Raw genomic sequence first — 115343 nt, 5'->3', positions numbered from 1 at the left:
TGCCACTAACCCTGAAGATCCCACATGGATAGCAATTGACTGCGGCATTGTTGGCACACTAAACCGAGAAGATAAACGTTACTTAGCTGAAAACTTTGTTGCCTTTTTCAACCGAGATTATCGTAAAGTTGCCCAGTTGCATGTAGATTCTGGTTGGGTACCTGCGGGCACCAGTGTCGATGAGTTTGAATTTGCCATTCGTACCGTCTGTGAACCAATATTTAATAAACCATTAGCAGAAATTTCCTTCGGCCAAGTACTGGTCAACTTATTTAACACCGCACGCCGCTTTAATATGGAAGTGCAGCCTCAATTAGTTTTACTGCAAAAAACTTTACTCTACATCGAAGGATTAGGGCGTCAACTGTATCCACAGTTAGATTTATGGCAAACAGCAAAACCATTTCTTGAGAATTGGGTTAAAGAGCAAATGGGCGTCAAAGCCGTATTTAGCAAAATTAAAGAAAACCTGCCTTTTTGGAATGAAAAACTGCCTGAGATACCTGATTTAGTGTATGACTATTTAAAAACAGGCAAAGAAAGTCAGCAGCAACAATTACAAGTCTTAAAAGCGCTACAACAGCAACAACACGTGCAACATCAAAAAACGATTCGCACGATTTTGTTAGCCACAGCCATAATTGTTATAACCATTCTATTCACGTAAAATAGCAAATACTTTGCGACAGTTCGCTGCAATTACTTGTAATTTCTTCACAATTACTTTTTGTATAGTTAGGCCACTAACAACGGCTTAACTATTGAAAGCCAAGCTGCCTGTGTATACACTGCTTTAATTACAATAAATTAACAATAATAAGCATTATAATAACATTGTCTTCTTTACCTCCTATTGTTGCAGGGCCACTTGTTCGCCATGTTGATCACCATAACGTCACCCTATGGTGTGTGACCACTCAACCCTACCAAATTACTGTTTCACTGTTTGATCAACAGTTAACGCCATTATTTGAGCAAACCTTAACAACGGAGCAAGTGAAGGTAATCCCAGTAGGAAGAAATGCATTTATTCAATGTATTTCCATTAATGTTAAACAAGCATTACCCGATAACACACTGATTTACTACGATTTAGCCTTAAGCTATCAGCAACATCACTATCAATTAACCGAGGTGTTATCCGATCTTGTCTATTCATCCGAAAAGTTACCAAGTTTTAAAATCTCTAAAAATATAGACAATATGCTGCATGGCTCTTGTCGCAAACCGCACTTTGAAAGTGGTGATGGCTTGGTACAAATCGATCAACTACTAGCCACTGATGGTTTTAGCGCGGAGCAACGCCCATCCTTAGTGATGATGTCGGGTGATCAGGTTTACGCTGATGATGTAGCGGGACCTATGCTGGTTGCCATTCATCAAGTTATTGAACTGCTGGGGCTGCATACAGAAAACTGGCAAGGAGCTGTCGTCAATAACACTGACAGCCTGCTAGCCAGTGAATTTTGCTATTATCAACGTGACAAATTACTTCCTCGTACCAAGGCCAATAAAGCGGTGTATGAGAAACTGTTTGCCGCCAGCAAAAAACCGATTTTTACCTCAGTAAATGCTAAAAATCACTTAGTCACTTTTGCTGAAAACATTGCCATGTACCTACTTGTGTGGTCACCTGAGCTATGGCAATTTATTGATTTTACTGGCACCAATATTCCCGATGACTATCAACAACAATATCAAGATGAATTAACCATTATTAAGCAATTCGTGCAGGGGCTAACCAGCGTCAGGCGCGCATTAGCGCATATTCCCAGCTATATGATATTTGATGATCATGACATCACCGACGATTGGAATTTAACTCGCGGCTGGGAAGAAGCTGCTTATGGTCATCCATTTTCCAAGCGCATCATAGGTAACTCATTGATCAGTTATTGGTTATGCCAAGGCTGGGGTAATCAACCGAAAAAATTTGCCTCATTAATGGAGCAAAGTAATGATTGGTTTAATGAACAAGCGCTGATAGAACAAGATCAGTTAATTGAACAGTTATTAGCATGGCAAGATTGGCACTATAGCTTAGCAACAACCCCTAAATTAGTCGTACTTGATACCCGAACCCAACGATGGCGTTCAGAGAGTCGGGCATCAAAACCTTCAGGGTTGATGGATTGGGAAGCATTAACAGAAATGCAGCAGGAGTTAATCAACGAACCTCGGGTGATCTTAGTGTCTCCCGCCCCAATTTACGGGGTTAAGATGATCGAAACCATTCAAAAGATTTTTACGTTTTTTGGTCAACCTTTGATGGTAGATGCGGAAAACTGGATGGCGCATTCAGGCACAGCCAATGTCATACTCAATATTTTTCGCCATATCAAAACACCACCTGAGTTTATTATTCTCTCGGGCGATGTCCATTATTCCTTTGTTTATGATGTTACTCATCGTTTTCGTCGTAATAGTTCTAAAATAGTGCAAGTAACCTGCAGCGGGATTAAAAATGAATTTCCAGCAGGCTTGTTGCAATGGCTAGATACGCTAAATCGTTACCTTTATGCCCCGTATTCACCACTTAACTGGTTCACAAAACGACGACGGATGAAAATAATCGTGCGAAAACCTGACGCCAATAAACAAGATCAACTGTATAACGGCAGTGGCATAGGGCGCATCACCCTAACTAATGATGCAGATATAGTGAAAGCAGAACTACTCACCTGTGACAGCAAAACCATTCACTTTGATTAAAAGCATCAATTGATATAATTAATTTGCTATCGTCCCACTGCCAAGCCCTCTACACCGAAATAAAGAGTGAATGCTAATCGAAAACGATTTAGTTGTTTTTAATCATAGCTTTGTGCAATTTTCTCAATTGTAAAAGCTAAAAATTGCTACCTATATTGAAATAACTTGTAACCTATCAGGGTCATTGTATAAAAATCAACCAAGAGCGGAGGAGTTATGCTTGCTCGTTTACTTTTATGCACTAGCATCCTAGTCATTACAGCTTGTGGTGGTGGCTCATCAGGCAGTAGTAATACTAACAATAATAGCTCAACTGGTGGCAATGACTCCACTGAATGGGCTATTAATACTAACTACTTAATGGATGGTGGGCCTGGTAAGGACGGTATTCCATCACTGGACTCGCCGCAATTTACACCCGCAGAGCAGCTAAACTACATCGACAGCCAAGAACTCATTATCGGCATCAGTTATCAAGGACAAATTAAGGGCTATCCTCATAAGGTGCTAGACTGGCATGAAATCGTTAATGACAGCGTTGCAGGTAATAAGTTTGTCTTAAGCTATTGCCCTTTAACCGGTTCCGCCATGGCTTGGGCAATTGACAGTCAAACCGGTGACACCGAATTTGGCGTATCAGGTTTACTCTATAATTCTAACTTAATCTTATATGATAGAAATACTGACAGCAATTGGCCTCAAATGCTCATGACATCAGCTAACGGCAGTAAATCAGGCACTCAGGCAAATCAGTTAACTACATTTGAAACCACTTGGGAGCAATTCAAAACTATGTACCCGAATGCCCAAGTCCTAGACGAGAATCAAGGCTTTAGTCGCGATTATCAAGCTTACCCCTACGGTAGTTTTCGCACCGATAATAACTTGCTCTTTAATGTAAACAACAAAGATGACGATAGATTACACAAAAAAGAACGAGTATTAGGCATAAATGTTGGCGACGAATATATCGCCATTGTAATTGACCTATTAATGGCAGATCATGAACTTATCACGATCGAGGTGGGTGGCGAGCAGATCACTATAGCCGGCAGCGGTGATAAAAAAATGGCGGTAGCTTTTCACAATCAACTCAGCGATGGGACTATGCTGACCTTTACACCTGAGTATGGCCAATACCCAATTATTATGTCAGATCAAGAAGGAAACATGTGGGATATCAATGGTATCGCACATTCTGGCCCGAGAGAAAACAATCGATTAAATATACCGTTTAGCTACGTGGCATATTGGTATGCCTGGGCCTCTTTCTTTCCACAAACGAGTATCTATTGATCATGATGCCTATCAAAAAATTACTTATCACCAGCAGCATGGCTTGTTTTAGCACCTTCACAGGTGCTGCAACCTGTAGTTGTGCTGGCGTACCTTTATTAAATAGTATGAACGCCACAAATGTAAACGCTCAGAGTTGGCTACTATCGATTAACTACGAATACCATGAGATCAACGATTTATATTCGGGCTCGCAACAAGTTAATGATGAAACTTTCAGAGAAAGAGTGAGCAATAGCATTATTAGTCAGCTGGATTATGGCATTGACGAACATTGGTCAATCACAGGCATGATCAGTCATATAAGCCATAAAAGACAAATAGGCTCCAGTAACAACAGTAAAATACATACTTCTGGACTAGGTGATAGCTTGTTACTAATAAAATATACCCCCGTCACCATGAGCTTACTGTCTCCTTGGCAATTATCATTAGGCTTTGGCATCAAATTTCCTACCGGTGCAAATGATGTAATGCGCAATGGCTTTATCGTGTCGGAAGATATGCAACCGGGGAGTGGTGCGTACAGTTCGCTTGCTTGGTTTAGCAGCAGTTATAGATTTGATCAAGCCGGTCAATTACAAGCCTTTATATCAGCTAATTACAGTGATAACAGGGAAAATGATCGACAATATCAATTAGGCGACGAAACAAATGCCTCTGTAGGTATAAGTTATACTATGCAAGAAAACTGGGGGGCTGTTGCTCTGTTAAGATATCGCACAACTTCAGCCGATCAACGTGCCGGCAATGACATTCCCAATACTGGCGGCGAGTGGCTGGATTTCGTCCCCAGTATACAGTATCGCTTCGAAAACAATCTCGCAATAAACCTTAGTGGGCGTATTCCCGTCGACAAAAACCTCGATGGTGCCCTGCAGTTTACCACCTCTAATGCTATCACTTTAGGTATAAGCTATGTGTTTTAACTCAAACCTAATTAGATTGCTTATTATTTCCAGTCTAATGATTGGTAACATCGCCCATAGCCGAGAAAAAGCTCCAGACTTTTCACTACCTCAGCTTAACGGTAGTCAAGTCATCAAATTATCTAATTCTCTAGGTAAAGTCGTCTATCTGGATTTCTGGGCATCTTGGTGTCCCAGTTGTGTAAAAGTATTACCTATGCTCGAGCAGTGGCAAAACCAATTTCCAAAGAAATTAAAAATATTAACGATAAATGTTGATGAAAATGAACAACAGGCGGTGTCATTTCTCAAAAGACTAAATATCACGTTAGCGGTTGGATATGATCAAGATTTAACAGTTGCCAGAGCCTATCAGGCCACTGTGCTCCCTTACTCTTTTATTATCAATCACCATGGTGACATAATATATAAACACAAAGGCTTTCAGGCTGATGACGATAAGCTCTTAAAACAAAAATTAATCGAAGCTCTTAAGGCTGTTGAACGCTAATCTTTACCTCTAGTGTCAACACACTCTAGGGGCTGTGCATAAAAAAGCAGGCATCAATTAGCCTGCTTTTTCGGTTAAAATATCTTGTATCGGTTAACTTTTTTGCTGTTTGATCCAGTCTTTAGTGATCTCTTCTAACAACGCCATCGGCAACGAGCCATTTTTCAATAACTGATCATGGAACAAGCGAATATTAAATTTATCGCCTAATTCTTTTTCAGCCAGCGCTCTTAGCTGTCGAATTTTGATCTCACCAATTTTGTATGACAATGCCTGCGCAGGCCAGCTAATGTAACGATCAATTTGAGCAATCACATCCGCCATACTTAAGGCAGTGTTATCGGCTAAGTAATCAATCGCTTGCTGACGTGACCAACCTTTAGCATGCATACCCGTATCAACCACTAAACGACAAGCGCGCCATGCTTCATAAGTTAAACGGCCAAAATCACTGTAAGGGTCTTGATAAAAACCAATCTCTTTCCCTAAACGCTCTGAATAAAGGCCCCAACCTTCACCATAAGCCGCGTGGTATAAGGTTTTTCTAAATTCAGCCATATCCACTTCTTGGGCAATAGCACTTTGGAAATGATGACCTGGCTCAGCTTCATGAAAAGTTAATGCTTCTAACGTATAAAGCGGTTGGCTTTTGAGATCTTGCGTATCAATAAAGTAAGTACCTGATGTTGTGCCACTGCCATCAGAAGCGACATAATAGGCGCCGCCATTAGGTGCTGGTTTGATATCAAAGGTTTGACGCGGCAACACTGAAAACCATTTAGGTAATTGTGCCGCCATTTTACGCGTGATATAGCTAGCTTTTTCCAGCAGATCCCGTTCAGTTGTGGTATAAAATTTTTCATCGCTGCGTAAATATTCAATAAAGGATTTAAAATCACCTTTAAAACCAACTTGCTCAATAATAGTCTGCATTTCTTGGCGAATACGCTTGACTTCATCAAGCCCTAATTGATGGATCTCATCGGCACTCATGCCTGTTGTGGTATAAAATTCAATCAAATATTGATAATAATCTTTGCCGCCAGGTAATGCGCTAATACCCACTGTTTTACGGCAATTAGCCATGTATTCTTCAGTGAAAAAATCATAAAACTTCTGATACTCAGGGATCACTTTTTCTTTGATCAGTGCCGTCGCTTTTTCTGTAAAATACGCTTTATCTTGCGCAGAAAATTTGGCCGGAAAGTTGGCAATAGGACCATAAAATGCGCTTTTAGTCACATCACTAACAATATGTTTACTGATGCTCTTTTCATACCCTTTAAAACTTTCACAATAATGCACATGTCCGGCTTCAATGGCTGCGGTTAAATCGACAATGTGCTCTTGGTTATAGCGAGGAAAATCCGCCAGGCTGATCAAATATTTGTCATAATCTTGTTTTGTTAAGAATGACATATTGGCAGGTGCGCCAGCAAAATAGCTGTGAAAACCACTGTAGTAGGTTAACGGATAAAAATGATCAAGCTGTTGATAGCTTTTTGCTTCGGCTTGACGTTCATACTTAAATAAACGGTAAGTGATCTGCTCTTCATCACTCAAATCCTCTAGCTTAATGCCTTCTAAACGCTTTAATAATGAGGCATTATATTGCTCCCGACGATCACGACCACGCTGCGACATCTCAGGCAAATGTCCATTCATACGAAAAGCATCAGGGTCTTTACGAAAAAAAATCTGCTCTTTGTTTGCCGTTTGCCAATGCTCTTTGATTAATTGTTCAAATTGCTGACTGGCAGTTAATTGAAATGCACCACTAAGGCCTGCGTAAAATACGCTCAGGCTCAGGGCAATTGATTTGATCAAGCTATGTTTCATCGCAACACCTATTATTATTGTCAGAGCGTATAGTGTAATGAATCGCGGGTGAAAATGTCTAATTTTCTACGGGTAACTCAACAAGCCGATGATCCCCCTATCGCTTTATGGTATTTTAACAGCTCATTCGCAACAGTAAGATTAACATCCATGATCAAGTTATCCCGTGCTGGCTGGAACAATATCATCATCTTTGGCGTAATGGGGTTTATATTATTAATTAATGCCACCCATGAAAATGTGTTTACTGCTAATGAGCCAGATAATGCTTCGCAAGCAATATTTGGTGATAATGCGGTTATGTTAACCTTAACGATTAATCAACAAATAAAAATTGAACGCATTGGCAATACATGGCGCGCCATACCAAACCATTTGTCCGGCCAAGCATTAGCACAAATGATGCGTTCATGGCAGCAATTATCTGCCGCCGAAATCCCTGAACAAGCTCATATTGATCAACAGCTTGGTTTGACCATTACCATTGAATTAGCCGGACAGGCCCGTCCTGTGGTAATCAGTTTATTTGTCGATGATCAGCAATTATTAATATATCATCAGCAAAAATCTCAATGGTATCAATTACCTTTACCACTATATCAACAACTTATTCCTGAGCAGGTATTTTCATGAAGTTATGCGCTATTTTGTCTATGGATTGTTTGGACGACTTTGAAAGCTACGATGCACTAATTGATGCACCTATGTTAGCTTTGGGCTGGCAAACAGAAACCGTGCCTTGGCGAGCGAAAAATATTAATTGGGATCACTACCATGCCGTCATTATCCGCACGCCTTGGGATTATCAAGATGATGCTACGGCATTTTTGCAAGTACTCGAAGAAATAGAACAATCAACAGCTCATCTAGAGAACAACCTTGCAATTGTTCGCTGGAATATTGATAAAATCTACCTAAAAGACCTTGCCGATAACGGGGTAAATTTAGTGCCAACGCTCTGGCATCAACGTCTCGCTGGTCAAGCCAAATCTACCGATGATTTAATTCAATATTTCAAAAAGTTAAACTGCCAACAACTGATTTTAAAACCACGAATTAGTGCCAATGCCGATAATACCTTTTGGCTCAATCAAGCAAACGTTAGCGAAATGCTGCCAGCAATCAACCAAGCATTTGAGCAAAGGAATTTTATGATCCAGCCTTTTATGCAAAGTATTATCAACGAGGGTGAGTACTCACTGTTTTATTTTAATGGCCAGTACAGCCATGCCATTTTAAAAACCCCAAAACAAGATGATTTTCGTGTACAAGAAGAGCATGGCGGACAACTTAAAACCATCACACCAGAAGCAAAATTATTGGAGCAAGCCGATCACTGCCTGCATGCGATCAGTCAGCAACATCAAATGCCACTGTATGCTCGGGTTGATTTTGTGCGCGATAATGAACAATTTGCCTTAATGGAAGCAGAATTGATTGAGCCTTCACTGTATTTTAATATGGATGAACACTCAGCCGAACGCTTTGCCCAAGCCTTTGTTCAACGTATCCATCACCTTAGCCTGTAAAAAGCCGATATTATGCCTGAATTACCTGAAGTTGAAGTTTGCCGATTAGGGATAACACCCCATATTTTACACCAACAAGTCACTGATGTAGTGGTACGCCAAAAGCAACTTCGCTGGCCTATTCCCGATGAGGTAGCACAATTAACAGGCCAACAAGTTGAAGCAGTTGAACGGCGCTCAAAATACTTATTAATTAAGTTTGCCAGTGGCACCTTAGTGCTACATTTAGGTATGTCAGGTACAATTCGCGTGGTTGAATCAAGCGTGGCGTTAAAAAAACATGATCATTTTGATTTAGTATTTGCTCACGGAAAAACCCTCAGGCTCAATGATGCACGACGTTTTGGCGCCGTGTTATGGTTTGAACAACATATTGACGAACAAGGCATTTTAACTAAGCTTGGCCCTGAGCCATTAAGCGATGACTTTACCCACGGATATTTATTTAATAAAGCGCAAAATAGAAAAGTGCCAATCAAAACTTTTATTATGAATAATCAAGTGGTGGTCGGTGTCGGTAATATTTATGCCAATGAAGCCTTGTTTAAAGCCGCTATCTTACCGACCAGTTTAGCTGGCACTATTAGCGAATCGCGCTTTAATCGCTTAACCGATACCATTAAAGACGTGCTAGCAGCAGCGATTAAACAAGGCGGCACCACCTTAAAAGACTTTACCCAATCAGATGGTAAACCCGGCTACTTTGCACAAGAGCTAATGGTGTATGGTCGCGCTGGCTTACCCTGTGTTCAATGTCAAACACCGCTAGAAGAAGTTAGGCAAAGTAACCGCAGCTCAGTGTTTTGCCCAAGCTGCCAAACGAATTAACGGCCCTTGAATTACTCAGTCGTCTCAGCTGGCTGGATAACCGTTTGAATACCATCATATTGTGCTTTATCGAGCGGATAAATAGTTTTGATCATACATTCAATTTCAGGGGCATTAATACTAGAAATTGAATCAAAACGGGCATATAAGCTTGAACTATGGTCGCGATTAATAATGATTGATTGAGTCCAGCTGATATCTCGGCAAAATCCGCCCAGTTCAATTAAGTAACGATGTTTCGGAGAGGATGAAATAATTAAGAAGTCATCACTAATGCTTTGCCATCCATGAAAGCGAAATGAGGTAATTTTACTCACGCTAGTTAACGGGTGATTAGTAATATAATCACGTATCGCAGTATTTTTTTCTTCGGTAGTCAAACGGTTAGTCGCACAACCAAACAAAAGCGTTATGGCGATAATAATTATCATAATGTATTTCATTGCTTCCCTCTCCAATATCCATTTTCATTAATTATTGTTACTTGATCCTATTTACCATCCATTAAGCAGTGTTTTGCTCAAGCGCCGCTTTAACCACTGGATGGACGAATTGACTGACATCCCCTTGATGTAAAGCCACTTCTTTCACTAAGGTCGAAGAAATAAACGAGTTTTCTTCGGCAGGTGTCAAAAAGACACTTTCTAGTTCAGGGTATAACCGACGGTTCATATTGGCCAGTTGAAACTCGTATTCAAAATCCGATACTGCTCGCAGCCCACGAATCAACACATTCGCTTTATTCTTTTTCGCAAAATCGACTAATAAACCGCTAAACCCCACCACAGAAACATTAGATAACTCTTTGGTAACTTCTTCAATCATAGCAACACGCTGTGCTAAATCAAATCGTGGTTGTTTGCTGGGGCTGGCGGCAACACCAACAATAACATGAGTGAACAATTGACTAGCGCGTTCAATCAAATCGGTATGACCATTGGTCACAGGATCAAAAGTTCCAGGATAAATAGCTTTAACTGACATTATTTTTACTTAGTTCATCTATCAATAATCACCATTGTAATGGCGAGCTTAGTAGAAAGACAACTATGTTAGTGCCAGATACGTTAAAGTATTTACTCGAAAAAGGTTTTAATCAGGTGAATTTTGATAGTATGATAAACAAACTGTCTAATTAAGCGGAAATTAAAAAGAGCATGAAGACCCGTGATAAAATAATTCAAGCCAGTATCGAGTTATTTAATGAACAAGGTGAGCGAAACGTTACAACTAATCATATCGCTGCTCATTTAGGTATTAGCCCCGGCAATCTTTATTATCATTTTCGCAATAAAGAAGACATTATTCTCTCGATCTATGAAGAATATGCCCGTAACCTGTTATTAGAGACTTTCCCGCAGGTAAGTCCGGAATTAAAGCCGCTTGATACCATCATTCTCTACATGGATGCAGTATTTCAGGCATTAATGAAATTTCGCTTTTTCTACGCAAATTTACCGGTACTACTGGCAAAAAACCCACTACTACATGAAAAATACGTTGAAGTTCAACACACTATCTCAAAACGTTTAAGTGAAATGCTCATTTCATTGCGTGAAGCAGATATGATGACTTTTGAAGATGATGAGCTAGCCGATATCGTCAGTATTTTGCGCTTGATTAACACCTTCTGGTTAAGCTTTTATCAAACGCAAAACGAAAACACCGAAATTAACGATTCAGTATTCTTTGATGGGGTTTTGAAAATTTTAGTATTATTACGTCCTTATATCACCGAATCAGCGATGAACGATTTCTTAGAAGCGCGTAGCATGTACCAACAGCGCCATAAAAATGCGTTGAACGCCGCCTAGTTAGCTGGTTTTCGGCGTGTAATTTTCAAATACACGCCGAAAATTTCACTTATTTAACTCAAATAACCTTCCATCAATTGTTGCCAGTTATCTGCCTGCCAATAAAACTGAGCAAGTTTTTTACTTTCCTTATTAAACGAGCGTAACAGTCTATCCATGTTTTGCTGCTGCCAATGTTGTGCAGGTTTTCGTTGCTCACCTTGATCAAAATCGATTAACCAAACCTTATTGTCATTATCGATTAATATATTGTGAGCATTTAAATCATGGTGATATATTCCGTGGCGATGAAATGCTTGAATACAGCGACCTATATCTCGCCATAGCTCAGGTGATAAAGATTCAGTACTCAGCAATGCCACCAAATCTCTGGCTTGTTCAATACGCTCAGTAATAATATCCGCTTGATAACTTACCCCAGATCGCCTAACACAAAAGGCCACCGGTTTAGGGGCAGGCAAATCTAATTGACGCAATTGTGTTAATAAAGCAAATTCTCTTGCCGCACGAGTCGCATGATTACCAGTAAACAGGTAATGATCATTTACTAGTTTGCCAATTAGACCTCCGCGATAATAATGCCTTAATACCCAGTGATGTTTACCCTGTTTAATAAAGTAAGTCGTGCCTCTTCCCTGCGCCGTTCCCTCAATCGCCTGCTGAGCTTGCCAATAATCAGGTACAAACACTTGTGGGTGAAAATTTTTAAGCAATTTGCTCTCATAAACACAATATAAATTATCTTGTTGAAAAACTTTTTGCTGACAAGGTTTTACAATTGCTGAGGAGTTCAAGATAATAGCGCCTAGTTTTTAATATCATTCTTTGTCTATATTGTGGTGATTACTTGAAGTCGGGTCAATTAACTCAGCCAAATAATTTATGTATTTTACGCTTGTCAGCGATTGGTGACGTTTGTCATGCCGTGGCAATGGTGCAGCAAATCCAACGCCAATGGCCGCAGATCAAAATCACTTGGATCATTGGTAAAATTGAAGCCGCATTATTAAAGGGCTTACCAGGTGTTGAATTTATCGTATTTGATAAAAAGGCGGGCTTGAGAGGTTATCAGGATTTACGCCAGACATTAAAAGGGCGAAAATTTGATGTGTTACTGCATATGCAAGTGGCATTAAGAGCCAGCCTCGCTAGTTTATGTGTGCCAGCGAAAGTTAAAATAGGCTTTGATCATTTTCGCGCGAAAGAAGGGCAATGGCTTTTTACCAATAGAAAAGTCGCGCCTCTCAAAAGCCCTCATGTGTTAGAGGGTTTCCTTGGCTTTGCTCAAGCATTAGGTATTAAAACAGAACCGCCTACTTGGCATATGCCCATCAGTGATGAAGATGTTTTATGGGCAAGTGAAGCAGTGAATAGTCACAGGCCTATCGCCATTATTGCCCCTTCTGCCAGTAAAGCAGAACGTAATTGGCACAGTGAAGGCTACGCTAGAACAGCGGATTATTTGATTGAACTTGGCTTTGATGTCGTTATTTGTGGTGGCCCGACAACGCATGAAAAATTATTGGCAGAAGAAATCACCAGCCGCAGTCAGCATGAATTACTTAACTTAGTTGGTAAAACATCACTGAAACAATTACTGGCGATACTACAACTTGGACATCTAGTAATAGCCCCAGATACAGGTCCCGCACATATGGCAGTCACCGTTGGTACGCCGGTCATTGGCTTATATGCACATTCTAACCCTGCTCGCACAGGCCCTTATTTATATCAAAATTATGTGGTGAGCTGCTATAAAGAAGCGATCGAACAGCAACATAATGCCCCTATCGAGGAACTACCTTGGGGGATCCGCGCCAAAGGCAGCGAACTAATGCGTGCAATCACCTTTAGCCAAGTAAAAGATAAAATTAGTCTTTTACTCAAAGAGCACTACCCAGAATTAAGTTAACGACAATTATTCGCTTAATGTTATTGAAACTATTGCTTTGTGGCTAATAAAGACCTTAATGCCTGAGCTGATAATTCACTCGCCCCTTGATTAGCTTGCACTACTTGATAGGCGTGTTGACCAAGGGTTAGTCGCGCTTGGTGATCAGCTAATAAGTCATTAACTTCTAGCGTCAATTGTTCAACTACTTGAGCAAAAGAGGACCTTGATGTTGTCGATAATTGCTTGATGCCTCCCGCGCTAATTAATTGTGCCATCACTTGTTTAAAATTACTCATATCATGACCAACCACTATGGCTTTTTTAAATAACGCTGGCTCTAACGGATTATGTCCGCCGATAGTAGAGAAGCTTCCTCCCATAGCGACAATATCTGCGAGATCACACAGGGCTAATAACTCACCTAAAGTGTCAATTAACCAAATATCATGATGATTCTCAACCGTGAGTTTCTCACTACGTTTTATGGTATTAAACCCTTGTTCAACACTGTATTCATATACTTGTGTAAAACGCTCAGGGTGGCGCGGCACAAGCACTAGCAACAATGCTTCATGCTGTTGTTTAAGCGCCTTAAAACTCGATAGCACTAATTCTTCATCCCCCGGATGAGTGCTGGCAACCAACCACACCTTTCTTGTTTCAGGCACCATGTTTTTTAATGCTTGCGCTTTAGCGATGACTTCATCACTCAGTTGTATGTCATATTTCAAGTTTCCTGAGACCAGGCATCGTTCTGGTAGTGCGCCCAAGCGAAGAAAGTTTTCTCTATTGTCATCACTTTGCGTCAATATTTTATCAAAGCGTTGCAAACAAGGGGTTATCAACCAGTTAAGTTTACGATAACTTTTCATCGAATGATCAGACAAGCGGCCATTAATTAACTGCAAACCTATGTTTCTCGCCTGACATTGAGCAATTAAGTTAGGCCATAATTCAGTTTCCATTAACACTAAAGCCTTAGGCTTTAACGCGTTAAGAAATAGCCAAGTACAAGGCCAAATATCGAGTGGTAAATAACAATGTTGTACTCTATTAGCAAACAACTTATTCACTTGTGCAGAGCCCGTTGGCGTAAATGTTGTTACCGTTACAGGTAACTCAGGCTGGGTCTGCAAAATTTTTTCAATATATGCTTTTAACGCAATTACCTCACCCACGCTGGCTGCATGAATAACAATACCATTTGGCGAAAACGGCGTTTTCAACCAGCCTAAGCGTTCATTTAAACGTTGACGATACTCAGGATGATTCTTTGAACGAGCAACGAGTAGAAGCAACACTATAGGTAATAGTAATAACAACACTAAACGGTAACAAAATAAGGCGAATGTATGATGCACAGGTCTAAATTTCTTTGAGTTATCTCGCTAGTATACGACAATAGCGATTTAGACAACAATGATTAAGGCACTAGCCGAGTTACTAAGATTGCGCTAACCTAATGATGTGTGTGCTGAAATAACCTTAGGAATAACTTTGATAACTACCTTAATTTCCCCTAATAAAAAAGCCATTATCGCTAGCCTTTTGTGTGTTAGCTGCTTGTTAGCAACACCAGCTTTTTCACAACAGCTGGCAACAAAAGTTGTCGAGCCAGAGCAAAAAGTTGATGTGAACGAAGTTAAGTTTATGACCAAACAAAACTTTATGTTAGCGGGAAAATACTACGCAGGAAATGCAGCACAAGCAGGAGTGTTATTACTGCATGATTGTAGTCATGACAGTAACGCCTATAGCCAATTAGCTGAAAAACTTTCAGAACATGGCCTTCATGCATTAGCACTTGATTTACGTGGTTATGGTGATAGTGTTTCTGATGATTTTTCCCACACTAATATCAAAAAAGGCGCTAAAAATATTAGCAGCTATGAATCAGAAGTGACCCTCCTTACCTCATATTGGAAAGATGATGTCATGGCGGCATACCAATATTTACGCAAGCGAATTGATAAAATGAAAAACATTGCGGTTGTCTCTGCTGGTTGTTCAGCCGCCCAAGCAATCTATCTCGCACAAGATATTCGTATCAACAGCTTTGTTATGTTAACGCCTATACTCAATTATATGGAAAAAGAACACTTTAAAAACTTAATTGATATTCCGATCTATTTCATCGCTTCAACGCAACACACCAGTACCTTTGAAACAACGAAAGAGTTATTCGAGTGGAATGGCGATAATCATACATTAGCCAGAGCTTATAAAGGTGATCTACTCGGGCAATCACTACTCAGGTCCAAAAAGTTTCTTGCCAATGATATTGCGCTTTGGTTATCAAACACTTTACAGTAGTTTTAAAACCAAAAAACAAAAAATCGACAATGCTTAGCACTGTCGATTTTTCGTATTTGACTCAGCCGATAGGCCACATAAGTGTATTTACGCTGACTCTACAATGCGTTTCATATCTGTCATATAACCGCGTAATTCTTTGCCGATAATTTCTACGCCATGACTGCGAATAGCTTCGTTAACATCAATTAACTTAACGTTATCTACGCCGTTATCGCTTTGCGCTAAGCCTTCACCTAAATCTTCTAAACTTAGCTGGCTGACAAACTCTTCTAACATAGGTTGTGCAGCATGAGTAAACAAATAGTTACCGTATTCTGCTGTGTCTGAAATAACCACGTTCATTTCATATAACTTGTTACGGGCAATACAGTTAGCAATTAACGGCGTTTCGTGCAATGACTCATAATAAGCAGATTCTTCGATAATACCGGCAGCAACCATAGACTCAAAAGCAAGTTCAACGCCCGCTTTAACCATAGCAACAATAAAGATACCTTTATCGTAATACTCTTGTTCAGCAATGGCTTTCTCACAATCTGGTGCTAACTCAAACGATGTTTCTGCCGTTTGCGCTCGCCATTTTAGCAAATTAGCATCGTCATTTGCCCAATCTTCCATCATAGTGGCAGAAAAATGACCTTCAATAATATCGTCCATATGCTTTTCAAATAACGGACGTAAAATACCTTTTAACTGCTCAGACATATCAAACGCTTTAATTTTTGCTGGGTTTGATAAACGGTCCATCATATTAGTGATGCCACCATGTTTTAGTCCTTCAGTGACGGTTTCGATACCGTATTGTAATAATTTACGGGCATAGCCTGCATCAACACCAAGAGCTAATAATTGTTTATGACCTAAAACCGCAGCTGTTTGCAACATGCCACATAAAATGGTTTGTTCACCCATTAAGTCTGATTTCACTTCCGCAATAAATGACGATTCAAGTACGCCAGCGCGATCCCCGCCAGTTGCTGAAGCATAAGCTTTTGCAATGGCTAAACCATTACCTTGAGGATCATTTTCTGGGTGAACCGCAATTAAAGTTGGTACACCAAAACCACGTTTATATTCTTCACGTACTTCAGTACCTGGGCACTTAGGAGCCACCATCACTACAGTAATATCTGGGCGAATTTGCATGCCTTCTTCAACAATATTGAAACCATGAGAATATGATAAAGTTGCGCCTTGTTTCATTAACGGCATTACCGCATTAACCGCTGAGGTATGTTGTTTGTCTGGCGTTAAGTTAAGTACCAAATCCGCTTGTGGGATCAACTCGTCATAAGTACCCACGGTAAAACCGTGTTCAGTCGCCCACTGCCACGATTGTCTTTTCTCTTTAATGGCAGCTTCACGTAAGGCATAAGAAATGTTTAAGCCAGAGTCACGCATGTTTAAACCTTGGTTTAAACCTTGAGCACCACAGCCAACAATGACAATATTCCAGTCTTTAATAAACTCACAACCATCACTGAATTCTTCACGCTTCATAAAGCGACACTTGCCTAACTGGGCTAACTTTTCACGTAAACTTAACGTATTAAAATAATTGCTCATCTCTTTTCCTTAAATCCCCACAGTTATCATGACTGTAAGTAAATTATCTGATTGTGGTCAGCTTTTCTGACTTGCATCTATGGTAGCGCAAGTTTAACATTGCTTAAAATGATATATTTGCACCGTATCATTGCAAAATTTGCAACAACGATTAAACACAAGCGAAATCGAGATAATATTGGAACAAAAATCACTGAAAATGTTTTGCCACCTTGCGCAAACACTACATTTTGGCAAAACCGCTGAAGCTCATCATGTAAGTGCCTCGACTTTAAGTCGTGCCATTCAACGCATAGAAACAGAGCTCGGCTGTGAATTGCTATTACGTGATAATCGTTCGGTAGTGTTAACCGAAGCTGGTCAGCAGTTTTTACAGTTTGCTCAACAACAACTAGCGCAGTGGCAGTCCCTGCAATTAGCATTAAATGATCAACAAACCCAGTTACAAGGTAAGCTGCACATTTTTTGCTCGGTAACCGCTGCATATAGCCACTTACCATCGTTATTAGACAGTTTTCGCCAACAGCACCCTTTAGTTGAGATTATGCTCACCACAGGTGATGCCGCTGATGCCTTTGAACAAGTTCAGCAACAAGCGGTTGATCTTGCTATTGCGGTAAAGCCCGAAACACTGTCACGGATGTTTCATTTTCAAGCCCTTGCTCAAATTCCGTTAGCTGTCATTGCACCAACCATGGCTTGTCAGGTACAACAAGCGGTGAACCAATCGGTGATCCCTTGGGCTAATATACCGATGATCTTGCCTGAGCATGGGGTTGCCAGAAAACGCTTTGACTACTGGTATCGCCGCAAGCAACAAGGTAAACCCAATATTTACGCCACCGTTGCTGGTCATGAAGCCCTTGTCAGTATGGTAGCCTTAGGTTGTGGTGTCGGCATTGCGCCAAAAGTCGTTGTCGAAAATAGCCCCGTTAAAGACAGAGTACAGTATCTTGAAGGGGTCGGAGATATTGCACCATTTGAACTTGGTATCTGTTGTTTAAATCAAAGCCGTGAACAAAGCTTGATCCAAGCGTTTTTGCGGGCCATTTAAACTGTCACGGCATCCGTTAAGTGGCGTAATATTCGATCCATTGCGCGATAAGATAACGCTTCAATCAAATGAGCATGTAAAATATTTTGCTCACCTTCCATATCAGCAAGGGTACGCGCTATTTTAAGTATTTTGTGATGGGCTCTGGTCGACAAACCTAACTTTTCTACGGCTAACTCGAGAAACTCAGTATCATCCTTGCAGAGTTTGCAATACGTTAACAGTTCCGTACTGGTTAATTGTGCATTTGCTTTTCCTTGACGAGACAATTGCACAGCACGGCACTGTTGAACCCGCTGGCGAATCTGCTCACTGGATTCACTATCGGCTAAATGTTTACTCCACATGCCTCTTGGCAAACGAGCAACTTCAATTTGAATATCAATACGATCCAAAAAGGGCCCTGACAGTCTATTCAAATAGCGTAACACTTGTTCAGGACTACTGCGGTTATCATTATAAAAACCGGTCGGACTTGGGTTCATCGCGGCAACCAGTTGAAATTGAGCTGGATAAGTTTGTTTTTGTAATGCTCGCGATATAGTAACCTCGCCAGATTCCATGGGTTCACGCAATACATCAAGCACTTTACGTTCAAACTCAGGTAATTCATCTAAAAATAATACGCCATGATGCGCTAATGATATTTCTCCCGGCTTGGGTTGACTACCTCCTCCCACTAATGCCGCAGATGATGCGGTGTGATGAGGCGCTCGAAATGGGCGTGTTAGCCACGATTTTTGCTCAATCACCCCATGGCTGATCGACTGTAACGCGGCAACTTCCAACGCTTCTGCTTGAGTCATTTGAGGCAAAATACCAGGCAAACGACTGGCAAGCATGGTTTTTCCTGTGCCAGGAGGACCGATAAATAACAAATTATGACCACCTGAAGCCGCCAGCTCTAACGCCCTTTTTGCCAGTGGTTGACCAATCACATCATTCATGTCTTGTTGATAATCGAGTTGATATGCAGTGCTGGGCTTAGCTGCCACTAAAGGCAAGCTTTGCTGTTGCAATAAATGCCCGTAAAGTTCACTTAAATGCTTAAGCTCATATATTTTGGCATCTTTTACCCAGCTTGCCTGTTCGGCATTTTGCGCTGGAATAATTAAAGCACGCCCTGCTTTATTACAGGCTATCGCCATCGGGATTTCGCCAATCACAGGTCGTAATTCACCTGATAATGCTAGCTCTCCCGCAAATTCATATTGTGACAATCCTTGACTAACAATTTGCTCTGATGCGGCAAGAATGCCAACGGCAATCGGCAGGTCAAATCGCCCACCTTCTTTTGGTAAATCAGCCGGAGCAAGATTAATGGTGATGCGTTTAGCAGGAAATTCATAGCCGCAATTGAGAATGGCACTACGCACTCTGTCTTTTGATTCTCGTACTGATGTTTCGGGCAAACCGACGATATTAAAAGCCGGTAAACCATTAGCTAAGTGTACTTCAACACTGACAAGTGGCGCATCTAACCCTAAACGGGCACGAGAATAAACACAGGCAAGAGACATATAACATCCATTTAAAACTTAAGTCCATCATATAAAAAGCGTAGTCGTAATTACCCAGATTTGCGAGCCACGTACGGATATTTCTAAACCGCTTATAACCAAAAAAATTTCATGTAATAAAAAAACGCTAATAAAAAAGCTTGCACTGTGAATTAGAGCTATGATACTAATTTAATAAGGCTGGCAAATGCCAAAAATATTTAATAAATTTTCAAAGTAACTGAATAACTAACATGAAAAAATTTAGCGTTGTAATTATTAACATTCTCGTCGTGGTGATTATTAAATCATCGCGAGGGCGTTTGTTAAGCTAAATTTTACGAAAGAAAAACAAACAAACCCCTCGCTCCGAAAGGACCGGGGGGTTTTTCGTTTATCGGCATTAATTAACCTAAACGTAAAGGTTAGCAACACGAAAGGAGCACACTATTTAAAATTGAGCAATTTGAAATTTTGAATAGTTAATTAAAAATGACAAATGACAAGCAGCACACAGGTGGTTCATTATTATTTGATGTAATGCAGCAACATGGAGTAACCGATATTTTTGGTTACCCCGGTGGCGCCATTATGCCAATTTACGATGCATTATATGACAGTGACGTAAACCACTTTCTTTGCCGACACGAACAAGGAGCGGCATTTTCAGCCGTAGGGTATGCTAGAGCATCTGGAAAAGTTGGTGTGTGTTTGGCAACGTCTGGACCTGGCGCAACGAATTTAATCACGGGTCTTGCCGATGCCCTCGCCGATTCAATTCCTGTTGTTGCTATTACCGGTCAAGTACCTACTGTTGCTATGGGATCAGATGCTTTCCAAGAGATCGATATTTTTGGCTTATCACTTGCGTGTACCAAACATTCGTTTCAAGTAACCAATATTAATGAATTAGAAAAAGTATTGCATCAAGCATTTGCTATCGCATTAGAAGGGCGCCAGGGCCCTGTATTGGTCGACATCCCTAAAGACGTTCAACTGGCGCATGTTGAAAGTACCCACCCTAAAGTCACCCGATTGAAAAATAAAGTCAACTTGCCGCCAGCCAATGTTGGCTCTGCAATTGCTATGCTCAGCAAGGCAAAAAAACCGGTGATCTATGTTGGTGGTGGTGTTGGCATGGCGAATGCGGTCGATGAATTACGTGCCTTTATTGAAACAACCAATATGCCGAGTGTTTCGACATTAAAGGGCTTAGGTGCAATCGACCCAGATCATGAGCACTATCTCGGGATGTTAGGGATGCACGGAACTAAAGCGGCAAATTTAGCTGTTCAACAATGTGATTTATTGATTGCTGTTGGTGCTAGATTTGATGATCGCGTTACCGGAAAATTAGCAAAATTTGCCCCACATGCCAAAGTGATCCATTTTGATATCGATACCGCAGAAATAGACAAACGACGCAAAGCAGATGCTGCTATTTTAGGTGATCTAAAAGTCAATTTGCCTGCTCTGGCGATACCATTAGCCATTAAGGAATGGCAACAACATTGCCAGCAAATGAAAAACGATTTTGCATGGCGCTATGATCACCCAGGTGATGCTATTTTTGCCCCGGCGGTACTCAAAGAAATCAGTGAAAAAATGCCAAAAAATACTTGTGTCACCACCGACGTTGGCCAACATCAAATGTGGTCGGCACAGCACATGGCATTTAACGATCCAAGCAACTTTTTATCCAGTGGTGGCATGGGTACCATGGGTTTTGGCTTACCTGCAGCCATTGGCGCACAAGTGAGTCGTCCACATGATTGTATTATCGCCGTCTCTGGTGACGGTTCTTTGATGATGAATGTACAAGAGTTATCCACCATTAAACGTTTTCAACTACCCGTTAAAATTGTGCTTATTGATAATGCGAAACTGGGCATGGTACGCCAATGGCAAGATTTATTTTTTAATGGTCGCTTAAGTGAAACCGATTTATCAGACAACCCTGACTTTTTAATGTTAGCACAAGCTTTTGATATTAAAGCAAAACAAGTACATCACAAAGACCAGGTATCGGCAGCAATTGATGAGATGTTTAACCATGATGGTGCCTACTTATTACACGTAAAAATCGATGCCAAAGAGAATGTATGGCCGCTTGTCCCACCTGAAACTGCCAACGATAAAATGATGGAGAACAGCTAAGATGAATCATTACCAACTGATAATCCATGTTGACGACAAGCAAGTGGTACTTGAGCGTATTTTACAAGTGACGCGCTATCGTGGTTTTTTAATTAATGGCATCGAAGCCAAGGTCAATACCGGTACCCATATTGGCACTATCAAATTACAAATTAGTAGTGATCGTCCCATTGAACTTTTAATTGATCAAATTAATAAACTGATCGACATCAAAGATGTCTCGGTAGACAATAACGCGGTCGCGCCAACGTAGCGCAAAATAGTTATACTAATATACGACAAGCACAAATATTTAATTAACTTATTGGCGAATTTTTCGTGAGTAAGTCAAACAGAATTAGGAAGAAATAAACATGGCTAAAGTAAGTGCAGAACTCATTTGGTTTAACGGTGAACTCATGCCGTGGCAAAATGCCACAGTGCACGTAATGAGTCACGCATTACATTACGGTTCATCAGTTTTTGAAGGTATTCGTGCCTACAAAACTCACAAGGGCACCTGTATTTTTCGTTTAGAAGAACACATCAAACGCTTATTCGACTCAGCAAAAGTGTATCGCATGAATATTCCATACACTCCGGAAGAAGTGATGCAAGCATGTAAAGATGCCGTTGCAAAAAATAATTTAGATGCTGCTTATTTGCGTCCACTGGCATTTTTAGGGGATGTCGGCATGGGCTTACGTCCGCCTGCCGATGCAAAAGCAGATTTAATGATCGCGGCTTTTAGCTGGGAAGCATACTTAGGCGCGGAAGCAATTGAAAATGGTGTTGACGTGGGAGTATCAAGCTGGAATCGCTTAGCACCAAACACTATGCCAACGGCTGCAAAAGCGGGTGGTAACTACTTGTCTTCGCAATTAATTTCAATGGAAGCAAGCCGCCATGGTTACACCGAAGGTATTGCCTTAGATGTTAATAATATGGTCAGTGAAGGTGCGGGACAAAACTTGTTCTTAGTACGTAATAACGTGATCTACACTCCGTTTAGCACAGCATCAATTTTACCAGGTCTAACTCGTGATACCGTAATGCAATTAGCGAAAGAACTGGGGTATGAAGTGCGTGAAGAACCAATTTCTCGTGAATCCTTATACCTTGCTGATGAATTTTTCATGACAGGAACGGCAACAGAAGTGGTACCGGTTAAAACCGTTGATGGTATGCCTGTCGGTACAGGTTCTCGAGGCCCTGTCACCAAAGCATTGCAACAAGCGTTTTTTGGCATGTTTGATGGCAGTACAGATATTGATGATTCATGGTTAGCGCCAGTTAAATAACGTTATCTATCCATTAGGAGCCATACTTTGGCTCCTAAGTATTAATATGAAAACCGATTAGCTGAAATAGGTTTTCACATTAACACTTGAAATGCTCACATGGACACTATTATGCCTAAATTAAGATCTGCAACCTCTACTCAAGGCCGCAATATGGCGGGGGCACGTGCGTTATGGCGTGCAACCGGAATGACCGACAATGATTTTGGTAAACCAATTATTGCCGTAGTTAACTCATTTACCCAGTTTGTGCCGGGTCATGTGCACTTAAAAGATATGGGCCAGCTAGTAGCAGGTGCGATTGAAGAAGCAGGTGGTGTTGCAAAAGAATTCAATACCATTGCCGTTGATGATGGTATTGCCATGGGACATAGCGGCATGCTCTATAGCCTTCCATCGCGTGACTTAATTGCCGATTCGGTTGAATATATGGTCAATGCCCATTGCGCAGATGCCATGGTGTGTATATCAAACTGCGATAAAATCACGCCAGGAATGATGATGGCTGCCATGCGCCTGAATATTCCCGTAATTTTTGTCTCTGGCGGCCCGATGGAAGCAGGTAAAACCAAGCTCTCAGATCAAATAATCAAACTGGATTTAGTCGATGCCATGATCCAAGGCGCTGATCCAACGGTCTCAGATGAGCAAAGTGAGCAAGTGGAACGTTCAGCTTGTCCTACTTGTGGTTCATGCTCAGGTATGTTTACCGCAAATTCAATGAACTGTTTAGCCGAAGCATTAGGTTTAGCCTTGCCGGGTAACGGTTCAATGCTAGCAACTCATGCAGATCGTGAGCAGCTTTTCTTAAGAGCAGGTCGTGAAATTTTAGCCTTAACGCAGCGCTACTATCGTGATAATGACGAAAGCGCCTTACCCAGAAATATCGCTAACAAAGCGGCATTTGAAAATGCGATGTGTTTAGATATTGCCATGGGCGGGTCAACTAATACCGTGTTGCACTTATTAGCGGCGGCACAAGAAGCAGATGTTGACTTTGTTATGGAAGATATTGATCGTTTATCACGTTTAGTACCACAACTATGTAAAGTAGCACCTTCTACGCAAAAATATCATATGGAAGATGTTCACCGTGCGGGTGGTGTCGTATCTATCTTAGGCGAGCTTGCAAGAGCAAACTTACTCAATACCAAGGTTGTTAACGTGTTAGGCACCACGCTGGAAGAGTTATTACAACAATACGATATTACCTTAACCCAAGATCAGGCGGTGAAAGATTTTTATCGCGCAGGTCCTGCAGGTATTCGCACCACAAAAGCATTTAGCCAAGATTGCCGTTGGGACAGCTTAGATGACGATCGTGAAAATGGTTGTATTCGTAAACTTGAGCATGCCTACTCCAAAGAAGGCGGCTTAGCTGTTCTCTCTGGCAATATCGCCCTCGACGGTTGTATCGTAAAAACCGCCGGGGTAGCGGATGAAAACTTAACTTTTACTGGCCCTGCACATATTTTTGAAAGTCAGGATGCTGCGGTTGAAGGTATTTTAAATGGCTCAGTGGTTGCCGGTGAAGTGGTTGTGATTCGCTACGAAGGGCCCAAAGGTGGCCCAGGTATGCAAGAAATGTTATATCCAACCACCTATTTAAAATCAATGGGCTTAGGCACAAAATGTGCCTTAATCACCGACGGTCGATTCTCGGGCGGCACTTCAGGTTTATCGATTGGCCACGTATCTCCAGAAGCAGCAGGTGGTGGTGCGATAGGGTTAGTTGAGCAAGGTGATATTATTCATATCGATATTCCCAATCGCATCATTGAGTTACAAGTGTCTGCGGCTGAAATGGCGCAGCGTGAAGCTGATATGATCGCCAAAGGCAAAGACGCATGGCAACCTGTGGATCGCGTACGCCCTATCAGTTACGCACTAAAAAATTATGCCATGTTAGCCACTAGTGCAGATAAAGGGGCAGTGAGAAATAGAGCATTACTTGATGGTGATGCCAATGACTGAAGCTGAGCAACAAGCCCTACAACTTGCTCAGGCAAGTCAAAAACAAGCACTCGACTATCTTAGGCGTATTTTACTGGCACCCGTGTATGACGTGGCGGTTGAAAGTGATGTCACCTTATTAGGTAAACTATCCGCTCGCTTAGGTAATCAAATTTATTTAAAGCGTGAAGATCAACAACCAGTACACTCGTTTAAGTTACGAGGTGCTTATAACAAATTATCTAACCTCACTGAGGCACAATGTATTCATGGGGTCATTGCGGCATCGGCAGGTAATCACGCTCAAGGTTTAGCGCTTGCTGCTAATAAGCTCGGCATTAAAGCCACTATCGTGATGCCGATCACCACCCCTGAAATAAAAGTAGATAATGTCAGACGTTTTGGCGCAGAGGTACGCTTAGTAGGAAAAAGTTTCAACGAAGCACAAGCAGCTTCGCTCCAGTTTGCCCAACAAGAAAATAAAACCATTATCCCTCCTTTTGACGATGTCGATGTTATTGCTGGCCAAGGCACAGTCGCAAAAGAGTTATTACAACAACAGCCGAAAACCGATGTAGTTTTTGTCCCTGTTGGCGGTGGTGGTTTATTAGCCGGTATGGCGGTGTATTTAAAACAGTTACAACCAAACATTAAAGTCATTGGTGTGGAAGCTGAGGATTCTGCCTGCCTAAAAGCGGCAATGGCTGCAGGCCAGCCGACAGATCTTGACCAAGTAGGATTGTTTGCAGATGGCGTTGCAGTAAAACGTATTGGTCATCACACTTTTGAGTTGATCAAACAATATTGTGATGATGTCATCACAGTCAATACCGACGAGATTTGTGCCGCCATTAAAGATATTTTTGAACATACTCGTGTTATTGCTGAACCGGCGGGGGCATTATCATTAGCAGGTTTACAAAAATACTGTCAAACAAGTAAAGGGGATGAATCGTTAGTCGCAATTTTATCCGGCGCCAACATGAACTTTCACACGTTGCGCTATATTTCTGAACGATGTGAACTGGGTGAACAAAAAGAAGCGGTACTCGCAGTCACCATTCCTGAGCAAAAAGGAAGTTTCAGGAAGTTTTGCCACAGCTTACAAGGGCGAGTGATCACCGAATTTAATTATCGTCACGCGGTAAATTCCCCCAAAAGCAATGATGCTCATGTTTTTGTTGGGGTAAGAGTGACAGATTCTGAAGATAGGCAAACATTGATCCATTCATTAGAGCAACAGCATTATCAAGTAAACGATTTGACCGATAATGAACTTGCTAAGTTACATGTGCGTTATATGATCGGCGGGCAAAACCCGGCAGCAACACAAGAGCGCATCTTCCGTTTTCAATTTCCTGAATATCCCGGAGCATTAGAGAAATTTCTCGATACCTTAGGCGAACGCTGGGATATTAGCTTATTCCATTATCGCAATCACGGTGCCGCATTTGGGCAAGTATTAGCAGGTTTTGGCGTGGATAATGATGACACCATTGATTTTTTCAATCACTTAAAAGATTTAGCTTACCAATGGCAGGAAGAAACCGATAATCAAGCGTATCAAGCATTTTTAGCTTAATCGAGAAACCACTTTGCAAATTAAGTGGTTTTTTTATCTTCCAAGACATAATCATTACGTTAATTACAATACATATACAATCAGTATTTTTCCTTGATCTGCTTGATAATTAGTACGTTACCTTCTAACTTTAAATTACTAGCCTACCTAAAAAATTAAATGAAATTTATGTTGTTAAAAGTACTTCTACTCGTCTCGTCTTTAACTTCATTCAGTTGCTTCGCTAATAGCAATATGCAATTTAGTGCCTTTGGTACCCTTGCATTGACAACAACTGATTCTGATACCTATGGTTATCGTAAGGATGTTAGCTATGATAAGGGGGTTTTTTCTGGTGATCTGGATTTATTGTCACATTCGCTTATAGGTGGGCAAGTCAACGTCGGGCTCTCCAATGAATTTGATTTTGTTGGCCAAGCAGTCATAAAAGATATGGCCAAAAAATCACTTGATAACTACCTAACCATGGCTTTTTTACGCTACGCTCCAAAGCCAGAATGGGCAATTAGAGTTGGCAGAACTGCCATCGATATTTTTCTGATCACTGAATATCGCGATATTGGGATTGCCAATCCATGGGCAACAGTACCAAATGAGGTCTACAGTATCATACCGTTTCGTTTTGTTGATGGTGCAGATATCAATTATCAGCTTCGTTTAAATGAAGGTACATTAACGAGCAAAATTTTTACCGGAAAATCTGACTCTTACCTATCAACAAGTAATATCACCGAGAAAATTCAAGTAGATAATATTTTAGGGGCTTCTGTTAGTTATGATAAAAGCGATTGGATCATCCAAGCACGCTATTCCGCAGCCCAGCTTGCCAATGAAACCCAAAGCACATTAGCACTAATAGGTGCTATCAACACTGTGCCAGTTACTATCTGGCCTAATGCTTCAAGCTTTTCGCAGACTTTACGCGTATTGAATACAAACATTAAATATTTATCTTTAAGCTATCAACAATATTTTAATCGCTGGTTACTCACGACGGAATTTTCACAAGTTAAAGCCAATGACTCTCCAGTTATCCCAACCATAAACAGTGGTTATCTCGGTCTTTCCTATCAATTCGATCAATATACTATTTATGGGGTTTCAGCATTTTCACAATCAGATAATTATCAGTTTAATGAAACAAATGTCATAGAAGCAGCCATTCCTGAATTAATTAATGCTGTTGAAGGTAACATGAACTTTTATGCCACTAATCAGAACACTATTTCTTTGGGGTTACGTTGGGACATCAGTGCTAACATGGCACTGTCTTTACAGTGGAGCCATAGTAATATTAAACAACAAGGTGGCACCTTATGGATTGATAATAGTGATAATTCTCCAAAAGACCATGTTAATACTCTATTACTAAGTATGAGTTTCTCATTATGACTCGTTGTTACTATCGCTCAATCCTGCTCTGCCTTGCTTTTGCGTTATGGCAACACGCTGTTTCAGCAAAAGAAGCTATTGTTGTAGTGGTTAATAGTGCAAACCCAATTGAACAAATGACACGCTCTGAAGTCATTGATTTATTTATGGGAAAGTATGTTGCTTTTCCGGATGGTGAAAAAGCTGTCCCTGTTGATTTAGATGGCGAACAGCCTATTAAGCAACAATTTTATCATCAATTGGTAGGGCGTTCTCTGGCAAGTATAAATGCCTATTGGTCAAGACTGCGTTTTACTGGTCGAGTGAAGCCGTCAATACAAAAAAATACTGAACAACAAGTGGTGCAATACATTACTAACAATAACGATGCGATTGGTTATATCCCAATATCCAAACTAACTAAGCAATTAAAAGTGGTATATCAATTAAATGAATAAAAGTGCTCTAGTGTTTCGACTTGCGATTGTCGTTATTTTTGCAGCTTCAGCTGTTGGGTTTCTCTCAACACTGATTTTTTATCGTATCACTTACCTCAATGAGTTAGCACTTAGCAAAACTAAACTGACACAATTACACTCAACTATATCGCCTACGGCTTCGATCGCAACTTATCTTGAAGAGCAAGAGATGGTTACGGAGGTTGTCAATGGTTTACTCACTAACGATATAGTAAAAGGCGTCGACTTAGTCTCCCCTTCACTTAAGATAACATCCCCCTTATATGAGAAAACGAAAGATACCTTAGAATTTAAAATATTTTCCCCTTTTGAACCAGATCGTGTAGTTGGCACACTATCGATAACCCCTAATTTAGTTGAGATCACCAAACGGGCCAATAAAATCAGCTTTGATAATGTTTTTATTATTGGTATTCAAACGGCCATCGTCACGTTAATTATTATCATTGTTGCTTATGTGGTAGTAACTCGTCCAATTATCCAGATTGCAGATAGGTTGCACCACATCACACCAGGGACAAAAAAACGAGTAAGGATCCCTGTCAATCATAAACACAGTGAACTAGGTTCCTTAGTCGTAGATATTAACCTGTTACTCGATAAAACGGCGGAACAAATCAAGCAAGAGCGCAACTTAAGGGATGAAGTTGAACGGCTAAGTCGGCATTTTCGCACTCTATTTGAACAATCAACTTCCCCTATTATTTTAACTGAGCCTAAAGGCAATATTTTGTTATATAACGAGGCTTTCTTACATTTATTAAAAAAACTCGATATACCATTTAAAAGAAGCTATGGACCTTACCTGAGAGAGTTATTTATCGACCAAGCGCTTGTTGATGACTGTGTTGAGATGGCTTTTGCCAATGATGAAATTGCCAGCGGTGAATTTCAGCTGATCAACAACAACCAAGAGATAATTTGGGTACAATGCATCATTACAGCTTCAATTACCGATGCCTATAATGAGCATCATCAAATCACCTTACATGATATTTCCAAACGTAAACAACAATTAGAACAATTAGATAAAACAGCAAACACCGACAAATTAACGCAACTACTCAATCGTCGTGGCGGTGAACAAAAAATTAATGCATTGATCCAGTCTAAAACCCCTTTTGCCTTATTACTCTTAGATTTAAATAAATTTAAACCGATCAATGATATTCATGGTCATGAAACAGGTGATGCAATTTTAATACACGTAGCTAGCCAATTGACCAAAGGGATGCGTCGCAGAGATATCCTTTCTCGCTGGGGCGGCGATGAATTTATCATCGTGCTACCGAATATACCGGCAACTGAACTAAAAGATATCGCCGATAAAATCATCGCTCTTATCGAAGCACCATTATTTATCCCTCAGCTCGACAGCAGTTTAAGTGTCACTGCCTCTATAGGAGCCACATTATTTCCTGATGATCAAACATCGCTAAAAGCTTTGCTGGAATGTGCTGATCAAGCAATGTACTGGTCAAAAGAAAAACAACGAACCAATCCCCAAAAATGTTTCAGTCTTTATCATGATTGGCTGGCAATGCGAAGAGAACAGTCATGATAGTCAATAATCATCTTTCGTATTATGAAAACCTCTTATTGGTCAAACACATTAAACTTTCCTTGATATTAGTGTTAATTGGCCTGAGTACGATTCTTATCAGCCAAGTTCTGTTTTCTGATTTTGATGAAATAGAAATTGGTTTAATGATTTGTATAGGGTGGGTATCATTTTTATACTATTGGTCATGTATCGATACAGCAAGCATAGTCACTAATTTAATGCTCTGGAGCCTAACTATCTTAGTAAGCTATCTCGCATGGCACAACATAGGGCTCTTTGATACGGCATTAACGGCATTACCTGCAATCATACTATTAGCACTAATGCTAAACGCTCCTCTGCTTTCTCTACCCTTAATATTATTTATTATTGTCATCATTTTTTTTCTACTTTATTCACACAATAACAATTATATCACCCTAAATATAACCGAAAACCATAATTACTTTGTTCGGGCAACAGACATCACCATTATCTACTTATTCACTTCCGTTATTTTTTACCGTTATATTCAAGATATAAAACGCACAATGACCAAATTACAGAGCAATAATCACCAACTTAAACAACAGCTCAAACGTACTGAAAAACTAAATAATTATGATAGCCTGACTTTATTACCGAATGAGCGTATATGTGCCCAACACATAGTAAAACAACTTGATACATTAGCTATTGAAAATAAATTACTGGCATTTATTACACTCGATCTTCATAACTTACGCACTATTAACAATTCTTTAGGCTATGATAATGGTGATCAATTATTAATCGCATTAGCCAAACGACTCACTTCAATCATTCATGAGGACGAGTCTCTTTACCGCTTTCAAGGGGTAGAGTTTATTCTCTTGAAAGTATCGAAAAGCCACGAGCAACAACAACGCTTCATTGAACAAATAATTCAGGTACTCAACCAGCCATTTATCATTAATGATTATGAAGTTGAATTAATAGTCTCTCTTGGTGTGGCAATTGCCCCATTTGATGGTAAAGATTTAGCGAGCTTAAGGCAGAAATCGCATCTAGCGTTACAACAATCAAGTAATAAAAATACCAGCAGCTTCCAGTTTTACGATCAACAAATGAGCGCGATAGCTGAACATAAATATGCACTTATACAATCACTAAAGTCGGCTATAAGTCAAAATAAGCTAGCACTTCATTATCAAGCCAAAGTAGATTTAAGCACTCAACATATTATAGGAGCTGAAGCCTTACTTAGGTGGCACCATGACGAGCGCGGCTTTATTTCCCCTGAAGTATTTATACCGTTAGCAGAAGAGTCAGGCATCATTGTTCAAATGACCAAATGGCTAATTAATCAAGCATGCCAAGACTGCGCGCAATGGCATAACCAAGGATTACACCATTTAACGGTAGCAATTAACCTGTCACCCATTGACTTTCGCCGTGGCAACTTACCAAATATTGTAATACAGGCGCTCCAAAAGCATGGCCTTTCACCTCATTATGTCGAATTAGAAATCACGGAATCAATTATCATTGACGATATTTCACATATCCAAAACCAAATCCATCAATTACACAGTAAAGGGATCACCTTTGCGATAGACGATTTTGGTACAGGCTATTCAAACTTAGGTTACTTAAATAAATTTAACGTCGGCACGCTAAAAATAGATCGCTCATTTGTCAGCAAGATAGTCGACTCTGAGCATGATTATCATATCGTCAAAGCCATCATTAAGATGAGTCAAAGCTTAGGTATTACAAATGTAGCTGAGGGTATAGAAGATCAAAAAACAATGGAGTTACTACAAACGCAAAACTGCCAAATAGGACAAGGTTACTATTGGTCTAAACCATTACCTAACCAGGAGTTTATTTCATTTGCCTCATCTTGGAAAAGCTAACATTGTTAAGTAACGTTTAATGAGTATAAACTTTATATCTGATTTTTATCTAAAAATCATAACAAAGGATTATTAGTGATGGACTAATAACCCTGTAGCCTTGATTACTTCATCAAGATTTCTCTCATACGATACTGACCAGTAAGTGTTCTGACCTCAGGATATTTAGCTGATACCTTTTGAGAATTTTTCTTGTTATCTTCACCCCATTTTTTCATAAAGGCTTCATAACGTTTTTTATTCGGCTCTAAATCGGCTGCATTAGCAAATTTCACTAAAAGGATCATATTAAAGTCGCCACTTTGTGGTAAATCACTACCGTAAATGCCCCAATCTTTAATATACCCTAACTGTTTTTGTAATTTTACCGCTTTGATCCAAGTTTGACTTAACCCTGCAAGATAAACATCTTCCATATTGGGATCTATTTTGACTGTGGTTAGCATGATAATTTCATTACTTAAATCATAATCTTGATAAACTTCTAACCGATCTTTACCTACCGCTGAAAAACAAAGTAAAAAACTTAATGCTACTGATATTGCACGTTTCATATGCTTGCTCCTGTGGATTTATATTATCCCTATACCACGCTTTTTCAGCACTAGAGGCCCCAAGTATAGGACAAATATCCAAGAACACAGCAAAGTAAATACAAATAATTCGATTTTACACTTTCACCTTTAATGAAAGAATAATTTTGCAGTTAAATATCAACCAGTAAAACTATGTTAATTTAGCTTCAAGTTCAGCAATTTTTGCTTCTAATTGCTCGATTTTCTCCCGCGTTTTCAACAAGACTTGCGTTTGTACATCAAACTCTTCACGAGAAACCACATCTAGTTGTGATAATTTACGTTGCAATACCGTTTTGGTTTTATCTTCGAAATCTGTGGCTAAATTTTTTAAACTTGGCGGTATCGACTCGGTCACTTGCTTAGCGATATCTTCAATTTTTTTCGCGTTGATCATATGTTTTACTCATTAATCGATGAATCCTGACATTGTAATGCATTAAATTATTTTGCCAAAGGATAAAACAAGGTAAAATCACCGCCCTCGTCAACCAAGTATTACAATGGCATGAAACTTAACCCCGGACAAAATGAAGCAGTAAAATATGTGAGCGGACCTTGCTTAGTGTTAGCAGGCGCAGGCAGCGGTAAAACAGGGGTTATCTGTCAGAAAATTGCCTACTTAATCCAAAAATGTGAATACAAAGCACGCAATATTGCTGCGGTTACCTTTACCAATAAAGCGGCGCGAGAAATGAAAGAGCGAGTCAGTAACATGCTTGGTCGCGATGTAACCCGCGGTTTAACGGTTTCTACCTTTCATTCGTTAGGCTTAGATATAGTACGCCGTGAAATTAAAACCCTAGGCTATAAGCCAGGGTTTACTCTGTTTGACGATCAAGACACCTTAGCATTATTGAAAGAATTAACCGCCGATGAACTCGATGGTGATAAAGACTTACTCAGCAAATTACAAAACATGATTTCTAATTGGAAGAATGATTTAATGTTGCCCGATGCGGCAATAAAATCTTCGCCCGATGCAGATTCCGCAATGTATGCTGAATTTTACCAGCGCTATCAACATCATATGAAGGCATACAATGCGCTTGATTTTGACGATCTTATCTTAATTCCCACCTTGCTATTAAAGAATTATGCGGAAGTCAGAGAACGCTGGCGCAATAAAATTCGCTATATGCTCGTAGATGAATATCAAGATACCAATACCAGCCAATATGAGTTAGTTAAATTGATCACCGGTGAGCGTGGACGCTTAACTGTTGTTGGCGACGACGACCAATCCATCTATTCATGGCGTGGCGCTAAACCACAAAACTTAGTATTACTTGGACAAGATTTTCCGTCATTAAAACTGATCAAACTTGAACAAAACTACCGCTCGAGTGGCCGGATATTAAAGTGCGCCAATATTTTGATCGCTAACAATCCGCATGTATACGATAAAGCCTTGTTTAGTGAGCTCGATTACGGTGTGGAATTACGCGTTGTACAAGCAAAAAATGAGGAGCATGAAGTCGAAAAAGTGGTTGGTGAGTTAATTGGCCATCGCTTCTTAAATCGAAGTCACTATAAGGATTACGCCATTTTATACCGCGGTAATCACCAATCGCGCTTGTTGGAAAAAGCGTTAATGACAAACCGCATTCCCTACAAAATTAGCGGTGGCACTTCATTCTTTTCTCGTGCTGAAATCAAAGATGTCATGGCTTATTTAAGGGTATTAGTTAATCCTGACGATGATAATGCCTTTTTACGTATCGTCAATGTTCCCCGCCGAGAACTCGGCCCGGTGACGCTCGAAAAGCTCGGCACTTATGCCAATATGCGACAAATAAGCATGTTTGCTGCCAGCTTTGAATTAGGCTTAGAACAACACCTTACCGGCAAAGGGCTTGCCAAAATGCAGGCATTTACTCGTTGGTTGGTTGAAACAGCTGACAATGCTGAACGTGGCGACACCGCTGCGGTATTGCGTTCAATGATCCGTGAAATCAATTATGAAGATTGGCTTTATGATACTTCACCTAGTGCAAAAGCCGCCGAAATGCGCATGAAAAATATCACTGAGCTCTTTAGTTGGGTCACCCAGATGCTTGAAGGCACGGATGATGAAGAACCAATGACCTTAGCACAAATCGTTACTCGTTTAACGTTACGCGACATGATGGAACGTAATGAAGAAGAGGAGTTTGCCGATCAAGTGCAATTGATGACGCTACACGCCTCTAAAGGGCTGGAATTTCCCTACGTCTTTCTGATTGGTATGGAAGAGGGCTTACTGCCACATCAAACCAGTATTGATGAAGATAATGTAGAAGAAGAGCGCCGCCTTGCTTACGTTGGCGTGACCCGTGCTCAGCGGGAGTTAATCTTTACCTATGCTAGAGAACGCCGTCAATATGGTGAAGTAGCCCGTACAGAGGTGAGTCGTTTTCTCTATGAGTTACCGCAAGATGATTTAAACTGGGAAATTACACAAACCAAGAAAAGTCAGGAGCATAAACAAGCTTCAGCACGCAAAGGTGTTGAAAACTTGCGTGATATATTGAACAAGAAAAAGTAACCTATGAGCAGGTGATAGCAACTCACTATCAACTAAGAATTTTGCAGTAAAAAGCACTACTGCCTAATTTTAGCATCTGAATAAATCAAGATGTTTTATCAGCTTTTGGCAAGATATCACTTTCAAACTCGACTAACATTGCTTCAACCAGTGAAATAAAGCCCTTGAGGTTATTGGCAGACCAGGCTCGCTTTATTTCCCCTTGTTGCCTATTTATGTAGGTAGTCAGCTGGTTGTAATGGCCTTTATCAAAGTTTTCACAACACTTTTGGGTAATTTTATGTAATTGCCCTTTACCCCGAATACTTTCCCTAAAAATTAATGAATAGTTATTAAGCAAGGGTTGTAACAGCTGAAGATGTTTCTCATCTTTGGCAAGTGATTTAATTTTTTTATAGCGGCTTTGAGCAAATTCTTCATGTTTTTTTGCCATCATGGCAAACGCATCAGTTAAGTGTTTACTTTCTTTTTTCGCCTCAGCCGCCTCTTTCTTCACTATCATCAGCTGACGATATAAACTCTCAGCACGGAAATAAAAATAAATGCTGACAGCAACAAAAATTCCGATAACAACAACACTAAATATCATATAAATAGGCCTACGTTTTATAACCGCTATATTCAGCTCTCGTTGATTCACTCAATCGAGAAAGGAAAAAATAAGGATCAATGTCTTGTACATTAGGAGATTGACAATCGTAACTAACTTTCAATGAAAACTCACCTAAATTAGCAAAAAACTGTACTTTTAAAGCTTGAGTTAGTTGTTCAAATGTTGCTTTAAGCTTTTCAGGAGATTGATAAGGGGCAAGAAATAAATATTCCCCCTGATTTATTAAGCCAACTTGGTCAAACTCCCCTTTATGTTCATTGATCAGTGTGGCAATTGTTCGATTAACCTCATCAATCACTTTGTTATTAAATTGAAAGGTTAATTCTTGCCAATTATCAATTGAAAAGTAGCCCACCGACAACTGATATTCGAATTTTCTCGCCATCTTAAAATAATGCTGATAAAAACTTTTTGTTTGCGTTGGGGTGGCAAGAATATCGGTAGGTTTTTCAATTTCATCATATTGCTGGTTCAAACGCACGGCTCTTAGCTTCAGCGCTAGAATGACTAATGAAGACAGTACTAATATTAACGCAATCACTAAATTCAAAATCAAATTACTTTGTTGGTTATACTTCTCTTGAAATTGATTTTTTAACTCAGCTTCTGCTGCCAACCTTAATGCAAGCTCACTATTTTTCTGGTTAGCTAGTTGGTTCACATCACCATCATCATTACTATGCTGATGAGGATGGTTATACTTCTGGAACATAGTTATGTACTGTGCCTGTGCAGCAAAAGCGGCCTGATAGTCGCCTTGCTGCTGATACATACTCGCTAACATTTGATAAAAAACAATTTGTTCTTCGGTGAGTTCTGTGTGTTTTACCACCTCAGCAGCCTGTTGAATATATTGCAAGCTTTCGCTTTGTTTAGCAATCAGCTGCGTCACCTTGGCTAGATTAATTAAAGTGGTTAAATATGGCTGCGATAAATTTTGACCTTGAAATAATTGCTTAGCCGCTAATAAGTCATCAAGAGCCTGTTGATATTTCCGTTGTTTGATGAGTACCTGAGCTAAACCTAATTTAGCATACGCCACCCTTATTGGAGCCTGCTTTTGTTTCGCAAAGCGTTTAGCTGCATCAAATGCATAAAAAGCATCATCAAGTTGTCCTAGTTTCAAATAACAGCGTGCGATATCATAAAAAGTAAGATCGATATTGTTGTTCTTTTTTAAATCAAATCTTATTTTTTTGACTTTATTAAAAAGCTGCAACGCCGTTTGGTATGCACCGGAATAGTAATGGGCATTAGCGATCACTGTCAGTAAATTGATATGGTCATTGAACTCTTGATATTCATCTAATAACTGTTGAATCTGTTGCAGATCCACCCATGCCAATTGATGCTCAGCAATAACGGCATTGGCCATCGCCCGATAACCCATGGCTGTGATTAATAAAATAGGCTCATCAATTTGCTCTGCTAATTTCACCGCTCTATCTGCCATGCGTTTCGTTTGCTGGTACTTCCCTTTAAAATACTTGCCCTTGGCGATTTTAAGCAGCAGTGATAATTTCAACGACTTATCCAGATTAAATAGCTCTTCACCGTCAAGAGCAAACTGCAGTGCCTTGTCTAAATCACCCTTATTAGCTGCACTATCAGATAACAAACTAAACATTTTCGCTAAAGTATTGTTACTGACTAACTGACGGTTTTTAATAATAACCCGTGATAAATCAACAATGACTGAGCTTGATAATGATTCAGGATCAACTAGAAATAATCGCTCTATTTGAGCAATACTAAGAGCAAGCGACTTATCCGGTTGCTCTTGCGCAGTAGCCAACCCACTAAAACACAGCAAAAATAAGCCATAGCACCCGATTAATAAACATCTCATAAGATAAAGATTTCTTTTATAGTCAATAGATTATTACTTTTTCTACGTACAAATCCGATATTTATTTATGTTAAAGGTTTACAAGCCATGTGCATAGCATATAATGCCACTTGAGCTACTAAAGCTCGATAAGGGCAAATCTAGTGAAAGCTAGAGACGCAAAGTCACCGGTCTAAGGGGAAACCTAAGATAGCGGAACTACCGAATTTAGATATAGTGGGGGCTTGTCTATTTTAAGCAGTCGCTAACTTATTTCTCCTCGTGCTTTGCGTGCCTCCCTTGTCCCTTTATTATCGATGTTGTTCAATATAACGATTGATCACTTGTTCCAACATAGATAATGGCATCGAGCCATTTTTCAAAATTTCATCATGAAACGATCGTAAATCAAACTTTGCACCTAACGCTTGCTCAGCCTGCTTTCTCAACCGCTTGATCGTTAATTCACCCAGCTTATAAGACAAAGCTTGTCCTGGCCAAGAAATATAACGATCGATCTCAGTTTTTACATTATGTAAAGACAATGCGGTATTGTCAGCTAAATATGCCATGGCACGTTCACGGCTCCACCCTTTACTGTGCATGCCTGTATCAACCACTAATCGGCAAGCTCGCCACATTTCATAAGTAAGTCGGCCAAAATCACTGTATGGGTCTTGGTAAAAGTCCGCTTCGATTCCTAAATATTCAGCGTACAAGCCCCAGCCTTCGCCAAATGCTGAAATATAGGTATTATTGCGAAATGCTGGTACATTTTGCATTTCACGTGCTAATGAACCTTGCAAATGATGACCCGGCACAGCTTCATGTAAAGTTAACGCCTCCAAAACGTATAGAGGGCGTCGATCAAGACGATAAGTATTAACCCAATAATAACCAGGTTGATCATCATTTGAAGGGCCAGCATATCGACCTGTGGTATATTTAGGCGCAATATTAGCAGGAACAGGCGCTACACCATAAGGTGTTCTCGGTAAGGTTTTAAACAAGCTAGGCAATTTAGCATCCATTTTTTTAGCGATAAATGATGCTTCTTTTAACAATTGCTCAGGTGTCTTTGCGTAAAATTGACTGTCCGTACGCAGAAACTCAACAAAGTCGGTAAAATCTCCTTGAAAGCCAACTTGCTCGATAATACTTTCCATTTCCGCTCGAATTCTACTGACTTCATCGATACCAATTTGGTGAATTTCATCTGCAGACAGTGCTAAGGTTGTATAATGGGCAACGCGGTTTTGATAATAAGCCTGGCCATTTGGCAATGAAGCCGCAGCAATAGTATTACGGGCATTGGGTTGATAGCGCTCTACCATAAATTGATAATATTGCTGGTAACTTGGCAATACATAATCATTGATGGCTTGAATAGCTTTTGCCTGAAGCTGCGTTTTTATCTCAGCAGGAATATGGCTAGGCATGTTATTGAAAGGCTGGTAATACACGCTTTGTCTGACATCCTCTTTAACAAATGCCTGTATTGATTGTTCAAAACCTTGCAATACCACGGCAGGTTGTGTTCTACCTGAGGCGATGCCTTTTTCCATCCATGCCATTTGTTGGGCAAAATAACGTGGTAAATGCGATAGCCGCACTAAATAGTCTTGATAATTTTGCACACTAGTAAAGGGTAAATTTTTAATCCCCCAGCTAATACCAACATGAAAGCCAGACTCTGCCGTTAACGGCATATAATGTTCTTTATTAAGATAACTATCGAGTTGATTCTTCAGTTTATAATGCAGTACCGAATAATTAATTTGTTCACTTTGCACCAATTTACTTTGATCAATTTGATTGAGTTCATCGAATATTTTGCTTGTTGCTTGAAAATTATTTGCTAAGGTTTCGGCTGATAAATCGGGGAGTAAGCGATGGTTTTCAACATTTTTACTGTTATGAAAGGGGCTTGAGCCTTGATAAAACTGCTGATAGCGTTCTATCACCTGATGTAGCTTTTGTTTTTCGGTTAATACTTTTTTATCAGGCAATTGGCTACAGGCCATCAGTAGCATTGATAAAATTACCAGCAGAGTTTTCATAAATCATCTATCTCTTATATCAGTATGCGCCTACTGTAGCAAAAACGCTGATTAAGAATAAGCCAAATACCGTCATTTTGCGGTGAACATTCAAGTATTTACTACGAATTTCTCTGTTTATTTACAAAATATTAATATTATTTCCACATTTCCCCTAGCACTTTGTCTTAAATTGCTAGAGAATAGAATGTATAAAATAATGAAATATCGCGCTAATAGAGGTTTGGAAGTAGTGAAGTATCATGATTCCATTGAACAAGCAGATAAAAATCTTGCGCTTGCCATCAAGCAATTGCAACTTTGGCACCTCCCCGCTTCCCCGATCAATTATGCTGTTAGTTACGAATACGTAAATGGCAAAAATTCTGCGCTAAACGCCCAAATCAAACAGCATTTTGCACTGGGTCGAAAGTTAGACAATTATTTTATTGAAGAGCTTTATCAACTGCATATTTTAGGGCAAGGCAATTTTCGCGATGACATCATCACCGATATTGATGACTTGATTGAAGATGTACAAAAAAATAATACGACATCGGTAAATTTAACCCATCATCTGATCAAGAAAATTGACCATAATATTATTAACTTAAAATCAAGAAATAGCCAAAAAATAGCTTCTGCGATTAACCAGATAGAAAAAGCGTCAAAAGCCTTTAAACAAAAACAACAACAATTGTCACAACAGCTGAAACTCTCTCAGCAACAGTCTCAAAGTTTAAAAAACGAATTAGAAGAAGTTAAAAAAGAAATCTATCTTGATCCATTAACTGGCTTGTATAACCGTAAGGCGCTTAATAAACACCTAGAAACATGGAGTGTTGAAAATCCAGATAAACAAGTAGCTGCCATTGTGGTCAATATCGATCAGCTCCAACAAGTTCAAGATAAATTTGGTGCCTTGATCAGTGACGTATTGCTAGCCAAGGTTGCTGGTAAAGTAAAAAGCTATGTTGGTGACAGTGGGCTACCGATTCGAGCCGGTCATGATGAGTTTTTAATTTTATTACCAGATTTAGAGCGCTCTGCTGCTGGTGAAATTGCAGAAAAAATAAGACAAGGGGTTGAAAAACTGCGTTTTGTTAGCAGTAAATCAGGCATGAGATTACCGCAAATGACAATCTCTTTAGGCATCAATGATTTTCGACTCAGCCAGAATGTGCAAACCATTGTCAATTATACCCGTTCATTAGTGACTGATTTGCAACGTCACGGCAATAATAGTCTGACTATTGCCAGCTAGCAATGTGCGACTAACTCAATCAGTTGCTCTAACGTCTGTTCTGAAAATACTTGAATCTTATGTGTCGTCAGTAATGCCGCTGTGATCCCTTGCCCCGCAATTTTTCTACTGCTAAAGCTACCATCATAGATAGTTTGACTGCCGCAAGACGGGCTAGACTCTTTCAATAAAGCAAATTTAATATCATGCTGCTGACATAATGCTAATGCGTGACGAGCACCACGCTCAAAGGCATCAGTAACATCGTGTCCCTGCTTAGTATAAACCCTTTGATCATTTTGATTGCGCTCAGCTGGCAAGCGAGGAATGGCTAAGCCACCACACACTTCCGGACAAACACTGATCAGCCTTCCTTGCTGTTGCCAGTGAAGTAATTGTGGATGCTCAATGAGTTGATGACCACCGTCATATCGCACTTTTTGCCCTAAAAAGCAGGCGCTTATTAAAATTTTTTCCATTTATTTACCTAACAGATGTTGATAAAGCAAGGCTAATTTCATTTTAGCGCCATCATCTTCAGCGTCTAACCAAATGGCTTCGCTATAACATTCAAAATGCAAACAAAAATGACTATGTTGCCACAATAGTCTAACAACTACGCGATCAGCACCTTCAATTTGTTCTAACAGTTGAATGTCTCGATACTGGGTTAATATTTGTGCGATTAAATCAGGAATATCTTCTTGCGACCAAGGAAGATCACACGTTAAGATGATATTTGAATCATTTAACTCGCTGCATTTTATCATAAAATTACTGGTCATTTGATCTAAACCTAAGAAATAAGGATCATCGATACATAATACTAAAAAAGCAGCGACAGCTGAGATCTTTTTACCTATAATCAGCCAAGGCGTGAAATTTTAATCAATCATATTAAGAGAGAGAAAGTTATGAAAAAACTTACTTTAGCTGTTGCAGCTACAGTGATGATGGCATCTCCAGTATTTGCCGGTGATATTGCAGCTGGTAAAGCCAAATCAGGTACATGTGCAGCATGTCATGGTGCAGCTGGTATTTCAGCGGTACCAATGTACCCTAATTTAGCAGGACAAAAAGAAGTGTATTTAGCCAAACAGCTAAAAGACTTTAAATCAGGTAAACGTAAAGACCCAGTAATGGGCGCAATGGCAATGCCATTATCTGACGAAGACATTGCTAACTTAGCTGCATATTTTGCTAGCTTAAAGTAAACAACTTTCTTTATCTAAAAAGCGCTCAATTGAGCGCTTTTTTTATTAGCTGTTCATTTTGCTGTTACTGATAGTTTTTAATCAAAGATAAAAACGCGCTGCCATAACGCTGCAATTTTGTTTCGCCAATGCCACTAATATTCAACATTTCTCTATTGGTTACTGGTTTAAATCTGGCAAGTTCAGATAAGGTAGCATCATTAAAAACGATATACGGAGGGATATCTTCTGCATCCGCCAATTCTTTACGTAACTGGCGTAACTGACTAAATAACTGACGATCATAAACGGCTTTTTGTTTATCTTGTCGCCAATAACTGGCTTTTTGTAATCGTGGCGTGGCCAACAATAAGGGGACATCGCCGGTTAAAATACTACGAGCAGCCTGCGTTAAGATAAGCGCAGAATGATTGGCAATATCTTGCTGTAAATAACCTAAATGTATTAACTGGCGAATAATCGCATGCCAATATCCTGGAGTTTTGTCTTGCCCTATGCCAAAGGTTGATACTTTATCATGTTGTTGACTAATCACTTTATCATTAGTCACCCCACGAAGCACATCAATTACATGCTGACTATCACCTTGTTGGTTAATACGATAGACGCATGACAACACTTTTTGCGCTACTTCTAAGCCATTAAAAGTACTAGGAGGATCTAAACAAATATCACAGTTACCGCAGCCTTGCTCGGTATATTCTGCAAAATAATTAAGTACTAAGCGCCGGCGGCAAGTTTGCGCTTCAACAAAACCAGTGATCGCTTGAAAACGTTGCAATTCCACATGTCGTCGTTGTTCATGCTCTCCCGATTCAATACGTTGTGCGATGCGCTTAACGTCTTTCTCATCATAAAGAAACAATGCTTCTGCTGGTAAGCCATCTCGTCCTGCACGACCAATTTCTTGATAATAGGCTTCTAATGTTCTGGGAGGTTCAAAATGAATGACATAACGCACATTCGATTTATTAATACCTAAACCAAATGCCACCGTAGCGATGACTACCTGAATATTATCTTTCGCGAAGCCTTCTTGTACTATATGACGAATTTCTTGCTCCATGCCAGCATGATAAGCCGCGCAATTAATCCCCGACTGCGCTAACGACTTGGCCAACTTATCTACCTGCCACCGACTACTGCAATAAACAATGCCGCATTCCTGTCGACGTTTTTTAATATAACTAATGATCTGCTGGGTTCCCTGATATTTATCCGCCAGGGTTAAACGAATATTAGCCCGATCAAAACTGTCTAAATGAATATAAGGGTCCTCTAAACGCAGTTGCATCAAGATATCTTTACGCGTGGTAACATCGGCGGTCGCGGTGAGCGCCATCACAGGTACATGAGGAAATTGCTGTTTAATCATATGTAAACGCGTATAGGCAGGGCGAAAGTCATGCCCCCATTGAGAGATACAATGTGCTTCGTCAATCGCAAACAACTTTATCGGTAAATCAGCCAACCCTTGCACAAAATAATGGTTATTTAACCGTTCAGGGGCTAAATAAAGCAAAGTAATCTCACCTTGTGAAAGCTGAATAAAAATTTGGTTAGTCTGTTCTTGAGTCAAGCTGGCATTAATATAAGCTGCTTTAATTCCCTGCCTTTTCAAGCCATCAACTTGATCTTTCATCAGAGCAATCAAAGGAGAAATCACGATAGTAAGACCATTAAGCATGGTCGCTGGTAATTGATAACACAGCGATTTACCACCACCTGTTGGCATCAATACTAGGCTATCTCGCCCTGATAAAACCTGCTCTATAATTGTTTGTTGACCAGAGCGAAACGTACTAAAACCAAAATAGTGTTTTAGGTTATCAAATAGGCTTTCAGTAGTCGTAAGTGGGGTTGCGAGGTTCAAAAATAATCGAAATTCTTTTTAGAGATGTTCCGCTATTTTACCTGATAACGAAGAGAATAAGAAAAATTTCTTTTTATTTTTGACGGTGATATTCTAATCAACAGAACTCATCAGACCACAAAAATTATGAATCAAGCATTAATATTTACGCAAATTGCCCAATTCTGGACCAATGATATGCCTTTTAATCAATTACTTGGTTTCGAAATAAAACACTTTGATGTTGAGCGCTCGGAGATCCGCTTTCCTTGGAATGACAAATTAATTGGCAACCCTATGCAAAAAATTCTCCATGGTGGTGTTACCGCTTCGGTATTAGATTTAGCAGGCGGTGTGGTTGCAGCAGCCAATATTATTAACCAACTTGATGACTTGTCGCAGGAAAATATTCAACAGAGTTTAAAAAAATTAGGCACTATTGACTTACGGACCGACTTTCTTCGCCCAGGCAGAGGTGAAGAATTTATCGCAACAGCACACATTATTCGCAGCGGTAACAAAGTTGCGGTAGCCCGTATGGAGCTACATAATGAAAAAAACGATCATATCGCCTTTGGTACTGGCACTTATATGGTCGGATAAACACACTAACAGTGCCAATTAGTTTACATTCGGCTAAAAGCAACTAAACGTTAACAGCTATGCCCTAGTATCCAGCATGATATAATGTCATTTTACAATTGATACCGTTTTGTCATGCCTCAATCAACTAACAATGAGACCCGTTCGGGAGTGATCAGTGCTATTGCTGCCTATTTTATGTGGGGCTTAGCACCTATTTACTTTAAATTATTGCTGGCCGTCAGTCCCGATGAAATCATGATTCATCGCGTTATTTGGTCATCATTGCTCTTGTTAATGATTGTCATAATGAGCCGAAAATGGCTGGCATTTATCACTATCATTAAGCAACCAAAGATACTGGCAAAATTAATGGTAACCGCTTCATTTCTCGGGGTTAATTGGTTCATCTTTATCTGGGCAGTGAATAATGATCACTTACTAGATGCCAGCCTAGGATATTTTATCAATCCACTGTTTAGTGTCGCATTAGGTGTGGTGTTTCTTGGCGAACGGCTTAGAAAATGGCAATTACTAGCAGTGATCCTTGCCATTACTGGCGTATTAATCCAATTAGTCTCTTTTGGTTCGCTACCCATCGTCTCTTTAGCATTAGCGGGCACTTTCGGCATTTATGGCTTACTACGAAAAAAACTTCACATAGATTCATTCATTGGTTTATTAATTGAATCATTACTTATGCTACCTATTGCTATTGCTTACTGGTTATTCTTTGTTTCCAGCGACACCAGTAATATGCTAACAAACCCACTCTCATTAAATATGACCTTATTTTTTGCGGGTGTAGTCACTACTGCACCGTTACTGTGTTTTACCGCAGCAGCAAAACGCTTAACGTTATCAACCGTCGGCTTTTTTCAATATATTGGTCCAAGTATTATGTTTGTTTTAGCTACTTATCATTATCAAGAACCATTAGTAATGGCTAAGTTATTTACCTTTGTTTTTATTTGGTTGGCACTAATAATCTACAGTGCAGACTCCTACCGTGCCCATAGACAAAAACGCTTATCATTGAAAGCTGGTTCTGTGGTTTAATTTAAAGTTAAGACCTGCGGAATAGTGATATTAAAGTGCGCGCCTTGTTGTGGTGCGCTCGTGACTTTAATATCACCATGTAGTTTTTGTTGCACTATGTTATAGACAATATTCATCCCTAAACCTGTACCACCACTATTTCGTTTAGTGGTGTAAAATGGCTCAAATATATTTTGTAACACCTCAGCGGTCATGCCATTACCATCATCCTTATACTCAATCGTAATGTCATTGAAATTCTGTTCGATATCAATCGAAATATTGCCGTCATCTCGGTTCTCAAATCCATGCTTAAGTGAATTTGTGACTAAGTTAGTGATCACTTGGGCAATTGCTCCAGGAATCGTTTTTGCCATGATATCTGTACCCCCAAGATAAATATAATTGACCCGATGACGCTTTAACTCTGCCGACAAAGTTTGCATAATTTCATTAATATATTCAGTAAGATCAACTTCTCTGATCTCCCCAACAACCTGATCAGCAGCCACTTGTTTAAAGTTGTTTAATAGCTCAATAACCCGGTTTAATGACGACATACTTAAAGAAGAGGCTTGTTCGATATCATCAAAATAACGTGTGACTTCAGATTTTTTTAGCGTGCCACGTGTAAAACTGTCCTTAACTCTTAAGGTACTTTCATGTGCTGAACTAGAAGACGTAATAGCAATGCCTAAAGGAGTATTAATTTCGTGCGCAACGCCAGCGGTTAATTTACCTAGAGAAGCAAGTTTTTCTGATTGAATTAATTGATCTTGCATCTCTTTTAAATTAGTTAATGTTTGACTTAATTGTTTCGTGGTTTTTTGATTCTTCATAAAGAGCCATACCACTAGAGTACTGACAATCAGCGCGATGATAATTAATACCGCCATGACAATTAAATAAAGTTTTTGCTGCTCTATACGCGCTTTGCGCTCTGCAAGCTCTTCATTTTTTTGATTCAGTTGTACCCCTTGTGAATCTATTTGTGATTGCTGCTGGGCTAAAATACTGCGATTTTTTTCAATACGCTTAGCCATTGTTTGGTTTTCTTGCTCTTTTTGATCCGCCAGCTGTTGACGTTGCTCCAAATCCCTCTGAATAGCGGCTAACTTATCCCCTAAGGAGATTAATTGCTGTTCTTTGGAATCAATTGCTTCTTGCTGCAGCTCAATATTACTTTTTAAAGCCATTAACTGGGCTTGATGATCTTCATTTAACGCTTGGCGCTGAATAAGTTCTTTATTTAACTTTCTCAAGCGTTCACTGCTTGCCGCTAATTGTTCATTTTGCTCGGCTAATGTTTTTTGCAGCTCTGTCTCTCGTTGCCGCATCTCTTGCATGGCAACTTCTGTCTCACGGTATAATTCAGCAACATCAATTTCTGTACCGCCTAGAAATAATATCTCTGACGACATCGTTAATTGTTCAAAAACAATATTCGATTTATTGATCTCAAAATCAATACCGGCTGTTTTAGGATTAAAAAGCAAATTGATCATAATGTTGCGCTTATCAACACTATTATCAGTCACGAGTAGAGTCGCCGTTTTACGCAGTTCTGATGCAATCAATGAAATATCGATTTCAGGCGTAATGGCAACAAACACCATATCAGCTTGTTTTGCATCCTCTAGCTGATCGACTAATTGCACATTGATCGACTTACCCTTAACAATGCGGTTATTTAATCCAAGATAAAAAGACTGGAAAATACGCTCATCTTTGTAAACCGCTAATTGATAACTTTTTTTTGCCTGTTCATTAGGCCATGATATATGTTTGAAGAAATTAAAAAGGTAGGCTGTTTTGATTTGCTCACTCGACAACTCTTGAGCTAAGGCCACATTAGCTACAATCCCTAGTGAAAGAGTGAGTATGTAGAAAAAATATCTTATCTTTTTCAATCGCATCAACAGAATGTTACCCCTGACAGTGACCTTGAATGAGTTAGCTATTTTTGTTTAGCAAAGTACAAATGAAATATTGATTGATAATCAAAAATTTATCAACTAATTCATTTTCATAACGCTTTTAAATTAGCATAGGCAACGACCAACCATTTACTGCCTACTTCGGCAAAATTTACCTGAATACGACTTTGTGCACCATTTCCTTCATAATTAAGTACCACACCTTCGCCAAATTTTTGATGATGAACATTTTGTCCCAATTTAAAGCCGGAATCTTCAAAGGTTTCTAAACTAATGGTATTGGAAAATCGCCCCGTTGACGCCGGACGAGCCACTTGATTTTGCATGCGTACTTCATCAACACATTCCGCTGGCAGCTCTTTTAAAAACCGACTTGGGCTATGATACTTTTCTTGGCCATATAAGCGACGACTTTCGGCATGGCATAAATAGAGCTTTTCCATCGCACGAGTCATACCAACATAACACAAGCGACGCTCTTCTTCTAAACGACCAATTTCTTCCACCGATTGTTGTGACGGAAACATTCCTTCTTCTAAGCCAGCAATGAACACGAGCTTAAATTCAAGACCTTTCGCTGAGTGCATGGTCATTAATTGTACCGCAGGTTCATATTCATCCGCTTGCGATTCGCCCGACTCTAATGCTGCATGGGTTAAAAACGAGGTTAATTGGCTTTGTTCATGCTCTAATTCCGGATCCATTTCAAACGTTTGACAAGCAGTAACCAGCTCATTAAGGTTTTCAATGCGCGCTTCTGCACGCTCACCTTTTTCTGCTTGGTACATAGCTTTTAAGCCACTGTGTTGAATAACAAAGTTTGCTTGTTGATCCAGATCTAAATGGCTAGATTCATCTTCTAATTGATCAATTAAATCAACAAACTGTTTGATCACTTTTGCACTTCGCCCTTTTAACTCTTGCTGATCTAGCATGGTTTGACATGCTTGCCATAGTGTCACTTCCATACTGCGAGCCGCATCACGGACTAATGACAAAGTGGTGTTACCTATCCCTCGTGTTGGGGTATTGATAACACGTTCAAATGCCGCATCATCATCACGATTATTGAGTAGTCTTAAATACGCTAATGCATCTTTAATTTCTTGGCGTTCAAAAAAGCGTAACCCGCCGTAGATACGATAAGGTAAGTTAGCCTGCAATAATGCTTCTTCTAGCAGGCGCGATTGGGCATTACTCCGATATAAAATAGCCACGTCATCTAATGAATCTTCACTGGATACGAGATCACGTTTTTGCCACTCAGTAATACGACCAGCAATAAAACGCGCTTCATCAATTTCATTAAACGCAGTGTATACAGAGATTTTCTCCCCTGCATCATCTTGCGTCCACAAGTCTTTACCTAAGCGATTATTGTTATTGGCGATCAACTTATTTGCTGCATTGAGAATATTGGCGGTCGAGCGGTAATTCTGTTCTAGCCGTATCGTTTGCGCACCGGTAAAGTCTTTGAGAAATCGCTGAATATTCTCTATTTTTGCACCACGCCAACCATAAATTGATTGATCATCATCACCAACAATCATCACCTTACCTTGCTCACGCCCTAACATAGTGAGCCAGGCATACTGAATAGCATTGGTGTCTTGAAATTCGTCCACTAATACATGAGCAAAACGCTGCTGATAATGCGCTAATAATATCGGATGATTAAGCCACAGCTCATGCGCTCTGAGTAGTAATTCAGCAAAATCAACTAAGCCGGCACGATCACAGGCATCCTGATATGCTTGATACACTTTAACAAATGTTTCTTCAATCGGATCATAGTTCGTTTCAATATGTTGAGGACGTAAACCCTCATCTTTTTTACCATTGATGTACCATTGCATTTGCTTCGCTGGCCAACGCTTCTCATCTAAATTCATGGCGCGGATCACCCGTTTAACTAAACGTAACTGATCATCTGAATCTAGTACCTGAAAAGCTTGCGGTAAATTAGCTTCTTGAAAGTGCATCCGTAATAGTCGATGGGCCAAACCATGGAATGTTCCAATCCACATACCATGCACATTTCCACCAACTGCATGTTCTACCCGCGCACGCATTTCTGCAGCGGCTTTATTAGTAAAGGTGACCGCTAAAATACTATGAGGTGACACTTGCTCCACTTTCATCAGCCAAGCAATACGCTGCACTAACACCCGAGTTTTACCACTGCCTGCGCCTGCTAATACCAACATATTTTGTAAAGGGGCAGCAACTACATCACGCTGTTTATCATTTAAAGAATCAAGCAGTTCAGAAACATCCATAGTGGTAAAACTCAAAGAAAACGAAAAAGTAATTATATCAAGCGTTGTAATTCAGTTACATCGCTTAATGCTAAGCTAGGTAAGATACGTAGCGGCTTGCCGACATCATAAGTTGACACCCATGCGGTTTGACAACCATATCGTATCGCGCCAATGACATCATTCGCTCCACAATCTCCCACGTGGAGTAATTGCTGAGGCAGTAAACTAAATTGCTGGCAGGCACGTTCAAACATATCAGGATCAGGTTTTTGTTTTAAACCATTTCCAGCATGATAAATTGCACTAAAATAGTGGCGAATACCAATTGACTCCGTATCAACGTTACCATTACTAATAGCGATGATAGGCCACTTTTCACTCAGCTGTTTTAGTAGGTGATGCACCGCTTGTGGCACGCAAAAATCACTACGTTGTTCAACAAAATACGCAAGTGCTTGCTCTGCCATAACATCGGCTGTCGCGGTTGCATAACCTAATGCTTGTAATCCGAGTGAATAACTACGAAAGCGTAATGCTCCAACGTCATGTTTGAGCTGTGGTGATTGCATGAGCGCTTGTTGACGATATTGAAACCAAAAGCGGTAGTCATACTCAAGCTCGCCCTTGGGTAACCGCTCAGTAAAATAGGCGATCATTTTAGCATCAGTTGCCATCATCACTGGATAGTTATGATATAAGGTATCATCCAAATCAAAACTGATCGCTGAAAATGGCGTTAATCGGCGATAAAATTGCATCGGTGCTATCGGTTAAGCATTATCTAACAAGTGACGATGTAAGAGCTTAGCCAGCAATTTTTTAAACTGAGCTAACAAAAGAGTATCCATTCGTGGATCAAAGTGTTCTGCATCTTGGCTACTAATCGCCAAAAAGCCGATTAATTGTTCGTCGTGTTCTAATTTAATCAGTACCACCGAACCTTGCAGCTCACTTGTAAATATCAACTCTTGCTCGCTTTGCTGAATACGACCAAAGTAATATTCATCTTTGTTAAGCCGATTTTGCAAAATACCGCGACAATCTTGTAAGCACAAGCACTCATGAGTGAACTGCGTTGGCTCAGCCAACCATAGTTTTAGATCGGATAGTGACAGCAACTCAGTGGTCGCTTGATATAAGCAATCAAGCAACTCTTTGGCAGTTTGACAATCAAGCAAACGCAAATACAAATCACTGTATAAGCCAAATAATTGCTCATTTTGATTGGCAATCCCCATCAGCTGGGTGATCTCTTCTTCGAGTGTCCGTATTTTTTCGCGCAACTGCAATTGTTGGCGTTCCACTAAAGAAACTGTGCCCCGTTGCTTATCATTAATACGCAGGTTAGCCACTAATTCAGGGTGACGATTAAAAAACTCAGGATTATCTTGTAAAAAACTCACGATAATATCGTCAGTTAAGCTAATTTCTTCTCGTTGCATCAGTTGTTCTTGGGTTAAATTATTTTCATTGTTCATATATGTAATTGTCCATCAAAGACATGCACGGCAGGTCCAGTCATCTTCACAGGGCTACCGGGTCCCTTCCAAAATATTTTCAACTTACCACCTGGTAATTGAACAGTGACTTGCTTCGCCAGTTTTTTTTGCATCTGGCCGATAACTACCGCAGCACATGCACCACTACCACAAGCTAAAGTCTCAGCAGCACCACGTTCATAAACGCGTAACTTAATAAAATCAGGAGCAACCACTTCCATAAAGCCGACATTAACCCCTTTAGGAAAACGTTCATGATTAGTTAATTGCTTACCTAAGCGTTCAACAGGCGCGCTTTCAATATCATCGACGGTCAACACACAATGAGGGTTTCCCATTGATACTGCGCCACATAGTACGGTTTCATCTTCACTGCGTAAGATATAAGTACCTTCAACTTTTTGGGCGTTAAAAGGTATTTTACTAGGCTCGAACTGTGGCACTGGCATGGTTACTGTCACATTACCATCACGCTCGACATATAACGTCATTTTACCCGCATGGGTTGATACACGAATTTTGTTACGGTTGATCAGTCCCTTCATCCGAACAAATTTAGCAAAACAACGAGCGCCATTGCCACATTGACTAACTTCACTGCCATCGGCATTGAAAATACGATAATGAAAATCTAAATCAGGATCATAGGGGGGTTCAACCACTAATAATTGATCAAAACCAATGCCAAAATGCCTATCGGCAAGCAGACGGATCTGGTCATTCGGCAAATACACATTTTGCGTCACATTATCGAGCATTAAAAAGTCATTACCCAAACCATGCATTTTTGAAAATTTTACTAACATCTAATGTTCTCTATACCAAATGCAATTATTAAGGTAATAAAGTTTCACCTTGCCATAAGCTTTCTAATGACTCACGTTCTCTTATCAGGTAAGCCTGCTCTCCATCAACCATCAACTCTGCCGCTCTGGGACGACTATTATAATTTGAGCTCATGGTAAAGCCGTATGCCCCGGAAGAACGTACCGCCAGTAAGTCACCCGCTTCGATAGCTAATGAGCGATCTTTACCTAAAAAGTCACCCGTTTCACACACAGGGCCAACAATATCATAATTTCTTGTTGGCAATTGAGGCTTTTCAGTTACCGGGATAATGTCTTGCCACGCCTGATATAATGATGGACGAATAAGGTCATTCATTGCCGCATCGACCAAAGCAAAATGTCTGTCTTGATTCGTTTTTAAAAACTCTACTTCTGTCACTAAAATACCAGCATTTGCCATGATGGCTCGTCCAGGCTCAAAAATCAGCGTGATATCACGCCCAGTTAACTTTTCAGCAATCGCTTTAGCATATTCATTTGGATGTGGTGGTTTTTCATCACGATAACACACACCTAATCCGCCACCGACATCTATATGTGATAGCTCAATGCCTTGTTCAGCTAGGTTATCTACTAACAGCAACACCCGATCCAGTGCATCTAAAAACGGCTGTGTTTCTGTTAATTGTGAACCAATGTGGCAATCAATGCCCTTCACTTGAATATATGAATACTGTGCCGCTTTTGCATAAATGCGATAAGCATCATCGATACTAACACCAAATTTATTTTCTTTTAATCCGGTAGATATATACGGGTGAGTTCCCGCATCAACATCCGGATTAACACGCAACGAAATTGACGCTGTGGTTTGCTTTTGCTCCGCCACTTGTTGAATACGATCTAACTCTGATTCTGACTCGACATTAAAACAATAAATACCTTTATCGAGTGCGTAAGCTATTTCTGTTGCCTTTTTACCAACACCTGAAAAAACCACTTTGGCCGGATCGCCCCCCGCCTGTAATACTCGAGCCAGCTCACCTTGAGAGACAATATCAAAGCCAGAACCTAAACGCGCCATTACATTCAAAACGGCAAGGTTACTGTTAGCTTTCACGGCGTAACAAATAAGATGCGGGCGATCTCCTGCTGCTTGATCAAATGCATGCCAATGGCGTTCAATGGTCGCACGCGAATAAATAAATAATGGCGTGCCATAAGACTTAGCTAATGACGCTACCGAGCAATCTTCGGCAAATAAATCGGTATTTCGACGATTAAAGAAATCCACTAGTTTATTCCTATTGTTCAGTTGACTTAGTTTGTTTATCTTGTATGTTGGCATTCGTGGATTGCGCTTTATCACTTTCTTGATATAAAGGGCCGGGCATACCGCAGCCAGATAGCGACAATAAGATCAATACACTAGCTAAAATAAATGAATTTAGTTTACGCATTTTTGATTAATTCGATTTTTTTCCCATGATAGACGTTTTATAATCCGATGACCATCAAATACAAGCTAAACAAAAACGATTAACCAAGTTTTTTAAAAAAGGGCGAATAAATGAACGATACCCAATACAATTTAATGGCTGATGATCTACTACTTGCACTAGAAGAAGCCATTGAAGAGTGCGGTGTAGATATAGATTACGAAGGTGTTGGCGGCATGTTAACCCTTACCTTTAAAAATGGTAGCAAAATCATTATCAACAAACAGGCACCACTGCATGAAATTTGGGTGGCAACTAAATTTAATGGCCATCATTTCCATTATCAAAATGAGCAATGGATAGATAAACGTGGTAACGACGAATTTTGGCATTTTATTTCGCAAGCGGTCAGTACTCAGGCGGAATCAAATATTACGCTTAGCGCAGAATAAATAGGAAAAAATATGACTCAAACAACCGTACGCATTGCGACTCGAAAAAGTGCCTTAGCATTATGGCAAGCAGAATACGTAAAAGCGCAACTCGAACATTTCCATGCCGGTATTAATGTGGAATTGGTACCGATGACGACGAAAGGTGATATCATATTAGATACACCTTTAGCAAAAGTAGGTGGAAAAGGACTGTTTGTAAAAGAGCTTGAAGTGGCGATGTTAGAAAACAGAGCAGATATCGCAGTACACTCCATGAAAGATGTACCGGTTGAATTTCCTGACGGTTTAGGGCTTGAGGTAATTTGTCCTCGTGAAGACCCGCGTGATGCCTTCGTTTCAAATACCATTAACAGCTTTGAAGAATTACCTCATGGCGCAGTTGTTGGTACTTCAAGTTTGCGCCGTCAATGCCAAATAAAAGCATTACGTCCTGATCTGGATATTCGTGATTTACGCGGTAACGTTAATACACGTTTAGCGAAACTCGATAATGGTGATTACGATGCCATTATTTTAGCCGCCGCTGGTTTGATCCGCTTAGAAATGCCTGAGCGCATTAAAGCCTTTATTGAGCCAGAAGTCATGTTACCCGCCAATGGTCAAGGCGCTGTCGGTATCGAATGCCGTACAGATGATGAAACCATTAAAGCCTTGTTAGCACCTCTAGAATGTAGCACCACACGCACACGTGTACTTGCAGAACGTGCAATGAACCGCGCATTAGAAGGCGGTTGCCAAGTCCCTATCGGCAGTTATGCCTTAGTTCAAGATGAACAAATTCATTTACGTGGTTTAGTTGGTGCGATTGATGGCTCACAAATTATCAGTGACGAGATCACTGGTGATGCCAATCAAGCAGAACAGCTAGGACAAGCACTAGGTGAAAAGCTACTTGCCCAAGGGGCAGACAAGATACTTAAACAAGTATATGGTCAGTAATACTTGCTTTGTTATTACCCGTCCTAGAAAGCAAGGTGTGCAATTAAAGCATGCCTTGCAGCGGGTTGGATTAGATGCTCAATGTCAGCCCTTATTTGAATACCAACCTGCGACAACATCTGGCCGAGTTCTATCCATCACAGACAGCTTTTCTCCCACGATTATTATTTTTGTCAGTGTCGCTGCCGTTGAATTTGCCCAACAAGCCTTACCATTAAAGCAGTGGATAAACGATAGTATTCAAGTGATTGCCGTGGGCACAGCAACGCAAATGGCGCTTAAAAAACTTGATATTGAAGCGGTTTGCCCACATCATCATGATACAGAGGGCATGTTGGCGCTACCGGCACTTAGTGCAAATCAGTTAACAGCGACTAGCAATGTTTTAATTGTTAGAGGTAATGGCGGCAGAGAATTGCTGGCAACACAACTAAAGCAGCTGGGCGCAAATGTTCAATACCTTGAAAGTTATCAACGCGATTGGTTAGATATTCCACAACACATCATTGATCAATGGCGACAGAATCAAATTACTGGCTTTATTGTTACCAGTAATGCGTTATTGCAACGTATAGTAGGCTTACTCGATATAAATGATAAGTACTGGCAAAACACCTGTTTATGGGTCGTGGCTAGTGACAGAATTAAAGAAACAGCACAACATCTTGGCTTACAAAAAGTGATTAACAGCCAAGGTGCAAATGACCAAGCAATTATAGACGCTTTGCTCAACAGGGAATCAACCAATGACTGATAAAAACAGCCAATCTCCGCAAATAGCTCCTAGCGAAAACAACAAGGAAGGTTCAGCTAAACAAACAGCTGATAGCAAGGAAAAGGCATCTTCAAGTACTACGGGTGAGCACAGTCATACCTCGCAAACCACCAAAGCAGTAAGTAGTACTGCCCCTAACAAGTCAAGGTCAGTAAACAAAACTACTACTCCCACTAAAGCAAAAGTACCACCAGCGAATAGCTTATCTAAAACAGCGGTACTGGCGCTCATTATCGCTCTCATCAGTGCTGGCGGTATCGGCGGCGTTCATTATTTGCATACGCAACAGAATGCCCAACAGGTCAATCAATTACAAAAACAGATTGCACAGAACAATCAACAAAGCGCGCAAAAAGTGCAACAATTATTGGCACAGCAACAAGCGCAAATATCACAGCAAGTAGCAACCGCAGTTGATGACATTCAACAAAGCAGTGAGGTACGAATTAGCCAACTGGAACAACAAATCGCTCGTTTAGCGCAAAGAGAGCCCAGTGATTGGTTATTACATGAAGCAGAGTATCTGACACGAATTGCAGCACGAACATTATGGTTAGAGCGTGATACGGCTGCCGCTATTAACTTATTAAGCGATGCAGATAGTCGCATTAAAGAACTAAACAACCCGGTTTATTTACCTATTAGGCAACTTATCCATCAAGATATTGAAGCATTAAAGCTCATGCCTGCACTTGAAACTGAAGAAGTCACTTTACAGTTGCTGGCATTAAGTAAACAAATACCACAACTTAACTTTGCCATGGCCAAAATCCCAGATAGCCAAACGCAACAAGAAGATTTGCAACTCTCAGACAGCCCATCAGATTGGCGTAGCAACCTTGCCAAGACTTGGCAGCGATTTTTAGCTGATTTTATTACCGTGCGTCGCAGAGTGGGGCAAGTAGAGCCACTGATGTCACCGCAACATCAACAAAACTTAAAAGAAAACCTCGCGCTAAAAGTTCAGCAAATACAATGGGCAGCAAGCAAAGAGAACAAGCAGTTATATCAAGCCTCCATCGATGAAGTACAGCAATGGTTAACCGAATATTTCGACCTTGGGCATCTAGCTACCGCACAGTTTTATCAAGAAATTCAGTTACTCAAAGAGAAAATTGTCAGCTTAGAGCAAAATATTGACTTGCGCTCTCACCAAGCATTGCGTCAACGGATCAAACAAGAAAAACAGCTCACACCACTTGAGAAGAAGCCTGCGCAAAGTGAAAACGCGCCAGAACCTCAATCACCTGTTGAACAGAAGGTCGATGATCAGGCCTCAACAACCAGTAATGAGGTGATCTAATGAAGCGCCTCATCATTATTGTTTTACTATTCTTTGCTGCAATTGCTGTTAGCCCGATATTAATTGGCGAAAAAGGCTATATTTTAATTGCCATGGGCGAATATACCATTGAATCCACCATTGTCACTGCCTTGATGATGCTAGTGGTACTATTTATCGCATTAGTTTTCACCCTAAAAATATTTAAAGGTGGAATTTCACTAAGCTTAACTGCATGGCATAAATTGATATTTGCGGGACAGCGTAAAGGACTCAGACGATTAAACAAAGGTATTGCCGCCTATGTATTAGGAGATTACCAGCAAGCTGAGCATTTATTAGTGCAAAGTGCTGAACCGTCAAAATCACAGCAAATAGCCTATTTACTCGCGGCAAGTGCTGCTGATAAACAAGCACTGGCAACCAACAGCAAGCATTATTTAGCACAACTTGAGCACTACAATGAAAACGTCAAAGAGGTAGGAATTGAATCAATTCTAGTGACGTTAGATTTGTGTATTAAACATCAAGAATACAAAAAAGCACGCGGCATTCTTGATAAGCATCATAAGTTGATTGGACATGATGACAGGTTACTCGCACAGGAAATTGAATTAAGCTTGATTGAGCAGCGTTATGGTTATGTCATAGAACAACTTAATAAAGCGCGCAAAAGTAAACAAATTAACGATGAACGTATTGAAAACTGGGAAGCCAACGCATTTTATCATGCATTTAACCAACAAATTACCTCACAAGATAATCATGCCTTACAACAATATTGGGATGGTCTAGGGCGTAAAGTTAAACAACGAGAGAGGGTGCTGCTAAGCTATTGTCAGGTGCTAGCTGAACATCAAATTCATCAGCCATTAAGTAAAATTTTGCTGCCAATCATCAAAAAAGGCGCCAATACTCAATTGTTAAAAGCAATTCGCAAGTTACCATTAACTCATTGCGATGAGCTCATACAAGCGGTTCAAAAACACTTACATCATGACCAACACAATGCCAAATGGCTCAGTGCACTAGCTCACTTATCCTTAGCACAGGGTAATTTTGCCATGGCTGAAAAAGCTTTTAATAGTTTAGTGCATCTAGAAGGTCAGCAATACGATGATGTTGATTTACAAGCATTTGCCAAGCTACTGGCTGATCAAGGGCAACTGGATAAATCAATACAGGTGTACCAAAAACTATTATTGAAATAGCACTATTTATCGCTTCACCTATCAGTTACCAAAAGTACCATCAATGCCCAAAACAATTATTGAGGTATTAAGGGCGTGTACGGTCGAAGGTTTATTGGCTATGGCTACCTTGTCAATTGAGCCTTTGATCAACATCAATTAATCGTAGGTTAACTATAATTAATACTTGACCAAAACCCAAACAAGAATTATTATCACTTGCGTTAAGGTTATTGTTGAGGTTGGTATGTACGTCTGCATTTGTAAAGGTATTACAGATAAACAAGTTGCACAGCACGTTTTAAATGACGGTGCTGGCTCAATTCGTGAATTAAAACAACACCTTGATATTAGCTCTCAATGTGGTACCTGTACCAAAGTTATCCAAAAAGTCATCAATGACACCATTATTGATGAAGGACTATTTAAAGAAGTGTGTTAATCACCAGCAAAGTTACCATCAACTAATAGTCCGATAAAACCAAAGCGATTGACGTTACATCACAAGCGATTATACTCGTTATTACCCTATGTTAACGAGTAATAACCATGAAAAGCCAACAGGAAGTCCTCACTCATCTCAACAAGGTGTTAACCAGCGAACTAACCTCAATTAATCAATATTTTCTCCATGCCCGTATTTATAAAAATTGGGGATTTAGTCAGTTAAACGATCAATGTTATAAAAAGTCCATCCTCGACATGAAACAAGCGGATAAACTTATTGAGCGTATTCTATTTTTAGAAGGATTACCTAACCTGCAACAACTTGGGGCTTTAGCAATAGGGGAAAAAGCTGAAGAGATGTTAGCATGCGATATGAAATTTCAATTAGCGCAGCAAAGTACCATCAAATCAGCGATTGCCTGCTGTGAACAACTCAAAGACTTTGTCAGTCGTGATATCTTGGTGGAGATATTACATCAGGAAGAAGATCATATTGATTGGTTAGAAGCTCAGTTATATCAAATTGATCAAATGAATATAGATAATTACTTACAAGCTCAACTTTAGGTGAATGATCATGAAAGGTGACAGCGAAATAATTCAACAACTTAATCAATTATTAGCTTTTGAACTAGCGGCAATGGATCAATATTTTATTCATTCACGCATGTATCAGGATTGGGGCTATGACAAACTATATACTCGAATAGACCATGAGTTTGATGATGAAAAATCTCATGCTTCAGCATTAATTGAACGTATCCTGTTTCTTGAAGGCGTGCCAGACATGACTACAAGAGAGGGTCTGAAAATTGGCACAACCGTACCTGAAATGCTCGCCAGCGATCTACGCGTTGAATATGCTGTAGATGAAAAATTGAAAGCAGTTATGGCATTATGCGAACAAAAACAAGACTTTGTCAGCCGTGATATATTACAAACACTGATTAATGATACCGAAGTGGATCATGCATTCTGGCTTGAACAACAGCTTGGATTAATTGATAAAATTGGCTTGGCCAATTATCTACAATCTCAACTATGATATTGATGCCTTGCCTATGCACTAGGTAAGGCGTTTCATCATGCCTGCCCCTGTTATCTACATTAAACCTAAAGCCAAGCATAATGCGTTGTTCATTATACTCGTCAGTGTTTGTGCCTTAGGTGTGATCTTGCTCCTCGGCCAACACTACTGGCAACAGGCAAAATTTTCTTTATTGTTATTACTGTTATTAGCCCTTTCAACCTTATTTTTAGGGGTGATGAAGTTATTGGAACCAAATACCAGCTTTACTCTTTCTCCGCAACATATTCGTTTTACCCATCGTAAAGGGAGCTGGCAATTATCGTGGGATGACATCCGAGCTATTCATCCGATAAGTAACACTTATGGGATCACGCAAGAACAACTCAGTTATATTGGTTTAACACTGCACTCACTTGAAGGATTAAAAGATCAAATTTCGTTGCGCCTTGCTAATCATCTGATCCATGAGCAGAAGCCGTTGATGGTATATTGTGTGTCGCGAGATTTAATGCCTGCTGAACAAGCCGTACTAAATTTTGAACCTTATACTTGCCAAGATGGAAGTCAGATCAAAGGACCATTAGCCGGATTTTTTCATCAATGTACCGCCTTGTATCAAGCCATTGGTGCTCACCTGTTTATCAATGATTCAGCGATAGATAGAGACGTGCAGGATTTTGCTCGTTTATTAACACAATGCAAGCAGGCATCGCCAAACTATCAGGAAAACACGAAACAATCTGAATAAAAAAGCCGCTTGATAAACAAGCGGCTGATAGCAATTTATTTAACCTCAGGTTTGTATTAGAAATAGTGTTAAGCCCAATAAAACAATAACTTAACAGTATTTTATATTGCTAGCTTGATATTTAAATAAAGGCAAAGGCATCAGCATACATATGATTAATATCTGCCCCTTGTGCAACAAAGTCGTCCCGCACTACGGCCACCATATTAAAACGACCGGCAATATAGATATCAAAATCCGCTAAATTTTTAATATCTTTCATCACCACTTTATGCACCATGCCAACACGCCCTTGCCAATCATCATGTGGCGTTTCTACCACGGGATGAAATTGTCCCTTAGGTAACGCGCTAATAGTCGCTGAGGTTTGTTCTAGCTCATAGCAAGCGCTGGGATCGCGTAAGCCCCAATAAACAATCACTTCTCTGCCTGAATTGATATTGGCTAAGTATTCAAACATAGATTTAATATAAGAAAATCCTGTACCACCAGCAATCAACAAAATAGGGCGTTCACTTGCTGTTTTTAATTCAGCATTACCTAACGGAATTTCCACAGTAAGTGCCATATCTTGGTTGATACGTTCGATCACTTGCATCGGATAACTATCGGCACCAAAAGCACCAATTTGTAATTCAATCAGCTCACTGCCTGGCGCACTGGCAATAGAAAAAGGACGTTTATCATTTTCATCCATTACCACGTTTAAATATTGCCCTGGCAAAAATGACACTTGCTCTGCAGGTTTTAACAACACTTTATAAACGTTTTCAGTTAATGAAGATATCGACTGAACCTGACATTGTATTTCTTTCATTTATCAACCTATCAATTAAACAGCTATCTACTGTTTATGTTTTATTTAATGAGTTACTCAATAATGTTGAGTTCGCTCCAAATTTCATCCACTGCTTGTTTAACACTAGTATCCATGACTATCGGCTCACCCCATTCACGATCAGTTTCACCGGGCCACTTATTAGTGGCATCCATGCCCATTTTTGAGCCTAATCCAGACACTGGTGATGCAAAATCTAAATAATCTATCGGGGTGTTTTCGATTAGCACTGTATCTCTGGAAGGATCCATTCGAGTTGTCATTGCCCAAATAACATCTTTCCAGTCTCGCGCATTAATATCATCATCACAAACAATGACAAATTTCGTGTACATAAACTGGCGCAGAAACGACCAAACCCCCATCATCACACGTTTAGCATGACCTGCATATTGCTTTTTGATCGTCACTACGGCTAAACGATAAGAACAACCTTCTGGCGGTAAATAAAAGTCCTGAATTTCTGGGAACTGCTTTTGTAAAATAGGCACGAACACTTCATTAAGCGCAACCCCTAATATAGCCGGTTCATCTGGTGGCCGGCCTGTATAAGTACTATGATAAATTGGTTGTTTACGCTGAGTAATATGAGTAACGGTAAAGACAGGAAAATCATCAACTTCATTATAATAGCCAGTATGATCCCCATAAGGCCCTTCAGGTGCCACTTCTTCAGGATCAATATAACCTTCTAAAATAATCTCCGCCGTGGCTGGCACCTCTAGCTCATTACTGATGCATTTAGCCACTTCTGTTTTCGCACCGCGTAAAAGCCCTGCAAACGCATATTCAGATAACGTATCAGGTACTGGTGTCACCGCGCCTAAAATCGTTGCGGGATCAGCTCCTAAAGCTACGGAGACTGGATATTTTTCACCCGGATTAGTCTTTTTAAATTCTTGAAAATCAATCGCACCGCCACGATGAGATAACCAGCGCATTATGATCTTATTTTTACTGAGCAGTTGTTGACGGTAAATACCTAAGTTCTGTCTTTCTTTATGTGGACCACGTGTTACTGTCAGCCCCCAAGTGATCAGAGGTGCTACATCACCCGGCCAACATTTTTGAATCGGTAATTGGGTTAAATCGACCGCTTCACCACTCATCACTTCTTGCTGACATAAGGGCTTTTTAATCACCTTAACCGGCATATTTAATACCTGTTTATATAAAGGTAATTTATCCAATGCATCTTTAAAACCTTTTGGCGGCTCCGGCTCTTTTAAAGTCGCTAATAATTTGCCCACTTCACGCAAGGCAGACACATCTTCTTGACCCATTGCCATCGCAACCCGTTTAGGTGTACCAAATAAATTCGTTAACACTGGCACGTCGTAACCAATAGGGTTTTCAAATAACAGTGCTGGCCCGCCTGCTTGTAAGGTTCGATCACTGATCTCTGTCATCATAAGTTCAGTAGAAATAGGTTGAGTGATCCGTTTGAGTTCACCTATTTTTTCGAGTTGTTCAATAAAATCTCTTAAATCGCTGTATTTCATTGTCATATTTTATACAAAATTTTACTTATTATACTGATCTGGGCTCTAAAGGCATAGCGTTAGTCTCATTCCCCTATATCTGCGAATAAAAGAGACGATGAACAACAGAGCTGAACTTTAACAAATCATATAAAAAATCCCCGCTAACTTCCCATTTAGCAGGGATTTACCAATAAAAAACCAAACCATTTTACAATGGCTGACAGGATTAAAGATGCTGAGTTAAAAACTCACCAATCGCTTTAAAAGCACCTTTACGATTATCATTTTCATCTAAATAATGGGTACCATACTTGTACTCTATGTATTCAACATCAAGGCCTTTACGTTTAGCTTCATCGTAGAAGTCTTGTGATTGAGAGGCTCTAACTTGGGTATCATTCAAGCCATGAATCAATAATATCGGAGCTTTAATACGATTTAAGTGATGCTGAGCTGAAACAGATTTTAAAGCATTTTCGGTGCCTTCTTGTTCTAGATCAGCTATCGTTTCTCTGACATGCGCTTTCCAGCCACCTCTAAATCGAGATCTAAAATTCGCCATTTCATTTAAGTCCGCTACGCCTGCAATACTGACAATACATTTGTAGTCATTAGGTTTTTGAATCGCCGCAGTTAATGCAACAAACCCACCATAACTACCTCCAACTACACAGGCATCATTGGTATCAACAGTACCTTGCTGAGCAAGCCATTGGTGCGCATCATAAATATCTTGTTGCATACGCTGACCCCACTCTCGATAGCCACTGGTTTTATATTGAAGACCAAACCCACCTGAGCCACGAAAGTTAACCTGTAAAACGGCATAACCTAAATTACTCATAAACTGAACATAAGGGTTAAAATATTGCGTATCGCGCGGTCCAAAAGGGCCACCATGTGGATGAATAATTAGCTTAGGTTTTGCTTTCCCACCATTAGTTGGCATGGTCAAATAACCATTTAACTTCATACCATCTGAAGCAACAAATTCAAAAGGTTGAGTCTGGGCTAATGGTTTATTCTCTAAATAAGGATACTGACTGAACCAAAAGGCACCCGATTTATTCTGTAAATCTAACCAAAAATACTTGCTTGGTGAGTTATGACTTTGCGCTCTGACAATAATTTTACTGCGATCTTCACTCCAGCCTGCAATACTGGTTTTGAAACCTTTAAAACTATTATTTACCAATTGATAAACATGCTTTTCTTTATCACCAAAGAAGTGATCAACCCTAAAGTGCTCTAAATAACTAACCCCGATAATTTCTGTTCTTTCAGAGTTAAAGATGACATTACTCAAATCATACTTATCATGACCAAATAACAATTTTTCAAAGCTATTACTTTTAATGTCATATAACCACAAAGCTCGTCTGCCCGTTTGATAATCACTCAATACATATAGCTTACCTTCTTCAACAAGCAACGGATTAAACGATACTTTGTCGAATAACTTTCTTTTATGTAAAAGTTTCCAATCGGCGTCTACGGTTTCACGATACCAAATTGTCCGTGTTTCTCTGCTTCTATCATCTTCATCATTACCATAGCCAAATAGGACGTCCCCTTCTTTATTGGTACTCCAATAAAAAACATTAATATCGTTAACAAATTGTTTTTCAAAATCATTGGTATATATATTAACTTTAAATACCGAAGGCGCTTGATCTTCTCGGTTATAAAGTTGCACTAAGATGTGTTTTGGATCATCGGCTAATATTGAGATCACTGTAGGCGTATTTCTTTTTAACCAATCAGGCGCATCTTTTTTCAGGTTTCTTTTAATTTCAATTAAGTCGCTGCCATCTTTATTAACCACAAATAAACGGCTGATCCGGTATTTATTCCCCGCGACTCTTTCCGAGTAACTAGCTGAGACTAAAATTCTCTCATTGTTTAACCAATAAACATCATCAACTCTGTCTTGGGATTTTTTTAATTTAACTATAGTAGTTAACTCAGTACTACCAAAAGGTGCCACAACAACACTTGGCCCATCATCACTGTTAAATACGGCAACCGTATGTTGACCATTAGGCGAGACATCAGGTTTATAAACCATAGGTAAATGCCCAAAGTGGTCAGATGGTAGTGAAGAATTTTTAGCGAGTGCTAAGTGTGAAAAAATGCAGTATAAAGTGAGAAATGCAATATATCGTTTCAATTTTATATCCCTATATTGAGTATTAATTTTTTACAATATATTAAAATTATCCCAATAAAAAAGCCAGCAAGTTGCTGGCTTTTTTACTCGAGTATCATCAAGTTACTTACGTTTCATTGAATCAAAAAACTCATTATTCGTTTTAGTCATCGCAAGTTTATCAATCATAAACTCCATAGCGTCTATTTCACCCATTTCATGAACTATCTTACGAAGTATCCACATTTTTTGTAATTCATCAGGCTTAGTCAATAATTCTTCACGACGAGTACCACTACGATTAAAATGAATCGCTGGGAAAACGCGTTTTTCGGCAATTTTACGAGACAGGTGTAATTCCATATTACCTGTACCTTTAAACTCTTCGTAAATAACCTCATCCATTTTCGAGCCAGTTTCAATTAATGCTGTGGCAATGATGGTTAAACTACCACCTTCTTCAATATTACGTGCCGCACCAAAGAAGCGTTTTGGACGATGCAATGCGTTTGCATCAACACCACCGGTTAATATTTTACCCGAGGATGGGATAACCGTATTATAAGCACGCGCTAAACGTGTGATCGAATCCAATAAAATAACGACATCTTTTTTATGTTCAACCAACCTTTTGGCTTTCTCAATCACCATCTCAGCAACCTGAACATGACGATTAGCTGGCTCATCAAACGTTGATGCGACCACTTCACCTTTGACTAGTCGTTGCATCTCGGTCACTTCTTCAGGGCGTTCGTCAATCAGCAATACCATTAATTCACATTCTGGATGATTATGAGCAATACTTTGTGCAATATTTTGCAACAACAAAGTCTTACCTGCTTTAGGTGGTGCAACGATTAAACCACGCTGACCTTTACCTATAGGCGATGCTAAATCCAGTACTCGAGCAGTAATATCTTCTGTAGAACCATTGCCACGTTCCATACCGATACGTGCATCAGGATGAATAGGTGTTAAGTTTTCAAATAAGATTTTATTGCGAGAATTTTCAGGTTTATCAAAGTTAACTTCTCTCACCTTTAATAAGGCAAAGTAACGTTCACCATCTTTTGGAGGACGAATTTTACCTGCAATAGTATCGCCCGTGCGCATACTAAAGCGCCTAATTTGACTTGGCGATACATATATATCATCAGGACCAGCTAAGTAAGATGAGTCTGCCGAGCGTAAAAAGCCGAAACCATCTTGTAAAATCTCTAATACTCCGCCGCCAAAAATATCTTCACCACTTTTAGCGTGCGCTTTTAAAATAGCAAAGATAATATCTTGCTTACGATTTCGAGCAAGATGCTCAAGTTTCATTGATTCAGCTAACTGTATTAGCTCACTAATAGATTTTTGTTTGAGTTCGGTAAGATTCATATTGAGGTTCTTAGAGTGTTTATGTTGTTTGGGTTTGCCAACAGGGCATAATTCAAGAGTTGAGTTCGGGCTTAGGTATGTTATTTTCTTTGATTCTTAAAGTTAGCATTAAATACTATATTGGTAAAGTAACAAATCAATTCTAACTGAAGACAAAATAAAAAAGGCTCGAAACAACGAGCCTTTACATATTATAAATTGTTTTCAATAAACTCTTTTAATTGAGTTTTAGATAATGCGCCAACTTTAGTATCAGCTACAGCACCATCTTTAAACAATAATAATGTAGGAATACCACGAATGCCATACTTAGGTGGCGTTGCATCATTTTGGTCTATGTTGAGCTTGGCTACTGTTACTTTACCTGCATACTCTTCTGCAACGTCATTTAATAACGGAGCAATCATTTTGCAAGGGCCACACCATTCAGCCCAAAAATCAACCAAAACCGGACCTGATGCATTAATTACATCAGCTTCAAAGCTGTCATCTGATAACTGAACAATTTTATCGCTCATTTTTTTCTCCAATAAATGATGGCTGTCTCGCCAAATTGCTCCGGATTATACCCGCATCGCAATTAATTACCAATATATCACAATAAATTCTAGCAAATTTATCACAGAAGTTGCGCCAAAAAACCAATAAACCCCAAGTTTTTTTAGATTAATTGCTTCTCAACTATTAGATACTGTTTTTTATTGCTCTCGTAACCTGTTAAGCTACGCCTCATGAATAAAACACACTTATCAGATACAAAGTTCACAGAGCTTGATCTGGCACCTCAAGTAGTTGCTGGATTAAATGCCATGGGCTTTAACCAATGCACCGCTATCCAAGCGAAATCCCTACCCATTTTACTTGAAGGCAAAGATATTGCCGGTCAAGCACAAACGGGGGAAGGTAAAACCATCGCCTTTTTAGCGGCCACATTTCATCACTTACTTAATAAACCATCGAAAGCAGAAGGTCAGCCTAGAGCGTTGATCATGGCGCCAACACGAGAATTAGCCGTACAAATTCATCGTGATGCACTTGAAATGGCGAAAAGCACAGGCTTACGCTTGGGTATCGTCTATGGCGGCGAAGGCTATGAAAGTCAACGTCAAGAACTCGAACGAGGCGTTGACATTTTAATTGGCACCTGTGGCCGATTAATTGACTACATGAAGCAAGGCGTCTACAACCTAAATCATATTGATGTTGTCGTACTCGATGAAGCCGATCGTATGTTTGATCTTGGTTTTATAAAAGATATCCGCTACATGTTCCGACGCATGCCAGCAGCAACTGATCGCTTAAGCATGTTGTTCTCTGCCACTTTGTCGTTCCGTGTCAAAGAACTTGCTTTTGAACACATGAATGATCCTGTCAGTGTCGAAATTGAACCTGAGCAGAAAACCAATGTGCGCATTAGTGAAGAATTATTTTATCCTTCGCAAGAAGATAAAATGCAACTATTACAAACGCTCATCGAAGAAGAGTGGCCAGATAAAGCCATTATTTTTGCCAATACTAAGCACAGTTGTGAAAACGTCTACGCCCATTTAGCTGCGGATAACATCCGTGTTGGTTTGCTTACCGGCGATGTGATCCAAAAGAAACGCTTAAAAATACTCGAGCAATTTACCGCAGGGCAGTTAGATATTTTAGTAGCAACAGATGTTGCCGCTCGCGGCTTGCATATCCCGCAAGTTACTCATGTATTTAATTACGATTTACCCGATGATTGTGAAGATTACGTTCATCGTATCGGCCGTACTGGTCGAGCAGGTGCAACAGGCCATGCCATCAGTTTCGCCTGTGAAGAATATGTCTTTAATTTACCGGCAATCGAAACCTATATAGAGCATGCGTTGCCAGTAAGTAAATATGATCCCGACGCGTTAATCACAGATTTTCCTAAACCGACACCACGTCAACGCCGTCACAGACCGCATAATGGTGGACAAAATAGAGGAAAAACAGCTGGTAGACGCCATACTAGGTAGTTAAGTGTAATGTCGAGTATTGAGCACAACCCTTGTCAACGTTCACCGCTTTACGCGGTGATAGACCTTGGTTCAAATAGCTTTCATATGCTCATCACTCGACAACTCGCCGACAGTGTTCAGGTAGTCGATAAAGTTAAGCGTAAAGTCAGGCTCGCTTCAGGGCTTGATAAACAGAACAAGCTTAGCCAACAAGCCATCGCTCGTGGCTTAGAATGCTTAAGCTTTTTTGCAGAACGTTTACAAGATATTCCTACAGATAATATTCGTATTGTTGCTACCGCGACATTACGTTTAGCCAACAACAGAGATGACTTTATTGCCCAAGCCAATGTCATCTTAAATCACCAAATTACCTTGCTCTCAGGCGAACAAGAAGCGCAGTATATTTACCAAGGTGTTGCACATACCAATTGTAGTGACAATAAGCGATTGGTGATAGATATCGGCGGTGCAAGCACTGAGCTTATTGTCGGCGAAGGAATAACCGCTAAACAAGTCACCAGCTTAAATATTGGTTGTGTTACCTTTATCAACCAGTATTTTGCTAATGGTCTGTTAAGCGAAGATAACTTTGAACGAGCCATCAAGGCAGCAAGCAAAGAATTATCAACAATCGTTTCTTCGTATCAACAAATTGGCTGGCAAAGTGTATTAGGTGGTTCAGGTACCATGCAAGCACTAGCTGAAGTATTGACCTACCAACATCAACCAACAATTATCACGTTAGAATATTTACAAGCGTTTAAGCAGCAGTTGATCCATTGTCAGTCAATCAAACATATTGCAATTGCTGGCTTATCAAGTGAACGCACCCCAGTAATTGCCAGTGGTTTATCTATTTTATTGGCTATATTTCAATGTTTTAACATAAAACAGTTACAACTCTCTAGTGGTGCTCTGCGTGAAGGCTTGTTATATGAAATGCTACCTCATGACGCTAAAGTCAATATCCGGCAGCGAACCATTAATGCCTTGATGCAGCGTTTTCACGTTGATCGTCATCATGCTGAAAACATTAAAAATCAAGCGTTAAGTTTATTTCAAAGCTTTCAGTCAGCATGGCAGCTTAAGCAAGATAATGATTACCAAATTTTACTCGCAAGTTGTCAATTACATGAAATAGGGTTGTTGTTAGAATTTAAACATCACCAACGTCATAATGCATATATTATCAATAATGCGGAACTACCCGGTTTTGAACAAGCTGATAGACAATTACTTTCCGCATTGGTTTTACTCTATAAAGGTGATATTGATGCTAAGCTTTTACAACAATCAACCTGTAACTATCAAAACGCACAATATTTATTAGCGATATTAAGGTTGGCGATCATTCTTTGTCGTCGTAGAAAAGACGATGTGTTGCCACAATACCAAGCCAAAGTTAACGGGAATACAATCCACTTATGCTTACCAACAGCATGGTTAACACAGCACCCCCTTATTGCCGACGAACTGCACCAAGAGAATCAACACCTTAAAGTGTTCAACTTAGCACTCGATATTCAATGTCAGTCCATCAATGATTCGTTGCCGCCCATACATTAGTGGCAAGAACAATGACACCGCCTATTACCATAGTCATACTTAGTGATTCAGCCAATAACCAATATGCTGCCAAGATGCCATAGATAGGCTCAAGACTCACCGCAACAGCGGCCGTTTGTGCTTTAATAGTTTTTAATGAATAGTTAAACAAGCTATGAGCTAGCGCGGTAAATACCACCCCTAATAAAACGATTAGGCTGAGTTGCGACATTGAAATAGTTAATGGATTCATCAACATAACAGGCAGCACAAACAGTGCAGCAAAACTATTTTGATAAAATGCCACTTGTTTAACCGAAATACCACGGACAAATTTGCGATTGAGCAAAGTTAATATTGCAAAACTCAAGGCAGAGGCGACTCCCCACAAAACGCCTGCATAAATGTTACTAGTTTCTGGGTTATTTGTCGGGACAATTAAGTAAATACCCACAAAAGTGAATAATGCTTGCCACAAGGTTCGTGAGTAAAATTTTTCATTAAAAAAGAGCGGTTCAAAAATGCTCACAAAAATAGGAAAGCTAGCAAAAGTTATCAAACCAATTGCGACAGAAGACACCTGAATCGCTTGAAAGAAACTGACCCAATGAAAAGCTAAGATGCCACCTGTTAGTACAAAAGCACTTAATACAGTGCTTGAGCATTTTAACGACTGTCGTTTAAACACTCGCACAACAATGGCGAGAGTCAGCGCACAAAAGAAAGCTCGGCCAAAAACAATAGTGGTTGCTGACATATTCAACCATTTGGCAAACAAACCCGATAACGCAAACAGTAGCACCGCACTATGCAATGCTACTAAGGCGTGAGTTCTCTGTGTCTGCATGCGCCTTTAAGCGTCTTCTTTTAACCAACGAGCCACTTGTTTAGCGAAATAAGTTAATATGCCGTCTGCGCCTGCACGTTTAAAGGCTAACAAACCTTCCATAATGCAGGGTTTTTCAGCCAACCAGCCATTTTGAATGGCCGCCATGTGCATAGCATACTCACCACTGACTTGGTAAGCATAGGTTGGCACTTTAAACTCATCTTTAACACGACGCACAATGTCCAAATACGGCATACCTGGTTTGACCATTACCATATCGGCTCCTTCATAAATATCTTGGGCAATTTCATGTAAGGCTTCATCACTGTTAGCAGGGTCCATTTGGTAAGAATATTTATTTCCACCTTTGATATTACTTGCTGAGCCAACCGCATCACGAAATGGTCCATAGTAATTTGACGCATATTTTGCTGAATACGCCAGTACCCGAGTATTAACAAAATTGTGTTGCTCCAGTTCAGCACGAATGGCCCCAATACGGCCATCCATCATATCTGACGGTGCAACCACATCTGCCCCAGCTTGTGCATGCGACAAAGCTTGCTTAACTAAAATGTCTTTAGTGATGTCATTTAAGACATAGCCTTCGTCTTTGCCACTCTCCCCAATAATGCCATCTTGACCATGAGTAGTGAAAGGATCTAATGCCACATCAGTGATCACGCCTAATTCAGGGAAATTAGCTTTTAAAGCACGTACTGCTCTTTGTGCCAAGCCGTCAGGGTTATAGGCCTCTTCAGCCATTAATGATTTTTTATCATCAGGCGTGACAGGGAACAGAGCAACCGCGGGAATGCCTAACGAGACAAGCTCTTGTGCTTCTTCTAACAGTAAATCAATACTTTTACGTTCGACCCCTGGCATGGATGCCACGCTTTCTCGCTGATTTTCACCCTCAAGCACAAACACTGGATAAATGAGATCATTCACAGTCAGCTGATTTTCAGCCATTAAGCGACGAGAGAAATCATCTCTACGCATACGGCGCATTCTACGCGCCGGAAATTGTCCAAAGCTTTTACTCATGTTATCTCCTATTAAGCGAGCAAACGACTCACATTAATTTCTGCAATAAAATTCAGCTATCAGTCTTTAGCTGCATAGCAAAGACTGACGCACTATTTTGACTGGTATGTTGTATTACTTGCTCAACCGAACATTTCATTTGCTCAGCTATCGTCTGAACCACATAAGGCAGATAGCTCGGTTCATTACGACTACTTTTAGGTTTTGGCCGAATCGTTCGTGGTGTTAAATAAGGAGCATCAGTTTCTATCATCAGTCGCTCAAGTGGAATATGACGAACAATTTCTCTTAATGTATGGCCACGGCGCTCATCACAAATCCATCCAGTAATACCTATATACATATCATGCGCTAAACAAGCACGTAGTTCCGTTAAATTACCAGTAAAACAATGAGCTACCAACGCAGGTACTTTACCAATTACGGGCGTTAAAATGTCTAACCATGCATCAAAGGCATCTCGTTGATGTAAAAACAGTGGTAAGTGTAATTCCTTTGCCAAATCGACTTGTTGTTGAAAAACGCGTTGTTGGTTGACGGGTGTAGAAAAGTTACGATTAAAATCTAAGCCACATTCACCAATCGCTTTCACCAGAGAAGAGTGACTTAACGCACGTAATTGCTCGATATAATCATCACTAACATTATCCGCATCATGTGGATGAACACCAACTGTACAGGCAAGAGAACTCGGATATTGTTGGCATAAGGCGAGTGCTTTCTGGCTTTCTTCTACACTAGTCCCCGTAACTAATAAACCATGAACACCGGCGGATTTAGCGCGCTCAATAACCAGCGTTCTATCTTTATCGAACCGAGAATTAGTTAAATTAACGCCTATATCAATCAAGCTTATCTTCGCTATTTTATTCGTTTAACCGGTATTCTTTTATTGTCGTCCGCTTTCTTCAAATAAACTACGCCAAGAAAGCCCTTATTTAATTCTACTTGTTGTCCTGATTTGAACATTGCATCAGACTCTCCTTGTAACCACCAGACTTGGCCATTAGTGAACGTCAGTTGCCAATCGTCAGCCGCATTTTTTTGCGCTTGTGCAATAGTAAAAACTTGCTCTCCAATAATGTCATCTTGAGTGTTAGTGATCTTAGGGGTATCGACAACATTTGCTTGTTCAGATACCGGCTGCTTAACGATACGCACCTTATTATTCACTGGGCGATAAGGTACCGCTTCGCCATTATCTTTAACGGGAGCTGTCGGACGCACTTCAAGTGTCGATTGTTGTGATGACTGCTCCGTGTTTACCGATGCGACCAATTTGTCGTAACAGCTTAAACGAGCTTGATTTTCTTTTATCTGCGCGCAAAGTAATAACTCAGATAAGCTTCCAGCATTCACAAACATAGGCAAAGAAAATAGGGAAATAATGATCCCTGCCTTAGCCATTGCCTTCCTCGGCTTGTTCTTCTTTGTCACTTTTATAATACATTCCTGCAATGAACACCCCAACTTCAAATAGCAACATCATAGGCACAGCAAGTAAGGTTTGAGAAATAACATCTGGTGGCGTTAATAACATTCCCACGACAAATGCGCCGACAATAATGTAAGGACGCTTTTTACGTAAGCTTTCTGGATCTGTAAACCCAGTCCAGCACATCAAAATGATCACAATAGGTATTTCAAATGCGACACCAAAGGCAAAAAATAACTTTAAGACAAAATCAAGATAGCTACTAATGTCTGTCGCAATATTAACACCTTCAGGCGCTACAGAAGTAAAAAAGCTAAAGGCAATTGGAAACACCACGTAATATGAAAACGCAATGCCACCATAAAATAAAAAGCTACTGCCAAACATCAAAGGAGCAATCAAGCGCTTTTCATTTTTATATAAACCAGGCGCAATAAATGACCATGCCTGATACAAAATGTACGGCATACTGATAAACAGAGCTAACACTATGGTCAATTTAAAAGGGGCAAAGAATGACGATGCAACATCTGTTGCTATCATTTGACCACTTTCTGGCATACTGGCTAATAAAGGTTGAGATACATATTCATAAATGTCATTCGCAAAATATATCATCGAGCAAAAGACAATTAATACCGCAAGTACTGAACGCAATAATCGGGAACGTAATTCGAGCAAGTGATCAAATAACGTATATTGCTTAGTTGAAGAACTCATTCGTTATCGCTTTCTTTCTTTTTGACAGTATCTGTTGAGCTTGTTTCTGAAGCCCCTTTAGTATACGGATGTTGTACCGAATCTGCGGCTTCTTTCAAGGTTTTCAATGATTCTGCTACTTCTGGAGACAAGTTTTCTAAATTAGACTGCTCAGCTTTTTTCAAATTAGCATGAAGCTCGTGAATTCTGAGTTCTTCTGTTAGTTCGTTTTTCACACTGTTACTGAAATTTTTGACACCGGAAATCCATGAACGAACCGTACGAATCGCAACAGGCAAACGTTCAGGGCCAAGGACAACTAATCCAATAACTGAAATTAACAGTAGCTCCCAAAAACCAATATCAAACATCAGTTAAACTTTATCTTTTTCTTTGGCGTCAACGGTTGATTGAGTTGTAGAGTCATCAACAGATTTATCTGCTAAGGCATCATTACTCTTACTGTCTTTTTCCTCGTCAGTTACGGCTTTTTTAAAGCCTTTGACTGCAGAACCAAGATCAGAACCTAAGTTACGTAACTTTTTCGTACCAAACAATAAAATCACAATAACGGCAATTATCACTAATTGCCAAATACTTATACCACCCATTAAAAAAACTCCTATAATTCAATTGAGTTCATTATAAAGTTTATTTTGAAAAAAGCACCATTTAGCCAATTAAAAGATGAGGTAGAACAAAGTTTGCAGGGAAAAGTATTCGATACATTATTGTCATTATTTTTAGTGATCCTCCTATCACCGTTTGTTTTATCAACAGCGTCTGCCTGCTCATTAGAAGTACCCCCTCCACAAGAGGAAAAAACACCCGCAACTACTAACAATAACTCTTCACAAACTCAGCAACGCCAGCCATTGAATAAACCCTGTGATGCTGAACACATCCCCCCAGACAATTATCAATGGATGCAAGAGTTTCACGAAACAATCTCAAATTCAGTTTTTCAATCCGCCATGTGGTTTGATAGCTTTTTTCTTGATGAAAACTCTGAACAAGAAACGCCTAAAGTTACCGCAAGAATTCGGGTAGGCTGGGAGCCAAAATCGAGAGATTGGGGCGAGTTTGACACTCGCTTTCGTATTAAAGTTAAGCTCCCTCATTTTAAAAACAAAGCCGATTTAATTTTGTCTGATGAAGATGACGCAGACCAAAGCTTATTGCCATTAGAAAAAAACGATATAAATACCGACAATGATGACAATAACTTTGCGGCGGCGGTCAGGTACACGCACAATAAGAGCACAGACAAGCTATTAGAATCACGCATTGGTATATCTGGTGGTGATATTTTTTTAAAAGTCAAACATAAGCGGCGATACAATTGGCAGGATAGACACAGCTTTAAAGCTGAACCATCAATCTACTATTTCTTGGATGACGGCTTGGGAGCAAAACTTTTATTTGAATACGATTATCAAGCTAAGCAACAAACTCAGTATCGTGTCAATTACAGCGTCAGAGTCTCTCAGTCTTTTAGTGGACTACGCTGGAAGCATGGTTTTTATCGGTTAAAACAGTTACAACAAAATGCCGCAAGCATCACCGCCTTACAAGTACAAGGTGAGCGTAATGGTGAGCGTGGTTTTATTATTGACAAGTACACATTGAGTTATCGATATCGTTTTAACGCGCTGAAAACTTGGCTATTTTTTGAGGTAGAGCCATTTCTTGAATGGCCTGAAGAAGAAAATTATACCACAACACCGGGGATTGCCTTTCGCATTGAAGGCTTCTTTTCTAAAGGCTAACTTACTTAATCTAAGCTAACGCTTTTCTCGGGGTGACTATGGTTTCACTTTTTTTCGCAATCTTACACGGGCGATTAATATGATAACCCTGACCAAAATCACAGCCCGCTTTTTGTAACTGCTCAAGTACTTCTTGCGATTCAATCCCTTCGGCAACTAGACGGTAACCAAAGCGCTCACCTAACTCATGCAAGGCCTTAATTAAGGCAATATTTTCACTATTATTATTTAGAGAACGGATCAAACTACGATCAAGCTTAATAAATTCAAACGGGTAATTATATAAGAAGTTAAATGATGACAAACCTGCGCCATAATCATCTAACGCGAGTTTGACCCCAAACTCTTTTAATTTTTTCAAGCCCTTAAGCGCAAGTTCCGTATGCTGACTAAATGCCGACTCATTAAATTCTAAAATTAATCGTTCTGGCTCAATAGTGTTGTGTTTAATTTCACCGATCAAAGCATTCAACTGATTCGTTTGCGTTAAGTGACGACCAGATAAATTGATACCAACAAAGGCATGTTGATACTCTTCATGATGTTGCCAATCTTTTAACTGCTGACACACTTGAGCAATGACCCAAGATTCAATTTCAAGGATCATACCGGTTTCTTCAGCCATAAAAAGAAACTCACTCGGCGTTAACAACCCTTTACTTGGGTGTTGCCAGCGCAACAAGGCTTCAAAACCGATAGTACTGGATAATTCTAAATCTGAAATCTGCTGATAATGTAATTCAAACTGCTGTTCTTGAATCGCAACACGCAGCTCTTGCTCTAACGTCATGCTGGCAATCAATTGCTCTCGCATACTTTCATCAAAGAAAACATATCGACCTCGACCCAAACTTTTTGCCTGGTACATAGCCGCATCAGCATCACGTAACACTTCATTGGTATTGTTGTAATGATGATTACACAGCGCAATGCCAATACTGGCATTAGAGTGCAGTACATTGCCTTCTAATTCAAATGGCTGGGCAATCGAATTAATAATACGAGAGGCAATCTCTTCAACATCATCTTGGGATTGCAAAGAATCTAATAAAATAACAAATTCATCGCCACCTAATCGAGCAAGAATATCATTGTCACGCACACATTCAGATAAACGTCTGGCAATTTCAATTAAAAACTCATCACCAGCATGATGACCTAAAGTGTCATTGATCATTTTAAAACGATCAAGGTCGATAAATAACACGGCAAATCTATGCTTAGGATGACGCTTAACATGTTTGATTGCATAAGATAAACGATCAGCAAACATGGCTCGGTTCGGTAATTTAGTCAAAGCATCATGATGTGCCTCGAAAAACAGTTGCTGCTCAGCTTTTTTGCGTTCTTCAATTTGCATCCGCAAATTTAAATTAGTTGCCTGTAATTCCTGAGTACGCTGGCTAACTAACTTTTCCAGCATATCTTTATTATGCTGTGCGTCTGCTTCAGCTTTTTTTCGCATAATGGCTGACGCAATGTGTCGACTGACAAAGCGAATCAGTTCAATATCACTTTCTTGATAAGCATCGGCATCGTGATAATGTTGTATCGCCAACACACCGATAATATTATCATGTTCAATTAACGGACAACCAAGCCAGGCTTGTGGTAATTTTTCTTTAGGATAGTTTAAGGTAAATGGCTGAGTGTCTAATTCTCCAGATTCATTCAAACGACAAATCTTGCCTTTACTGATCAATATTGGTTGACCGAACTTGATCACTAGCTCAGTGAGCCCATTCGATAACTTTCTCGCAGACGGCTTAGTTAACTTTTCATCTTGATAATACGGAAAAGTGAACTGTGATTCTTCAACTGAATACAAGGCAATGTATAAATTTGTCGCTGATAATATGCTAGCAACTTCTTTATGAAGACTATGATAAAAGCAATCAATCTTTTGGCCTGCTGCAGAAAGTTCTGAAATAGCCAATAATGCTTTGTGAGTTTTCACCGCTTTTTGCCGTTCCGCAATCTCTTGCTGAAGCTTCTGATTGGTTTCAGTTAATTTCTGCGTACGCTGACGAATGTTTTGTTCCAGTAACTCTCGGCTACGTACTCGATCTATCGCCGTTACTAAATGTTCAGCAACAAATTCAAGCAATTGGCAATCCCGGTCATCAAAATACAACTTTTCATCATAGCTTTTTAGCGCAATCACGCCGATGATTTGATGACCTCGATATAAAGGAACCCCGAGCCAATCAACACAAGGAGAGCCATAAAGCGAGATTTTTTCGGCGCGTGCAAGCGCCATTCTCTCTGCTGAGCTGCAATGTAATGGCTCACCTTCTTCGAACACTAAGCCCGTTAAGCAACGTTGCCATTGTTGTTGTTCTAGATGCTCAAATAAACGCTGCTCTCTGGTATTATGGCTATAAGCAAGAGAAAGTTGGCGTTGACTATTTAGTAAAACGATATGAAAACTGTCAGTGATTAATAAAGATTTAATTACTGATTCAAGTGCTTGATAGAAAGATGTGATATTGGTCACAGTGCTAGCCAGTTCAGATAACTGTAGCAGACCTGTTTGCATTGTTTTAACTTGCCGATACTTTTTAAGCAAAGATTTGAGCTTAGGTAGCTGCTTCATTGCTTGCGTATCACTGTTCGCCCTTACTTCCATCTAAGGCTGATCCATTTATTTTTGTTTTATTTTTAATGGGGTTAGTCTAACAAATTCTAAGTGTAATACAATACTATTGCACAAAATTCACACAACCACAGCTATCCTAGCTAATAGCAAGTATCTGTAAACGTGATTTAAACCACAAAATGGAAAAAAAGAAATAAAAAAACCGACGTTTGTCGGTTTTTTCGAAAGGTTATTTAAGGCGTTATTAAGCCATACCAGATTTTAATTTGCTTAACGCATTTTTTTCTAATTGGCGTACACGTTCTGCTGAAATTTCATATTTATTGGCAAGCTCTTGCAGTGTACTTTTATCATCGTTTAACCAACGTGTCTTAATAATGTCTTGGCTACGATCATCTAGTGCAACTAAGGCATTGGCTAAGCGTTGATTAGCATGATTTTCCCAATTACTTTCCTCCACCTGTTCAGCAATATCTGACTGTTTGTCTTCTAAATACTGTGCAGGGGCAAAACTCATTCCTTGTGAACTATCGTCGTCATCAGACGAAATTTCAAAAGTTTGATCTTGGCTGGTCATGCGAGATTCCATTTCCAACACATCTTTCTTGCTCACGCCTAACGTTTCAGCCACATTGCTTATTTCATCATTGCTGAACCAACCTAAACGTTTCTTGTTTTTACGCAAATTAAAAAATAATTTACGTTGTGCTTTGGTTGTTGCAACTTTAACAATACGCCAGTTACGTAGGACAAACTCATGGATTTCTGCTTTTATCCAATGAACAGCAAAAGAAACCAAACGAACACCTACTGTTGGATTGAAACGTTTAACCGCCTTCATTAAACCAACATTACCTTCCTGAATTAAGTCAGCTTGTGGTAAACCGTATCCGGCATAACCTTTCGCCACATGGATCACAAAACGTAGATGCGACATGATTAATTCTTGCGCCGCTTGTAAATCGTTTTCTTCGTGTAAACGAGTTGCAAGCTCATGCTCACGCTCAGCAGTTAGCATAGGAATGCTGTATGCTGATTGCATATACGCTTCAATGCTGCCGCTTTGTGGAACCGTTAGCGTCATCGATTGCATTGTCTCACTCATTTAATAAACCCTTTTCTTAACTTGGCTCGCGATCATAACATGATCTGTTTAGATGATCGACCCCTATTGAGGCCACCTTACCTTACTAGACAGGCCGATACAACGGTTGCTTTCATCGAAAATGAATTTATTTATTTAGCGCGCAGCCAAACTCTTTGATATTGAACAAATTTCATCTCACACTTCTATTTGTACACTTAACCAAATACATTAATACCAACAAAAAACTAACGATATGTAAGCTTTTTGTTTAAACTATAAATTAAGAAGTATTCGGAACAACTATTCATGCATTCATATGTTGCCAGACAAGCTATTTTAGACAGTAGGAAAAACCTTGTTGCCTATGAGTTATTATTTCGTGATGGGAAAAGCAATAGTTTCCCCGATATAGACCCCAATCAAGCAACATCGAATATTTTAACCGACAGTCAATTAACGCTAGGCATAGAACAGGTTACTGGCGGGGCAACTGCCTATATTAATTTTCATTCAGAAACACTGATTAAACATTTTCCTAGCTTTCTTGATCCTAAAAAAATTGTCATTGAAATTCTGGAAGATGTTGAGGTTTGCCAAGCATTGATTACCGCAGTAAAAACATTAAAAGATCGTGGCTACACCATTGCATTGGATGATTTTGATTTTGATGAAAAATGGACACCGTTATTTCCTTATATCGACATTATAAAAATTGATGTCTTTAATCAGTCAATTATCAGTTTAAGTAAGACGATACGAAAATTACATCGACTGGACGTGACTTTATTAGCTGAAAAAGTTGAAACGGCTGAGCAATTTGCTCAGTTAAAAATGATTGGCTTTACTCATTTTCAAGGGTATTTCTTTGCTCGCCCAGAAATTATTAAGCAGCGCAGAATTTCTTCCGCCAAGAAAGCCATTCTCGACTTATTATCACACTCAAGCCAAACACAATTAGACTTTGATGCTATTAGTGCAACATTTTCCACCGATCCTGGCTTAACATACAAGTTACTGCGTTTTATCAACAGTCCTACCTATGGTAATAATCAAGAAATTACTTCGCTCAAGCATGCGCTGATCTATATTGGCGAATTAGAATTAAAAAAATTCATTGCGCTGTTAGCCTTGTCAGATTTAAATGAAGGAAAGTGCTCTGAAATAATGCGTATTTCACTGATCCGGGCAAAATTCTGTGAAATAATTTCACTTAAACGAAACGATGATGAAAACCCACCGAAAGCATTTTTAACTGGTATTTTATCAATGATAGATGGCATCTTAGATCACGATTTAGAGCAAGTGCTAGCGATCTTACCTATTCATGATGAAATCAAATCTGCATTACGGAATGAAAAAAATTACCTTAATCATTACTTAGCATTAGCGAAGCAATGTGAACAAGGTCAGTGGCAAGACTGCGACAATGTCGCCCAGCAGCTTGAATTAAGCACAGAATTTGTTTTTCAAGCCCAGCAGGAAGCCATTGCCTGGACAGATGGTATGTTAGATGTTTAATCCGCCGTCGGCTCTATCGCTCGAATATGCTTACGTACGGAAATATAACTACCGAATAACCCTAATAGCACTGCCGCAAGAATAAGCCCAAGCATTTCACCAGAATCTAAGCCCTGTAAGGTAAAGTTACTTTGATACAAATCGGTCAGCCTAATTAAGGCACCCGATAAATAAATAGCTAATAGCTCAACACACAGTATTGCCACCATACCACCCAAAACACCATACCAAGCTCCAGCGTATAAGAAAGGTCGTTGAATGAAATCATCTGTCGCACCAACCAATTTCATCACGGCAATCGCATCTCTCTGATTTAAAATAGCTAAGCGTATGGTGTTACCAATAATTAATACCACCGATAAACACAATAAAGTGGCAATACCCAGCACAATATCTTCTATAAGCTGTGTGATAGCTTTTAAACGCGTCAACCATTCTAAGTCCAACTTGCCTTGTGCCACCTCTTTTTCATTTTCTAGTTTTTGCAATAACTCTTGAGCTGCTTGAGGCTGACTAGCCCGCTGTGTTGGAGTCACCAGTATAGTTGCGGGTAAAGGGTTATCAGATAAGTATTCCAATGCCTGACCAAAACCTGAAAGACGTTTAAACTCATCTAACGCTTGTTGTGCTGAAATATATTTGACCGAAGCAACTTGTGGATACAGCTGAATACGTTGTACTAAGTTTTTTGCTGCTTTATCAGTGACAGATAATTTAAGGAAGACATTAATCTCTGAGGCGGAATCCCATTGATTAGAAATGGCTTGGGCATTTTTAACAAACATCTGTAATGTGGCAGGTAATGTTAAACTGATCCCTAACACCAAAATCGTCATCATCGAGGTGAAAGGGGTTCGCCATAAGTCACCTAAACTGCCTATACCTTGTTGAAAATGGCGAACAATTCGGGCGCTAATTTTTGCGCCCAGCGCAGGGCGACTATTACTTGCTGTAGAAGGAATATTAGCCATGCTGTTCACCTTGTAAGCCTTCCAGCAAACCATCGTTAATCATAGCGCCATTTTTTAAGGTTAAGGTGCGGTACTTTAATCGCGCAATCAAACCAAGATCATGAGTTGCGATTAATACAGCAACACCTACATCATTAAACTCTTCAAGCAACTTAATAATATCTAGTGATAATTTAGGATCTAAGTTTCCTGTTGGCTCGTCTGCAAGTAAAATTGGCGGTTTATTCACAATCGCTCTCGCGATACCAACCCGTTGTTGCTCTCCACCCGAAAGCATATTAGGAAAACAACGCAATTTACTACTTAAATGCACTTTATCAAGTGCAGCATCAACCCGTTTTTTGGTTTCTTTATGGCTATAGCCTTCAATAATTAATGGCAGCGCAACGTTATCAAATACGGTGCGATCCATTAATAAATTATGATTTTGAAAAATCATCCCTATACCACGACGAACATAGGGTATTTGTTGATATGTAACCTCAGCAAGGTTTTGGCCATTGATATAAACACTGCCACTGGTGGGCTTTTCCATCAAGCTCATTAATTTTAATAATGTACTTTTACCGGCGCCAGAATGCCCGGTTAAAAACGCCATTTCGCCAGCAGCTAAACTAAAGTTAACTTGGTTTAACGCTAAAAAGCCGCCAGGATAGGTTTTACTTACATTATTAAAACGTATCATCAAACATTATTCTTTTATTTTTTAATCAGTGCAGCATAACTACGATGATTTTTCTTCTGTAAATAAAGCATCGATAAAATCATCACCATTAAATGGTCTTAAATCATCAATGCCTTCACCGACTCCTAGGTAACGAATCGGAATACCATATTTATCCGCCACCGCAAACACCACTCCACCTTTAGCGGTACCATCAAGCTTAGTTAAGGTTAAGCCCGTTAAACCGACAGCTTCATCAAATAATTGTGTTTGGCTTAACGCATTTTGTCCTGTGCCAGCATCTATGGTCAACATCACTTCATGGGGAGCATTTTCATCGAGCTTTTTCATCACACGAACCACTTTCTTCAACTCTTCCATTAAGTGGCTTTTATTTTGTAGTCGTCCTGCGGTATCAGCTATCAATACATCAACATTGCGAGCCTTGGCGGCACTAATAGCGTCAAAAATTACCGAGGCACTATCCGCCCCCGTATGTTGTGCTATCACTGGAATTTCATTACGTTCGCCCCACACCTGTAACTGTTCAACGGCAGCGGCACGGAAAGTATCACCAGCAGCCAGCATCACTGATTTACCTTGTGCCTGAAACTGTTTTGCTAATTTACCTATGGTGGTTGTTTTACCAACACCATTAACGCCTACCATTAAAATCACATACGGAGACTGACTCTCTGGTATTGTTAATGGCTGGCTAACAGGTTCAATGACACTTTTTAATTCGGCTTTTAGCAATTCATACAAGGCTTCAGCATCTTTTAACTGACGGCGAGAAGCCGACTCGGTTAAAGAGTCGATAATTTTCATGGTGGTTTCAACACCAACATCAGCCATCAACAAATGAGTTTCGAGCTCTTCAAATAATTCATCATCAATTTTTTTACCACGAAATAAATCAAATAGCCCGCCACCAAGGTTTTGCCGTGTTTTGCTTAAGCCTTGTTTTAATCGCGCAAAAAAGCCTAATTTTAGCTCTGGCTCTGGCTCTGGCTCTGGCTCTGGCTCTGGCTCTGGCTCTGGCTCTGGCTCTGGCTCTGGCTCTGGCTCTGGCTCTGGCTCTGGCTCTGGCTCTGGCAAATCATTATTTGACAATGTAGATGTGGGCGCAACCTCTTTCTCTGGTTGTGACTCATGCTCTGTTGACTCAGTTTGGTCAACATCAGCCATTTCAGGTGTTTTTTCTGTGCTTTGTTCTTTTTCCCCGCCTAACCCTAGCCAGGAAAACATACCTTTCTTCTTCGACATATTTACATCTTCTTTGTGCCATCATCGACAATATTGATAGCATTAATAGTGGAAACAAGGATAAAATTGCCGCTATCTTACCACCTAAATAGTCGACAAAAAACCACAGTTGTTAACTTATGCGCAAATCTAAAAATTATACCAAGCAAGCAAGCTCATCAAAAAAGACCAAGGGCAGCATTCGAATAATCGCAGGTAAACATAGAGGGAGAAAATTACCTGTGCTAACCGCGGAAGGTTTGCGCCCAACCACAGATCGGGTAAAAGAGACCTTGTTTAATTGGTTAATGCCTTATATTAATCAAAGCAAATGCTTAGATTGCTTTGCCGGTGCAGGGAGTTTAGGGTTTGAAGCACAATCTCGACATGCAGAACATGTCACCTTAGTTGAACTTGATAAACAAGCAGCCCAACAACTAAAACAGAACCAGCAATTATTAAGCGCTGATAACATCACTATTATTCACCAAAATTTGCTCGATTATTTAGCTCAACCAGCATCACAAACCTTTGATATTGTCTTTATCGATCCCCCTTTTCGTCAGGGCTTAGTCGAGCAAACCATTAAACAATTACAACAAGGTTGGCTCAGCCAACAAGCGATTGTTTACCTTGAAATGGAAAGTGAAAGTGCGCCGTTGAATTTACCAAGTAACTGGTCATTACTAAAAGAAAAAACGGCAGGTCAAGTTAGCTACCGCCTATATCAACTGACACAAGCATAAGACCGTTAGGTTTCGATGCCTAAATTTGACATGCCTTGTGCTAGCACGATTTTTTTAATTTCGGTGATAGTTGCTTTATTTTCAGGCGCATTTTTTAAGAAATCAAATAACTCATGCTGGGTCGCTAGTTCCCATTGAATTAATGGATGTTGACTCATTTGAAGAGCGAGCTCTTCATCAGTAAGCAGTCTTTCTTGGTCATTATCAAGACAAAGTTCCACGTAAAAGTTAACACTATTTTCAGATAAGCGTGACACATTCTCAAAGCCTAAACCATCACTGTCTTGCATCGCTTGCAATAAAGACATCACCGCCATCGAGGTATCTAACGCTGGATACACACCAAAAAAATCGAAAGCTTGAGGATCAGGTACTTGCTCTTCTAATTTAAGTAACTGAGCATCAAAGTTAATTTTTACTTTTTGTGATTTATCCAAGCGCTGCCAAATTAAATCCACTTGATTGCGAAGTAGTTGGAAATTACCAAAACCCGCTTGTTCAGCAAAAATACGATAATTGGGAAGCATACGTTCTATAAGTGCCGCACTAAAGGCAATGCGTTGCCATTGTGACAACTTAGCAAAAGGAAGATGGACCGTCACATTTAATTCCTAACAAAATAACTGGCGATATCATAGCAAAAAACTTACTGGTTTTTAGCTAATTCTTTTTGGGCATATTCAAAACGTAAACGATATTCTGTGACTTTACCTTCTAACTCAGAAATTTGTTGTTCAAATTTGTCAGTTAATTCTAGGTTTTCATCGCGCAAATACTTAATGGTTTCTCGTGCTTTATTATATTCTGCCTCTTGCTTGTCCCGCTTTTCAATTTGCGCATTAAAGCGTTTTTGATTGTGTTCAAGCGTTTGTTGGGCCTGCTCAAGTTCGTTGGTTAAAGATTCTGCCGTACTTTGATACTGCGCTAATTCTTGTTGCGCCTGTTCAAATGAGACCGCCAAGTTATCATAACTTTGTTGTAAGGTGGCAAGTACTTGAGCATTTTTACTTTGTTGCTCATCACTTGCTTTAATACGTTGATTGAGTTGTTCTAATGCCTGTTGGTGGGTCTGCGCTTGTTGTTGAGCTTCTGCTTGTTCAGTAGCTAATTGCTTGGTTATTGCCGCTTTTTCATCAGTTAATGCGCTCAACTGTTGTTTATACTGTGCCAGTTCAGCCTGGTGCGCTTGGGTGAGTTCACTAACCTGTTGCTCTTGTGTCATGAGCGCCTGCTGATCTTGCTCAATTTTCTGCTGTAAGGTATGGATCTCTGCACGCAGTTGCTTAGTTTCCTCAGTTAGCGTGTCTTTACTTAGCTCAAGCGCTTTATTTTGTTGCTCCAGCACTTGTTGCTGTTGTTTATACTGTGAGAAGCTTTGTTCGATTTCTGAAGCACTTTTATCTTGCTCTGCTTTGCTCAGTTCAAGCTCAGCACCTAAAGTATTAATTCGATTATTTAATTCCGAAATTTGTTGGTTTTGCACATCTAAGGTTGCAGATTTGGCCTGATCATTTTTGACCAAACTCTGTTCCTTCGCTTGCAATTCTTCCACACGCTGGCTTAATACTTTGTTATTTTCTACCGCTTGCTCAAGTGCCAGTTGTTGCTGTTGCTCTGTTGCTAATAATCGCTTGTGCTCTTCGGTTAAGGTGGAATACTCAGCCAGTTTAGTTTTGAGTGCGACTTCGGTATCGGTCAGTTTAGCTTCGTTTAATGATTGTTGATTATCAATGAGTTGCTGTTTTTCATTCAGTACTTGCGTTAACTTAGCCACTTGCTGTTGATGATCAGCTGTCAATTGCGCAAGTTGCTGTTCACTGGTTTGCAGATGTTGAGCTAATTCATTTTTCTCGTTTTTTAAGCTGATCACATCAGGATGCTTGGCAATATCATCAGTCGAAATGGTCAAATTGTCGCTTTGATTAACTAAAAGCTCTGCCACTTTTTCTTCAATTTGCACATAGATTTCTCCAGCAAGCGCTTGTACTTTTTCATCTAACGCCTTGGATATTTTGCGCTTTTCTGTCATTTCAGCCTCAGTTAAACAAGCACTCTATCCATTAAAATTAGCATAGCTTTGACGAATAAAAAAGGGAGCCTGTTGGCTCCCTTCTCTAATTAAGTCGTTTTAGTGACTATTTTTAACTATTTTTTTTCTTCCGCTTTAACAACGCTATATTGGATACCGCTGATTTTAACCGGGTTATCACTTGCATTGCGTAACTGAGCTAAACGGTTTACTTGCCCTGATGATGCTAACATTGCATGAACAGGCATAAATAAGCCTGATTTATAAAACTCTACAATTTTTTCATCAGATAAATTTTGTAGTTTTTCTTCGTTAATACCGAATAAACCAACTAATTTCTTCTTCTCGCCATTGTTAAACGCAACTTGAAGCTCTAATTCTTGTAATAGTTCATTTTCCACCAGTACTTTAAGGAAGTTTTCGTTAGCAACTTCATTTTCATATAAGCGACCTAATTGATCTTGGATGCTTTTGTAAAACTCAGTTTCTTCACCAGACTCATCAAATAACGCTTGATCTTTATCTTCACCAACAAATGGGCTATCTAAATCAATACATGCGGTTAATGTTTTCTCTTTATCCGGATCTAACCCTAAAGAAAATGGCACTGAAGAAAGCGACTGTGGAATATAAATAGCTTGCCAGTGCTTCTCTGAGTGGTAAAGGTTTTCACCTGCTTCAAGGCCTAACATCGCCACAGTACGATAACGTTCAGAATCCGGGTCTTTCACGATAACAATAGGATAACTAGTAGAAACCTGAGCAAATTCACGCACATTGACTGGCACGATATGTTGGTTGGCGACATGTGATAAATCACGTTGGTTGGCAACTTTAATGTTTTGATGTTGCTCTTTTTTAATTGCTACTATATTCATAAATTAATTCACTCTAAATTTTTTTGAAATTTTCTACTGTATTTGTAATCTAATTGTTTATAACAGAATACTCATTGTCAGATAGTTATGGAGACAATCTATTCCGCTTTCAATGGTAAAAATTGAAAAATATCATTAAATGATATTTTCAACTATAGTAGTGGGTAAGCTTAACTTAGCAACCTTCTCAAATAACTCGGTAATTATCATGCAGTTAACACAGAAACATCCGTTAAATATTCTACTTGGCATTTTCAATAAAATGACAATGTTTTTGTGCTTGTTTGTTTTCTTTGTCTCATTTTCTGCTTGGAGCAAACCCAAAACACAAGTTTTTTATAACTACACCATTGAAGGTTTTGCCCAAGTGCAAATTCAAAATAAATCAGGTAAAGAGCTCGCTTGCTGGATAGCTATCGATGGCTTTAAAAAAAAATTTCGTTTACCACCAGCAACCACATCTCAATGGTTAACCGCCAGTGACAAACGTTATGATTATACGAGTTTTAGTACCTGGTGTGATTACATTGAGTTATACCCACAATATCGAAAATATCCAACAGGCGGAGATGTGCTTGGTAAGTAATCAAAACTGAGCTTAATATTCAACTTTATCTTTTGGTTTACGTAGCAATAAAGCGAAATACAAAACCTAAACCAAAGCCACCACTTACTAAGCAAATAAAACCAAGAATCATACTTAAATCGCGTAATGGTGATTCCACCTCACGTTGATCCGTTAATTCAAAATAACGCCTTTTGGGACCATACTCCTCAACAAATGTATCCCCTCGATACACTCTGGTGATCATTAGCTCTTCATCAATACGCTCAACATTGTTAGCGATACGTGCTTGCATTTGCTTTCTGTTTTCACCAAGCTCAGATAAAGGCTGTGCTCGATAATGACGATTAACTTCACCATCATTAAGAAAACCCATTGAGATATAACTGTACACCACAGGTGAGAAAATCGCGTTTGAATTACCTAAAATCACTAACGCAATGCCAAACACAATAGCAGCTGCACTATAAACATAGCCTTTTTTGGCTTTTTGAAATTGTGCTCGTCTCTGACTATCTAGCTGCAAAGCAATTTCAGGAATATGTGCTAAATGCCGATGTAAATATTGCGTATCTAATGTGTCAATTAAACTTAATACATCCATGTCAAATGCTTGTGCAATGCTATTTAACACATCAAATGATGGTGATGCTTTATCATTTTCCAGTTTTGATAAATATGATTGTTCTATACAAGCTTTTACCGCAAGTTCAGGTTGAGTTAACGTTGCTTGATTTCTTAATTGTCTGATTCTTTCACCTAATGTCATACCCATTCCTTATGTATTGATTTAATAAGTTATTCAGGCGTATTCTTTCTTATCATATCAAGAATAAATAGATGAATATGCTGTAATATCAATGAATATTAATTGTATTAATACAATTGAATCAGTCATTATCAAATTGAGTAGCTTTTCTTTTATTTTCGTTTTCTCGTTTGACTAACAAAAAAGTCAAATACATTTTAGTCGGCAATGAAAAAATTAAACCAAATGCAATACAAGCTGCACTGATGATCATCCCCGAAACACCCATAGTCTCAGGTAATTTAGCATAACTTAACAAGTAATGGCCTAGGAGTAATAGCAAAATACCAATCGCGATAAACACTTTCAGTATTTTTATCAATTTTGCATCTGTCATTGAACATCAACCTAAATAGCATCCCCCCCATTATCTTAGCTTATTCACCGCTTTGGCAGGCAGTAGCTTGCGCTATTATTTGTTGCTCTAATAGCTGTTTAAATGCAGATTTACTATATACACCTAATGTTTCTGCCGCCTCAGCTAATGAACAGCTATTCTTGTTGGCACACTGCACTATGTTCGTAGCAGTATCGTAACCCAGTTGAGGCGCTAACAAGGTGATCAAAGATAAATTATTTTCAATGTTTTGTTCAACCTGATGGTGGTTAATCGCCAAATCTTGCAGACAATGATCACTAAATGAGTAAATAGCATCTGTCAGTAGTTCAATACTCTCCAACACATTGTGAATGATCACAGGTCGATAAGTATTTAACTGTAGCTGACCATTTGATGCCGCCATCGAAACGGTTAAGTCATTTCCAAATACCTGTAAACACACCATAGTTAAGGCTTCACACTGAGTAGGATTCACTTTACCCGGCATAATTGAACTACCCGGCTCATTCGCTGGCAAATGCCACTCATTTAAACCACAACGTGGTCCACTACCAAGTAAACGAAAATCATTGGCTATTTTAAATAATGCCGCGGCAAGTTGCTTAAGGGCACTGCTATAGCGCATTAAAGCATCTTCACCGGATACTGCAGCAAATAAATTCTCATGTTGAATAAAAGGTAATTGATAGTGCGCTGCTATACCTGTAATCACCTGCTTGCCAAAATTATTTGGTGCATTAGCACCTGAACCTACAGCTGTACCACCAAGTGCTAAGCGATACACACCCGCCATGCTATCTTCAATTAACTTTCTCGCATCAAGCAACTGTTGGTGATAACCAGATAAAATATCACCAACGCTTAATGGTAAAGCATCCATTAAATGGGTGCGTCCAACGGTAAACACTTGCGCGAACTGCACGATTTTCTTCGACAGTATTTGCTCAATTTGTGCAAGTGCACCTCTTAATTGTTGATATTGCTGCTGCGCCACCACAACATGCATGGCACTAGGAAAAGTATCATTGGATGATTGTGACATATTTACATGATCATTAGGATGAACTTTCACGCTGCCTTTATCTGCTTGAGCTGGTGCATTATCAGCTAAGTATGTATTAGCCAATGAAGCTATTACTTCATTAACATTCATATTGGTTTGCGTGCCTGAGCCTGTTTGCCATACATGTAATGGAAATTGTTCTGTGTGCTTGCCTTGTAATATTTGCTCACAAGCGAAAACGATAGCCTGACAATATGTTGAAGAAAGTAAGCCTAATTGATGATTCACTTGTGCTGCTTCTCGTTTGATCACCACCAGGGCATCGATAAACTCAGCAGTGAAAGTATGCTTGCCAATATTAAAAAACTGTAGTGACCGTTGACTTTGCTCTCCCCATAAAGCCCCTTCCTCAATTTTAATAGCTGCATATTTTTGGGCGCTTTCACGGCGAACTGACGATTTTTTTTGCTGAGTGGGCTTGGTCATAAATGGTTTCCTTATTTACCAATGGGATCGGTCGTGGAATAACCTTTAGCTTAGCAAAGCATAAAAAATAATGGGTAAATCAATGAAACCCTATCGGCAAAGGATTGCCAACACATACGTTTGCCACACTAAGGTAAACAAAATACCCTCAAGGCTAGAGAGGCATTTGTGCAGCTTCAGCCCGCGCAATTTTTATCTTGGCAATAGCTGTTTTTTTTGCCAAGATATTTTAGACATATTAATAAAAATAATAATAAAAATAGGACATCATGAAGAAATTTTTTAAAGGATTACTATACCTTGTCGTTATTGCTGTGGTTTCAGGCATCGGCTATCAACAATATCAACAGTGGCAAAAACGAACAGACTTAGCTGAACAAGCTGCATCACCACAAAGCAAATTACCGCAATGGCTTACTCCTACCCACTACAACTTAACGCTCAAAATAGATCCCGACAATAGTGCGTTTTCTGGCAAAGTTATGATCAATGTTGATTTAGCTAAGGCCACTGAAGAATTATGGCTACATGGGGAAAACATCTCAGCTTCTGAGGCAAGCTTCACTCATGCAGACGGTACTGTTACACCACTGACTTATAAAGAAATGGGACATTCTGGTGTAGTTAAACTCAGTGCTGCGCATGAATTACCCCCTCAAAATGGCCAAATATCAATTAGTTTTGCTGGTTCTTTAGCTAGTGATTTATCTGGCCTTTATTTAGTCAAAGAAGCAGGTGAAAGTTATGCTTTTACCCAGTTTGAACCAAACTATGCTCGCTTAGCTTTTCCTAGCTTTGATGAACCGCGCTTTAAAACACCGTTTGATATTGCGCTAGAGGTTAAGCAATCGTATCAAGGGTTTGCGAACACTCCACAAATTGATGAACAACAAACAGCTAACGGTTTCAAGCGCCTTACTTTTAAAACAACTAAGCCTCTGCCTACGTACCTGATCGCCGTTGCTGTGGGTGATTTAGATGTGATCGAACACGCCGCAATCCCCACATCAGATATTCGTGATGTTGAAATTCCGTTACGCGGCATCGCCACAAAAGGCAAAGGTAAAGAAATGACCTATGCGTTGGCAAATACAGCCTCAATATTAGCGACATTAGAAAATTATTTTGGCATGCCTTATCCTTACGAAAAATTAGATATCGTTGCCGTTCCTGATTTTGCTGCTGGTGCCATGGAAAATGCAGGCCTGATCACCTATCGGGAGCAACTATTATTACTTGGCGATAAGCCAACCTTAGATCAACAACGTAGTTATGCCCGCGTTCATGCCCACGAACTTGCTCATCAATGGTTTGGTAATTTAGTCACTATGCCTTGGTGGGATGATATTTGGTTAAATGAATCATTTGCCACCTGGATGGCGGATATTTCAATGAATAATTGGAATCCTGAATTTGGTTTTGAGCGAGCGATGGTTCGCTCAGGTCACGGAGTAATGAACAGCGATGTCTACATCGATACTCGTCAAATCAGAGAACCAATTAAAAACAATGGCGATATAGAAAGTGCTTTTGATGGGATCACTTATCAAAAAGGCGGTGCAGTGTTGCAAATGCTTGAGGACTACATTGGTAAGCAAGCATTTAAAGAGGGCGTGCGTTATCATTTAAAACAATATGCTTTTGGGCACGCGAACGCAATTCAATTTATTGAATCTATTGAAAAAAACTCAGACAAAGCGAATATCAAGGCCGCTTTTGAAAGCTTTTTGAATCAAAAAGGCGTCCCGCTGGTTAATGTAAACTACCAATGTAGTGAACAAGGTAACACAGTGACTTTTGAGCAATCACGGTATTTACCTGTAGGCGCTGGTTCATCATCTGCACAAACGTGGACCATGCCAGTTTGTATAACCACCATTGGTGAAACTGGGCAGAATAAGCAATGTCAAATGTTAACGCAGCCAATAGAAACCTTTGCGTTAACCACAGACCAATGCCCATTAGCCATCATGCCAAACAACCAAGGTAAAGGTTATTATCGTTGGTCGTTATCACATCAACAGCAATCGGCATTAATGGCACAGTTCGATAAACTCTCAGCCGCCGAAAAATATACCGTTGCTAGTAACTTAGCGGCAGAATTTAAAGCAGGGCGAATTGATGCCTCTCATTATCTTGCAGCAATAAAACCTATTATTGCCGATACAGATTGGGATTTAATTAGCCAACCCGTTGGTACGATCAAGTTTATTTCTAATAACATTGCGACCAAGCAAGAAAAAGGCGAGATTTCTGCCTATCTATCGTCTTTATATCAACCAAAACTTGCGGACATCGGCTTATATGCCAACACCTCATTTGACAAAGACAATCCCGTAGAAACAAAGCTACTGAGAAAAACCTTAATTAACTTAGTGGCACTCACCTTAGAGCAACCAGAGTTACTTAATGAACTAGCTGCGATGGGGAAAACACTGATCGGCTTTGAAGGTGATGGCCAACTTAATATTGATGCAGTTGAAGTTGAATTAATGGCACCTGCATTGGCAAGCGGTGTAAAAGTTTATGGTCAGCCATTTGCCCAAGCTCTGATTGCGCAGTTAGATAACACCGACGATGGCACAATTCGTCAACGTTTACTTGTTGCACTGGGGCGCAGTAAAGATCCTCAAATTTCAGCAATGGTTCTTGATCTCATGACCTCATTATCGTTACGAGTAAACGAGCGCTTAACCTTATTAGGCAGCCATATGAGTCAAAAAGAAAACCAGCAGGGCGTTTATCAATGGTTAAAAGATAAATATGGTTTCATTGCGATGGTTATTCCCAAAAAGTACTTAGCCATGGCGCCAATCATAGGTGCAGGTTTCTGTAGCAAAGAGATGCGCAATGATGTTGAAACCTTCTTCAAAGCAAAGCTAGAAGATAACCCTGCAAGCGAGCGCTATTTATCAACCACACTTGAGAAAATTGAAATGTGCGTTGCCTTAAAAGAATCACAAATGGAAGTGAGTATTTGATATGACGCCCTTATCTATCAAGGGCGTTTACATACCTTCACAAAAACCTGTCCGAATTTACTGGAAGTGGAATTATCAACACACAGTGAACAAAGCGGTTAACGACGGAGACATTGATGCAATGTCTCCTTCTAGATATTAAATAATATGATTACCAATATCAGCCATTACTGTTTGATATGGTAATGACGCAAGTCGTGTTCTTTCTGGCGTGCTTTGCTAAAGTTACTGACGCGCTTTAAATAACCGATGATGCGGGTACCATAATCAACGTCAAGGCTATTACAGCACGAGCAGCTGGTCAGGGTGCGTTTATCAATATGATCACAACTATTGCAAATGGTCACCTTAATATTAGTGCACCAGTAGTTGCAACCCGAAGCGGCACTGGCATCAATTAAATTGATGTATCCCGTTTGATTCAAATGCTCTTCCAGATTAAGGTGTAATGCTGAACCACCATCTAAATATTGCAAGACCTGCTCGCCATGCAGTACTAGTTTATCCATGGCATTAATCTGCTCATCATCTTCAACTCGGTAAAAATAGCTGTTATAGCAATCGCGGCCGACCTGATAACCGTCTTTACTATCCCACTTGGCATTTTTTACCCCTAGGTTTTCCGCCGGTACTAATTCGGTGTTAAACATATAACCATGCTCAGTTTTTGCCTGTTTATTAAGCTCAAATACTTGTTTAAGTTGCGTTTGTAAAAATTCGATATATTCAGCATTATTACTAGGTTCTATCCCCAGAAATTCTGCCGCTTCAACTAAACCATTAAGCCCAATGGTTAAAAACTGCTTATCTAGACTAATAAAGCCTGCATTGTAGACAGGTAAGGCGCCGACATCGAACAGTTCTTGGATAATAGCGCGATACGCTAGTTGATATTTATGAATTTTTTTAACTTCATCGGTAATGGAGCGGCCATCTTGGATCATGCGATTGACGTTAAGGGTGATCACATTGATTGAACCAGTAGATACCCCGCCCGCTCCTAAAGAATACGAGAAACTGTTGTCGCTGATCTCATTACGCAAACGACAGCAAGAGGCCAGTGAGTCGGCACTGTCTGATTGATAGATAAAAAACGAATTACCCTGACTCATTTCATCCGCCAGAAAAGCGGTAAACTCACGATCTTTCGCCTTGCCATCTTCATTTAAAATCGCCGCGGTCACCACAGGGAAGGTTAATACCGCTTTTTGACGCTCTTCATTAAACCACTTCATAAAAAAGTGCTGTAGTTTATTGAAACGGTCAAAATCTGGCTTGATGAATTCACCTTCATTGATCGGATCGGGAAAAACAAAATCACCAAACATAGAGTCAAAGTAGTAGCGATCATAAATAGAGATATTCCAGAATACCGATTGATAACCACGTGCCGCTGCCGGTTGATTTAAACTGTACACCACATGTTGAAAGCCCTGAATAACTTCTTTTTCATGTGTATCCAGATAATCATCGCCGAATTGACTTAAAAAGTGATCGCAATAAAGTAAAAATTCCACCGTTGCTATCGCACCAGCAAACTGTGCGCTAATAGCAAAAACCAGATTAATAAAAGAGCCACAAAAAGCATGAAAGTGTTTGGGAGCTTTAGATTCGCCACCAAGCTTGGTCACACCATCAAACAAGAATGGATACAGCGATACCGATGCACAATAAGGCTTTAAAGATGTCTCGTCATGTGCATAAATTTCATGATTATCTAACTGACGAACATACTCGTTCGCCAGCTCTTCATCAAACATTTCACGGATCTTGGCTACCATTTTTGCCCGATTCAATTGGATGTATAAATCTTTAAATACTTCTTGTTCCATAGTGGCAATATTTTGCGATGAAACGTTAGCGTTAGCATCAAATTGCGATCCTTCTGCGGCATTTTCGGCAACAAAATAATTATTGATAAATGAAGTTTTAACAGCAAGCTGTTCAGGGGATAAATGAAGCATTGTGCCTCCGATTAGTTAGATATTAGTGATAGATATACAATTGTCTGTATGACGAAAAAGATGTGTCAGTTCTTCACCGGTTTCTATATTAAAAAAACGCTGGTTTGAACTAGGACTATCTATACCCCCAAGAGCTTTAACAAAACGTCCTGTCTTGAGATAGGTCAGATTTTTAAGTAATGGCTTAGGCACAGTCTGCAACTCCATGCCGGTATAAAGCGCGGTTTTTAATCCATTTAAACGTACAATGGCTAATAATTTATTGAGTATCTCTGGCTGCCACTCCCCTCCGTAAAATAATACGGTAGTGATCATTTTGGGATATTTATTGATCCAGCTTAATAGCACGGTGTCAGTTAACTCCTCACCATAATCGGGTGCCCATGTATGTGCAGAGTGACAGCCTTTACAGCCAAGATTGCAGCCAGAAATAGAAAATGCCAAGCTGATCTCACCGGGTACCTCTTGAAAGACTATCTGTGGATGACTGTAATGCATAAGTAATTTGATTCACTAAAAAGGTGCGGTCATTACATCAATTTGCTTTCCATGAGATATTGATTTAGATCAAAAAGCACAATATATAGTGATAATATTTTTAAAAAACACTATATATTGTGCCTGTATGTAAATATGAGTTCACCTCATACAAGGTCGCTTGATATACAGAAGTAGAAGGATATAGCGTTTATCAGAGTGAGCAGAGTTTACTTTACTTGAGAGCTCATCAGTTTTTTTGCCAAAGTGATTTTAAAGCTACGCAAAGCTTTAAATAGTTAGCACTAGCCAAATACTTACGTGAAGAAACCTTTAATTTATCTAGTTTTTGAATCGGACTTAAGTGGTTTCTCTCGCCAATATGACTTTATCTCTGCCAGATTCTTTTGCTTTATAAAGGGCAGTATCAGCACGTTTGATCATAGCAGCAAAACTATCATTAAGCTGATAACTTGTAACACCAAAGCTACAAGTAATGTTCGGAGTAGAGTTCATGGTTTTGAATGAATTACGCAAGCGTTCAGCAGTTAAAAGTGATTCATCTATAGTGTTTAACGGCAGTATAACGACAAATTCTTCCCCTCCCCATCGAGCAACAATGTCTGGTTCTCTCAGTGTCTTTTTAGCTTGCTTAGCGACTTGGATAAGAATTTCATCACCTTGATCGTGTCCATAGTTATCATTGACTAATTTAAAGTGGTCTATATCAAAAATGATTAATCCAAACGATTGGTGATAACGTTTTGCTGTGCTTACTTGTTCATTAAACCTTTCTTCCAAACTCCGTCTATTTAAGCAGCCAGTAAGAGGGTCTGTGCTTGCCATTGATTCCAATTTCTTTTCAAGATTTTTTCTGATGGTAATATCATGGAAAGTTTCTACATAGTTTTTTACTTTGTTGTTATTGTTTTTTATGCAGGTAATGGCGCTCCACTGAGGATACACTTCACCATTTTTACGCTTATTCCATATTTCCCCTTCCCAATGACCTTTTTGATTGATGTCATCCCACATCTTTTCATAAAACTCTTCTGTATGTACATCTGAAGAGAGAACTTTAGGTGTTTTGTTAACAACTTCCGCAGAACTATAGCCAGTGATTTCTTCAAAAGAAGAATTAACCCTTTGGATGATACCTTTGTTATCCGTAATTAAAATGCCAGCCTGGGTTTCCAGTGCAACTGCTGCCAGTTTCAATTGAGCTTCAATCGCTTCCTGTTCAGTGATGTCGATAATATGGGTAACATAATGAGTAATTGCATTGTTGCTATCTTTAACCGGTACAATAGAAAAAAGGCATGGAATCGCAACACTATTTTTTCTACTAAGATTAAGCTTGCCACGCCATAAGCCTTTTCGTGCAATAGTTTGCTCTATCTCCGTATCTTCAAATGGTGTTGACTGCTCGATCAATATTTCATGAATTCCTCGATTTAAGATATCGGCAGGCTGGTATTTTGTTAATTGTATAAATACCTGATTAACCGTTGTTAATTGCCATTTTTTATCTGTAATAAAGATTGCGTCTCCAGAATTAAACAAAACGGAGACCAACTCGAGTGAATATTGCTGAATTCTTTTCGTTATTTTATGACTATGGTTAAACCAAAGTGCCAGTGTCAATACAAGGAATAACACGATATGGAAAATGTACAGAGACATGGTTTGCTGATAGATAACATCTTGGATGTAGCTATCACTTATTTGGTCAATTAATATATAACTAGCATTGTTAATTCCATGGCTGAAGGACAAGGTCCTAAAAATAAACGTGTAACCTTCAATAGAAATCTTACCTTGCTCCTCACTCAGCATTTTTTGCCACTGCTCAGGAAAGGCCTTGGCAAAGTTATATATACTCCTTGATTGAATATCTTGCCCCCATTCTTGTTCGTCACTTTCCCCTTGGATATAAAAACCATCTTGGTCAACTAACAGAACGTTGTTGGTGGCACTTTTCCTCGATTGGATAATAGGATCTAATAACTTGTTGGCAAGAATACTAGCCTCAATAAAACCTTCAGTGCGATTTTTCGTGATCACGATTTTACTGGCAATATTGATGATCGGCATTAAAGGGTAAGTTGGCTCGTTATACTCTTTGTTTAACCTGATAGTGGAAACATATAAATTTTCATTGGCTGAAACTTCTTTGTTATATTCGTTAAAACGAGTTTTTTGATGTTCTACAGAATCAGAAACCATCGCCTGTTGCAGTAACGGATCATAATCGACACGTAAGTTGCCAACACTGGAATAAGTGATCAGCTCTATTTTTGAAAACCATTTCAACCGTTCTGCAATGGTTTGCCATTCGTTGAGAATGAACTGTTTTGACAGATCATTGCCTGTAATGAGATATCGATGTAATTCTGTATCCGTAACAAACTGTTGAACCTGGCTCTCCATAAAATCAAGGTTATTATGGATAAGAGAATCCACCGTATTTAAGTGTACACCAGCGTTTGTACTAAGGTTTTGGAGCTTTTGTTGATAAACAAAGTTATATGATAATTGTGCCGTTATGCACAATACAATAAAAATAAAACAAACCTTGGCTGCAAAAGCCTTATAGATATTTAGCTTGAGTCGTTTTACTTCTTCATGCGATATCATCTCGCTTCGCATCAATATTGGATTACGTTTCACTAATTCAAAGCTCTCTACTTATAATAACTAGTTACCCATTCGCGGACGTTGGAAGGGTGATAGTGAATTCGCTTCCTTCCCCTTCTTTCGACGCCACACTTAGCTGACCATCCATTTTGTTGACCAGTGAATAGCATATTGATAAGCCCAACCCCGTTCCTTTAGGTTTGGTTGTAAAAAACTCCTGCCCTGCTTGCGCTAATATGTGGGGGCTCATACCTTTTCCATTATCTTTGACCGATATGATGATATTGTTATCCTTTACTGTTGAGCTCACTTTTATGGATGCATTTGTAGTATCTTGCTCGCAGGCATCCATTGCATTACTAATAAGGTTTTGTAAAACTTGAATAAATCTATCATCAGCTAATTTTATCGCTGGTATATTTTTATCAAGATCTATGGTTAATTTTATTTGCCACATCCTTTCATCATGAAGCACTAATCTACACGTTCTTTCGATTAAATCATTAAGGTTAATGAAATTATCTCCCCCTGATGTCATATTTGAGAAACTACTCACATCTTGAGAAATCCGAGTTAACCTGTTCAATTCGGTGAATATCATGGTTAAAAAGTTATCTATCTTTGTTTTATCTTTTGCTGTCAGTGGCTCTGACTTAATGACGACTTGTACCTCGTTCAACAGCCCTATAATACTCGCAAGCGGGTTGCCTATTTCATGGAGGATCCCTGAAGCGAGAGTGCCCAAAGAAGCCATTTTCTCTTGATGATAATATTTCTGCCTAGCTTCTTCTAACAACAACTCAGTTTCCTTGCTGTCATTAATATCAACTGCTGTACCTAAGAAACCAGTAACCTCTTGCTGACTGGAATAACAAGCATTGCCCTGTAATGTAATCCAGCGATACTCATTGTTTTGGCTTTTTAACCGACATGAAAGTTGAAAAGGATGAGCATTATCAACGAGTTTTTGATAAGTATATTCAACCAAAGCGCGCTCTTTGGGATGAATACTTTCTAACCAGCCTATGTTTAGCTCTCGATTAGCATCATTGCCTGTAAAGGCTGTCCAACCACGACTGACAAACGTCCAATGTCCTAGTTTATTAGCTTGCCATAACATGATTGGCGATTGCTCTGTCAGCACATGAAATTGTTCTATACGTTCATCAAGTTTAGATTTAGTTTTCTTTAAACGTATACCTAAAATTGCAGTTACAAGAATAACAAAAATTGCTAGCGCTCGATTCGAAAGCACCATCCATTGAATGCCAAGTTCAACCGATAAAAAATACCCTAATACAGTGAGCAGAATACAGAGAATTGCAAATGCCACGGTTAAATTACTGTTTTTTAATTTTAGTGATAACAATACAACAGTGACATAAGGAACACCTGCCGCAACTCCAAGGGGAATATTAAGGTCTATGGCAAAAATCAAACTACAAAGTAGTAAGCAAAAAAATATGGTCTTTTTTTCAGAAAATTTTTTTTCAGTCATAAGTCACTAAATCATATAATCTAAGGTATTTAGGAAAGTGAATAACTTCGGTCAGCTTACTTAATCTATCTTTGGATATAGCTCTATCAACAACAAAGCCCAAAGTCATCGTAAAATAGGCAAGATAGATTCAGATATGATGCATCGCCTATTCACTCAATCCTAGTCATCAAACTCAACTTCACCCATAAAGTTAACACGTCCGTATCTCCCATTATAATGAATGATTTTGGCGCAACGTAAATTATGATCAAAGGCTAAGTAATCTAACTGCCAACCCGATTGACCTAATTTGTAAATGATATTCTTTTGGCTGAGTGAAAGAGTATTCCAAATATCCAAGAATGTATTATTTTGCTTTAATTCACGTTGCATAGCCATGCTCATGGTAAAAACTCCAACGACTTATTTGAAAAAGGTTAACCGAGCTCAATTCATTAAAAACAAGCTAAACAAAGCAACTAGTACGCCAACATAGTGACAATAAAGTATTTACTCAGTATCACCATAGTAATACATTGTTTTTTGAATGTTTTTTCCACAACACTAGCAACATTGTATGCCTTTACTCCACACTTGCTAAAAAACAACGGCGAAAAACTCATCTATTTTCTCACTATTGATAGAGTAAAACGTGAGATTCTTAATTTTGAGAATTTTATTTAAGAATTCTTGTGTATGCCGAGCGAAACAAGCCCTTTAATACTGACATACCGTAGTTGGTCACCTTGGTAAGTTATTTGCTTTATTTATGACTTGATAGCTACGATCTGTATAGGATAAACATCGATTGTTTAAAATATTATCTTGTTTACTGTTAATTCTACTTCAAACCAGCCTTTGGGCTGACGATAGGGTGTGGTTAAAAATTATAAAAGATGGAAATCATGATCTAGACAATGCATCCGTGTCATTACTCCAAAACCCTGAAGATGTTTTCAAAGGCACTCCTCCTGACTTTGCTAGCATAGGTAACCAAGTAGACTGGGTAAGGGCTTTAGAAACTGAAGCAATTAATCCTCGAAGCCAACTGTTTGAGACAACTGATATCAATGTTCTGGATTTAGATATTATCATGGAGGCTACAGGAGAAATGCCCTTGGTACGTTTTCCTCATAAAGCGCATACGGAATGGTTAGATTGCTCTAATTGCCATGATCAATTATTTAAGAAAAAAGCAGGAGGAAACCCTGTCAACATGTTTGCTATCTTGGCTGGAGAATACTGTGGCCGTTGCCATGGTGCCGTTGCCTTTCCATTAACCGAATGCCGAAGGTGTCATAGTGAAAGTCGTAAAACCTTTAAGGGAAAACCTGGTGCACAACCAGTACCGGGTAAAAAATACGCGCCAGTCACTGAGCAAAAGGTGGTGAAATGACTAGTATATGTAAAAGAGCATTGATATTTTGCGTCCTGATATTATCTTTTATGTCGCAGCAAAAAAGCCATGCAGAATATGCAGATGTTGTTTTAAATAAATATTCGGAAGCAAACGATATGCGTCCGGTGATTTTTCCCCATTGGTTTCATCGTGTTCGCTTTCGCTGCAAGGTGTGTCATTCTGAATTAGGCTTTGAAATGAAAGTCGGTGCCAACGATATTAATATGATGAAGATTATGGATGGGCAATATTGCGGTATGTGCCACAATGGGGAAATAGCGTGGAATATTGATCGCTGCGACCTTTGCCATTCAGGAAAACCCGGCTTAAAAAGTGGCATTAGAGGAGGACACAAAACAGGAGGTCCATCGGTTTGGTAATTACCTTAAGATACTTGCTAACATTTGTTTTAGCGGTATCAGTTTTCTCTTGTAGTTCAACAGGTTCAGTTGAAAAGCGTCATTTTGAACTGGCACAACAGTCAAAAGATGTCACGCATGCCTGGCCGAGAGGATATAGTAAACCCTATTACATATATCTGGGAGATATCTATGGCGAAAGTAATTTATCAAAAATAAAAAATCAGCAAGAAAGTACATTTTCAAGAATATGGTCATTTTTAACCGGAGAAATAGATCAGCCTCCTCTAAACCTGAAAAGGCCGCAAGGTATCATCGGAGATAATAAGGGTAAGTTGTATATTTCAGATGTCAGCCATCAGGGGATTTTTGCTATAGATACGGTCAAAGGCACATTAGAGTTATGGAAAAATGCCGGAGATACAAAGCACTTTATTAGCCCTGTCGGCGTCGCTGTTATCAATGCAAATGAATTACTAGTTGCTGACTCTGAACTGGGTTATGTTGTCCGTCTGAATGCAAACGGAGTCCCAATTGGCAAAATAGCACATAATTCGCTAACAAGGCCTACTGGTATTGTTTGGCTTGAGAAACGTGGAGAAATATATATCAGCGATACGGAAAATGATGATATAAAAGTATTTGACAAAAATGGACAGCTATTAAGGCTTATTGGTAACAACAGAGACAACAAAATATCCTTTAACGCCCCAACCTATTTAGCTGCACATACTAAGGGGTTATTAGTTGCTGATACGTTAGCAGCCAAAGTACAGCTTATTGGATTTGATGGTCAAGCAGCTACTTTGCTCCATAGTTATGGGCAAAGAGGAATGAAGCTTGGCAATTTAACTCGACCTAAAGGCGTAGCCACTGATTCAGAAGGTAATATCTATATCATCGAATCATATTTTGATCATATGTTGGTTTATAATGAACAAGGGCAATTTTTATTACCTTTAGGGGGGGCGGGTCATGGCGCTGGAGAGTTTTACCTGCCAAGTGGCATATGGATCGATAATCAAGACAGGGTCTACGTGGCAGATATGATGAATGGACGAATTTCCATGTTTCATTTCTTAGGTGGCAATTAGTGAATTCTTTTAGATATGATAAGCGCACATTGTTCTTCGTCGGGTTCATTGTTTCGCTCCTTATAATTACTCTTGATGGTAAGGCCGCGACAGAATCGAACATTCGACAAACCAAGCATAACTTTTCGACCACAGCGAGCAACTCGGTAAAAGCGACAACAGAATCGCAAGTTTGCGTATTTTGTCATACACCCCATGGTGCCACTGAAGAACAAGAAGCCCCACTATGGAATAGACAGCTGAGTCCATTAGCTTCTTATACTATGTATGATTCTTTGTCTATCGACAGTACCGACATGTCTTCCGCTCCCGGAGGCAGTTCAAAGTTATGCTTATCATGCCATGACGGTACTCTGGCCATTGGCTCTGTCAACGTCGCCAACGGCCAAACTAATCCCGTTATTCCAATGGCAGGAACTCAACCAGATGGAACTATGCCTGCAGGAGAGGGAACCACGACAGGCTTCACTCGAAACCTGGGCACAGATTTAACCAATGATCACCCCATCTCTTTTACTTATGACCCAACTTTAGCAAGTAATGATGGTGAATTAAGAGACCCGAACACATCCGATCATATAGGCGATCGTCTCCCTGGAAACCATCCACAATTTCCTACACAAAATGGTAAGGTTCAATGTACGACTTGTCATGATCCTCATTTATATGATCCGAATGACCCAAATCGTAAATTCTTAAGAGGTAATCGTTTACAAAAAACGACACCAACAGGTGGAGCGTTTAACGAAACCAATGATCAAATTTGTTTGGCGTGTCATGATAAAGCGAATCAGGCATGGGCGATGTCTGTTCACGCAAATAGTGTTGATGCTAATGAAACCTATGAAGCCAACGCAGCCGCACTCAGAGAATTTCCAGCAAATACTAAAGTTTGGCAAGCTGGCTGTTTAAATTGTCACGATACCCACACAGTTGATGGCTCAAGACGCCTGTTAAGAGAAGGCGTAGATAGTACTGGCGGAGTAACAACAGCAAAAACCAGTGGTAACCCCGCCATAGAAGAAACCTGTTACCAATGCCATCGACCACAATCTCAAAGTGTGCTCACTTCAACGTCGAATAATGTACCCAATATTTATAGTGATTTTAACTCAACACGTCATATGCCGATCACAAATGCCGATCAACAAAAAACTGAAATTCATAATATTGCCGATAAAGATTTCACGGAAAGTCGTGGGAACTTAGGCAGTACGAACTTACTGAATCGTCATGTGGAATGCACTGATTGCCATAATCCACATCGTGTGATGAAGTCGGACAAATTTAATGATGTTGGTTCTGAAAGTAGCGGAACGCATAGACATGATACCGGACACACTAATATTGCCTCTGGGGCGCTAAAAGGATCGACAGGGGTTGAGCCTGTTTATACGAGTGAAAAGTTTGAGCCCGACCATAATGCCGCTGATTTGATCATTAGTTTTGTTGAAAAGAAAGGCGTGCCAAGTCCAGGTGCAAGTGAGTCTGCATCCTCAACTTGGGTAACCAGAGAATATCAAATTTGTTTACGTTGTCATTCCAATTATGGTTTTGGTACAACGCCACCAAGTTTAGGGCAATCAGGTGGAGGTACTCCTGCTAATACTAATGGTGTAACACAATTAACCAATCAGGCGATGGAATTTCAGGCACCCCTCTCCCATCGAGGTGAAGTCACCGCTCCCGGATGGGAAACGAACAACCATAGATCTTGGCATCCGGTTATGGGGCCAACGGGAAGAACCGCCTCAATTCGCAGTACGGGAAGTACCAACTGGCTCCCCCCTTGGAATGGATCTTCAGTTGGTACGCAAACCATGTATTGCAGTGACTGTCATGGTAACAATACCGCCAATGGAACAACAACACCAACGGGTAGTAACCCTTGGGGACCGCATGGCTCGACAAATAACTTTATCCTCAAAGGAGACTGGAATGGTGCTACCTCTGGGAGTACAGGAACAGATCAACTATGTTTTAGATGTCATAATACGGCTTATCGAAGCGGAATAAACTCAGGCTTTGATACCGACAAGGGCGAAGGCCATGCACTACACTCGGATAAAATTCGCAATGCTTCTCCAAGGGATGCTTTACGCTGTACCATGTGTCATGTTGCTTTACCTCATGGCTGGAAAAATAAAGCATTTTTAGTCAACCTAAATGATGTTGGCCCTGAAGGTGGGCAACCGGAAGGTACAAATGTGTCTGGTAATGCATTCACTAACGGTCCATATTATCGTAATGCATACTTAAGGGTACTAAACTGGCGCAAAAGTGGTCAATGGCGAGAGAGTGATTGTGGAAAGTCAGGCAGTGACAATGGCCGCGATTGGATGCAAAATACATGCGACTAACAACTCATCACAAGAGTCCTAGGTGCACATGCGTACATTGCTAGGATATTTAGCTTCACTAAAACTAACTTTTTTATTGCTGATATTGCTGCTATTAGCAATTATGATTGCTTATAATGGTCAATTGTCATATCCCAAGCTACTGTCTTTCCCCCTTAGCTTGCTAAGTGCTAATTTAGTTGCCGCAATAATCAGTAATAAAGCATTTCAACAAAATCTTCCTCTACTACTCTTTCATCTGACGCTGTTAGCTACCGTGATTTTAGTTGCATTAAGCCGGTTGACCTATCTGGATGGTTGGGTAGAACTTAATGAAGGGGAAGAGTTCACAGGGATGCTAGATGGTCAAACCCAAGGCATTTTTCATCACTACTCCCTAAAGCAAGGGGATTTTACTAATCTAGCGGTTCAGCTTGAATTTACTCCTTATGTAGCTATTACCAAAATTCGTAGCCGAGTATTGGCTAACACTGATATAGGCGTTCGAGAGTTGGTAGTTGGTGAGCATCAACCATTGGTGGTTAATCACTATCGATTCTATGTGACCCGTAATGTTGGCTATTCCGCCCTATTTTCTTGGCAAGATAAAAGCAACGCTGGCTTGGTTCAGCAAACAGGTACATTAAACTTTCCACCATTTTTGTTTAATGAGTTTAGCCAGACAAACACATGGCAACCACCAAACAGCAAGAATGAGTTGTGGTTTATGTTGCAGCCAGAGGATGATCTGTTAGCAGAGCGAAAACCAATACAATTAACGCCTCCAGAGAATCATTACCTAATTATTCGGGCAGGTGAAGACCGACATAAATTAAGAGCAGGGCAACAGTTAATTTTATCAGATGGGACCCTAACTTATCATGGACTGAGAACTTGGATGGGCTTCAAAGTTCATTATGATCCATACAAGTCTTATCTATTGGCTTGTGCATTATTAACAGTGTTTTGTCTTTCATGGTTTTTCTGGCAAAAATTTACTCGCAAAAGCTGGTTGGCACCAACGGGCTCAGTTTGACAAACTAATTACCCCTTTCCTTCGCTATTTCGGCACTTTAATTGCTGGGTATCAGGCTTTTACAAGAATTCCAATGACGGCAAATTCGCATGACTTTAGACGAAGATTTAACAATGAACATTAGGGATAATTTCTATCAAGCGCTATTTATCTTGTTGTTGACTCTGATATTGATGACTCCAAAAGCGTCCCTTGCCAACTCTGCACTTGTAAACATCAAAGGTTTCAAAACAACTTATCAAAAGTTTTTAGTAAAAGCGCTAGCAGGAGATCCAAAAGCTCAAAATTTTATTGGCTATATGAGTTTTTTCGGAGAAGCAACTAAACAAGATTATGATCAAGCACATTACTGGTTCCATTTAGCAGCCGAAAATGGAGAAATTAGGGCACAAAGAAACTTGGGGCTTTTTCATGCAAGAGCATTAATTCGTATTCCCGAATATTATTTTGATGCTAAAGAGTCTAATTTGTGGTTATCAAAAGCAAGCAGTGCCTTACCAGATGTTGATTTAAATGAGCACTTAACTAAAGTTGAAAATAACATTGATTATTTTACTAGTGGTTCGCCATTTGAAAATGGCCAAAGAATATACCGAGGATTCTGTGCTGGCTGCCATGGTTTCAACGGTATTGCTACTTTTAACTTATCTCCGTCTTTTGCACAGCTAGATCGCTTGGAAAAAAGTGATGAACAATTGCTTAAGAGTATTAGGGAAGGTAAAAATAATATGCCGTCGTGGAAGCAGATTTTGACGGAAGAGCATCAAAAAAATGTCCTACTCTATATTCGAACAGGTTTTAAGCTCAGCAAAGTCAATCAACCTACCACTATCGATCATAATTCGAGTGATATCATATCCTTAGGAGCTAAAACATACGCAAAGGTATGCGCTGGCTGTCATGGCTTTAGTGGAATTGCTTACTATGTCAACTCGCCATCCTTTGCTCTGGGAGAACGCTTAGAAAAAAGTAATGCGACGTTAAAGAAAAGCATCGAAAACGGCCGCAATATCATGCCGGGTTGGGGAGATATGTTAAGCAACGAAGAGATTGCGGCTTTAGTTATATATATTAGAACCCTAGCCGTTGAATTTGATGTTGGCATTGAAAGAGAAATTAACAAGCCAGCCAATTTTTATTACAAATTTAAGCCAAGAGGAGGTTGGAAAAACAAATAGTTGTGAGAGCAAACTAATTTTCAAACGCAGACCTGCTCATTTCAATCATTGCCTGTAGATCTCACTGTTAAACCTTACCATTATCACAAACTTTTTCTCAAAATTAAGCCTGTTTTCTCGTATTTGAGAACTTAGTGATGTATGACTGTACAGATATGACATTATCTTGGTTGAAAGGCCAAAATAAAGGGCTTTTAAGCAACAATATTTTCATATGATTGGCTTGCAACTTGCTATTACTATTTGCATTAAATTGCTTGTATCTCCAAGCGTTTAATACATTAAAAGTGTTAAATGGTGAAGTTTTTCATCATGGTATTTAATTAAAAGTAGTAAGGTCATAGTATGTTAAAGACAGCAATAATAGGGGTTGCGTTATCCATAACACTGTCGACTGCAGTTCATGCAACAGATGGTAAAAAAATTGTCGATCAATCGTGTGCGACCTGTCATGCGGTAGGTGCGGCCAATGCCCCAAAAATTGGTGATAAAGCGGCATGGAAGGCTCGAAAAGCTAAAGGTATAGAAGCTCTTCTGGCAAGTGTCAAAAATGGTTTGAATGCCATGCCTGCTGGCGGCATGTGCAATGACTGTAGTGATGAAGACTATAAAGCAGCCATTGAACATATGGCCAAATAACGTCTCTATCCTAAATGCAAAAGCCCTGTCCCCAACCCAGGGCTTTTTATTTTTTCCCCTGAATTAAACTACCCCTCGATGCGGTGTCATAGAAATAAACGGCACACCAAAAAAAGTGACAAAAGCAACAATAAAGACAATGATGATCATTATGGAACTGACATCCGGTTTTATTTTCCAAGTCACTCTAGCATGAAGTAATAATGCAACAAGCAGCCAAGATATAAAGGACCAAGTTTCAAGAGAATCCCAAGCCCAGTATCTTCCCCAAGCATCTTGAGCCCAAATAGCCCCAGCAATCAGCATAAGCGTTTGAAAAATCAAGCCAACAGCAACAAACCTAAACGCTAAAACGGCTAAATTTTCATCGGCAGGCAGTTGACTAAACCAAAGCCTGCATTTTCTAATTTTTCTGAGGAGAATTAATGAAGATAACGCAACGGCCAGATAAAAAAGAGCCAAAAATACCTTACCAAAACCGACGTGGATATATAACCATATTGTATGGTAGGTTGCCGGATACACTGCTTCCTGAGAGGGTGCCAGTAAAAGCCATGCCATCATCATAAAAAGCACGGGTTGTGCAATCACTAAAGCAAAACGAATTTCTTTGATACGCCAGAAAAAAAATAACCAAATAAGCGTAAAACTCCAAATGTTACTAGATAAAATTTCAAACATAGTAACAAATGGTCCGTGGTCAACACGGTACCAGCGCAATGCTATGGCTAGGGTATGCAAGCTAAACCCTAAAACACTCAGGTAAGGAATAACGGGAGGTATTTGCCGCCAGACGATAGTGGTAATTATTGAAAGGCTACCAGAGCAGACATAAAAAACTAATGCGGCCCATAAAAAGAGTAATTCATTGTGGTGTGAAGACAATGTAGTTAACCAAGTATCCATGATACGCCTATCAAATTTTTATTGATTGTGACCTAAGGTAACGGCATTAAAAATGCTTCATTCAAATAGTTAGCTTTGCTATTCTTGAGCGCACTGAATGTGTCAATGCTAGGCGCATATTACTATAGATCTTTGGTATTTATAATATAAAGTTCATATTTTAAGGTATTTAATGGTTAAGCCTAAACAACGAAACGATAATAGACCGTTCGCAGTATTAGTTATCACTCTAGTAATTTTATTAGGGGGAGTGTTGTTGTCGTTTGTGCCTGACAGCTGGGTTATTGGCGACAATAAAGACTATAGCGAAAATGCAACAATACCAAGTTATATGCAGGTTAAGCAAAGGCAATCAACTGAAGGCCAAACGACAAATGTGGCGCTCGCAAAACTAGACCCTACCGAGCATAGTCAACAACAACAAGAATTACTTAATCAGCAGCAATTTGCTGATGCAGCTAAGTTGCTACAAATAGGACACTTTCAACAAGCGATCACCCTTCTTCATAAGGTGCTAGCGCGTCACCCTAATTTACCAGAGGCCCATACGAACTTAGGCTTTGCTATGCTAGGCCTAGGCGAGCTGAAAAAAGCGGTTAAATCATTTAACTATGCTTTAACAATTAGGGCTGAAGAAGCTAACGCCTATTACGGCTTGGCATTGGTAGCTGAACAAGAAGGAGATTATGATATCGCCATGGGAGCGATGAGATCCTATCTCCATTTAAGAAAGGATGATACTTATGTGGCCAAGGCCAGAGCTGCATTAGCCTATTGGCAGTCTGAACAAGAATCACAAGACAAAAAATAATGGTTCAGATAACGAAATAATTTTTGCAACATTTGATTGCTGCCGCCGTTATTTTTACGCGGTTCGCTTTTTGGCCGTAAGCAATGGTTACTCTTGAACAATCACCATTACCGATTTGTTAAGTTGATTATATTGCTGGTCGGGCATAGGGGACGGCCCCTATATGACTTAAAATCATCTCGCTAGCTTCAGGAGCATCCCAATCAGCAAAACTACGCATATAACTAACCACCTTTCCTTGACGATTAATTATAAAGCTTGCTGGGACAACATCTGTTGGTAGTATCGTGCTAAGTTGCTGTTTTGAATCAACATAAAAACCTAACGCCGTGATATTTAACTGTTGATAAAAGGCATAAATTTCACTGCTGGTTTTTTCTTGATCAATCGAAATTGCAAGCAATTTAAAATCTGTTCCGGCAAGTTTATTAGCCAGGCGCTGTAAAGACGGAAGCTCTCTCAAACAAGGGCCACACCAAGTTGCCCATAAGTTCACCAGTAGCACTTTTCCCCTAAAATCAGCAAAATTAATTGCCTCACCCTGTTGATTATAAAAATCGACAGGTGTCAGGTATTTAGCCGGAGTAACGTCAATAAAACTCGCTACCGTGCCATCACTCGGTTCTGATTTTGCGTGATCTGCCCAACAAGGGAACGCACATAAAAAGCAGACAAGAGTGAAGTACTTGTTAAACATCATTGAAAGTGTCCCCTATTGCTTATAAAAATTGTGTAAATAACGAGAACGTGTCGCGAAAGTTACGGTAATCCCTAATCAAAAAACTTACCCCCACTCACGATCACATCGCTGAGCTAGTGTTAGTAACCGCCTTTTTTCCCCGTACCTAAGTAGGTTAATTCCCAAGAAACAATAAAGGGTTTAAACCATTTTTTCGGTGCAGTTTCTTTATCCATATGCAACATTAAATCAGGAGCTGTCACGCGATACTTGATTGAATACTTGCCAATGCCGTTTAACTTCACATTGTTACCATAATGAGGGCCGTCGTTTGCAACCATAGGCATTAAGCGACCTGAAGAAAACCAGCTATCACCTTCTTTTTCTATTCTATAGTCAACTTTCAAATAGGGTATCCAGGCACCAGATTTAAAATTGTATGGATTATCGTCTGTTGCTGAAACTCTTAACTCCAGATGAATATCAGCACCTTCTGGTATCTCATGCTCCATCTCATCCATATTCATTGGCATTTCATGCTTCATGGCCGACATATCCATCTCTTCTGACATAAGTACAGGTTGAATATACATGCCTCTAATTTCCATACCATATCTTATGAAACTGTCCTTTTGCGTCTGATTGGCACTGACATTAATGATTGTCAATAATGACAACAGTAAAACTACACTTTTAATATTCATAATATCTCTACATATTTTCAATCAAATAAAAACTACAGGCCAAAGATTGCTGGCCACCAACATAAACCGACAAACAAGCTACCGAACAGTCCTGATAAACAAGGCAATATCCTTGCCAGCCTACCTATTTGTTGTCCTGCCAGAATCTCCCAACCTAACTTCAAACTCCAGATAATACTCAGTGAAAAAACGGCAAGCTTAATAGTGACAACATTTGCTTCGGTTAAGCCGAATATCATTAACCACTCAAATAATTTGCCACCTAAACCAATTAATAACGACACCATGGCTATCGGCATATACTGATAGGCCAATTCTTTAAAACTATGCTTAAAGCTATCGGTTGAGCCCGCTTTTTGTGCCAACCATGTAGTGACAACATTAATCACTGACAGGGTAATAGCAAAACAAAGAGTGACTATTGCCATAAAACCAATAATGGATAGAAAATCTAACCAATTGAAGACCTCTCTACGTTCTGGATGATTACTCATTAACCACCACGGGCCAGCCTCACCAATCCAGTACCAACCTTTTTCGACAAACCACTCTCCAACGACCTGTCTCATTTGGTGATAAATCGGTAAGGTAAGCCATAAGAAACCGCCTAGAGCAGACCCTGTGCCAAGCAGAAAAAAACACACCTCAGCAGCACCAGGATTATGTGATTTAATTCGTTCGACTTCCCGCCCCGGCTTTCTTAGTTTGACCATAACGCTTGATTTAGCTTCTGGATTTACACAACGAAAACATTCAATACAATGGCGCGACTCTTGTTTATGACGCAAGTCTATCATTGTTGGACAAAAGCTCTGTTCGGCATATTTATCACCGCCGGGCTTATGTTTCTTCGATATAAACTGAACAATACCCAAGCGCGAAAATAATCCAAGTAACAAGCCGATCGGGCATATATGTCGGCACCATGCTCGGTTTTTCTTACCCCAAATAAAGCCAACGATGATCGCCATCAACATAACACCACCAAATATTTCAGCTAGCGCTTCTGGATGGTCTCTAACTCCCACTGTTTGCCCTAAAAATGTAATCAGTAAAAAGCTGATAATTGGCATTCCTTCCCAACGAATAAATGCTGGTATTTGTTTTTGTAACCCGCGCTTATTCGCCCATTCACTGGCAGCTCCCATAGGGCATAAAAGGCCACACCATGAACGACCAGTAAAAATTACCGAGAGAAAAACCAATGGAAACCATAAGCCCCACATAAGGTAATTAGCAAAAACGGTGAAATTATCTAATGGCGTCGCCTGTTCACTAGGTTCGGGTAAAAACAGAGGAACAAACAATATGATCAAAAAAAGCACAAACATTGCCAGATGAAACCATTTGAGTTTGTCTTTATGACGATGAAAAAACCATTCAAGCCCAGTTAAACGAGATGATGAATACACACTCGTACTAGCGTTAGGGGTTATATCAAGTACATCAATTGTCTCATACTGCTTGGTCATAAATTAGCTCTAATGTCTTTTTTCTTTGATTTCTCTTGATGCCACCACAAAAAGGGCATCCTTTAAAATCAATGTTAATGTCATTCTGCATGCGAATTTTGAACCAAGAGTGATAAGTATTTGCATTAATGAAGGATTAGTTGACTCTAATCAACATTGGCGTCTATAGCGGTTTATGATGAAAATTCATCTCATTTAAGCAATAAAAGCCATACTTTCAATAGTATAAGTGTTGGTTTATCTGCCAGAGGCCTTGATACTCCAGTTTTTCAACAACTACAGCTGGCATAAAACGTGCTGGTATAAAACTTCAAATAAACAGCATTATTCAATAAAAATCATTTGACTTTATGAACTCATACTTACATTCAAATTTTCATCCAATGATTAAACAACATGCTATCTTAATGGGAGATTGTGTCTTTGTTTATGATCCTAAAGCAGATGCGATTGTTGAATACACAAAATGTTTTGACAGCATTGTTGGCATTGAATCTAAAAATGAGAATGTCAAACAAAACTGGCTGAATAAAATTGAACATTTAAGTGAAGATGCTAGGGATACACTGTTTAACTACGATATTGAAAGTAAACCTGTTCAGTTTGAATATTTATTAACAAACGACAATGGTAGCAGTCACAGAATCAAGCATATTAGCTACCCTTACCTGAATGCTGTCGGTCAACTCTTTGTACTTATCATTCTCAGAGATCATGACTTACAGCCTCAAAGCATTCTCGAAGCCAGATCAAAAGTAGAAGACTGGCGTCAATTAGGCAATTCTCAATTACGACATATCCGAAAACTCATTGGTACGCTCTATCAGGATAGCAAAGCTGATTTTGTCATGTTGGCATTACCTATTGAAGGTGGAAAGTCAGCAAAATCATTGGTTGGTATCCAAGATGGAAAATTTTTTGATGAACTTATTTATGATTTAAAAGGAACACCTTGTGATATCACGGCCAAGGGAAAAATTTGTACACATAAAAAAGACATTCAAAAACTCTACCCTGAAGACAAAATGTTGGTTGAGATGTCAGCTGAAAGCTATGCGGGAGTCCCATTTTTTAATGATCAAGGAAAAGTACTGGCATACCTTGTCATTATCAGTAGAGCACCATTAACAGACAGACTACATTTTCACCATTTGCTCAATGAACTACAACCTAAGCTGAATCGTCGATTACAGCTCTATATTACCGATCAGCATTTATCCGAATTAGGCTCTGAACACTTTGATATCAGACAGTTTTCTCTTGGAGCGACGCCTTCAACAGAAGAGTTTCATCAGTGGTCCAATTTATCGGCAGAAACCTTTAATTCAGTCAAAGAAGCCATTTTTATCACCGATGCAGATAACAGAATTATCCAAATCAACAAAGCATTTAGTGATATTACCGGGTATAGCATTGGCGAGATTTTAGGCAAGACTCCTGGCTTCTTATCATCGGGTCAACATGATCAGGAGTTCTATCAAAAAATGAGAGACTCTTTGGAACAGCACGGCATGTGGGAAGGGGAAATCATCAACAAAAACAAACAAGGGAAGTTATTTTCAGAATGGCTTTATATTCGGGTTATTTATGATAACGATCAGTCAATCACTAACTACATTGCGGTATTTAGTGATATTTCCAAATATAAAGAAAAAGAAGAGTTAATGTATTTTCAGGCCAATTTTGATCCTCTTACCATGCTGCCAAATAGAAGCTTTTTCTTTTATACCTTGGCAGAGAGAATTGATCAATTAGATGAAGATTCTATAGACAAACTTTACCTTATGCACCTTGATATCAATGGCTTAGCGAGAATCAATGAGAACTACAATTATAATGTGGGTGACACCATATTGCTGGAAACCAGTAGAAGGCTAAAACGCATTGTTGCCAAAGATACGGTGATCGCAAGGATTTCAGGCGATAATTTTGTGCTGTTACTCGGCATGCAAAACAATGACTTTTGTTTAGATGAAATGGCACATCAAATTTGTGATGAACTCTCCGCCCCTATAGAAGCGGAAGGCTTACAAGTGACTATTTCCTGTAATATCGGTATTGCCTCAACGGCAAGTTCTACGATCAGTACTGATAACTTTTATAGCATGGCTGAGCAAGCATTATTAAAGTCTAAACAGGAAGGTGACAATTTATATTTTGTCTATGATGACGCGTTACAGAGTGAAATCAAATCACGGTGGGAACTTGAGCAGGAATTGACCCTTGCCATTAAAGAAGATCAGTTTGTTTTATATTATCAACCTCAGGTAGATTCACAAACAGGTAAGTTGCTGGGGGTTGAATCCTTAGTGCGCTGGCAGCATCCTACAAAAGGGTTATTAGCGCCTGGGTATTTTATCTCATTGGCAGAGGAAACTGGCCATATAGTCGAACTGGGCAATTTGATCTTATTAAAAGCCTGCCAGCAAATTCGAATGTGGTCGAAACAATTTCAACAAAAATTCACCGTCTCTATCAATATTTCCCCACGACAATTTGCGCTAGAGCATACCCATCAAACCATACGAAATATCATTGAAGAAGCGCAAGTTGATAAATCACGTATTATCTTAGAAATCACTGAAGATGTATTAATGACCGATCATGGGGATTTACTTGAAATGTTAGGTGATATTCGAAGAAGTGGTATTGAGTTGTCGTTAGATGATTTTGGCACCGGTTTTTCTTCACTGTCTTATTTACAGCAATACCCGTTAACTGAACTTAAAATCGATCAATCGTTTGTCCGAAGTTTAGGTGTAAAA

105 protein-coding genes and 1 riboswitch (2 of these 106 running past the window's edge) are annotated in these 115343 nt (G+C 39.6%); of the genes, 51 read left to right on the top strand and 54 right to left on the bottom strand.

Annotated elements, in window-relative coordinates:
- The 5 genes from ubiB to IV514_RS14940 form a co-directional block, all read left to right on the top strand.
- Positions 1–667 carry the final stretch of a ubiquinone biosynthesis regulatory protein kinase UbiB gene (gene ubiB / locus IV514_RS14960; protein WP_206486091.1) on the top strand. 899 nt of this gene lie to the left of the window's left edge, so only the last 667 of its 1566 coding nucleotides appear in the window; its start codon lies off the left edge, out of view; it ends in the stop codon at positions 665–667.
- Between the two features lie 167 nt (positions 668–834).
- Positions 835–2712, top strand: coding sequence for an alkaline phosphatase D family protein (locus IV514_RS14955; RefSeq protein ID WP_206486090.1), 1878 nt, complete (start codon positions 835–837; stop codon positions 2710–2712).
- Between the two features lie 216 nt (positions 2713–2928).
- The gene (locus IV514_RS14950; RefSeq protein ID WP_206486089.1) at positions 2929–4008 is read left to right on the top strand and encodes a DUF3179 domain-containing protein; all 1080 of its coding nucleotides are present in this window, start codon (positions 2929–2931) and stop codon (positions 4006–4008) included.
- Between the two features lie 2 nt (positions 4009–4010).
- Positions 4011–4937, top strand: coding sequence for a transporter (locus IV514_RS14945; protein ID WP_206486088.1), 927 nt, complete (start codon positions 4011–4013; stop codon positions 4935–4937).
- A gap of 37 nt (positions 4938–4974) precedes the next feature.
- Positions 4975–5427, top strand: coding sequence for a TlpA disulfide reductase family protein (locus tag IV514_RS14940; protein WP_206486087.1), 453 nt, complete (start codon positions 4975–4977; stop codon positions 5425–5427).
- Positions 5428–5520: 93 nt separating this feature from the next.
- Here IV514_RS14940 and IV514_RS14935 read toward each other — a convergent pair whose 3' ends face one another.
- Entirely contained in the window at positions 5521–7266 is a 1746-nt protein-coding gene (locus tag IV514_RS14935; RefSeq protein ID WP_206486086.1) for a DUF885 domain-containing protein, read from the bottom strand.
- Positions 7267–7320: 54 nt separating this feature from the next.
- On the opposite strand from IV514_RS14935, the gene IV514_RS14930 reads away from it, so the two are divergent.
- From IV514_RS14930 to mutM, 3 genes are read left to right on the top strand one after another with little or no spacing between them, the layout of a single operon-like run.
- Positions 7321–7899, top strand: a complete 579-nt coding sequence (locus IV514_RS14930; protein WP_206486085.1) for a hypothetical protein — start codon at positions 7321–7323, stop codon at positions 7897–7899.
- Entirely contained in the window at positions 7896–8795 is a 900-nt protein-coding gene (locus tag IV514_RS14925; protein ID WP_206486084.1) for a hypothetical protein, read from the top strand. Before IV514_RS14930 ends, IV514_RS14925 begins: the two co-directional genes overlap by 4 nt.
- Positions 8796–8807: 12 nt before the next feature.
- The gene (gene mutM, locus IV514_RS14920; protein ID WP_206486083.1) at positions 8808–9623 is read left to right on the top strand and encodes a bifunctional DNA-formamidopyrimidine glycosylase/DNA-(apurinic or apyrimidinic site) lyase; all 816 of its coding nucleotides are present in this window, start codon (positions 8808–8810) and stop codon (positions 9621–9623) included.
- 11 nt (positions 9624–9634) lie between these two features.
- Here the strand turns inward: mutM and IV514_RS14915 are convergent, their stop codons facing one another.
- Together IV514_RS14915 and coaD are read right to left on the bottom strand one after the other, a co-directional pair.
- Positions 9635–10066, bottom strand: coding sequence for a DUF6491 family protein (locus tag IV514_RS14915; RefSeq protein ID WP_206486082.1), 432 nt, complete (start codon positions 10064–10066; stop codon positions 9635–9637).
- Positions 10067–10127: 61 nt separating this feature from the next.
- A complete protein-coding gene (gene coaD, locus IV514_RS14910) occupies positions 10128–10607 on the bottom strand; it encodes a pantetheine-phosphate adenylyltransferase (protein WP_206486081.1) in 480 nt (159 codons plus the stop codon).
- 173 nt (positions 10608–10780) lie between these two features.
- Between coaD and IV514_RS14905 the strand changes: the two genes are divergently transcribed.
- Positions 10781–11437 (top strand): TetR/AcrR family transcriptional regulator, encoded by a 657-nt coding sequence (locus tag IV514_RS14905; protein ID WP_206486080.1) that lies wholly within the window; start codon positions 10781–10783, stop codon positions 11435–11437.
- Positions 11438–11490: 53 nt separating this feature from the next.
- Here the strand turns inward: IV514_RS14905 and IV514_RS14900 are convergent, their stop codons facing one another.
- A complete protein-coding gene (locus IV514_RS14900; RefSeq protein ID WP_241242395.1) occupies positions 11491–12231 on the bottom strand; it encodes a 3-deoxy-D-manno-octulosonic acid kinase in 741 nt (246 codons plus the stop codon).
- Between the two features lie 137 nt (positions 12232–12368).
- On the opposite strand from IV514_RS14900, the gene IV514_RS14895 reads away from it, so the two are divergent.
- Complete coding sequence (locus IV514_RS14895) at positions 12369–13349, top strand: glycosyltransferase family 9 protein (protein ID WP_206486313.1); 981 nt, start codon at positions 12369–12371, stop codon at positions 13347–13349.
- A 29-nt stretch (positions 13350–13378) separates the two neighbouring features.
- On the opposite strand, the gene waaA is transcribed toward IV514_RS14895, so the two are convergent.
- Positions 13379–14692 carry a lipid IV(A) 3-deoxy-D-manno-octulosonic acid transferase gene (gene waaA, locus IV514_RS14890; RefSeq protein WP_206486079.1) on the bottom strand — a complete coding sequence of 438 codons (1314 nt, stop codon included), beginning with the start codon at positions 14690–14692 and terminating at the stop codon, positions 13379–13381.
- Between the two features lie 136 nt (positions 14693–14828).
- Here waaA and IV514_RS14885 point away from each other — a divergent pair, with 136 nt between their 5' ends.
- The gene (locus tag IV514_RS14885) at positions 14829–15644 is read left to right on the top strand and encodes an alpha/beta hydrolase (protein WP_206486078.1); all 816 of its coding nucleotides are present in this window, start codon (positions 14829–14831) and stop codon (positions 15642–15644) included.
- Positions 15645–15731: 87 nt separating this feature from the next.
- On the opposite strand, the gene ilvC is transcribed toward IV514_RS14885, so the two are convergent.
- Entirely contained in the window at positions 15732–17213 is a 1482-nt protein-coding gene (gene ilvC / locus IV514_RS14880; RefSeq protein WP_206486077.1) for a ketol-acid reductoisomerase, read from the bottom strand.
- Between the two features lie 178 nt (positions 17214–17391).
- On the opposite strand from ilvC, the gene ilvY reads away from it, so the two are divergent.
- Positions 17392–18267 carry an HTH-type transcriptional activator IlvY gene (gene ilvY, locus IV514_RS14875; protein ID WP_206486076.1) on the top strand — a complete coding sequence of 292 codons (876 nt, stop codon included), beginning with the start codon at positions 17392–17394 and terminating at the stop codon, positions 18265–18267.
- Here ilvY and IV514_RS14870 read toward each other — a convergent pair.
- The gene (locus IV514_RS14870) at positions 18264–19787 is read right to left on the bottom strand and encodes a YifB family Mg chelatase-like AAA ATPase (protein WP_206486075.1); all 1524 of its coding nucleotides are present in this window, start codon (positions 19785–19787) and stop codon (positions 18264–18266) included. The genes ilvY and IV514_RS14870 overlap by 4 nt on opposite strands.
- A 471-nt stretch (positions 19788–20258) precedes the next feature.
- Here IV514_RS14870 and ilvG point away from each other — a divergent pair, with 471 nt between their 5' ends.
- The 9 genes from ilvG (at position 20259) to IV514_RS14825 (ending at position 32029) form a co-directional block, all read left to right on the top strand.
- Positions 20259–21923, top strand: coding sequence for an acetolactate synthase 2 catalytic subunit (ilvG, locus tag IV514_RS14865; protein ID WP_206486074.1), 1665 nt, complete (start codon positions 20259–20261; stop codon positions 21921–21923).
- 1 nt (position 21924) lies between these two features.
- Positions 21925–22176 carry an acetolactate synthase 2 small subunit gene (gene ilvM, locus IV514_RS14860; protein ID WP_206486073.1) on the top strand — a complete coding sequence of 84 codons (252 nt, stop codon included), beginning with the start codon at positions 21925–21927 and terminating at the stop codon, positions 22174–22176.
- A gap of 100 nt (positions 22177–22276) precedes the next feature.
- On the top strand, positions 22277–23203 hold the full coding sequence (locus IV514_RS14855; RefSeq protein WP_206486072.1) for a branched-chain amino acid transaminase: 927 nt from the start codon (positions 22277–22279) through the stop codon (positions 23201–23203).
- Between the two features lie 111 nt (positions 23204–23314).
- Positions 23315–25177 (top strand): dihydroxy-acid dehydratase, encoded by a 1863-nt coding sequence (gene ilvD / locus IV514_RS14850; protein WP_206486071.1) that lies wholly within the window; start codon positions 23315–23317, stop codon positions 25175–25177.
- Positions 25170–26738 (top strand): threonine ammonia-lyase, biosynthetic, encoded by a 1569-nt coding sequence (ilvA, locus tag IV514_RS14845; RefSeq protein ID WP_241242394.1) that lies wholly within the window; start codon positions 25170–25172, stop codon positions 26736–26738. Before ilvD ends, ilvA begins: the two co-directional genes overlap by 8 nt.
- 234 nt (positions 26739–26972) lie before the next feature.
- On the top strand, positions 26973–28130 hold the full coding sequence (locus IV514_RS14840; RefSeq protein WP_206486070.1) for a hypothetical protein: 1158 nt from the start codon (positions 26973–26975) through the stop codon (positions 28128–28130).
- Positions 28127–28567 carry a hypothetical protein gene (locus tag IV514_RS14835; protein WP_206486069.1) on the top strand — a complete coding sequence of 147 codons (441 nt, stop codon included), beginning with the start codon at positions 28127–28129 and terminating at the stop codon, positions 28565–28567. Before IV514_RS14840 ends, IV514_RS14835 begins: the two co-directional genes overlap by 4 nt.
- Entirely contained in the window at positions 28560–30149 is a 1590-nt protein-coding gene (locus IV514_RS14830; RefSeq protein WP_206486068.1) for a sensor domain-containing diguanylate cyclase, read from the top strand. The genes IV514_RS14835 and IV514_RS14830 overlap by 8 nt, the downstream gene beginning before the upstream one ends.
- Positions 30146–32029 carry a bifunctional diguanylate cyclase/phosphodiesterase gene (locus tag IV514_RS14825; protein ID WP_206486067.1) on the top strand — a complete coding sequence of 628 codons (1884 nt, stop codon included), beginning with the start codon at positions 30146–30148 and terminating at the stop codon, positions 32027–32029. The genes IV514_RS14830 and IV514_RS14825 overlap by 4 nt, the downstream gene beginning before the upstream one ends.
- Positions 32030–32133: 104 nt before the next feature.
- Here the strand turns inward: IV514_RS14825 and IV514_RS14820 are convergent, their stop codons facing one another.
- The gene (locus IV514_RS14820; RefSeq protein ID WP_206486066.1) at positions 32134–32583 is read right to left on the bottom strand and encodes a hypothetical protein; all 450 of its coding nucleotides are present in this window, start codon (positions 32581–32583) and stop codon (positions 32134–32136) included.
- A gap of 172 nt (positions 32584–32755) precedes the next feature.
- Positions 32756–33001, bottom strand: coding sequence for an accessory factor UbiK family protein (locus tag IV514_RS14815; protein WP_206486065.1), 246 nt, complete (start codon positions 32999–33001; stop codon positions 32756–32758).
- 111 nt (positions 33002–33112) lie between these two features.
- Here IV514_RS14815 and rep point away from each other — a divergent pair, with 111 nt between their 5' ends.
- Positions 33113–35131, top strand: a complete 2019-nt coding sequence (rep, locus tag IV514_RS14810; RefSeq protein ID WP_206486064.1) for a DNA helicase Rep — start codon at positions 33113–33115, stop codon at positions 35129–35131.
- An 85-nt stretch (positions 35132–35216) separates the two neighbouring features.
- Here the strand turns inward: rep and IV514_RS14805 are convergent, their stop codons facing one another.
- The 3 genes from IV514_RS14805 to IV514_RS14795 all read right to left on the bottom strand — a co-directional run bounded on the left by IV514_RS14805 (position 35217) and on the right by IV514_RS14795 (position 39632).
- The gene (locus tag IV514_RS14805) at positions 35217–35720 is read right to left on the bottom strand and encodes a hypothetical protein (RefSeq protein ID WP_206486063.1); all 504 of its coding nucleotides are present in this window, start codon (positions 35718–35720) and stop codon (positions 35217–35219) included.
- Between the two features lie 10 nt (positions 35721–35730).
- A complete protein-coding gene (locus tag IV514_RS14800) occupies positions 35731–37593 on the bottom strand; it encodes a hypothetical protein (protein ID WP_206486062.1) in 1863 nt (620 codons plus the stop codon).
- Positions 37594–37716: 123 nt separating this feature from the next.
- A riboswitch (cyclic di-GMP riboswitch) is annotated at positions 37717–37799 on the top strand.
- 84 nt (positions 37800–37883) lie between these two features.
- Entirely contained in the window at positions 37884–39632 is a 1749-nt protein-coding gene (locus tag IV514_RS14795; protein WP_206486061.1) for a DUF885 domain-containing protein, read from the bottom strand.
- 232 nt (positions 39633–39864) lie between these two features.
- On the opposite strand from IV514_RS14795, the gene IV514_RS14790 reads away from it, so the two are divergent.
- The gene (locus IV514_RS14790) at positions 39865–40875 is read left to right on the top strand and encodes a GGDEF domain-containing protein (RefSeq protein WP_206486060.1); all 1011 of its coding nucleotides are present in this window, start codon (positions 39865–39867) and stop codon (positions 40873–40875) included.
- Here IV514_RS14790 and IV514_RS14785 read toward each other — a convergent pair.
- Entirely contained in the window at positions 40872–41333 is a 462-nt protein-coding gene (locus IV514_RS14785; protein WP_206486059.1) for a DUF523 domain-containing protein, read from the bottom strand. The genes IV514_RS14790 and IV514_RS14785 overlap by 4 nt on opposite strands.
- The gene (locus IV514_RS14780; protein WP_206486058.1) at positions 41334–41639 is read right to left on the bottom strand and encodes a DUF3630 family protein; all 306 of its coding nucleotides are present in this window, start codon (positions 41637–41639) and stop codon (positions 41334–41336) included.
- A 129-nt stretch (positions 41640–41768) separates the two neighbouring features.
- On the opposite strand from IV514_RS14780, the gene IV514_RS14775 reads away from it, so the two are divergent.
- The gene (locus IV514_RS14775) at positions 41769–42068 is read left to right on the top strand and encodes a cytochrome c (RefSeq protein WP_206486057.1); all 300 of its coding nucleotides are present in this window, start codon (positions 41769–41771) and stop codon (positions 42066–42068) included.
- Between the two features lie 64 nt (positions 42069–42132).
- Here IV514_RS14775 and recQ read toward each other — a convergent pair whose 3' ends face one another.
- The gene (recQ, locus tag IV514_RS14770; RefSeq protein WP_206486056.1) at positions 42133–43941 is read right to left on the bottom strand and encodes a DNA helicase RecQ; all 1809 of its coding nucleotides are present in this window, start codon (positions 43939–43941) and stop codon (positions 42133–42135) included.
- 126 nt (positions 43942–44067) lie between these two features.
- Between recQ and IV514_RS14765 the strand changes: the two genes are divergently transcribed.
- Both IV514_RS14765 and rarD read left to right on the top strand, forming a co-directional pair.
- Complete coding sequence (locus tag IV514_RS14765; RefSeq protein ID WP_206486055.1) at positions 44068–44523, top strand: thioesterase family protein; 456 nt, start codon at positions 44068–44070, stop codon at positions 44521–44523.
- Positions 44524–44637: 114 nt separating this feature from the next.
- The gene (gene rarD / locus IV514_RS14760) at positions 44638–45561 is read left to right on the top strand and encodes an EamA family transporter RarD (RefSeq protein WP_206486054.1); all 924 of its coding nucleotides are present in this window, start codon (positions 44638–44640) and stop codon (positions 45559–45561) included.
- Here rarD and IV514_RS14755 read toward each other — a convergent pair.
- The 7 genes from IV514_RS14755 to IV514_RS14725 form a co-directional block, all read right to left on the bottom strand.
- Positions 45558–47390: a YfiR/HmsC family protein gene (locus IV514_RS14755; RefSeq protein WP_206486053.1), complete on the bottom strand. Its 1833-nt coding sequence runs from the start codon at positions 47388–47390 to the stop codon at positions 45558–45560. The genes rarD and IV514_RS14755 overlap by 4 nt on opposite strands.
- A gap of 176 nt (positions 47391–47566) precedes the next feature.
- Positions 47567–49756 (bottom strand): DNA helicase II, encoded by a 2190-nt coding sequence (uvrD, locus tag IV514_RS14750; protein ID WP_206486052.1) that lies wholly within the window; start codon positions 49754–49756, stop codon positions 47567–47569.
- Between the two features lie 32 nt (positions 49757–49788).
- Positions 49789–50496 (bottom strand): HAD-IA family hydrolase, encoded by a 708-nt coding sequence (locus IV514_RS14745; RefSeq protein ID WP_206486051.1) that lies wholly within the window; start codon positions 50494–50496, stop codon positions 49789–49791.
- A gap of 12 nt (positions 50497–50508) precedes the next feature.
- A complete protein-coding gene (locus IV514_RS14740; RefSeq protein WP_206486050.1) occupies positions 50509–51216 on the bottom strand; it encodes a DUF484 family protein in 708 nt (235 codons plus the stop codon).
- On the bottom strand, positions 51213–52043 hold the full coding sequence (gene dapF / locus IV514_RS14735) for a diaminopimelate epimerase (protein WP_206486049.1): 831 nt from the start codon (positions 52041–52043) through the stop codon (positions 51213–51215). Before dapF ends, IV514_RS14740 begins: the two co-directional genes overlap by 4 nt.
- A 28-nt stretch (positions 52044–52071) precedes the next feature.
- Positions 52072–53319, bottom strand: a complete 1248-nt coding sequence (gene lysA / locus IV514_RS14730) for a diaminopimelate decarboxylase (protein WP_206486048.1) — start codon at positions 53317–53319, stop codon at positions 52072–52074.
- A gap of 10 nt (positions 53320–53329) precedes the next feature.
- On the bottom strand, positions 53330–53485 hold the full coding sequence (locus IV514_RS14725) for a lipoprotein (RefSeq protein WP_206486047.1): 156 nt from the start codon (positions 53483–53485) through the stop codon (positions 53330–53332).
- 110 nt (positions 53486–53595) lie between these two features.
- On the opposite strand from IV514_RS14725, the gene cyaY reads away from it, so the two are divergent.
- The 9 genes from cyaY to IV514_RS14680 all read left to right on the top strand — a co-directional run bounded on the left by cyaY (position 53596) and on the right by IV514_RS14680 (position 60330).
- On the top strand, positions 53596–53916 hold the full coding sequence (gene cyaY, locus IV514_RS14720) for an iron donor protein CyaY (RefSeq protein ID WP_206486046.1): 321 nt from the start codon (positions 53596–53598) through the stop codon (positions 53914–53916).
- Between the two features lie 12 nt (positions 53917–53928).
- A complete protein-coding gene (gene hemC, locus IV514_RS14715; protein WP_206486045.1) occupies positions 53929–54858 on the top strand; it encodes a hydroxymethylbilane synthase in 930 nt (309 codons plus the stop codon).
- Positions 54848–55612, top strand: a complete 765-nt coding sequence (locus IV514_RS14710; RefSeq protein ID WP_206486044.1) for a uroporphyrinogen-III synthase — start codon at positions 54848–54850, stop codon at positions 55610–55612. The genes hemC and IV514_RS14710 overlap by 11 nt, the downstream gene beginning before the upstream one ends.
- Positions 55605–56936, top strand: coding sequence for a uroporphyrinogen-III C-methyltransferase (locus tag IV514_RS14705; protein ID WP_206486043.1), 1332 nt, complete (start codon positions 55605–55607; stop codon positions 56934–56936). The genes IV514_RS14710 and IV514_RS14705 overlap by 8 nt, the downstream gene beginning before the upstream one ends.
- A complete protein-coding gene (locus IV514_RS14700; protein ID WP_206486042.1) occupies positions 56936–58126 on the top strand; it encodes a heme biosynthesis HemY N-terminal domain-containing protein in 1191 nt (396 codons plus the stop codon). The genes IV514_RS14705 and IV514_RS14700 overlap by 1 nt, the downstream gene beginning before the upstream one ends.
- A 226-nt stretch (positions 58127–58352) precedes the next feature.
- On the top strand, positions 58353–58547 hold the full coding sequence (locus tag IV514_RS14695; RefSeq protein ID WP_206486041.1) for a (2Fe-2S)-binding protein: 195 nt from the start codon (positions 58353–58355) through the stop codon (positions 58545–58547).
- Positions 58548–58654: 107 nt separating this feature from the next.
- Positions 58655–59119: a bacterioferritin gene (bfr, locus tag IV514_RS14690; RefSeq protein ID WP_206486040.1), complete on the top strand. Its 465-nt coding sequence runs from the start codon at positions 58655–58657 to the stop codon at positions 59117–59119.
- A gap of 10 nt (positions 59120–59129) precedes the next feature.
- Complete coding sequence (gene bfr, locus IV514_RS14685; RefSeq protein WP_206486039.1) at positions 59130–59597, top strand: bacterioferritin; 468 nt, start codon at positions 59130–59132, stop codon at positions 59595–59597.
- A gap of 40 nt (positions 59598–59637) precedes the next feature.
- Complete coding sequence (locus tag IV514_RS14680; protein ID WP_206486038.1) at positions 59638–60330, top strand: DUF2982 domain-containing protein; 693 nt, start codon at positions 59638–59640, stop codon at positions 60328–60330.
- A gap of 121 nt (positions 60331–60451) precedes the next feature.
- Here the strand turns inward: IV514_RS14680 and fre are convergent, their stop codons facing one another.
- The 5 genes from fre to trxA all read right to left on the bottom strand — a co-directional run bounded on the left by fre (position 60452) and on the right by trxA (position 66702).
- Positions 60452–61147, bottom strand: a complete 696-nt coding sequence (fre, locus tag IV514_RS14675; protein ID WP_206486037.1) for an NAD(P)H-flavin reductase — start codon at positions 61145–61147, stop codon at positions 60452–60454.
- A gap of 53 nt (positions 61148–61200) precedes the next feature.
- A complete protein-coding gene (gene ubiD, locus IV514_RS14670) occupies positions 61201–62670 on the bottom strand; it encodes a 4-hydroxy-3-polyprenylbenzoate decarboxylase (RefSeq protein WP_206486311.1) in 1470 nt (489 codons plus the stop codon).
- A gap of 208 nt (positions 62671–62878) precedes the next feature.
- Entirely contained in the window at positions 62879–64822 is a 1944-nt protein-coding gene (locus tag IV514_RS14665; RefSeq protein WP_206486036.1) for a prolyl oligopeptidase family serine peptidase, read from the bottom strand.
- A 102-nt stretch (positions 64823–64924) separates the two neighbouring features.
- Positions 64925–66184 carry a transcription termination factor Rho gene (gene rho / locus IV514_RS14660; RefSeq protein WP_206486035.1) on the bottom strand — a complete coding sequence of 420 codons (1260 nt, stop codon included), beginning with the start codon at positions 66182–66184 and terminating at the stop codon, positions 64925–64927.
- Between the two features lie 191 nt (positions 66185–66375).
- Positions 66376–66702 carry a thioredoxin TrxA gene (trxA, locus tag IV514_RS14655; RefSeq protein WP_206486034.1) on the bottom strand — a complete coding sequence of 109 codons (327 nt, stop codon included), beginning with the start codon at positions 66700–66702 and terminating at the stop codon, positions 66376–66378.
- Positions 66703–66915: 213 nt separating this feature from the next.
- On the opposite strand from trxA, the gene rhlB reads away from it, so the two are divergent.
- Together rhlB and ppx are read left to right on the top strand one after the other, a co-directional pair.
- The gene (rhlB, locus tag IV514_RS14650) at positions 66916–68175 is read left to right on the top strand and encodes an ATP-dependent RNA helicase RhlB (RefSeq protein ID WP_206486033.1); all 1260 of its coding nucleotides are present in this window, start codon (positions 66916–66918) and stop codon (positions 68173–68175) included.
- A gap of 9 nt (positions 68176–68184) precedes the next feature.
- The gene (ppx, locus tag IV514_RS14645; RefSeq protein WP_206486032.1) at positions 68185–69726 is read left to right on the top strand and encodes an exopolyphosphatase; all 1542 of its coding nucleotides are present in this window, start codon (positions 68185–68187) and stop codon (positions 69724–69726) included.
- Here the strand turns inward: ppx and IV514_RS14640 are convergent.
- Genes IV514_RS14640 through tatA form a run of 7 tightly spaced genes read right to left on the bottom strand, consistent with a single transcriptional unit; the run spans position 69698 to position 74326 of the window.
- Complete coding sequence (locus IV514_RS14640) at positions 69698–70552, bottom strand: EamA family transporter (RefSeq protein WP_206486031.1); 855 nt, start codon at positions 70550–70552, stop codon at positions 69698–69700. The two genes, ppx and IV514_RS14640, sit on opposite strands and share 29 nt — an antisense overlap.
- 6 nt (positions 70553–70558) lie before the next feature.
- Positions 70559–71581, bottom strand: a complete 1023-nt coding sequence (hemB, locus tag IV514_RS14635; protein ID WP_206486030.1) for a porphobilinogen synthase — start codon at positions 71579–71581, stop codon at positions 70559–70561.
- Positions 71582–71633: 52 nt separating this feature from the next.
- Positions 71634–72431, bottom strand: coding sequence for a TatD family hydrolase (locus IV514_RS14630; RefSeq protein ID WP_206486029.1), 798 nt, complete (start codon positions 72429–72431; stop codon positions 71634–71636).
- A gap of 11 nt (positions 72432–72442) precedes the next feature.
- Positions 72443–72988 carry a hypothetical protein gene (locus tag IV514_RS14625; protein ID WP_206486028.1) on the bottom strand — a complete coding sequence of 182 codons (546 nt, stop codon included), beginning with the start codon at positions 72986–72988 and terminating at the stop codon, positions 72443–72445.
- On the bottom strand, positions 72981–73736 hold the full coding sequence (tatC, locus tag IV514_RS14620) for a twin-arginine translocase subunit TatC (protein ID WP_206486027.1): 756 nt from the start codon (positions 73734–73736) through the stop codon (positions 72981–72983). Before tatC ends, IV514_RS14625 begins: the two co-directional genes overlap by 8 nt.
- A complete protein-coding gene (gene tatB / locus IV514_RS14615; RefSeq protein ID WP_206486026.1) occupies positions 73733–74086 on the bottom strand; it encodes a Sec-independent protein translocase protein TatB in 354 nt (117 codons plus the stop codon). Before tatB ends, tatC begins: the two co-directional genes overlap by 4 nt.
- Before the next feature lie 3 nt (positions 74087–74089).
- Complete coding sequence (gene tatA, locus IV514_RS14610) at positions 74090–74326, bottom strand: Sec-independent protein translocase subunit TatA (RefSeq protein WP_206486025.1); 237 nt, start codon at positions 74324–74326, stop codon at positions 74090–74092.
- Positions 74327–74371: 45 nt separating this feature from the next.
- Between tatA and IV514_RS14605 the strand changes: the two genes are divergently transcribed.
- Entirely contained in the window at positions 74372–75484 is a 1113-nt protein-coding gene (locus tag IV514_RS14605) for a hypothetical protein (protein WP_206486024.1), read from the top strand.
- A 10-nt stretch (positions 75485–75494) separates the two neighbouring features.
- Here IV514_RS14605 and IV514_RS14600 read toward each other — a convergent pair whose 3' ends face one another.
- Entirely contained in the window at positions 75495–78113 is a 2619-nt protein-coding gene (locus IV514_RS14600; protein WP_206486023.1) for an EAL domain-containing protein, read from the bottom strand.
- Between the two features lie 214 nt (positions 78114–78327).
- Positions 78328–79188 (bottom strand): RNA polymerase sigma factor RpoH, encoded by an 861-nt coding sequence (rpoH, locus tag IV514_RS14595; protein ID WP_206486022.1) that lies wholly within the window; start codon positions 79186–79188, stop codon positions 78328–78330.
- Between the two features lie 288 nt (positions 79189–79476).
- On the opposite strand from rpoH, the gene IV514_RS14590 reads away from it, so the two are divergent.
- Positions 79477–80688, top strand: a complete 1212-nt coding sequence (locus IV514_RS14590; RefSeq protein WP_206486021.1) for an HDOD domain-containing protein — start codon at positions 79477–79479, stop codon at positions 80686–80688.
- Here the strand turns inward: IV514_RS14590 and ftsX are convergent.
- Genes ftsX through ftsY form a run of 3 tightly spaced genes read right to left on the bottom strand, consistent with a single transcriptional unit; the run spans position 80685 to position 83589 of the window.
- Positions 80685–81659 (bottom strand): permease-like cell division protein FtsX, encoded by a 975-nt coding sequence (gene ftsX, locus IV514_RS14585; protein ID WP_206486020.1) that lies wholly within the window; start codon positions 81657–81659, stop codon positions 80685–80687. The genes IV514_RS14590 and ftsX overlap by 4 nt on opposite strands.
- Positions 81652–82344 carry a cell division ATP-binding protein FtsE gene (ftsE, locus tag IV514_RS14580; RefSeq protein ID WP_206486310.1) on the bottom strand — a complete coding sequence of 231 codons (693 nt, stop codon included), beginning with the start codon at positions 82342–82344 and terminating at the stop codon, positions 81652–81654. The genes ftsX and ftsE overlap by 8 nt, the downstream gene beginning before the upstream one ends.
- Positions 82345–82383: 39 nt before the next feature.
- Positions 82384–83589, bottom strand: coding sequence for a signal recognition particle-docking protein FtsY (gene ftsY, locus IV514_RS14575; RefSeq protein WP_206486019.1), 1206 nt, complete (start codon positions 83587–83589; stop codon positions 82384–82386).
- A 119-nt stretch (positions 83590–83708) separates the two neighbouring features.
- Here ftsY and rsmD point away from each other — a divergent pair, with 119 nt between their 5' ends.
- Positions 83709–84314 carry a 16S rRNA (guanine(966)-N(2))-methyltransferase RsmD gene (gene rsmD, locus IV514_RS14570; RefSeq protein WP_206486018.1) on the top strand — a complete coding sequence of 202 codons (606 nt, stop codon included), beginning with the start codon at positions 83709–83711 and terminating at the stop codon, positions 84312–84314.
- A gap of 5 nt (positions 84315–84319) precedes the next feature.
- Here the strand turns inward: rsmD and IV514_RS14565 are convergent, their stop codons facing one another.
- The 3 genes from IV514_RS14565 to IV514_RS14555 form a co-directional block, all read right to left on the bottom strand.
- Positions 84320–84916, bottom strand: coding sequence for a YjaG family protein (locus IV514_RS14565; RefSeq protein ID WP_206486017.1), 597 nt, complete (start codon positions 84914–84916; stop codon positions 84320–84322).
- Positions 84917–84960: 44 nt separating this feature from the next.
- Entirely contained in the window at positions 84961–86343 is a 1383-nt protein-coding gene (locus IV514_RS14560; protein WP_206486016.1) for a hypothetical protein, read from the bottom strand.
- Positions 86344–86459: 116 nt separating this feature from the next.
- A complete protein-coding gene (locus IV514_RS14555) occupies positions 86460–87221 on the bottom strand; it encodes a SapC family protein (RefSeq protein ID WP_206486015.1) in 762 nt (253 codons plus the stop codon).
- Positions 87222–87429: 208 nt separating this feature from the next.
- On the opposite strand from IV514_RS14555, the gene IV514_RS14550 reads away from it, so the two are divergent.
- Positions 87430–87807, top strand: a complete 378-nt coding sequence (locus tag IV514_RS14550; protein WP_206486014.1) for a hypothetical protein — start codon at positions 87430–87432, stop codon at positions 87805–87807.
- A gap of 37 nt (positions 87808–87844) precedes the next feature.
- Here IV514_RS14550 and IV514_RS14545 read toward each other — a convergent pair whose 3' ends face one another.
- From IV514_RS14545 to IV514_RS14535, 3 genes are all read right to left on the bottom strand, one after another.
- Positions 87845–88555: a helix-turn-helix transcriptional regulator gene (locus tag IV514_RS14545; RefSeq protein ID WP_206486013.1), complete on the bottom strand. Its 711-nt coding sequence runs from the start codon at positions 88553–88555 to the stop codon at positions 87845–87847.
- 121 nt (positions 88556–88676) lie between these two features.
- Positions 88677–88931: a hypothetical protein gene (locus IV514_RS14540; protein ID WP_206486012.1), complete on the bottom strand. Its 255-nt coding sequence runs from the start codon at positions 88929–88931 to the stop codon at positions 88677–88679.
- A 40-nt stretch (positions 88932–88971) separates the two neighbouring features.
- Positions 88972–90423: a class II fumarate hydratase gene (locus IV514_RS14535; RefSeq protein ID WP_206486011.1), complete on the bottom strand. Its 1452-nt coding sequence runs from the start codon at positions 90421–90423 to the stop codon at positions 88972–88974.
- Between the two features lie 269 nt (positions 90424–90692).
- On the opposite strand from IV514_RS14535, the gene IV514_RS14530 reads away from it, so the two are divergent.
- Entirely contained in the window at positions 90693–93404 is a 2712-nt protein-coding gene (locus IV514_RS14530) for a M1 family metallopeptidase (protein WP_206486010.1), read from the top strand.
- Between the two features lie 167 nt (positions 93405–93571).
- Here IV514_RS14530 and nrdD read toward each other — a convergent pair whose 3' ends face one another.
- From nrdD to IV514_RS14505, 5 genes are all read right to left on the bottom strand, one after another.
- Positions 93572–95368: an anaerobic ribonucleoside-triphosphate reductase gene (gene nrdD / locus IV514_RS14525; RefSeq protein ID WP_206486009.1), complete on the bottom strand. Its 1797-nt coding sequence runs from the start codon at positions 95366–95368 to the stop codon at positions 93572–93574.
- Positions 95369–95383: 15 nt separating this feature from the next.
- Entirely contained in the window at positions 95384–95866 is a 483-nt protein-coding gene (nrdG, locus tag IV514_RS14520; protein WP_206486008.1) for an anaerobic ribonucleoside-triphosphate reductase activating protein, read from the bottom strand.
- Positions 95867–96205: 339 nt separating this feature from the next.
- On the bottom strand, positions 96206–98515 hold the full coding sequence (locus IV514_RS17720; RefSeq protein ID WP_206486007.1) for a sensor domain-containing diguanylate cyclase: 2310 nt from the start codon (positions 98513–98515) through the stop codon (positions 96206–96208).
- 31 nt (positions 98516–98546) lie between these two features.
- Positions 98547–99980: a PAS domain-containing sensor histidine kinase gene (locus IV514_RS14510; RefSeq protein WP_206486006.1), complete on the bottom strand. Its 1434-nt coding sequence runs from the start codon at positions 99978–99980 to the stop codon at positions 98547–98549.
- A gap of 162 nt (positions 99981–100142) precedes the next feature.
- Positions 100143–100367 (bottom strand): hypothetical protein, encoded by a 225-nt coding sequence (locus IV514_RS14505; protein WP_206486005.1) that lies wholly within the window; start codon positions 100365–100367, stop codon positions 100143–100145.
- 403 nt (positions 100368–100770) lie between these two features.
- Between IV514_RS14505 and IV514_RS14500 the strand changes: the two genes are divergently transcribed.
- The 7 genes from IV514_RS14500 to IV514_RS14470 all read left to right on the top strand — a co-directional run bounded on the left by IV514_RS14500 (position 100771) and on the right by IV514_RS14470 (position 108006).
- Positions 100771–101358, top strand: coding sequence for a c(7)-type cytochrome triheme domain-containing protein (locus tag IV514_RS14500; RefSeq protein ID WP_206486004.1), 588 nt, complete (start codon positions 100771–100773; stop codon positions 101356–101358).
- Complete coding sequence (locus IV514_RS14495) at positions 101355–101741, top strand: c(7)-type cytochrome triheme domain-containing protein (protein ID WP_206486003.1); 387 nt, start codon at positions 101355–101357, stop codon at positions 101739–101741. Before IV514_RS14500 ends, IV514_RS14495 begins: the two co-directional genes overlap by 4 nt.
- A gap of 14 nt (positions 101742–101755) precedes the next feature.
- Entirely contained in the window at positions 101756–102814 is a 1059-nt protein-coding gene (locus IV514_RS14490) for a 6-bladed beta-propeller (protein WP_206486002.1), read from the top strand.
- Complete coding sequence (locus IV514_RS14485; protein WP_206486001.1) at positions 102814–105174, top strand: multiheme c-type cytochrome; 2361 nt, start codon at positions 102814–102816, stop codon at positions 105172–105174. Before IV514_RS14490 ends, IV514_RS14485 begins: the two co-directional genes overlap by 1 nt.
- Before the next feature lie 28 nt (positions 105175–105202).
- Positions 105203–106189, top strand: coding sequence for a hypothetical protein (locus IV514_RS14480; protein WP_206486000.1), 987 nt, complete (start codon positions 105203–105205; stop codon positions 106187–106189).
- 89 nt (positions 106190–106278) lie between these two features.
- Positions 106279–107367 (top strand): c-type cytochrome, encoded by a 1089-nt coding sequence (locus tag IV514_RS14475; protein ID WP_206485999.1) that lies wholly within the window; start codon positions 106279–106281, stop codon positions 107365–107367.
- A gap of 345 nt (positions 107368–107712) precedes the next feature.
- The gene (locus tag IV514_RS14470; RefSeq protein WP_206485998.1) at positions 107713–108006 is read left to right on the top strand and encodes a c-type cytochrome; all 294 of its coding nucleotides are present in this window, start codon (positions 107713–107715) and stop codon (positions 108004–108006) included.
- Positions 108007–108069: 63 nt separating this feature from the next.
- On the opposite strand, the gene ccsA is transcribed toward IV514_RS14470, so the two are convergent.
- Complete coding sequence (gene ccsA / locus IV514_RS14465) at positions 108070–108912, bottom strand: cytochrome c biogenesis protein CcsA (protein ID WP_206485997.1); 843 nt, start codon at positions 108910–108912, stop codon at positions 108070–108072.
- Between the two features lie 172 nt (positions 108913–109084).
- Here ccsA and IV514_RS14460 point away from each other — a divergent pair, with 172 nt between their 5' ends.
- Positions 109085–109723: a tetratricopeptide repeat protein gene (locus IV514_RS14460; RefSeq protein WP_206485996.1), complete on the top strand. Its 639-nt coding sequence runs from the start codon at positions 109085–109087 to the stop codon at positions 109721–109723.
- Positions 109724–109850: 127 nt separating this feature from the next.
- On the opposite strand, the gene IV514_RS14455 is transcribed toward IV514_RS14460, so the two are convergent.
- The 3 genes from IV514_RS14455 to IV514_RS14445 form a co-directional block, all read right to left on the bottom strand.
- Positions 109851–110423, bottom strand: a complete 573-nt coding sequence (locus IV514_RS14455) for a TlpA disulfide reductase family protein (RefSeq protein WP_206485995.1) — start codon at positions 110421–110423, stop codon at positions 109851–109853.
- A gap of 119 nt (positions 110424–110542) precedes the next feature.
- On the bottom strand, positions 110543–111010 hold the full coding sequence (locus IV514_RS14450; RefSeq protein ID WP_206485994.1) for an iron transporter: 468 nt from the start codon (positions 111008–111010) through the stop codon (positions 110543–110545).
- 128 nt (positions 111011–111138) lie between these two features.
- On the bottom strand, positions 111139–112578 hold the full coding sequence (locus IV514_RS14445; RefSeq protein WP_206485993.1) for a 4Fe-4S binding protein: 1440 nt from the start codon (positions 112576–112578) through the stop codon (positions 111139–111141).
- A gap of 383 nt (positions 112579–112961) precedes the next feature.
- Between IV514_RS14445 and IV514_RS14440 the strand changes: the two genes are divergently transcribed.
- Positions 112962–115343, top strand: the 5' portion of a protein-coding gene (locus IV514_RS14440) for an EAL domain-containing protein (RefSeq protein ID WP_206485992.1). 198 nt of this gene lie beyond the right edge of the window; the window shows 2382 of its 2580 coding nt (coding positions 1–2382); the start codon lies at positions 112962–112964; the stop codon falls past the right edge of the window.

It is taken from the genome of Thalassotalea sp. G2M2-11, from assembly GCF_017168195.1.
Classification (GTDB): Bacteria; Pseudomonadota; Gammaproteobacteria; order Enterobacterales; family Alteromonadaceae; genus Thalassotalea_E.
Note: the sequence above shows the minus strand (reverse complement) of the source record. Positions and strands in the feature narration are given on the sequence as shown.

Bases quoted from the DNA above. Each gene is read 5' to 3' on its own strand.
- IV514_RS14950 (WP_206486089.1), top strand. From the start codon at position 2,929: ATGCTTGCTCGTTTACTTTTATGCACTAGCATCCTAGTCATTACAGCT.
- IV514_RS14945 (WP_206486088.1), top strand. From the start codon at position 4,011: ATGATGCCTATCAAAAAATTACTTATCACCAGCAGCATGGCTTGTTTT.
- IV514_RS14940 (WP_206486087.1), top strand. From the start codon at position 4,975: ATGATTGGTAACATCGCCCATAGCCGAGAAAAAGCTCCAGACTTTTCA.
- IV514_RS14935 (WP_206486086.1), bottom strand. From the start codon at position 7,266: ATGAAACATAGCTTGATCAAATCAATTGCCCTGAGCCTGAGCGTATTT.
- IV514_RS14930 (WP_206486085.1), top strand. From the start codon at position 7,321: ATGTCTAATTTTCTACGGGTAACTCAACAAGCCGATGATCCCCCTATC.
- IV514_RS14925 (WP_206486084.1), top strand. From the start codon at position 7,896: ATGAAGTTATGCGCTATTTTGTCTATGGATTGTTTGGACGACTTTGAA.
- mutM (WP_206486083.1), top strand. From the start codon at position 8,808: ATGCCTGAATTACCTGAAGTTGAAGTTTGCCGATTAGGGATAACACCC.
- IV514_RS14915 (WP_206486082.1), bottom strand. From the start codon at position 10,066: ATGAAATACATTATGATAATTATTATCGCCATAACGCTTTTGTTTGGT.
- coaD (WP_206486081.1), bottom strand. From the start codon at position 10,607: ATGTCAGTTAAAGCTATTTATCCTGGAACTTTTGATCCTGTGACCAAT.
- IV514_RS14905 (WP_206486080.1), top strand. From the start codon at position 10,781: ATGAAGACCCGTGATAAAATAATTCAAGCCAGTATCGAGTTATTTAAT.
- IV514_RS14895 (WP_206486313.1), top strand. From the start codon at position 12,369: ATGGTGCAGCAAATCCAACGCCAATGGCCGCAGATCAAAATCACTTGG.
- ilvC (WP_206486077.1), bottom strand. From the start codon at position 17,213: ATGAGCAATTATTTTAATACGTTAAGTTTACGTGAAAAGTTAGCCCAG.
- IV514_RS14870 (WP_206486075.1), bottom strand. From the start codon at position 19,787: ATGTCTCTTGCCTGTGTTTATTCTCGTGCCCGTTTAGGGTTAGATGCG.
- ilvG (WP_206486074.1), top strand. From the start codon at position 20,259: ATGACAAATGACAAGCAGCACACAGGTGGTTCATTATTATTTGATGTA.
- ilvM (WP_206486073.1), top strand. From the start codon at position 21,925: ATGAATCATTACCAACTGATAATCCATGTTGACGACAAGCAAGTGGTA.
- IV514_RS14855 (WP_206486072.1), top strand. From the start codon at position 22,277: ATGGCTAAAGTAAGTGCAGAACTCATTTGGTTTAACGGTGAACTCATG.
- ilvD (WP_206486071.1), top strand. From the start codon at position 23,315: ATGCCTAAATTAAGATCTGCAACCTCTACTCAAGGCCGCAATATGGCG.
- ilvA (WP_241242394.1), top strand. From the start codon at position 25,170: ATGACTGAAGCTGAGCAACAAGCCCTACAACTTGCTCAGGCAAGTCAA.
- IV514_RS14840 (WP_206486070.1), top strand. From the start codon at position 26,973: ATGCAATTTAGTGCCTTTGGTACCCTTGCATTGACAACAACTGATTCT.
- IV514_RS14835 (WP_206486069.1), top strand. From the start codon at position 28,127: ATGACTCGTTGTTACTATCGCTCAATCCTGCTCTGCCTTGCTTTTGCG.
- IV514_RS14830 (WP_206486068.1), top strand. From the start codon at position 28,560: ATGAATAAAAGTGCTCTAGTGTTTCGACTTGCGATTGTCGTTATTTTT.
- IV514_RS14825 (WP_206486067.1), top strand. From the start codon at position 30,146: ATGATAGTCAATAATCATCTTTCGTATTATGAAAACCTCTTATTGGTC.
- IV514_RS14820 (WP_206486066.1), bottom strand. From the start codon at position 32,583: ATGAAACGTGCAATATCAGTAGCATTAAGTTTTTTACTTTGTTTTTCA.
- IV514_RS14815 (WP_206486065.1), bottom strand. From the start codon at position 33,001: ATGATCAACGCGAAAAAAATTGAAGATATCGCTAAGCAAGTGACCGAG.
- rep (WP_206486064.1), top strand. From the start codon at position 33,113: ATGAAACTTAACCCCGGACAAAATGAAGCAGTAAAATATGTGAGCGGA.
- IV514_RS14805 (WP_206486063.1), bottom strand. From the start codon at position 35,720: ATGATATTTAGTGTTGTTGTTATCGGAATTTTTGTTGCTGTCAGCATT.
- IV514_RS14800 (WP_206486062.1), bottom strand. From the start codon at position 37,593: ATGAGATGTTTATTAATCGGGTGCTATGGCTTATTTTTGCTGTGTTTT.
- IV514_RS14795 (WP_206486061.1), bottom strand. From the start codon at position 39,632: ATGAAAACTCTGCTGGTAATTTTATCAATGCTACTGATGGCCTGTAGC.
- IV514_RS14785 (WP_206486059.1), bottom strand. From the start codon at position 41,333: ATGGAAAAAATTTTAATAAGCGCCTGCTTTTTAGGGCAAAAAGTGCGA.
- IV514_RS14780 (WP_206486058.1), bottom strand. From the start codon at position 41,639: ATGACCAGTAATTTTATGATAAAATGCAGCGAGTTAAATGATTCAAAT.
- IV514_RS14775 (WP_206486057.1), top strand. From the start codon at position 41,769: ATGAAAAAACTTACTTTAGCTGTTGCAGCTACAGTGATGATGGCATCT.
- IV514_RS14765 (WP_206486055.1), top strand. From the start codon at position 44,068: ATGAATCAAGCATTAATATTTACGCAAATTGCCCAATTCTGGACCAAT.
- rarD (WP_206486054.1), top strand. From the start codon at position 44,638: ATGCCTCAATCAACTAACAATGAGACCCGTTCGGGAGTGATCAGTGCT.
- uvrD (WP_206486052.1), bottom strand. From the start codon at position 49,756: ATGGATGTTTCTGAACTGCTTGATTCTTTAAATGATAAACAGCGTGAT.
- IV514_RS14745 (WP_206486051.1), bottom strand. From the start codon at position 50,496: ATGCAATTTTATCGCCGATTAACGCCATTTTCAGCGATCAGTTTTGAT.
- IV514_RS14740 (WP_206486050.1), bottom strand. From the start codon at position 51,216: ATGAACAATGAAAATAATTTAACCCAAGAACAACTGATGCAACGAGAA.
- dapF (WP_206486049.1), bottom strand. From the start codon at position 52,043: ATGTTAGTAAAATTTTCAAAAATGCATGGTTTGGGTAATGACTTTTTA.
- IV514_RS14725 (WP_206486047.1), bottom strand. From the start codon at position 53,485: ATGCGTAAACTAAATTCATTTATTTTAGCTAGTGTATTGATCTTATTG.
- cyaY (WP_206486046.1), top strand. From the start codon at position 53,596: ATGAACGATACCCAATACAATTTAATGGCTGATGATCTACTACTTGCA.
- hemC (WP_206486045.1), top strand. From the start codon at position 53,929: ATGACTCAAACAACCGTACGCATTGCGACTCGAAAAAGTGCCTTAGCA.
- IV514_RS14710 (WP_206486044.1), top strand. From the start codon at position 54,848: ATGGTCAGTAATACTTGCTTTGTTATTACCCGTCCTAGAAAGCAAGGT.
- IV514_RS14705 (WP_206486043.1), top strand. From the start codon at position 55,605: ATGACTGATAAAAACAGCCAATCTCCGCAAATAGCTCCTAGCGAAAAC.
- IV514_RS14700 (WP_206486042.1), top strand. From the start codon at position 56,936: ATGAAGCGCCTCATCATTATTGTTTTACTATTCTTTGCTGCAATTGCT.
- IV514_RS14695 (WP_206486041.1), top strand. From the start codon at position 58,353: ATGTACGTCTGCATTTGTAAAGGTATTACAGATAAACAAGTTGCACAG.
- bfr (WP_206486040.1), top strand. From the start codon at position 58,655: ATGAAAAGCCAACAGGAAGTCCTCACTCATCTCAACAAGGTGTTAACC.
- bfr (WP_206486039.1), top strand. From the start codon at position 59,130: ATGAAAGGTGACAGCGAAATAATTCAACAACTTAATCAATTATTAGCT.
- IV514_RS14680 (WP_206486038.1), top strand. From the start codon at position 59,638: ATGCCTGCCCCTGTTATCTACATTAAACCTAAAGCCAAGCATAATGCG.
- fre (WP_206486037.1), bottom strand. From the start codon at position 61,147: ATGAAAGAAATACAATGTCAGGTTCAGTCGATATCTTCATTAACTGAA.
- ubiD (WP_206486311.1), bottom strand. From the start codon at position 62,670: ATGAAATACAGCGATTTAAGAGATTTTATTGAACAACTCGAAAAAATA.
- rho (WP_206486035.1), bottom strand. From the start codon at position 66,184: ATGAATCTTACCGAACTCAAACAAAAATCTATTAGTGAGCTAATACAG.
- trxA (WP_206486034.1), bottom strand. From the start codon at position 66,702: ATGAGCGATAAAATTGTTCAGTTATCAGATGACAGCTTTGAAGCTGAT.
- rhlB (WP_206486033.1), top strand. From the start codon at position 66,916: ATGAATAAAACACACTTATCAGATACAAAGTTCACAGAGCTTGATCTG.
- ppx (WP_206486032.1), top strand. From the start codon at position 68,185: ATGTCGAGTATTGAGCACAACCCTTGTCAACGTTCACCGCTTTACGCG.
- IV514_RS14640 (WP_206486031.1), bottom strand. From the start codon at position 70,552: ATGCAGACACAGAGAACTCACGCCTTAGTAGCATTGCATAGTGCGGTG.
- hemB (WP_206486030.1), bottom strand. From the start codon at position 71,581: ATGAGTAAAAGCTTTGGACAATTTCCGGCGCGTAGAATGCGCCGTATG.
- IV514_RS14625 (WP_206486028.1), bottom strand. From the start codon at position 72,988: ATGGCTAAGGCAGGGATCATTATTTCCCTATTTTCTTTGCCTATGTTT.
- tatC (WP_206486027.1), bottom strand. From the start codon at position 73,736: ATGAGTTCTTCAACTAAGCAATATACGTTATTTGATCACTTGCTCGAA.
- tatB (WP_206486026.1), bottom strand. From the start codon at position 74,086: ATGTTTGATATTGGTTTTTGGGAGCTACTGTTAATTTCAGTTATTGGA.
- tatA (WP_206486025.1), bottom strand. From the start codon at position 74,326: ATGGGTGGTATAAGTATTTGGCAATTAGTGATAATTGCCGTTATTGTG.
- IV514_RS14600 (WP_206486023.1), bottom strand. From the start codon at position 78,113: ATGGAAGTAAGGGCGAACAGTGATACGCAAGCAATGAAGCAGCTACCT.
- rpoH (WP_206486022.1), bottom strand. From the start codon at position 79,188: ATGAGTGAGACAATGCAATCGATGACGCTAACGGTTCCACAAAGCGGC.
- IV514_RS14590 (WP_206486021.1), top strand. From the start codon at position 79,477: ATGCATTCATATGTTGCCAGACAAGCTATTTTAGACAGTAGGAAAAAC.
- ftsX (WP_206486020.1), bottom strand. From the start codon at position 81,659: ATGGCTAATATTCCTTCTACAGCAAGTAATAGTCGCCCTGCGCTGGGC.
- ftsE (WP_206486310.1), bottom strand. From the start codon at position 82,344: ATGATACGTTTTAATAATGTAAGTAAAACCTATCCTGGCGGCTTTTTA.
- ftsY (WP_206486019.1), bottom strand. From the start codon at position 83,589: ATGTCGAAGAAGAAAGGTATGTTTTCCTGGCTAGGGTTAGGCGGGGAA.
- rsmD (WP_206486018.1), top strand. From the start codon at position 83,709: ATGCGCAAATCTAAAAATTATACCAAGCAAGCAAGCTCATCAAAAAAG.
- IV514_RS14560 (WP_206486016.1), bottom strand. From the start codon at position 86,343: ATGACAGAAAAGCGCAAAATATCCAAGGCGTTAGATGAAAAAGTACAA.
- IV514_RS14555 (WP_206486015.1), bottom strand. From the start codon at position 87,221: ATGAATATAGTAGCAATTAAAAAAGAGCAACATCAAAACATTAAAGTT.
- IV514_RS14550 (WP_206486014.1), top strand. From the start codon at position 87,430: ATGCAGTTAACACAGAAACATCCGTTAAATATTCTACTTGGCATTTTC.
- IV514_RS14545 (WP_206486013.1), bottom strand. From the start codon at position 88,555: ATGACATTAGGTGAAAGAATCAGACAATTAAGAAATCAAGCAACGTTA.
- IV514_RS14540 (WP_206486012.1), bottom strand. From the start codon at position 88,931: ATGACAGATGCAAAATTGATAAAAATACTGAAAGTGTTTATCGCGATT.
- IV514_RS14535 (WP_206486011.1), bottom strand. From the start codon at position 90,423: ATGACCAAGCCCACTCAGCAAAAAAAATCGTCAGTTCGCCGTGAAAGC.
- IV514_RS14530 (WP_206486010.1), top strand. From the start codon at position 90,693: ATGAAGAAATTTTTTAAAGGATTACTATACCTTGTCGTTATTGCTGTG.
- nrdD (WP_206486009.1), bottom strand. From the start codon at position 95,368: ATGCTTCATTTATCCCCTGAACAGCTTGCTGTTAAAACTTCATTTATC.
- nrdG (WP_206486008.1), bottom strand. From the start codon at position 95,866: ATGCATTACAGTCATCCACAGATAGTCTTTCAAGAGGTACCCGGTGAG.
- IV514_RS14510 (WP_206486006.1), bottom strand. From the start codon at position 99,980: ATGACTGAAAAAAAATTTTCTGAAAAAAAGACCATATTTTTTTGCTTA.
- IV514_RS14505 (WP_206486005.1), bottom strand. From the start codon at position 100,367: ATGAGCATGGCTATGCAACGTGAATTAAAGCAAAATAATACATTCTTG.
- IV514_RS14495 (WP_206486003.1), top strand. From the start codon at position 101,355: ATGACTAGTATATGTAAAAGAGCATTGATATTTTGCGTCCTGATATTA.
- IV514_RS14480 (WP_206486000.1), top strand. From the start codon at position 105,203: ATGCGTACATTGCTAGGATATTTAGCTTCACTAAAACTAACTTTTTTA.
- IV514_RS14475 (WP_206485999.1), top strand. From the start codon at position 106,279: ATGACTTTAGACGAAGATTTAACAATGAACATTAGGGATAATTTCTAT.
- IV514_RS14470 (WP_206485998.1), top strand. From the start codon at position 107,713: ATGTTAAAGACAGCAATAATAGGGGTTGCGTTATCCATAACACTGTCG.
- ccsA (WP_206485997.1), bottom strand. From the start codon at position 108,912: ATGGATACTTGGTTAACTACATTGTCTTCACACCACAATGAATTACTC.
- IV514_RS14460 (WP_206485996.1), top strand. From the start codon at position 109,085: ATGGTTAAGCCTAAACAACGAAACGATAATAGACCGTTCGCAGTATTA.
- IV514_RS14455 (WP_206485995.1), bottom strand. From the start codon at position 110,423: ATGATGTTTAACAAGTACTTCACTCTTGTCTGCTTTTTATGTGCGTTC.
- IV514_RS14450 (WP_206485994.1), bottom strand. From the start codon at position 111,010: ATGGAAATTAGAGGCATGTATATTCAACCTGTACTTATGTCAGAAGAG.
- IV514_RS14445 (WP_206485993.1), bottom strand. From the start codon at position 112,578: ATGACCAAGCAGTATGAGACAATTGATGTACTTGATATAACCCCTAAC.